The 115343-nt window shown below is 69.4% G+C and carries 95 protein-coding genes and 1 riboswitch (2 of these 96 running past the window's edge); of the genes, 42 read left to right on the forward strand and 53 right to left on the reverse strand.

Annotation, left to right across the window (positions count from 1 at the left end; all coding sequences use genetic code 11):
• Together BWO91_RS12980 and BWO91_RS12985 are read left to right on the forward strand one after the other, a co-directional pair.
• A protein-coding gene (locus BWO91_RS12980; RefSeq protein WP_079002821.1) for a glycosyltransferase crosses the window boundary here: on the forward strand, positions 1 to 676 show its 3' portion. The gene continues 170 nt to the left of window position 1, outside the view; the window shows 676 of its 846 coding nt (coding positions 171–846); the start codon falls outside the window, past its left edge; the stop codon is at positions 674 to 676.
• A gap of 7 nt (positions 677 to 683) precedes the next feature.
• Positions 684 to 1964 carry a lipopolysaccharide biosynthesis protein gene (locus BWO91_RS12985; RefSeq protein ID WP_079002822.1) on the forward strand — a complete coding sequence of 427 codons (1281 nt, stop codon included), beginning with the start codon at positions 684 to 686 and terminating at the stop codon, positions 1962 to 1964.
• Here the strand turns inward: BWO91_RS12985 and BWO91_RS12990 are convergent.
• The gene (locus tag BWO91_RS12990) at positions 1961 to 2950 is read right to left on the reverse strand and encodes a glycosyltransferase family 2 protein (protein WP_079002823.1); all 990 of its coding nucleotides are present in this window, start codon (positions 2948 to 2950) and stop codon (positions 1961 to 1963) included. The two genes, BWO91_RS12985 and BWO91_RS12990, sit on opposite strands and share 4 nt — an antisense overlap.
• A gap of 72 nt (positions 2951 to 3022) precedes the next feature.
• Between BWO91_RS12990 and BWO91_RS12995 the strand changes: the two genes are divergently transcribed.
• Positions 3023 to 4117, forward strand: a complete 1095-nt coding sequence (locus tag BWO91_RS12995) for a glycosyltransferase family 4 protein (RefSeq protein WP_079002824.1) — start codon at positions 3023 to 3025, stop codon at positions 4115 to 4117.
• Positions 4118 to 4208: 91 nt separating this feature from the next.
• On the opposite strand, the gene BWO91_RS13000 is transcribed toward BWO91_RS12995, so the two are convergent.
• The 5 genes from BWO91_RS13000 to gmd all read right to left on the reverse strand — a co-directional run bounded on the left by BWO91_RS13000 (position 4209) and on the right by gmd (position 10832).
• Entirely contained in the window at positions 4209 to 6728 is a 2520-nt protein-coding gene (locus BWO91_RS13000) for a glycoside hydrolase family 65 protein (RefSeq protein WP_064295207.1), read from the reverse strand.
• A complete protein-coding gene (locus BWO91_RS13005) occupies positions 6725 to 7588 on the reverse strand; it encodes an HAD family hydrolase (RefSeq protein WP_240555493.1) in 864 nt (287 codons plus the stop codon). The genes BWO91_RS13000 and BWO91_RS13005 overlap by 4 nt, the downstream gene beginning before the upstream one ends.
• An 87-nt stretch (positions 7589 to 7675) precedes the next feature.
• Entirely contained in the window at positions 7676 to 8863 is a 1188-nt protein-coding gene (locus BWO91_RS13010) for a DegT/DnrJ/EryC1/StrS family aminotransferase (protein ID WP_079002825.1), read from the reverse strand.
• Positions 8860 to 9795: an NAD-dependent epimerase/dehydratase family protein gene (locus tag BWO91_RS13015; protein ID WP_079002826.1), complete on the reverse strand. Its 936-nt coding sequence runs from the start codon at positions 9793 to 9795 to the stop codon at positions 8860 to 8862. Before BWO91_RS13015 ends, BWO91_RS13010 begins: the two co-directional genes overlap by 4 nt.
• Before the next feature lie 5 nt (positions 9796 to 9800).
• A complete protein-coding gene (gmd, locus tag BWO91_RS13020; RefSeq protein WP_240555494.1) occupies positions 9801 to 10832 on the reverse strand; it encodes a GDP-mannose 4,6-dehydratase in 1032 nt (343 codons plus the stop codon).
• A 138-nt stretch (positions 10833 to 10970) separates the two neighbouring features.
• Here gmd and BWO91_RS13025 point away from each other — a divergent pair, with 138 nt between their 5' ends.
• The 4 genes from BWO91_RS13025 to BWO91_RS13040 all read left to right on the forward strand — a co-directional run bounded on the left by BWO91_RS13025 (position 10971) and on the right by BWO91_RS13040 (position 14206).
• Positions 10971 to 12083, forward strand: a complete 1113-nt coding sequence (locus BWO91_RS13025) for a glycosyltransferase family 4 protein (protein ID WP_167620477.1) — start codon at positions 10971 to 10973, stop codon at positions 12081 to 12083.
• A 65-nt stretch (positions 12084 to 12148) separates the two neighbouring features.
• On the forward strand, positions 12149 to 13036 hold the full coding sequence (locus tag BWO91_RS13030; RefSeq protein ID WP_079002829.1) for a glycosyltransferase family 2 protein: 888 nt from the start codon (positions 12149 to 12151) through the stop codon (positions 13034 to 13036).
• A gap of 49 nt (positions 13037 to 13085) precedes the next feature.
• On the forward strand, positions 13086 to 13823 hold the full coding sequence (locus tag BWO91_RS13035) for a glycosyltransferase family 2 protein (protein WP_079002830.1): 738 nt from the start codon (positions 13086 to 13088) through the stop codon (positions 13821 to 13823).
• Complete coding sequence (locus tag BWO91_RS13040) at positions 13820 to 14206, forward strand: DUF2304 domain-containing protein (protein ID WP_240555495.1); 387 nt, start codon at positions 13820 to 13822, stop codon at positions 14204 to 14206. Before BWO91_RS13035 ends, BWO91_RS13040 begins: the two co-directional genes overlap by 4 nt.
• Positions 14207 to 14216: 10 nt before the next feature.
• On the opposite strand, the gene BWO91_RS13045 is transcribed toward BWO91_RS13040, so the two are convergent.
• From BWO91_RS13045 to BWO91_RS13055, 3 genes are read right to left on the reverse strand one after another with little or no spacing between them, the layout of a single operon-like run.
• Positions 14217 to 15506 (reverse strand): hypothetical protein, encoded by a 1290-nt coding sequence (locus BWO91_RS13045; RefSeq protein ID WP_079002831.1) that lies wholly within the window; start codon positions 15504 to 15506, stop codon positions 14217 to 14219.
• A 4-nt stretch (positions 15507 to 15510) separates the two neighbouring features.
• Positions 15511 to 16596, reverse strand: a complete 1086-nt coding sequence (locus BWO91_RS13050; protein WP_079002832.1) for an NAD-dependent epimerase/dehydratase family protein — start codon at positions 16594 to 16596, stop codon at positions 15511 to 15513.
• The gene (locus BWO91_RS13055; RefSeq protein ID WP_167620478.1) at positions 16593 to 17849 is read right to left on the reverse strand and encodes an acyltransferase family protein; all 1257 of its coding nucleotides are present in this window, start codon (positions 17847 to 17849) and stop codon (positions 16593 to 16595) included. Before BWO91_RS13055 ends, BWO91_RS13050 begins: the two co-directional genes overlap by 4 nt.
• A 142-nt stretch (positions 17850 to 17991) precedes the next feature.
• Here BWO91_RS13055 and BWO91_RS13060 point away from each other — a divergent pair, with 142 nt between their 5' ends.
• Positions 17992 to 19629: a DUF2142 domain-containing protein gene (locus BWO91_RS13060; RefSeq protein WP_079002833.1), complete on the forward strand. Its 1638-nt coding sequence runs from the start codon at positions 17992 to 17994 to the stop codon at positions 19627 to 19629.
• A gap of 22 nt (positions 19630 to 19651) precedes the next feature.
• Here the strand turns inward: BWO91_RS13060 and BWO91_RS13065 are convergent, their stop codons facing one another.
• The 8 genes from BWO91_RS13065 to BWO91_RS13100 all read right to left on the reverse strand — a co-directional run bounded on the left by BWO91_RS13065 (position 19652) and on the right by BWO91_RS13100 (position 28900).
• Entirely contained in the window at positions 19652 to 21007 is a 1356-nt protein-coding gene (locus tag BWO91_RS13065; protein ID WP_079002834.1) for a hypothetical protein, read from the reverse strand.
• Positions 21008 to 21140: 133 nt separating this feature from the next.
• Positions 21141 to 23333, reverse strand: a complete 2193-nt coding sequence (locus BWO91_RS13070) for a hypothetical protein (RefSeq protein WP_153303459.1) — start codon at positions 23331 to 23333, stop codon at positions 21141 to 21143.
• Positions 23330 to 23632, reverse strand: coding sequence for a hypothetical protein (locus BWO91_RS13075; protein WP_079002836.1), 303 nt, complete (start codon positions 23630 to 23632; stop codon positions 23330 to 23332). The genes BWO91_RS13070 and BWO91_RS13075 overlap by 4 nt, the downstream gene beginning before the upstream one ends.
• Before the next feature lie 260 nt (positions 23633 to 23892).
• Positions 23893 to 24828, reverse strand: coding sequence for an NAD-dependent epimerase/dehydratase family protein (locus BWO91_RS13080; RefSeq protein WP_079002837.1), 936 nt, complete (start codon positions 24826 to 24828; stop codon positions 23893 to 23895).
• Positions 24821 to 26056, reverse strand: coding sequence for a glycosyl transferase (locus BWO91_RS13085; protein WP_079002838.1), 1236 nt, complete (start codon positions 26054 to 26056; stop codon positions 24821 to 24823). The genes BWO91_RS13080 and BWO91_RS13085 overlap by 8 nt, the downstream gene beginning before the upstream one ends.
• A gap of 16 nt (positions 26057 to 26072) precedes the next feature.
• Positions 26073 to 27608: a glycosyltransferase family 2 protein gene (locus BWO91_RS13090; protein ID WP_079002839.1), complete on the reverse strand. Its 1536-nt coding sequence runs from the start codon at positions 27606 to 27608 to the stop codon at positions 26073 to 26075.
• A gap of 4 nt (positions 27609 to 27612) precedes the next feature.
• Positions 27613 to 27873, reverse strand: coding sequence for a hypothetical protein (locus BWO91_RS13095; protein ID WP_153303460.1), 261 nt, complete (start codon positions 27871 to 27873; stop codon positions 27613 to 27615).
• An 82-nt stretch (positions 27874 to 27955) separates the two neighbouring features.
• A complete protein-coding gene (locus tag BWO91_RS13100; RefSeq protein WP_079002841.1) occupies positions 27956 to 28900 on the reverse strand; it encodes a class I SAM-dependent methyltransferase in 945 nt (314 codons plus the stop codon).
• A 194-nt stretch (positions 28901 to 29094) separates the two neighbouring features.
• Between BWO91_RS13100 and BWO91_RS13105 the strand changes: the two genes are divergently transcribed.
• Positions 29095 to 29934, forward strand: a complete 840-nt coding sequence (locus tag BWO91_RS13105; protein ID WP_079002842.1) for an ABC transporter permease — start codon at positions 29095 to 29097, stop codon at positions 29932 to 29934.
• Positions 29931 to 30671: an ABC transporter ATP-binding protein gene (locus BWO91_RS13110; protein WP_079002843.1), complete on the forward strand. Its 741-nt coding sequence runs from the start codon at positions 29931 to 29933 to the stop codon at positions 30669 to 30671. The genes BWO91_RS13105 and BWO91_RS13110 overlap by 4 nt, the downstream gene beginning before the upstream one ends.
• Before the next feature lie 30 nt (positions 30672 to 30701).
• Here the strand turns inward: BWO91_RS13110 and BWO91_RS13115 are convergent, their stop codons facing one another.
• Positions 30702 to 33596, reverse strand: a complete 2895-nt coding sequence (locus tag BWO91_RS13115; RefSeq protein ID WP_079002844.1) for a hypothetical protein — start codon at positions 33594 to 33596, stop codon at positions 30702 to 30704.
• A 142-nt stretch (positions 33597 to 33738) separates the two neighbouring features.
• Between BWO91_RS13115 and BWO91_RS13120 the strand changes: the two genes are divergently transcribed.
• Positions 33739 to 34680: a glycosyltransferase family 2 protein gene (locus BWO91_RS13120; protein WP_079002845.1), complete on the forward strand. Its 942-nt coding sequence runs from the start codon at positions 33739 to 33741 to the stop codon at positions 34678 to 34680.
• Positions 34670 to 35605: a lysylphosphatidylglycerol synthase domain-containing protein gene (locus tag BWO91_RS13125; RefSeq protein ID WP_079002846.1), complete on the forward strand. Its 936-nt coding sequence runs from the start codon at positions 34670 to 34672 to the stop codon at positions 35603 to 35605. The genes BWO91_RS13120 and BWO91_RS13125 overlap by 11 nt, the downstream gene beginning before the upstream one ends.
• Here BWO91_RS13125 and BWO91_RS13130 read toward each other — a convergent pair.
• Together BWO91_RS13130 and rfbA are read right to left on the reverse strand one after the other, a co-directional pair.
• On the reverse strand, positions 35537 to 36655 hold the full coding sequence (locus tag BWO91_RS13130) for a glycosyltransferase (RefSeq protein WP_153303461.1): 1119 nt from the start codon (positions 36653 to 36655) through the stop codon (positions 35537 to 35539). The genes BWO91_RS13125 and BWO91_RS13130 overlap by 69 nt on opposite strands.
• Before the next feature lie 7 nt (positions 36656 to 36662).
• Positions 36663 to 37529: a glucose-1-phosphate thymidylyltransferase RfbA gene (rfbA, locus tag BWO91_RS13135; protein ID WP_079002848.1), complete on the reverse strand. Its 867-nt coding sequence runs from the start codon at positions 37527 to 37529 to the stop codon at positions 36663 to 36665.
• A 163-nt stretch (positions 37530 to 37692) separates the two neighbouring features.
• Between rfbA and BWO91_RS19690 the strand changes: the two genes are divergently transcribed.
• Positions 37693 to 38070: a hypothetical protein gene (locus BWO91_RS19690; protein WP_153303462.1), complete on the forward strand. Its 378-nt coding sequence runs from the start codon at positions 37693 to 37695 to the stop codon at positions 38068 to 38070.
• Entirely contained in the window at positions 38067 to 39611 is a 1545-nt protein-coding gene (locus BWO91_RS13140; RefSeq protein ID WP_167620479.1) for a glycosyltransferase, read from the forward strand. Before BWO91_RS19690 ends, BWO91_RS13140 begins: the two co-directional genes overlap by 4 nt.
• A gap of 31 nt (positions 39612 to 39642) precedes the next feature.
• Here BWO91_RS13140 and BWO91_RS13145 read toward each other — a convergent pair whose 3' ends face one another.
• Positions 39643 to 40245: a dTDP-4-dehydrorhamnose 3,5-epimerase family protein gene (locus BWO91_RS13145; protein WP_079002850.1), complete on the reverse strand. Its 603-nt coding sequence runs from the start codon at positions 40243 to 40245 to the stop codon at positions 39643 to 39645.
• A gap of 100 nt (positions 40246 to 40345) precedes the next feature.
• Between BWO91_RS13145 and BWO91_RS13150 the strand changes: the two genes are divergently transcribed.
• The 4 genes from BWO91_RS13150 (at position 40346) to BWO91_RS13165 (ending at position 43838) form a co-directional block, all read left to right on the forward strand.
• Complete coding sequence (locus BWO91_RS13150) at positions 40346 to 40939, forward strand: GtrA family protein (RefSeq protein ID WP_079002851.1); 594 nt, start codon at positions 40346 to 40348, stop codon at positions 40937 to 40939.
• Entirely contained in the window at positions 40936 to 41787 is an 852-nt protein-coding gene (gene rfbD / locus BWO91_RS13155) for a dTDP-4-dehydrorhamnose reductase (RefSeq protein WP_153303463.1), read from the forward strand. The genes BWO91_RS13150 and rfbD overlap by 4 nt, the downstream gene beginning before the upstream one ends.
• Positions 41784 to 42920: a glycosyltransferase family 4 protein gene (locus BWO91_RS13160; protein ID WP_079002852.1), complete on the forward strand. Its 1137-nt coding sequence runs from the start codon at positions 41784 to 41786 to the stop codon at positions 42918 to 42920. Before rfbD ends, BWO91_RS13160 begins: the two co-directional genes overlap by 4 nt.
• A 99-nt stretch (positions 42921 to 43019) precedes the next feature.
• Complete coding sequence (locus tag BWO91_RS13165; RefSeq protein WP_079002853.1) at positions 43020 to 43838, forward strand: class I SAM-dependent methyltransferase; 819 nt, start codon at positions 43020 to 43022, stop codon at positions 43836 to 43838.
• Between the two features lie 90 nt (positions 43839 to 43928).
• Here the strand turns inward: BWO91_RS13165 and BWO91_RS13170 are convergent, their stop codons facing one another.
• Positions 43929 to 45302 carry an LCP family protein gene (locus BWO91_RS13170; RefSeq protein ID WP_240555496.1) on the reverse strand — a complete coding sequence of 458 codons (1374 nt, stop codon included), beginning with the start codon at positions 45300 to 45302 and terminating at the stop codon, positions 43929 to 43931.
• Positions 45299 to 45820 carry a 5-(carboxyamino)imidazole ribonucleotide mutase gene (gene purE, locus BWO91_RS13175; protein WP_079003980.1) on the reverse strand — a complete coding sequence of 174 codons (522 nt, stop codon included), beginning with the start codon at positions 45818 to 45820 and terminating at the stop codon, positions 45299 to 45301. The genes BWO91_RS13170 and purE overlap by 4 nt, the downstream gene beginning before the upstream one ends.
• A gap of 146 nt (positions 45821 to 45966) precedes the next feature.
• Between purE and BWO91_RS13180 the strand changes: the two genes are divergently transcribed.
• Both BWO91_RS13180 and BWO91_RS13185 read left to right on the forward strand, forming a co-directional pair.
• A complete protein-coding gene (locus BWO91_RS13180; RefSeq protein WP_079002854.1) occupies positions 45967 to 47070 on the forward strand; it encodes a VIT1/CCC1 transporter family protein in 1104 nt (367 codons plus the stop codon).
• A gap of 131 nt (positions 47071 to 47201) precedes the next feature.
• Positions 47202 to 49295 carry an acyltransferase family protein gene (locus BWO91_RS13185; RefSeq protein ID WP_167620480.1) on the forward strand — a complete coding sequence of 698 codons (2094 nt, stop codon included), beginning with the start codon at positions 47202 to 47204 and terminating at the stop codon, positions 49293 to 49295.
• 213 nt (positions 49296 to 49508) lie between these two features.
• Here BWO91_RS13185 and BWO91_RS13190 read toward each other — a convergent pair whose 3' ends face one another.
• The 5 genes from BWO91_RS13190 to mvk are packed head-to-tail and all read right to left on the reverse strand — an operon-like array spanning position 49509 to position 55033.
• On the reverse strand, positions 49509 to 50702 hold the full coding sequence (locus BWO91_RS13190) for a hydroxymethylglutaryl-CoA synthase (protein WP_079002856.1): 1194 nt from the start codon (positions 50700 to 50702) through the stop codon (positions 49509 to 49511).
• Positions 50703 to 50761: 59 nt separating this feature from the next.
• Entirely contained in the window at positions 50762 to 51829 is a 1068-nt protein-coding gene (locus BWO91_RS13195; RefSeq protein WP_079002857.1) for a hydroxymethylglutaryl-CoA reductase, read from the reverse strand.
• Positions 51826 to 53043: a phosphomevalonate kinase gene (locus BWO91_RS13200; RefSeq protein WP_079002858.1), complete on the reverse strand. Its 1218-nt coding sequence runs from the start codon at positions 53041 to 53043 to the stop codon at positions 51826 to 51828. Before BWO91_RS13200 ends, BWO91_RS13195 begins: the two co-directional genes overlap by 4 nt.
• Complete coding sequence (gene mvaD / locus BWO91_RS13205; RefSeq protein ID WP_240555497.1) at positions 53040 to 54098, reverse strand: diphosphomevalonate decarboxylase; 1059 nt, start codon at positions 54096 to 54098, stop codon at positions 53040 to 53042. The genes BWO91_RS13200 and mvaD overlap by 4 nt, the downstream gene beginning before the upstream one ends.
• Positions 54095 to 55033, reverse strand: a complete 939-nt coding sequence (mvk, locus tag BWO91_RS13210; protein ID WP_167620481.1) for a mevalonate kinase — start codon at positions 55031 to 55033, stop codon at positions 54095 to 54097. Before mvk ends, mvaD begins: the two co-directional genes overlap by 4 nt.
• 389 nt (positions 55034 to 55422) lie before the next feature.
• On the opposite strand from mvk, the gene BWO91_RS13215 reads away from it, so the two are divergent.
• Positions 55423 to 61005 carry a glutamate synthase-related protein gene (locus tag BWO91_RS13215; protein ID WP_240555498.1) on the forward strand — a complete coding sequence of 1861 codons (5583 nt, stop codon included), beginning with the start codon at positions 55423 to 55425 and terminating at the stop codon, positions 61003 to 61005.
• A gap of 23 nt (positions 61006 to 61028) precedes the next feature.
• On the forward strand, positions 61029 to 62861 hold the full coding sequence (locus tag BWO91_RS13220) for a sulfite reductase subunit alpha (protein WP_079003982.1): 1833 nt from the start codon (positions 61029 to 61031) through the stop codon (positions 62859 to 62861).
• 137 nt (positions 62862 to 62998) lie between these two features.
• Here BWO91_RS13220 and BWO91_RS13225 read toward each other — a convergent pair whose 3' ends face one another.
• Together BWO91_RS13225 and BWO91_RS13230 are read right to left on the reverse strand one after the other, a co-directional pair.
• On the reverse strand, positions 62999 to 64144 hold the full coding sequence (locus tag BWO91_RS13225; RefSeq protein WP_064295173.1) for a 5-(carboxyamino)imidazole ribonucleotide synthase: 1146 nt from the start codon (positions 64142 to 64144) through the stop codon (positions 62999 to 63001).
• Positions 64145 to 64273: 129 nt separating this feature from the next.
• Complete coding sequence (locus BWO91_RS13230) at positions 64274 to 64831, reverse strand: PH domain-containing protein (protein WP_240555499.1); 558 nt, start codon at positions 64829 to 64831, stop codon at positions 64274 to 64276.
• Positions 64832 to 64932: 101 nt separating this feature from the next.
• Here BWO91_RS13230 and BWO91_RS13235 point away from each other — a divergent pair, with 101 nt between their 5' ends.
• Entirely contained in the window at positions 64933 to 65745 is an 813-nt protein-coding gene (locus BWO91_RS13235) for an EI24 domain-containing protein (RefSeq protein WP_079002863.1), read from the forward strand.
• Here BWO91_RS13235 and BWO91_RS13240 read toward each other — a convergent pair.
• Complete coding sequence (locus BWO91_RS13240) at positions 65729 to 66520, reverse strand: biotin--[acetyl-CoA-carboxylase] ligase (protein WP_079002864.1); 792 nt, start codon at positions 66518 to 66520, stop codon at positions 65729 to 65731. The genes BWO91_RS13235 and BWO91_RS13240 overlap by 17 nt on opposite strands.
• Before the next feature lie 139 nt (positions 66521 to 66659).
• On the opposite strand from BWO91_RS13240, the gene BWO91_RS13245 reads away from it, so the two are divergent.
• The 3 genes from BWO91_RS13245 (at position 66660) to BWO91_RS13255 (ending at position 70308) form a co-directional block, all read left to right on the forward strand.
• On the forward strand, positions 66660 to 68261 hold the full coding sequence (locus BWO91_RS13245; RefSeq protein ID WP_071262519.1) for an acyl-CoA carboxylase subunit beta: 1602 nt from the start codon (positions 66660 to 66662) through the stop codon (positions 68259 to 68261).
• Complete coding sequence (locus tag BWO91_RS13250; protein ID WP_205847525.1) at positions 68258 to 68509, forward strand: acyl-CoA carboxylase subunit epsilon; 252 nt, start codon at positions 68258 to 68260, stop codon at positions 68507 to 68509. The genes BWO91_RS13245 and BWO91_RS13250 overlap by 4 nt, the downstream gene beginning before the upstream one ends.
• 527 nt (positions 68510 to 69036) lie before the next feature.
• On the forward strand, positions 69037 to 70308 hold the full coding sequence (locus BWO91_RS13255) for an HNH endonuclease signature motif containing protein (protein WP_079002865.1): 1272 nt from the start codon (positions 69037 to 69039) through the stop codon (positions 70306 to 70308).
• A gap of 118 nt (positions 70309 to 70426) precedes the next feature.
• Here the strand turns inward: BWO91_RS13255 and BWO91_RS13260 are convergent, their stop codons facing one another.
• From BWO91_RS13260 to BWO91_RS13275, 4 genes are all read right to left on the reverse strand, one after another.
• Positions 70427 to 71488, reverse strand: coding sequence for a hypothetical protein (locus BWO91_RS13260; RefSeq protein WP_079003983.1), 1062 nt, complete (start codon positions 71486 to 71488; stop codon positions 70427 to 70429).
• Entirely contained in the window at positions 71485 to 72657 is a 1173-nt protein-coding gene (locus BWO91_RS13265; RefSeq protein ID WP_079002866.1) for a sensor histidine kinase, read from the reverse strand. Before BWO91_RS13265 ends, BWO91_RS13260 begins: the two co-directional genes overlap by 4 nt.
• A 67-nt stretch (positions 72658 to 72724) precedes the next feature.
• A complete protein-coding gene (locus BWO91_RS13270; RefSeq protein WP_064294846.1) occupies positions 72725 to 73381 on the reverse strand; it encodes a response regulator transcription factor in 657 nt (218 codons plus the stop codon).
• A 77-nt stretch (positions 73382 to 73458) separates the two neighbouring features.
• The gene (locus tag BWO91_RS13275) at positions 73459 to 74763 is read right to left on the reverse strand and encodes a class I SAM-dependent RNA methyltransferase (protein WP_079002867.1); all 1305 of its coding nucleotides are present in this window, start codon (positions 74761 to 74763) and stop codon (positions 73459 to 73461) included.
• A 62-nt stretch (positions 74764 to 74825) separates the two neighbouring features.
• Here BWO91_RS13275 and BWO91_RS13280 point away from each other — a divergent pair, with 62 nt between their 5' ends.
• From BWO91_RS13280 to BWO91_RS13290, 3 genes are all read left to right on the forward strand, one after another.
• Positions 74826 to 75476: a Maf family protein gene (locus BWO91_RS13280; RefSeq protein WP_079002868.1), complete on the forward strand. Its 651-nt coding sequence runs from the start codon at positions 74826 to 74828 to the stop codon at positions 75474 to 75476.
• A 96-nt stretch (positions 75477 to 75572) separates the two neighbouring features.
• Entirely contained in the window at positions 75573 to 77336 is a 1764-nt protein-coding gene (locus BWO91_RS13285; RefSeq protein WP_079002869.1) for a biotin carboxylase N-terminal domain-containing protein, read from the forward strand.
• Positions 77337 to 77390: 54 nt separating this feature from the next.
• A complete protein-coding gene (locus BWO91_RS13290; RefSeq protein ID WP_079002870.1) occupies positions 77391 to 79028 on the forward strand; it encodes a helix-turn-helix transcriptional regulator in 1638 nt (545 codons plus the stop codon).
• Positions 79029 to 79066: 38 nt separating this feature from the next.
• Here the strand turns inward: BWO91_RS13290 and BWO91_RS13295 are convergent, their stop codons facing one another.
• The gene (locus BWO91_RS13295; protein WP_079002871.1) at positions 79067 to 80503 is read right to left on the reverse strand and encodes an NAD(P)H-quinone dehydrogenase; all 1437 of its coding nucleotides are present in this window, start codon (positions 80501 to 80503) and stop codon (positions 79067 to 79069) included.
• 128 nt (positions 80504 to 80631) lie between these two features.
• Here BWO91_RS13295 and BWO91_RS13300 point away from each other — a divergent pair, with 128 nt between their 5' ends.
• Positions 80632 to 81465, forward strand: coding sequence for a purine-nucleoside phosphorylase (locus tag BWO91_RS13300; protein WP_079002872.1), 834 nt, complete (start codon positions 80632 to 80634; stop codon positions 81463 to 81465).
• Entirely contained in the window at positions 81462 to 83165 is a 1704-nt protein-coding gene (locus BWO91_RS13305; RefSeq protein ID WP_079002873.1) for a phospho-sugar mutase, read from the forward strand. Before BWO91_RS13300 ends, BWO91_RS13305 begins: the two co-directional genes overlap by 4 nt.
• Positions 83166 to 83223: 58 nt before the next feature.
• Here BWO91_RS13305 and BWO91_RS13310 read toward each other — a convergent pair whose 3' ends face one another.
• From BWO91_RS13310 to BWO91_RS13355, 10 genes are all read right to left on the reverse strand, one after another.
• Complete coding sequence (locus BWO91_RS13310) at positions 83224 to 83496, reverse strand: PTS sugar transporter subunit IIB (RefSeq protein ID WP_064294838.1); 273 nt, start codon at positions 83494 to 83496, stop codon at positions 83224 to 83226.
• Complete coding sequence (locus BWO91_RS13315) at positions 83493 to 83960, reverse strand: PTS sugar transporter subunit IIA (protein WP_064294837.1); 468 nt, start codon at positions 83958 to 83960, stop codon at positions 83493 to 83495. The genes BWO91_RS13310 and BWO91_RS13315 overlap by 4 nt, the downstream gene beginning before the upstream one ends.
• Positions 83961 to 84080: 120 nt before the next feature.
• A complete protein-coding gene (locus BWO91_RS13320) occupies positions 84081 to 85238 on the reverse strand; it encodes an adenosine deaminase (protein WP_079002874.1) in 1158 nt (385 codons plus the stop codon).
• Positions 85239 to 85300: 62 nt separating this feature from the next.
• Positions 85301 to 86593: a thymidine phosphorylase gene (locus BWO91_RS13325; RefSeq protein ID WP_079002875.1), complete on the reverse strand. Its 1293-nt coding sequence runs from the start codon at positions 86591 to 86593 to the stop codon at positions 85301 to 85303.
• Complete coding sequence (locus BWO91_RS13330) at positions 86590 to 87009, reverse strand: cytidine deaminase (RefSeq protein ID WP_276207372.1); 420 nt, start codon at positions 87007 to 87009, stop codon at positions 86590 to 86592. Before BWO91_RS13330 ends, BWO91_RS13325 begins: the two co-directional genes overlap by 4 nt.
• Before the next feature lie 2 nt (positions 87010 to 87011).
• A complete protein-coding gene (locus tag BWO91_RS13335) occupies positions 87012 to 88313 on the reverse strand; it encodes an ABC transporter permease (protein ID WP_064294833.1) in 1302 nt (433 codons plus the stop codon).
• Positions 88310 to 89596, reverse strand: a complete 1287-nt coding sequence (locus BWO91_RS13340; RefSeq protein ID WP_079002876.1) for an ABC transporter permease — start codon at positions 89594 to 89596, stop codon at positions 88310 to 88312. The genes BWO91_RS13335 and BWO91_RS13340 overlap by 4 nt, the downstream gene beginning before the upstream one ends.
• The gene (locus tag BWO91_RS13345) at positions 89593 to 91107 is read right to left on the reverse strand and encodes an ABC transporter ATP-binding protein (RefSeq protein ID WP_064294832.1); all 1515 of its coding nucleotides are present in this window, start codon (positions 91105 to 91107) and stop codon (positions 89593 to 89595) included. The genes BWO91_RS13340 and BWO91_RS13345 overlap by 4 nt, the downstream gene beginning before the upstream one ends.
• A 140-nt stretch (positions 91108 to 91247) precedes the next feature.
• Positions 91248 to 92354, reverse strand: coding sequence for a BMP family lipoprotein (locus BWO91_RS13350; RefSeq protein WP_064294831.1), 1107 nt, complete (start codon positions 92352 to 92354; stop codon positions 91248 to 91250).
• Between the two features lie 296 nt (positions 92355 to 92650).
• Complete coding sequence (locus tag BWO91_RS13355; protein ID WP_079002877.1) at positions 92651 to 94357, reverse strand: ABC-F family ATP-binding cassette domain-containing protein; 1707 nt, start codon at positions 94355 to 94357, stop codon at positions 92651 to 92653.
• A gap of 263 nt (positions 94358 to 94620) precedes the next feature.
• On the opposite strand from BWO91_RS13355, the gene BWO91_RS13360 reads away from it, so the two are divergent.
• Positions 94621 to 95625, forward strand: coding sequence for a hypothetical protein (locus tag BWO91_RS13360; protein WP_079002878.1), 1005 nt, complete (start codon positions 94621 to 94623; stop codon positions 95623 to 95625).
• Positions 95626 to 95665: 40 nt separating this feature from the next.
• On the opposite strand, the gene BWO91_RS13365 is transcribed toward BWO91_RS13360, so the two are convergent.
• Together BWO91_RS13365 and BWO91_RS13370 are read right to left on the reverse strand one after the other, a co-directional pair.
• Positions 95666 to 96154 (reverse strand): hypothetical protein, encoded by a 489-nt coding sequence (locus BWO91_RS13365; RefSeq protein ID WP_079002879.1) that lies wholly within the window; start codon positions 96152 to 96154, stop codon positions 95666 to 95668.
• Between the two features lie 13 nt (positions 96155 to 96167).
• Positions 96168 to 97283 carry a mannose-1-phosphate guanylyltransferase gene (locus BWO91_RS13370; RefSeq protein ID WP_064294827.1) on the reverse strand — a complete coding sequence of 372 codons (1116 nt, stop codon included), beginning with the start codon at positions 97281 to 97283 and terminating at the stop codon, positions 96168 to 96170.
• A 107-nt stretch (positions 97284 to 97390) separates the two neighbouring features.
• Between BWO91_RS13370 and corA the strand changes: the two genes are divergently transcribed.
• The 5 genes from corA to BWO91_RS13395 all read left to right on the forward strand — a co-directional run bounded on the left by corA (position 97391) and on the right by BWO91_RS13395 (position 102183).
• Entirely contained in the window at positions 97391 to 98515 is a 1125-nt protein-coding gene (corA, locus tag BWO91_RS13375; RefSeq protein ID WP_071262530.1) for a magnesium/cobalt transporter CorA, read from the forward strand.
• 194 nt (positions 98516 to 98709) lie between these two features.
• Complete coding sequence (gene sdhC, locus BWO91_RS13380) at positions 98710 to 99138, forward strand: succinate dehydrogenase, cytochrome b556 subunit (RefSeq protein ID WP_255376691.1); 429 nt, start codon at positions 98710 to 98712, stop codon at positions 99136 to 99138.
• Positions 99138 to 99584: a succinate dehydrogenase hydrophobic membrane anchor subunit gene (locus BWO91_RS13385; RefSeq protein ID WP_064294824.1), complete on the forward strand. Its 447-nt coding sequence runs from the start codon at positions 99138 to 99140 to the stop codon at positions 99582 to 99584. Before sdhC ends, BWO91_RS13385 begins: the two co-directional genes overlap by 1 nt.
• Before the next feature lie 26 nt (positions 99585 to 99610).
• Positions 99611 to 101413, forward strand: coding sequence for a succinate dehydrogenase flavoprotein subunit (sdhA, locus tag BWO91_RS13390; protein ID WP_079002880.1), 1803 nt, complete (start codon positions 99611 to 99613; stop codon positions 101411 to 101413).
• Positions 101414 to 101415: 2 nt separating this feature from the next.
• Complete coding sequence (locus BWO91_RS13395; protein ID WP_064294822.1) at positions 101416 to 102183, forward strand: succinate dehydrogenase iron-sulfur subunit; 768 nt, start codon at positions 101416 to 101418, stop codon at positions 102181 to 102183.
• A gap of 84 nt (positions 102184 to 102267) precedes the next feature.
• Here BWO91_RS13395 and ptsP read toward each other — a convergent pair whose 3' ends face one another.
• Complete coding sequence (gene ptsP / locus BWO91_RS13400; protein WP_079002881.1) at positions 102268 to 103926, reverse strand: phosphoenolpyruvate--protein phosphotransferase; 1659 nt, start codon at positions 103924 to 103926, stop codon at positions 102268 to 102270.
• A gap of 57 nt (positions 103927 to 103983) precedes the next feature.
• Between ptsP and BWO91_RS13405 the strand changes: the two genes are divergently transcribed.
• From BWO91_RS13405 to trpS, 3 genes are all read left to right on the forward strand, one after another.
• Positions 103984 to 105291 (forward strand): YihY/virulence factor BrkB family protein, encoded by a 1308-nt coding sequence (locus tag BWO91_RS13405; RefSeq protein ID WP_079002882.1) that lies wholly within the window; start codon positions 103984 to 103986, stop codon positions 105289 to 105291.
• A gap of 9 nt (positions 105292 to 105300) precedes the next feature.
• Positions 105301 to 106146, forward strand: a complete 846-nt coding sequence (locus BWO91_RS13410; RefSeq protein WP_064294819.1) for an exodeoxyribonuclease III — start codon at positions 105301 to 105303, stop codon at positions 106144 to 106146.
• A gap of 69 nt (positions 106147 to 106215) precedes the next feature.
• Entirely contained in the window at positions 106216 to 107220 is a 1005-nt protein-coding gene (gene trpS / locus BWO91_RS13415) for a tryptophan--tRNA ligase (RefSeq protein ID WP_079002883.1), read from the forward strand.
• A gap of 59 nt (positions 107221 to 107279) precedes the next feature.
• On the opposite strand, the gene BWO91_RS13420 is transcribed toward trpS, so the two are convergent.
• From BWO91_RS13420 to BWO91_RS13435, 4 genes are all read right to left on the reverse strand, one after another.
• A complete protein-coding gene (locus BWO91_RS13420) occupies positions 107280 to 108179 on the reverse strand; it encodes a hypothetical protein (RefSeq protein WP_079002884.1) in 900 nt (299 codons plus the stop codon).
• Between the two features lie 450 nt (positions 108180 to 108629).
• The gene (glpK, locus tag BWO91_RS13425; RefSeq protein WP_064294818.1) at positions 108630 to 110144 is read right to left on the reverse strand and encodes a glycerol kinase GlpK; all 1515 of its coding nucleotides are present in this window, start codon (positions 110142 to 110144) and stop codon (positions 108630 to 108632) included.
• Between the two features lie 101 nt (positions 110145 to 110245).
• The gene (locus tag BWO91_RS13430) at positions 110246 to 110998 is read right to left on the reverse strand and encodes an MIP/aquaporin family protein (protein ID WP_079002885.1); all 753 of its coding nucleotides are present in this window, start codon (positions 110996 to 110998) and stop codon (positions 110246 to 110248) included.
• A gap of 147 nt (positions 110999 to 111145) precedes the next feature.
• The gene (locus BWO91_RS13435; protein ID WP_079002886.1) at positions 111146 to 112882 is read right to left on the reverse strand and encodes a glycerol-3-phosphate dehydrogenase/oxidase; all 1737 of its coding nucleotides are present in this window, start codon (positions 112880 to 112882) and stop codon (positions 111146 to 111148) included.
• Between the two features lie 134 nt (positions 112883 to 113016).
• On the opposite strand from BWO91_RS13435, the gene BWO91_RS13440 reads away from it, so the two are divergent.
• Both BWO91_RS13440 and ribD read left to right on the forward strand, forming a co-directional pair.
• Positions 113017 to 114003: a sugar-binding transcriptional regulator gene (locus BWO91_RS13440; protein WP_064294816.1), complete on the forward strand. Its 987-nt coding sequence runs from the start codon at positions 113017 to 113019 to the stop codon at positions 114001 to 114003.
• A gap of 90 nt (positions 114004 to 114093) precedes the next feature.
• Positions 114094 to 114255: riboswitch (FMN riboswitch) on the forward strand.
• An 80-nt stretch (positions 114256 to 114335) separates the two neighbouring features.
• Positions 114336 to 115343: the 5' portion of a bifunctional diaminohydroxyphosphoribosylaminopyrimidine deaminase/5-amino-6-(5-phosphoribosylamino)uracil reductase RibD gene (ribD, locus tag BWO91_RS13445; RefSeq protein WP_240555500.1), read on the forward strand. The gene runs 69 nt beyond the window's last position; 1008 of the gene's 1077 nt are visible here — the first part of the coding sequence; it begins with the start codon at positions 114336 to 114338; the stop codon falls past the right edge of the window.

Consider the following 115343-nt stretch of genomic DNA (forward strand, 5'->3'; position numbering starts at 1 on the left):
TGTGCGTCTCATCGACGCCTCCGCGCGGACCGGCATCAACCACGCTCGAAACCGAGGGGTCGAAGCAGGACGGGGTGACCGGATCCTGCTGTGCGACGCCGACGACATCGTCCACGAGGGCTGGCTGGCAGCACACCATGCCGCGTTCGAAGCCGGCGCCGAGTGCGTCGGTGGCGGGCTGGATCGCACCCTGCCAGACGGCACCGTCATCATGCGGCAGCGAGAGCTCCTGTTCGTCGGCTGGGATCTCGCGAGCCCGTTCGGTGCGAACTGCGGGTTCACGAGGGAGGTGTACGAACGTATCGGCGGGTTCGACGAGACGTTCCGCGACGGCGGTGACGACACGGACTTCTTCTGGCGAGCCGCGCTCACCGGAGCCACGACGGTACTCGTGCCCGACGCTGTCGTGACGTACGCACTCCGCGCCGATCTCCGACAGGTGATACGGCAGCACATCAACTACGGCCGCGGGGTCACCCATCTGTATGTCCGGCACCGCTCGTCGGGGATGCCGCGATCATCGCCGGTCCGTGCGGTCCTCTCGGTCACGGCGTGCCTGTTGATCATCGTCACGAGCGGTCACCGGTCGCTCCGCAGACGGTTCGCCGTCGAACGGTTGGCTGGCAGGATCGGACGCCTCCGGGAGAGCGTGCGCCGAGGCACGTGCTATCTGTGAACGGCCGATGATCCATCTCGCCTGGGCGATCCTCGAGCGGATCCTGCCCCGGGTGGCGTCGGCGCTCATCATGCTCGTCCTCGCGGCCCGGCTCACGCCGTCCCTCGTCGGCATGTACGCGTGGATGGTCCTCGCCCTCACGCTCGTCCAGACCGTCGGCGACACGGCCGCCCGGCAGACCACCGTCGTCCACGGAGACACCGAGGCCGGGGAACGGTTCGTCCGCCGGTTCCGGGTCTTGTCCGCGCTGATCGGAGGCGCCGCGCTCGCCGTGACCGTCGGAGCCCTGGTCCTGACGCATCATGCGGAGGACCGATGGCAGGCGATCGCCCTCGCGCCGTTCGTCCTCGTCCCGGCGGCTTCGGCCGGGGGAATCGACGCCCTGGTCCGGCTGCAGCGAGCCGGGAGATGGAAGGAGATCGCATCGCATCAGGCATGGTCGTCGACGGGCTCCCTGCTCTGCAGCGTGCCGACCCTCCTGGCGACGGGATCGCTCCTCGCCAGCGCCCTGCAGGCGATGCTCGCGGAGGCGGGGTTCGCCCTGCTCAACCGGCGACGCGCAGCGCGACTCCCCCGCGCGTCCGCCGCCGACGCGCATTCCCGCGAACCGACCGTGAACGTCCTGGGCGACTACCTCCACACGGCACTGTTCTCGCTGCTCGGCTGGGGACAGGGACAGACCGACCGCCTCTCGATCGGGGCTCTCGCCGGCGGGGCACGTCTGGGCCAGTACGCGTTCGCCATGTCGCTGTCGCGGAGCATCGGCGACGCGGCGGCGCTGGCTGCGATCAACGTCCTCCGGCCGGTCCTCGCCGAAGCGGCACGTGACGGCCGAGGGTCCGAGATCGTCGCGCTCACGGAGGCTTCGCTTCGACGATCCCTGGTCCTGGCGGTCGTGGCCGCCATGGCGACGAGCATCGGGGCTGAGCTGGTCCTGGGCCCCTTCCTCGCAGACGACTGGGACCCCGCCCTGGCACTCGTCCCAGTCCTCACGCTGTCGGTCGCCCCCTCGGTCGTCGCCTGGTCGGTCACGGCAGTCCTCCAGGCCGAGAGCCGGATGCGCTGGGCGAGTCCGATCAAGGCGGTCGGTGTGCTGCTGTCCCTCCCGGTCGGCGTCGTCGCCCTCCACGACCTGCAGCTCGCAGCCTGGCTCGTGAACGCCCGGGAACTCGTCGTGATGGCACTGCTCCTCCTCGCCGCGCGTCATCGGGCGCCGTGGCGGGGCGGCCTCCTCGCGCTCGGCGTGGTCGTGGCCGGCGCGGCCGTATCGCAGGTGACCCGAGGCTAGGCCGGCTGCAGCAGATCCCGCACGATGTCGAGAGCCCCCTGGCTCGCATACCGCTGGTACTCGCCGCGTCGGGCACGGAGCAGGACGGGGATGATCCGCCGCCACCGGGCCGGAGGGAGATCGGCCCGGAACCGCTCGAAGGCCGCTTTGGCGACGACGGCCGAAGGATCGGCGAGCGGCGCGTGGGCACGAGGCTCATCGAGCCACGACGCGAGCCCTGCGACGCGGTCGGCGATGTCCCGATTGCGCTGACGCCCCGGCTGCATCAGCCTCGAGATCTTGTACGCCAGCGTCGGCTCGACGATCCCGATCTGGTTCGCGCCGTGCTGCCGGTAGTCGACGAGCGGTTCGTCCAACAGCTCGATGGGTCCGCGCGATGCGGCGACGATCGCCAACCACTCGTCGTGGACCCATGGAGCCGGGAACGGCACGGCCGCGTCGAAGACCTCTCGTCGGAGCATCGCGGTCGCACCGGTGACCAGATTGCGCCGCAACAGCACGCCGAACGCGTCACCAGCCCGGATCCCGTCGCGTTCGTGCGGGCCGATCGACAGCGACGCGAAGAGCGTGGTGCCGAGGGACGCCCCATCGGCTCCGACGAGACGGGCGTCGGAGCACACCATCTGGAGCTCCGGACGCGCGTCGAAGGCGGCCAGGGCACGCTCGAGACGGTCGGGCCGCCACACGTCGTCCTGATCGGATAGGACGACCAGGTCCCCGTCGGTGGCACGGATCGCGCTCTCGAAGTTGCGTGTCACACCGAGCGCGGTCGGATTCCGCAGGAAGCGCACCGGGACCGACGACGCCCCGGCGAAGCGCTCGACGATGGCCGACGTCCCGTCGGTGGACCCGTCGTCGCTGATCACGATCTCGCCGGGCAGTACGGTCTGCCGGTCGATGCTCGCCAGCTGCTCGGCGAGGAACGCCTCACCGTTGTAGGTGCAGAGGGCGACGGAGACGCGTGCGTCGACTGGTGCTGCTGGCATTGACCGCTCCTCACCGCTCGCCGGACCGCCCACCAGCCTATCCCCACCGTCCCGCTGGTATCCTCGGGCCTTATGCCCCGCGTAGCCGTCGACCTCCTCTCCTACACCGGGACGAAGGGCGGCATGGAGACCTACGCCCGCGAGCTCTATCGGGAGATCGGCCGGCAGGGCAGCGAGTTCGAGTTCGTGGGGCTCGCCAGCCGAGAGGGCTACCGGCTCGACCGCTCCTGGTTCCCCGGCGAGATGGTGGACACGGGGATCAGCGGCGAGAACCGGTTCAGCTGGGCCTACGGCGAGCTGTTCCAGGTGGCCCGCCAGGCGAAGCGACACGGAGCGGACCTCATCCACTCCCCCGCCACGCTCGGGCCGGCGCGCTCGTCGATGCCGTCGGTCGTCACCATGCACGACATGCTGTACTGGAGCAATCCGGAGCTCATGACGACGCCGCTGTACACCGCTCCCGTGAAGCTCATGGAGCGCCTCACCTCCAGGAACGCCACCAGGGTCCTCACCATCAGCGAGGTCTCACGCGCCGAGATCGAGAAGTACCTGCACGTCCCGCGGGCCAGGATCGACCTCGTGCCCCTGGCCGGCACCATGCCGACGATCGACGGCGACCGCGAACCGGATCAGGAGCGCCCGTTCGTGCTCGCGACCGGGAACCGCCGCCCGCACAAGAACTGGGCGAGCCTCATCCGCGCCCTGCCGTTGCTGGCCGAGCACGAACGCCCGCGGCTCGTGATCACCGGCAGCCACGGAGAGGATCCCCTGCAGGCGGTCGTCGAGGAGACCGGCATGCAGGACTGGGTCGAACTCAAAGGTTGGCTCACGAGCGAGGAACTGGGTGAGCTCTACCGACGAGCGACCATCATGGCGATGCCCTCGTTCGTCGACGGTTTCAGCCTCCCGGCACTCGAATCCATGATGGTCGGCCTCCCCGTCATGATGAGCGACATCCCCGTCTACCACGAGGTGTGCGGCGACGCGGCCCTGTACCTGGACCCCACGTCACTCGACAGCATCGCGGCGGTCATGCGCACCGCCGTGACCCGGCCCGATGAGATGCGACGACTGGCCACGGCCGGTCTCGAACAGGCGGAGCGGTTCTCCTGGGAGCGCACGGCGACCCAGACGCTCGAGACCTTCCGACGGGCCCTGACGGTCTAGCGTCGAGCCGTCTCCCGGGGCCGGGAGCCGACCGTGGTCCATTGACCCACTCGACGGTCGGTCGAGCGGGTCAATGGACGACGGGAGTCGCCTACTCCGACTGCGGCTGGATGACCGGGATCGACTCGGTGTCGGCCGGGCCGAGGGCGATCGTCGGCATCGACACCGTGATAAGCGAGCCGTCGGCACGGCGGCTGCCCTCGATGTCGCTCGCGCTCGGCTCGCCGACGAGGTGCGGACCCTGGTTGTCGAGCGGAACGGTGACCGTCGTCCCGGCCTCGACGAGCACGTTGCCCCCGCCGACGACGAACGAGGCGGAATCGCCCTCCTCGACGGTGAACCGCATCTCGGTGCGCCGGACGGAGATACGCACCCGCGTGCCCTTGACCGTGAGTCGGAAGGTGATGCCCTGCCAGTCGACCGGCAGGCGCGGCGAGAAGGAGATCACGCCGCCGTGGTCGCGCATGCCCGCGAAGCCGAGCACGAGGGCGCTCCACACGCCGCCGGTGGAGGCGACGTGCACACCGTCCGGGGTGTTGCGGTGCAGGTTCGCGAGGTCGACGAACAGCGCCGACCAGAAGTACTTGAGCGCGAGCCGCTGGTACCCGACCTCGGCGGCGATGATCGACTGCACGACCGCCGACAGGGTCGAGTCGCCAGTCGTCAGCGGGTCGTAGTAGTCGAAGTCGGCGAGCTTCTCCTCGTCGGTGAAGTGGTCGCCCTGGAGGAGCAGCGCCAGCACGACGTCCGCCTGCTTGAGCACCTGGAACCGGTAGATGACGAGCGGGTGGAAGTGCAGGAGCAGCGGGAGGTGCTCAGGAGGGGTGTGATCGAGGTCCCACAGCTCCTTCTCGAGGAACTGGGCGTCCTGCGGGTGGATGCCGAGCCGCTTGTCGAAGGGGATGTGCATGTGCTCGGCGGCGCGCTGCCACTCGCGGACCTCGGCGTCGTCGAGCGACAGCCGCGTGACCAACCGCTCGAAGGAGGCCGGGTCGTCCTCGCGGAGGCGCTCCACGGCCTCGACGGCCGACAGCAGGTTCGCCCGTGCCATGACGTTCGTGTAGAGGTTGTCGTTCACGACGGTCGTGTACTCGTCGGGTCCCGTGACCCCGTAGATGTGGAACGAGTCCTTGCCGTTCGCGCGCCAGAAGCCCAGGTCGGCCCACATGCGCGCCGTCTCGACGAAGATGTCGACGGCTCCGCGGGCGAGGAAGTCCTCGTCCCCCGTCGCCGCGACGTACTGCCGCAGCGCGTAGGAGATGTCGGCGTCGATGTGGTACTGCGCCGTGCCGGCCGCGTAGTACGCCGACGACTCGAGCCCGTTGATCGTGCGCCACGGGAACAGGGCACCGTGCTGGTTGAGCTCGGTCGCGCGGGAGCGGGCGGCGTCGAGCATGTTCTGGCGGAACCGGAGGGCGTTCCGTGCGACGAGCGGCGCCGTGTAACTGAGGAACGGGAGGACGTAGACCTCGGTGTCCCAGAAGTAGTGGCCACCGTACCCGGACCCGGACACACCCTTCGCCGCGACACCGCCGCCGTCCGTGCGTGCGGACGCCTGCGCCAGCTGGAAGAGGTTCCAGCGCGTCGCCTGCTGGATGGCCGGCTGTCCGTGGACCTCGACGTCGGAGCGCGCCCAGAAGTCCTCCAGCCACAGCTCCTGGTTGCGGATCGCGGATTCGATGCCGTTCTCGGCGGAACGGTCGAGCGTGCGGGCGCAGCGGTCGGCGAGTTCCTTCGGCGGGACGGCGTTCGAGGTGTGGTAGCTGATGATCTTGGTGAGCTTCGTGGGCACGCCCGCGCGACCGCGGATCGTGTACACGTGCTTCGCGAGGTCGGACTCGATGTGCGTCGAGACCTCGTACTCGTTCTCGGTCTCGATCGTGTGATCGGCGCCGGCGACGATCGTCATGCCGGAGTTCGTCGTCTGGTACCCGAGCATCGCTCGTGGACCGTCGATGAGCTTGTAGCGAGGCTGCAGCACCCGCTCGGTGAGGGACTCCGCCTTGCGCGGGTCGCCCATCCCCGGCTCGGGTGCGTTCGTCAGGTAGTCGTCCTGACGGTCCTGGCGGTTGATGATCTGACTGGAGAGCACGAGCGACGCATCCGCGTCGAGCAACGTGACCTCGTAGTCGAGGACCGCGAGGTGGCGGTCGGTGAAGGACACCATGCGACGGGAACGGATGTGGACCCGCTTCCCGGAGGGCGTCCGCCATTCGAGTTCGCGGCTGAGGACACCGGTCTTGAAGTCGAGCCGACGCTCGAAGCTCAGCAGGTCGGCGTCGTTGAGGATCAGCGGCTCGTCGTCGACGTAGAGGCGGACGACCTTCGTGTCGGGCGCGTTGACGATCGTCTGACCGACGCGGGCGAAGCCGAACGCCTCCTCGGCGTGACGGATCGGCCAGGTCTCGTGGAACCCGTTGATGAACGTCCCGTGGACGTGGCCGTCGCGGCCCTCCTCGACGTTGCCGCGGAAACCGAGGTAGCCGTTGCCGAGCGCGAACAGGGTCTCGGTCGTTCCCTCGTCGTCCGCGTCGACGTGTGTCTCGACGAGCGCCCAGTCGTCGAGTGGGAACCGGTGACGGTCGAGCGGGTCGCTGGTGATGTGGTTCATGCCTGGTCCTCGGAGGAGTCGTGGGGTGCCGTGGGGGTCTGTGGGTCGGCCGGCGCGTCCGGCCCGGCTGTTCGCGAGGCCGACCGCAGTGGGTCGACGAGGTCGGCGAGGTCATCGACCACGATGTCCGCGCCGGCATCGATGAGCGCCTGGTGTCCGATACCGCGGTCGACGCCGAGCACGAGACCGAAGTCGCCGCGGCGGCCGGCCTCGACCCCGGAATGCGCGTCCTCGACGACGACGCACTCCGACGGAGCGTAGCCGAGCAGACGACCGGCCTCGACGTAGGTGTCCGGCGCGGGCTTGCCGGCGATCCCCTCGCGCGCCGCGACGACGCCGTCCATCACGACGGGGAACCGCTCACGGAGCCCTGCCGCTCGGAGGACGACCTCGGCGTTCTTGGAACTCGACACCACGGCGACCTGGAGACCCTCCTGCTCGACCGCGTCGAGGAACGACAGGGAGCCGGGATAGGCCGCGATGCCGTCCTCCTCGAGCACCGCGGTGAAAACCGAGTTCTTCCGGTTGCCGAGGCCGCACACGGTCTCGAGCTCGGGGGCGTCGGTCGGTGAACCCTCGGGGAGCGTGATACCGCGCGACGCGAGCATCGCCCGGACCCCGTCGTACCGCGGTTTGCCGTCGATGTACCGGAAGTAGTCGGTGTCGGTGTACGGCTTGGTGATCCCGCGGGCGACGAGCTCGTCCGTGAAGAGCTTCGCCCACGCGTGCATGTGGATCTCGGCGGTCGGGGTGATGACGCCGTCGAGGTCGAACAGCACCGCCTTGCATCCGAGGAGGCGCGAGGCCGCCTCGGGGGGGCTCAGGACGTCGTTCGATGGCGCGTTGATCGGCTGGTTCACGGTGCACGGTCCTCGTCGGTCGGGGGAAGAGGTGGACAGTGGGACGGAAGCTGCTGCGGACCGGTGGGGCGACCGCGCAGACCCAGCCTAGGAGAGTTTGGCCACCACGTCGTACACGCGGTCGATCCCGGCGTGGACCGGGAAGTGGTGGTTGCCCACGAAGAGCCCGTCCTCGTGGATCTTGTCGGCGGCGGGGAGCTCGGCCGGGACCCTCGCGTCGAGGTACTTCATGACCGGGTTCTTCGTGAAGTTGCCGGCGACGATGGGCCGTGACTCGATCCCCTCGGCCGCGAACGCCCGCACGACCTCCTTGCGGCGACCGGCGAGCGCGCCCTCGAGCACGAGCGAGAATCCGAACCAGCTGCTCTCGCCCTGCTCGCGCTGGATGCGCACGGAGTCGAGGTCGGCGAAGCGTTCCGTCCAGTACACGGCGTTCTCCCGACGACCGGCGATGAGCTGTGGGACCTTCTGGATCTGCTCGATGCCGATCGCGCCGGACATCTCGAGCGGACGGACGTTGTAGCCGGGCAGGACGAAGCGGAAGAGGTCGTCCCACTCGTCGCCCGACTTGTCGTGCACGGCGTTCTGCTCGGGGAGTCCACGCGTCCAGCCGTGGGCTCGCAGCGAGATGAGCATCTGCGCCGTGGCCTCGTCGTCCGTCAGGATCATCCCACCCTCCATCGTCGAGATGTGGTGGGAGAAGAAGGCGCTGAACGTGCCCATCGCGCCGACCGTGCCGGCGAACCGGCCGTCGTCCTTCGCGCCGAGGGACTCGCAGTTGTCCTCCAACAGGAGGAGGCCGTGACGTTCGGCGAGCGCCGTGAGCGCCGCGAAGTCGTTCGGGTTCCCGAGGAGGTTGACGGCGAAGATCGCCTTGGTGCGCGGGGTGATCGCCGCCTCGGCGAGCGCCAGGTCCAGGTTGAGGGTGTCGACGTCGATGTCGACGAAGCTCGGGATGAGGCCGTACTGCTGGAGCGGATAGTAGGTGGTTGCCCAGGACACGGCGGGCACCAGCACCTCGTCGCCCGCCTGCAGGTCGACCCGGTCGTCGAGCACGGCAGCGGCGATCGCGAGGAGGTTCGCGCTCGACCCGGAGTTGACCATGACGCCGAACCCGGCGCCGAACGCACTGGCGAAATCGCGCTCGAACTGCGCCACGAGCGGACCCATGGTGAAGCGGCCGCTGTCGACGACGCGCTGGATGGCGGCGTATTCCGCGGCATCCCAGGAGGAGGTCGCGAGGGGGAAACCGGAGTCGAAGATGTCGTCGGTCATGGTGTCTGTGGCTCCTGAGCTGCGAGGTAGGCGTGGTAGCTCGCGGCGACGCCGGTCGCGAGCGGGGTGGTGGGGTTCCAGCCGAGCGCGCGGGCGGCGGCTGAGTCGAGCAGGCGCTGGTGGACACCGGAAGGCTTGGTGGCGTCGTATCGGAAGCGACCGGTGAAGCCGACGGCGCGACCGGCTGCCTCGTAGTACTCGGTGATGCTGTGGTCGACACCCGGCCCGAGGTTGAGCGTGACGGGCCACGCGTCGAGTGCGCCGAGCTGCGTGACGAGCCAGGCCGCGAGGTCGGGCGTGTAGGTGAACTCGCGTCGGGCGGTGCCGTCGCCCCAGACCTCGACCTCGTCGGAGCCGCTCGTCACGGCGGCGTGCACCTTGCCGAGGGCGGCCGCGACCAGATGCGCCTGGCCGTGGGTGTAGTCGTCGCCCGGGCCGTAGAGGTTCGACGGCACGGCCGCGCGGTAGGCGAACCCGTACTGCCGGCTCGCGTACTCGCAAAGCTTCGTCCCGGCGATCTTCGCGAGTGCGTAGCCCTCGTTCGCGCCCTCCAGCGTGCCGCTGAGGAGCGCGGCCTCACCGATCGGCTGCGGGAGTCCCTCGGGGTAGATCGCCGCGCTCGAGACATAGAGCAGCTCGGGGACACCGGCGTCGATCGCGCCTCGGATGACCGAGGTGTCGATCAGGAGGTTGTCGAGCAGGAAGTCGGTGGGACGCTGGAGCTTCGCCTGGATGCCGGCGACCTTGGCCGCCGTGTGCACGATCGCGTCCGGCGCCGTCCGGCCGATGAGGCCTGCGACGGCGGCTCGATCGGTGAGGTCGGCGTCCGCACGCGTCGCCACGATCAGCTCGTCGGCGGCGCGGAGCGTGGGCCAGACCTCGGCGATGCTCGAACCGAGCATGCCGGCACCACCGGTGAGGAGGACGCGCACCGCGCCTAGACCTCGGCGGTGTCGATGTAGGGCGTGCCCGACGCCTCGAGCTCGGCGACGTCCGAGTCGACCATGATCTGGGCGAGCCGGGGCGGGAGCACCTTGGGCGACCAGCCGAGGACCGACTCGGCCTTCGCGTAGTCGCCGATCAGCGCGTCGACCTCGGTGGGACGGAGGTAGCGCTCATCGAACTTGACGTACTGCTCCCAGTCGAGGTCGAGCCGTTCGAAGGAGAACTGGAGGAAGTCCTTGACGGTGTACGCGGTGTTGGTGGCGAGCACGAAGTCGGTCGGCTCGTCGGCCTGCAGCATCCGCCACATGCCCTCGACGTAGTCGGGCGCGTAGCCCCAGTCACGGACGGCGTCGAGGTTGCCCATGTAGAGGAAGTCCTGCTGGCCGGCGGCGATGCGCGCGGCGGCTCGGGTGATCTTGCGGGTCACGAAGGTGCCACCGCGACGCGGCGACTCGTGGTTGAACAGGATGCCGTTGACCGCGAACATCCCGTAGGCCTCGCGGTAGTTGCGGGTGATCCAGTAGGAGTACACCTTCGCGACGCCGTAGGGCGAGCGCGGGTAGAACGGGGTCTCCTCGTTCTGCGGCGGCGGTGTCGCACCGAACATCTCGGAGCTGGACGCCTGGTAGAAGCGGCAGTGGAGACCGATCTGGCGGATGGCCTCGAGGAGTCGGACCGTCCCGATGCCGGTCGTGTCGCCCGTGTACTCCGGCTCGTCGAAGCTGACCCGCACGTGCGACTGCGCGGCGAGGTTGTAGACCTCGTCGGGCTGGATCTCCGCGAGCAGCGTCGCCAGGCGCGAGCCGTCGGCCAGGTCGGCGAAGTGCAACTGGAGCCTGGGCGAACCGTCGTGGGTCGCCTCGGGGTCGTAGATGTGGTCGATCCGCCCGGTGTTGAAGGTCGACGCGCGGCGGATGAAGCCGTGCACCTCGTAGCCCTTCGCGAGGAGGAGCTCGGCGAGGTAGCTGCCGTCCTGACCGGTGATACCGGTGATGACGGCCTTCTTGATGGGGGTCTGGGTCACGGGGTGCTGCTCCGTCATGGGGTCCGCTCCGGATCGCTTCGCGCTGATCCTCGGTGAATGGTTCGTTCCTCTGCTGAGGCACATCGACCCGGCCGAGCTTACCGGAGTGGCCCTCGGCCCCCGCTATGCTCAGACCTCATGCCGCTGCTTGCCGTCGATCTCCTGTCGTTCACCGGGACGAAGGGCGGCATGGAGACCTACACCCGCGAGCTCTATCGTGCGATCGGTCCGCAGGCGGCGGAGTTCGACCTCGTCGGCCTGGCCAGCACGGAAGCGGTGCAGGGTGATCTCTCCTGGTTCCCGGGCGAGATCGTGTCCACCGGGATCAGTGGTGAGAACCGCTTCGTCTGGGCTGCCGGCGAACTCTGGCGGATCGCCGCGATCGCGAAGCGGAACCGTGCCGACATCATCCACGCACCCGCGACGCTCGGACCGGCTCGCACCACGCTCCCACTCGTGGTCACCATGCACGATCTGCTGTACTGGAGCCACCCGGAGCTCATGTCGACACCGTTCTACACGGCACCGGTGAAGTGGATGGAGCGTCAGGTCGCTCGGGCGGCCTCCCGCATCATCACGATCAGCGAGGTCTCCAAAGCGGAGATCGTCAAGTACCTCGGGACGTCGCCCGAGGCGGTCGACGTCATCCCCCTGGCCGCGTCAGCTCCGTGGACGGCCATCCGGGAGCCGGATCGCGACGACCCCTTCATCCTCGCCACGGGCAACCGCCGCCCGCACAAGAACTACGACGGCCTCATCCGAGCGCTCGCCCTCGTCGAGGAACGCGTCCGCCCCCGACTCGTCGTGACCGGGAGCCACGGGCTCGACGATCCGCTGCGCGCCGTCGTGGCCGAACTCGGTCTGGAACGGTTCGTGGAGCTGCGGTCCTGGTTGTCCCCGGAGGAGCTGGGTGAGCTCTACCGCACGACGACCGCCCTGGCCGTGCCCTCATTCGCCGAAGGCTTCAGCCTGCCGCCACTCGAGGCCATGCTCAGCGGCGTTCCGGTGCTCGTGAGCGACATCGACGTCCATCGGGAGGTCTGCGGTGATGCGGCGTTGTTCGTCGATCCCCACGACCTCGCCTCGATCGCGGCCGGTCTCCGCACCCTGGCGACCGACACCGCCGAGGTGACGCGCCTCACCGAGCGCGGGCGGGCGAGAGCCGCCACCTTCAGCTGGGCCTCGACGGCCGAGCGGACGCTCGACGCGTTCCGTGGCGCACTCGACCCGACGGCGTCGCGACCGCGCTGAACCGCGATCGGGCCCTCGCGGCCCGGCGATCTCGGCAGCCGGTCGAAGCTTGCTAGCGTAGCCGGGTGACGCTCGACATCATGATGCCCTTCTACGGCCGCTTCGACCACTTCCAGGCGGCGGTGGAGAGTGTGCTCGCACAGTCCGACCCCGATTGGACGCTGACGATCGTCGACGACGTCTACCCGGATCTCGCTCCCGGTGAGTGGGCCGTCGCCCTCGGCGACCCACGCATCACCTACCTCCGGAACGAGGTGAACCTGCGCCCGTCGAAGAACTACCGCAAGTGCGTCTCCCTCATGACCGGTGAGTTCTCCGTCATCATGGGTTGCGACGACGTGATGCTGCCGAACTACGTCCGTCGCGTGCGCGAGCTCATCGCCGACCACCCCGACGCCTCGATCATCCAGCCCGGCGTGTCCGTCATCGACGAGCACGGCACGCCGTCCAGTCCGCTCGCCGATCGGATCAAGGCGAAGTACCGGTTCTCCGGGACAGGGGCTCGCGAATACCGGGGTGAGCAGCTCGCCACGAGCCTGCTCCGCGGCAACTGGACCTACTTCCCGTCGCTCGTCTGGCGGGTCGAGGCGCTCCGCAAGCACCAGTTCCGGCTCGACCTCGACGTCGTGCAGGACCTCGCGATGCTCCTCGAGATCACGAAAGACGGTGGAAGCCTCGTCCTCGACGACGAGATCTGCTTCGCCTACCGCAGGCACTCCCAGAGCGTGTCCGCGGTCACCGGGCCGGACGGATCGAAGTTCCGGCAGGAGCGGACGCTGTTCGCCGAGGCGCGACGTGATCTCACGGCGATGGGGTGGAACCGCGCGGCACGAGCCGCCGCGAACCATTGGACCTCGCGTGCCAACGCGCTCAGCGAGCTGCCTGCAGCATTGCGGTCCCGCAACGCCGCAGGGCGTCGTGCCCTGCTCGAGCACGTGTTCGCCAGGGTCTGACCACCCCGCCTCCCAAGCGCTCCGCCCTCCGATTGCTAGGATTCCGCACATGACGACCTCCCTCGCCGGCACCCTCATCGTCATGCCAGCACTCAACGAAGAAGCATCCGTGGCTGCGGTCGTCCGCGAGGTCCACGAGAAGCTGCCCGGTGTGGCGGTGCTCGTCGTCAACGACGGCTCGACCGATGCGACCACCACCGAGGCGCGTGCAGCCGGAGCGATCGTCGCCGAGCTGCCGTTCAACCTCGGGGTCGGCGGCGCGATGCGTGCAGGATTCAAGTACGCGCTCGCCCACGGCTACCGCAACGTCGTGCAGGTCGATTCGGACGGCCAGCACGACCCCGCCGGTGTCATCCGGCTCGTCGAAGAGCTGCAGTCCGCCGACCTCGTACTCGGCGCACGCTTCGCGGGCGAGGGCGATTACGAGGTCCGAGGTCCCCGGAGGTGGGCGATGGTCGTGCTGTCCGGCGTCCTGAGCGGCGTCGCGAGGACGAAGCTCACCGACACGACCAGCGGATTCCGTGCCACGGGTCCTCGCGCGGTGCGCCTCTTCGCCGAGCACTACCCGGCCGAGTACCTCGGTGACACCATCGAATCGCTCGTCATCGCCGCGCGCGCCGGCTGCGTCATCCGTCAGGTGCCTGTTGCGATGCGTCCACGCGCCGGCGGTACTCCTTCGCACAATCCGTTCAAGGCTGCCCGCTACCTCGCCCGGGCCGGCCTCGCGCTCGTCTTCGCGCTGATCCGACCACCCGTCGCGCTCCACGAAGGGGTGGTGACGGCGTGATCCCCATCGGCACCTACATCCTCGGCATCGTCGCGGCCCTGTTCACACTCGGCCTCGTCGTCGAGATGCTCCGCCGGCGCCAGCTCCGCGAGCGCCACGCGATCTGGTGGCTGATCGCCGGCCTGCTGGCACTCGTCATCGGCGTCTTCCCGCAGGTCCTCGTCTGGGCCGCCGGGGTGATCGGCGTCGAGATCCCGACGAACCTGGTGTTCTTCGTCAGCATCCTCATCCTCTTCCTCGTGAGCATCCAGCACAGCTCGGAACTCACGACACTCGAGAACCGCAGTCGCACCCTCGCCGAAGAGGTCGCGCTGCAGGACCTCCGCATCCGCACACTGGAGCAGCGGCTGGCCGACACACGTCGAGGCGACCGCTCCTCCTGAGGCCGACGGCTCAGGCCGTCGGCGGCACCGGCGGGGCGTCCGCTCCGGCGACATCCGCTCTCGGCTGACGGAACAGCGCTGCGCTCTGCAGCAGCAGCCCCGCGATCGGGCCGACGGTCAACGCCAGGATCGTCCGCTCATGCAGGCCGAGGGGAAGGAGCAGCATCGCAACCGTCACGACGGCGGCGAGGATCCAGCCGCCCGCGAACGCTCCGTGCTGCGCGCGGGACAGGGTGGCGGCACCGGTCACGCAGAGCACTCCGACGAGGCCGGCGGTCGCGACGAGCAGGCCGATCGTGCCGCCCGCGAGGACGTCGGAACGTCCGAAGAGGACCGAGAGCGCCCAGGGGCCGAGCCACCAGGCGAGGAGCGCGAGGAGTCCTGCACCGACGAGGACCAGCGCGGAGAGTCTGGCGGCCCAGCCGAGGACCGCGTCGGCATGGGATCGGAACACCACCACGAGATAGCTCTGCAGCGCCAGGACGACGATGACGATCGGTGCGCGGGTGAGGGTGATCGCGTACGTCAGCGAGCCGAACGCGTCCGGCGACACGGTGTCGCCCGTGGCCTGGATCATCAGCGGAAGGCCACTGACCATGACGCCGGTCGCCGCGGCCGCGACGACGGTCCGCAGCACGTTCCAGCTGAGTTCCCGCGGACCGACGTCGACGGCGAACCGTCCGACGACCCCGCTGCGGATGAACAGCCAGAGGACGACCGGAGTGACGGCGAACGGCACGGCGACGCCCCAGGCGAGGACGGCGGTGTCGGTGGTGACCAGGAGCAGGCCGCCGACGAGGGCGAACCGGAGGACACCGTCGATGACGGTCATCGCCGCCGCTGCGGCCCAGAACGACAACCCGTACAGCACGCCCGAGACGGCAGCCACCACCAGGTAGGCGGAGACGCCGAGGATGAGCGGTGGCACGAGCGCCCAACCCTCGTCCGGGAACACCGCGCCGACCCAGATCCAGGCCGAACCGGCGAGGACCGCCGCCACCCCGACCACCGCCACGAGGGTGAAGTTCCGCACCACCGGGGCGCGTCGGGCCTCGCCGGGCGCCGCCCCGGATCGTTCGACGGGGTGCGTCGCGCGGGCGATCTCCTGCTGTGCACCCGACAACGCGCTGACGAGCAGGTAGAGCGCCGACCAGAAGACCGCGAACGAGGCGTAGGCGGCTGTCCCGAGCGCCACCCCGGTGACGATCTGGAGCAGGTACCCCGCTCCCCCGCCGATGGCGGTGGCCAGCAGGATCAGGACGGCGCCGTTGGGCCCACGACGCACGACCTCGGGAGGCACGTCGCTATTCCTGGACGTCGGCACCACGCTGGGCGGCGATCCACTCCTGCAGTGCGGCGACGCCTCGGGTGACGTCCCAGGCGGGGGCCCAGTCGAGACCGGCGAGCGAGTCCTCGATGCTGCACTCGGCGTGCCGGACGTCGCCGTCGCGGTACATGCCGTTGACCACCGGCGCCGGAGCGTCGTGGTATGCGGCGATCGCCTGGGCGAGTTCGAGGATGGTGGTGCCGACACCGGACCCGATGTCGAATCGTGACACGTCCGCCGAGGGCCCGGCCGTGATCACGGCTCGGAAGGACTCGGCGATGTCGTCGATGTACACGAAGTCACGGACGATCCGACCGTCTTCGTAGACCTGGATGGTGCCGCCGTCCATGGCGAGCTGGGAGAACAGGGACACGATGCCCGTGTAGGAGTTGATGAGCGACTGGCCAGGACCGTACACGTTCTGCAGTCGTAGGATCGTCAGCTTCGCGTCGTGGGCGGCCGACCAGGCGGACAGGATGTGCTCCTGCGCAAGCTTGGTCGCTCCGTAGACGCTCGTGGGTGCCGGCATCGTCACGGCGGCTCGGCTCGGCAACGGCTTCGCCGCCGGGAAGTCCCAATCGCCCCGCTCGAACTGGGCGTGCGAACGCTGTCCCGGCTCGAAGACGGTGCCGTCCTCCCGCTGCCACTGGCCCTCGCCGTAGACGGCGCGACTCGACGAGAGGACGAAGTGCGCGGGCACCTGACCGGCACGCCCCAGGGCGTCCAGCATCTCCGTCGTGCCGACCACGTTCGCCTCGGCGTGACTCGTGGCGGCATGGAGGGACTGCGCGGTCCCCGTCTCAGCGGCCAGGTGCACGATGACGTCGGGCCGGACATCGGCGAGGAGCGCGTCCCACGCCGCGGCGTCGGTGACGTCGCCGACGACGAGTTCAGCCGCCTCGTGGAGGTCTGCCGGGCGCTCCGCGCTCGGGTGCACCTGCGGGTGCAGCTTGTCGATGACGACCCAGCGCTCCGCGGTCGCAGCCAGCTTGTGCGAGAGGGCGCAACCGATGAAGCCGGCGCCTCCCGTCACGAGTACGGTCCCGAGGGTTGATGCAGTCACGAAGCGGTGTCCTTAGCTGTAGGCGAGTCGACATTCGATGGTACTGGACGGCCGGACGAGGGCCCGACGGCGTCTGATCCCCGTCGTGGTGCGAGCCAATCGAGCCCGCGTCCCGGTCCCCGGTCCTTCAGCCCCATGGCCCGCTTCTCGATCCCGTGCCAACTCAGCCATGCGCATGCCGCGGTGACGAGGATCGTCAAGCCGACCCAGGGCCAATACCCCAGGAGGTGCCAGCCGAGGAAGGCGGTGAACTGCTGGACGAGGAAGCCGTACACGTACATCCCGTAGGAGTAGTCGTTCTTGGCACCGATCCACCGGATGCGCTTCGGAAGACGCGCGGCGAGCCACAGGACGAAGTAGGCGAACGCGGGATAGCCGAGCTGCACCCACCCGCCCACCAGCAGCGTGACGACGACGACGAGCCCGGCGCCGACACCGAGCAGGTCGTTGAGTGGCACCTTTCGCGAGTACACCGCCAGCGATGCGCCGATGAGGAAGACGAGCGTCAGCTTGATCTTGTTGGGGTCGGCCAGCGTCGGGGCGACCATCCCGACCACCTGCGGCGCCACGCTGAACACGATCGACAGAATCCAGAACACACCGGCCAGTGCCGGCACGACCCACTTCGCGTGTCGGAGGACCCCGAGCACGAGGAAGGCTGCGACCAGCAGATAGCACCCCCACTCGAGTGCGAGCGTCCACAGCGATCCGTTGAAGACGCTGTATCCGACGGTCTCGCCGTACGGGGTGGTCGTGGCGAAGATGTCGTAGACACCCCATTGGCGGATCGTCAGGTCGGCGTTCTGGAAGACGTACATGATCGGACCTGAACCGAGGTACTCGCGCAGGCCATGACCCGACATCCGCCAGGCGATCGGGCCGACGACGAACGCACCGACGCAGAGGACCGCCCAGAACGCCGGCAAGATCCGGAGGGCGCGCCGCCACAGGAACTGCAGGATGTCCGATGAGGCGCCGCTCTTCGCGATGAGGTACCCGCTGATGGCGAAGAAGCCGACGACGGCGAATCCGCCGATCGTCTCCTGCCCCCGGGTCCACCCCTTCGACGGGTCCTCACCCCAGCCACCGGTCGGGAAGGCGTGCGAGAAGATGACCGCGGACGCGAGGACGAGCCGGAGGACGCCGAGCGCGTTGCGATGACCGGCGAGCCCGTCGCTCAGGGAGGTTCGTGACCCGGGACGCCGAGGAGGGCGGACCGGCTGATCGAACGGTACGTTCGTCGTCGACGTCATGCGGTCCGATCGGTTCTGCGGAAGGGTGGCCCCAGAATACCCCGCGACGGTCGGCCCAACCGGACTTCCACGCCCGCGCCAGTAGACTGACCGGCGAACGAACGGCGGCGACGCCCAGGATTCCGATTGGACCATTTCGCGCATGGCAGTTCTCGCTCCCACAGTCCTCCCGACGCGATGGGAACGACGGAGGTGGCTGACGTTCCTCGTGTCCTTCGTAGCCCTGCTGCTCCCGATGTCGCTCTGGGCGCTCGCCTCCCCCATCGGTTCCGTCCCGGACGAACCCTCGCACGCCATCCGGGCCGCCGCGGTGGCCCGAGGAGAGATCACCGCCGTCCCGTGGCCGAAGAATCCGACGCTCGCCGAGGCGACGGTGCCGGAGAACATCGCCAACGCCCACGACCTGTTGTGCTTCGCATTCGATGCGGAGGTGACGGCGGACTGTCAGACACCGCTCCGCAACACCGACGAGACGCTCGTCCAGACCGGCTCGTCAGCCGGACTCAACAGTCCCGCGTTCTACGCGCTCGTGGGCTGGCCGTCCCTGTACCTCGACGGGGACGCGGCGTTCTACGGCATGCGGCTGATGAGCGCGCTGTTCTGCGCGGCCGCGCTCGCCGTCATGTTCATGCAGCTGACCCTGCTCCCGCGGTTCCGGTGGGCGATCGTCGCTGCGGTGGTCGGCATCACGCCCATGGTCCTGTATCTGGCGGGCTCCATCAATCCGAACGGTCTCGAGGTGGCATCGGCGGGGGCGCTCTTCGCCACCCTGCTCACGACCTTCAGGAGTTCGCTCCGAGGGAGGCGCCTGGTGGAGCAGGCCGGACTCGCCATGGTCGCCGCGTCCGCGCTCGTCACCACCAGGAGCATCTCGCTCCTCTGGCTGCTGGTGATCGCCGTCGTGGCCATGCTCCTGGGGCGGCGGGAGCAGATCCTGCGCGTCCTCCGCTCCCCGACCGCTTGGGCACTCATCGCCGGCATCGGCGTGGTCAGCGCCCTGACGGCCCTGTGGTACCTCAATCCCCCGGATCTCGGAGCGCCGACGCCGGTGAGCGCGGTGAGTCCGATCAGCCTCCTGTTCGTCTTCTTCTTCACCGAACTGCAGACGTTCGACTTCATGTTCGGCATGATCGGGTTCTTCGGCTGGGTCGACACGAGTTCGCCGTCGTTGACGCTCGCAGCGTGGACGACCGGCATCGTCCTGATCCTCGCGGTCGCCTTCCTCTGGGGGAAGCGCAGCACGAAGTGGGCGCTGTGGGTGTTCCTCGTGGTGACCGTCCTCATCCCCGGGTTCACCCAGTTGGGTGTCTATGCGCAGTACGGCTACATCTGGCAGGGCCGGTACACGCTGGCGATGCTGCTCTGCCTCCTCATCGTGGCCGGAGTCGCTCTGGACGATGCCGGCCTCGGTGCCGACGGTCGGGTCAGACACTTCGTCACGGGTGGCTACGCGTTCCTGTTCATCGGCCATCTGCTGGCCTTCGTGATGGTCCTCCGGCGCTACATCGTCGGTGCCAACGGCAGCCTCTCCGAGATGTTCTTCAACGACGGCTGGGAGCCGCCCTTCGGCTGGAAGTCGCTCGCGCTCATCTACGCGATCGGTTCGGTCCTCACCGTCGTCCTGCTGCGGCGGTTGTTCCTCCGCTCCGAGGGGGCGGACATCACTCGCGACGACGTCCTGATCACTCCGGCCGAGCGGCAGGAGACGGCTGAGATCGAGCGACTCGACCACGCCGACCGACAGCATGCCACCTCCTCACCCGTCGGCCGGCGCCGCTGACCTCACGGATCAGCTGGCCCCCTCACTGCGGGATCGTCAGCACCGAGCAGTAACAGATCATGGCGACGATCGCGCCCGGTACCCGGAGCGCTCGCCGCTCGGCGAACAACAGTCCGGCGCAGGCGAGCGCGATGGGGAGGAGCGACAGGCCGTACCTGGGCACCAGCGCGATGTACTGTCCCGTGAGGATCGCGGAGACCACCGCCAGCACGGGCGCCGAGACCGTTGCGACGAGCAGCGTCGACACGGCGAGGTTGCTCTCCCTCGTGAATCCGCTCGACGATCCCCACAGTCCGATGACACCGCCTGCCACCAGAAGGGTCAGCACCCCCACCGGGATGATCGCCCCTCCGCCGGTCGACGCCGGGTCGAGCGCGCCCTCGGCGAGGTCCGGCAGGAATCGGAAGAGCTCCTGGGCGAGCGCGGCCGGCGTGAAGCTCGCCGACGCCACGAGTGCGCCGGCGTCTCCGACGGCGATCGACGACCGCACGACCATCCAGAGTGCCTGTGCGATGACAGCTGCGAGGACTCCGCCGACGGTGATCAGGACCAGACGATCCGTCAGGACCGCCCTGACCGCTCGTGTCCGGTGCCGTACGGCACTGAACCGTTGCAGCAGGAAGAACACCGCGACGGCCGCGAACGGGAGGAGGAGCTGGAGCTTCAACACCGCCGCCACGACGGCGGCGGCGGCGAGCCACCAAACGGCTCGTCGGTGCTGATCGGTCCGGAGGGCGAGCAGCAGGGCGACCGCACCGGCTGCCATCGCCGGCGCATCCGTGCTGATGAAGGTGTTCGACCAGAAGGCGGCTGAGGAGCCGACCATCATCAGTGACAGCGACGCACTGAGCATGATCGGGATGCGGAGACGCCGCAACGCGAAGAACAGCGCCACGGCGGCGAGGGCCAACCAGAACATCCCGGTGAGTCGGGCGGCGCTGACGAAATCGACACCTGCGAACAGGAAGGGCTGGGCGAGCACCCTCGTCACCGCGAAGTAGGCCGGTGTGTAGATGTCGGCACTCGTGGTGCCGCGGTTCGGGAAGCTGTTCGGGTCGGCGATGGCCTCGGGCGTACAGTGCGACTCCGGCCACCCGCCGACGTTGCGGACGTTGTGGCACGCCAGGTACTCCCGCGCGAACTCGCCGACGCCCTCGCCCGTTCTGACGACACCCTGTGACGACACCTTGGCCACGTAGTCGATGTACATGTACTCGTCGATCGGCGAGACGAACTGGTGTTTCGGCACGTGCACACCGACCAGCACCACGCTCGCGATCACCAGCAGCAGCGCAGCGACACGCTCCCAGAATCGTCCATCGCGCCGACGCAGCATCCCCACGACGCCGCCCTGCGCCCCACCCGTGTCTGCACGCATGGTCGACCTCCCCCCTTCGGAGTGCCCGGTGTTGGTTCGTGACGCTGGTCCGGGCGGGCGATCTCGGTGCGTCAGCAGCAGAACGGCCTCGCCACCGCGATCACGTCACGGCGGCGAGGCCGCATGCTCGCTCTCAGTAGGATACGGTCTTGCACCCCAGTGAGGTGTTCGCTCCGACGTTCGACCACGCCGTGCCGATGGCTATCGCACAGACCTGGTAGGTGCCCTTCTGGTCGAGCGTGATCTGCTCGGCGAAGCCGTGGTTGGACCCGGCCCAGGGGTACGCTCTGGCGACGTCGTTCCTCGTCTCGTCGGCGACGAAGGGGTACCCCTTGACCGTGGCGTCGGGCCTCGTCACGTAGAAGTGCACCTGGATCGGCGATGAGGCGAGGTCCCGGTCGACCGCCCAACCCGACACGGACAGCGTGGCCTTCCCGTCGGCCGTCGGGGTGACGGACGCCGAATCGAACGCCCCGGTCGGAGCAGTGGTCCCGAAGGTGACCTTCTGGCAGGGGAACGGCGTGTTCAGTCCGACGCTCAGGGACGAGACGGCGATCCCGTAGACGCACACCGTGTAGGTGCCCTTCACCGTCACCGGGAACGACTCGCGGAACCCGTGTGCGCCGGAGATCCCGAACGCCCGGTTCACGTCGTCACGAGCCTTGTCGGCCTTCCGGGAATAGCCCGTGGTCACGCCGTTCGGATCCGTGATGTAGACGTGCGCACCGATCGACGACGCGGGCGCGCCGGCGTCATAGGTCCAGCCGCTGACCGAGATGGCCGGGGCCGTGGGCGTCTGGTCGGCCACGATCGCGTCGACCTGACCGTTCGGGAACGCCTTGACGTAGTTCACCGACTGGCACTCGAGCAGGCGGTTCGCTCCGATGTTCTTCCAGTACGTCGGGATGGCGTAGGAACACACCTGGTAGATTCCGGGGGTCGTGACCGGAATCGACAGCTCGAAGCCATGAGCCGAGCCGGCTCCGGGGAAGGTCGCACCGATGTCCGGTCGGGCTTTGTCGGCGACGAGCGACGTCCCCACCACCTTGCCGCCGGGCTGCGTCACGTACACGTGGACCTGGGAGGAGACCGCCGAGGCGTCGGGGTCGAGCGCCCAGCCGCGCACCTTCATGGCGGTGGAACTGCCTGATCCGGTCGTGACGAACTCGTCGACCTTGCCCAGCGGTTCGTTCTGCGGCACGACGAGCGTCTGACACTGCAGGAGACGGTTGTTCCCGGACAGTCCGATCCCGTAGACGCAGGCTTGGTACGTCCCGCCACGGGTGACCTCGAGATTGGCCGAGTACCCGTGTGCGTTGCCGGCACCCGGGTAGGCACCGCCGACGTCCGGCCGTGACTGGTTCGCGGTGAGGGGGGTCCCCTTGACGCTGCCGTCCGGTGAAGTGAGGTACACGTGGGCTTCGATCGCGCTCGACGAGCGGTTCATGTCGAGCGTCCACCCGCGGACCGTCAGGGTCGCGGTCTTCGCGCCGACCGAAGCGGTGAACTGGTCCAGCGACCCGATCGGGTTCGGCACGTCGGTCGGCGATCCGAACCAGTCCGAGTACATGCGCCAGAAGTTCCGGTTCCCATAGGCTCCACAGGCGTCACCCGTCCCGTACAGGTTCGCGAGCGCCGAGGCGTTGGGCTGGTAGGGCGTGTAGTTGTAGAGTCCCGCGGTCGCCGCGTTCTGGATGTAGACCTGGCTGCTCCCGCACGCGGCGTTGGGGCTGAACCGCACCGTGTTCACGCGTCCTGGGACGTGGTTCCATCGGGTCGGGTTCGCCTGGTAGTTCTTGAACTGGAGCGCGGCTGCGTACACCTGGTTGAAGAAGCCGTAGTAGGTCGAATCGCAATCGGCGGTGTCGGGGCAGCCGTATCCGGTCGCACTCCGGTACTGCCGGGCGCTCGGCCAGTCGTCCGTGATGATCCCCTGCTCCTTCTCGAGCAGGACGATCATCGCCTTCTGGCTGAATCCGCACGCCTGGCCGACCTTGGCGATGATCTGCGCTGCGGACTCGTTCGCCGCGCCGGCGTAGGCCGCGCACCTGCCGCTGACGGCGGCTCGGGTCGGGGTCGCCTGGCGGTAGTCCTTGAGGCAGGTGTAGCCCGAGCGGCAGCTCGGCACCGCGCTGTTCAAGAAGGACTGCACCTCGCCGGCCGACATCGCCGCCCCGTCGTAGAAGAGACCGTCGGAGATGATGTATCCGGGATTGAAGTTCCGGCCGTCGGCGGCGTTCGCCGGTTCAGCCGTGGGGATGACGGTGAACAGCCCCGCGAGCAACGCGAGGACCGCGATCATGGCGGCTGGGAATCGTCGTCTCATGGGATCTCCAAGGGGGAGCTGGCGGAGACGAGCTCCGAGAATGTGGGTGAGGAATAGCTGACCGTGGCGTCCCACGTTCCGGAGGTGAACTGGCCGATCGGCACCTGGACCGTGCCACAGCTGGTGGTGGCGCGGTCGGCGAGGCCGTCGGACGTCGTGGTGACCACTGCGTCACCCGCGGTGAAGGTGAAGGTGCAGACACCGTCGTTCTCGATGACGCCCGCGATGTAGGCGGATGCGGACACCGCTGCGCCGTCAGCGTCGACGGAGGCGAAGACGAGCACGGCTTCGGGCGGCACCGGGCTCGGGTCCTCACCCTTCGCGGTGGACTCGTTCCCGGGAGCGAGGGTGGAGGTCGTGGGAGACGGCGATTCCTGAGCGGGGCCGGTGCAACCGACCAGGACGGAGCCCGCGATCAGGACTATCCCGACATATTGCCAGGTCGGCCTCGTACGGTCTCTCATCGACCTGTGTCCTCTCAACGGGTGGTTGTACCCCGAATCAGGGTAGCGGGCCGCGGGACCACTCTCGGACAATCGTTACCAGATCGGCGCGTCCCTCACCGCTCCGAGTCGCGCTCATGGAGGATTCCGTTCCACGTCGCGCGCACTCCGTCGTCGAGCGATTCGAACGTCGGACGCCCGAACTCCGTCGTGTAGCGGCCGATGTCGAGGACGACGCGGTCGACGAAGGTCACGGGCACCGGGCGCACGAGTTCGTCGAAGTCCACCCCGGTCACGCGGCGCAGCGACGCCAACACCTCGCTGACCGAGAGCCCTCGGCCACTGCCGAGGTTGTAGACGTCATGCCGGTGCGGTCGGTCGACCATCCTGGTGATCATGCGGACGACATCGTTCACATAGATGTAGTCGCGCACCATCGACCCGTCGCCGAATCGCACGATCGGTTCCCCGCCGGCGATCTGTCGGAGGGCGATCGGGATGAGGCCCTGCTTCTTGTTGTGATGCTGCCTGGTGCCATACGGGTTGGAGATGCGCAGCGCCGTCGAACGGAGCCCACGGACCGCCTGGAAGTACCGCAGGTAGTTCTCGATGGTCAGTTTGCCGATGGCGTACGGCGACACCGGGAGCGTCGGGTCGGTCTCGACGTACTCCGCCCGGTCCTGTGCCCCGTAGATCGCGCCTCCCGTGGAGGCGAAGTAGAAGTGCCCGACCCCGGCCGCAGCGCAGCTCTCCAGCATCTCGACGGTCTGGGCCACGTTCGTGCGGATGTCCAGCGTCGGGTCGTTCTGTGCCGTCGCGGGCGTCGTCGTCGAGAGGAAGTGGAACACCAGGTCCATGCCGTCGACAGCGGCATCGAGGTCGGCCCGGCTCAGGAACTCACCGCGGACGACCTCGACACCCTCGGTGTCGAAACTGGGCTCACGCGAGCTGAACCGGTCGAACGCCCGGACCCGGTGCCCGTCGGCTCGCAGCGCGTCCACCAGGTGGGAACCGATGAAGCCGTTCGCCCCGATGACGAGTGCGTCAGCCACGCATCGCCCGCTCGAACGCCTCGACGAACTGCCGTCCACTGTCGTCCCAACTCGTGTGCTCCAACGAGTCCGCCATCGCGATCGACCGCTCGACCGCGTCCTCGCGCGACACCACCTCGACGAGGCGCTTCGCGATCGCGCCCGGTGCGGGCTGCACGTACTCGATGTACGGGTTGTCCGAGACGAGACGGTTGTTGGGAGCGTCGTTCACCACCGGAGCGACGCCGCTCGCGATGAGTTCGAGCGGGAGGAGTGACATGTTCGACAGCGAGAGGACGAGCCCGGCGGCGCAACGGTTGTAGATCGGGTTCAGCTCCGAGATGGACAGACCGGAGAGGTTCTTGTATTCGAACGGGATGTCCCAGTCCGAGACGTCCCACCCGGCCATGTTGATCGTGTAGTCCGGTCGCTGTCGCGCGAACTCACCGAGCGCGATGACCCCCAGTTCGAACGCGCGTCGCGGCGTGACGGGCCGGGCGTAGAAGAAGATCTCCTTCCGCGGGCGCCGGTTCGTCAGACTGTAGTGGGTGCGGTCCACCGAGAAGTCGAAATGATCGGTGGGCATGCCGTATTCGTCGTGCAGCTTCTTCGAGAGCCAGCCACCGGCGGTGATGCCGTGGAACCCGAAGTGGTAGGTGTTCTCGGCGAGGATGGCTTCCGAACCGGAGGGGTAGAACGCGGGCTCGAAGTCCTGGACGAAGTAGAAACGGCGCGCTCGGGAACGATCCCGGAACACCGGGTACGCGGTCTCCCAACCCGTAGCGAAGATCGCGTCGACGTCGTCGGAGACCCCGCGTTCGTCCAGGTTGTGCACCCGGGCCTGTACGTTGGGGTACGCCGGCGACTCCCGGAGCAGCTGCTTGAGATCGGACTCCTTCACGATCACGCCGAGGCTGTTGTAGATGTACACACTGCAGGTGTGTCCCGCGCGCTCGGCATAGTCGATGAAGCGGAAGAGGTTCTGGTGACCGCCGCTCGTCGCGCTCGGCGGAGACATCACCCAGGCGATGTGGGACTTGCGATCCGTGACGACGATCGGCTCCGCGAGCTGCGGCCCGGGCTCCGTCCAGTCGACCGCGAGCGCGTCCTCGAGCTTGACGGGAAGGATGAGCTTCTTCCCGGCGAACCTCGACTTGATGTTCAGCTCGACACGCTTCCAGAAGAAGCGGGGGCCCTCGTGCTTGAGGACCGACAGAGCGTTCCTGAAGGTGGTGATGACAGATCTCATATCGGCGGACCGACCTCTATTCCGGGAATGGCCAGTATTGCGGCTGGTGGAGTCGGTGGCGCCAACGCCGGCCGAGGGTCTCGAGCTCGTACGCACGGACGCGCGCGTCACGGGTCTTCGACTCGAAGTGGTAGAGCTCGGCGCGCGGTGTCCAGTAGGCCTGGTAGCCGAGTTCCGCCACCTTCAGGCAGAAGTCGACGTCGTTGAACGCACCGGGCAACAGCGTTGTCATGCCCCCGACCTCGAGGTACACCGAACGGGGGAACAACGAGCAGGCGGCCGTGACGCCCCCCACCTCACGCTCCACCTGGAACGCGTGCTGCGACCCGGCGGCACCACGAGGGACCTGTAGGCCGATGTGGGTCGGGCTCCCCATCCAGTAGTGATGGCCCCCGTGCTGGATCGTGTCGTCCTCGTAGTACAGCATGCAGCCCGCCATCCCCGCACCGGGGAGCTGTGCGAGACGCAGCAGCGATTCGATCCAGTCGGGCGTGATGACCTCGACGTCGTCGTTCAACATGAGCACGTACTCGCCGACCGCGCTCAGCACGCCACGATTCGCCTTCGCCGCGAAGTTGAACGGCAGGTCGAAGTCGACGATGACGAGGCGTTCGCCGAGCAGTCTCGTGGCCTCGTCGATGACGGCGGGCTCAGGGTCGGTGTCGACGACCAGGACGACCTCGAAGTTCTGGTAGGTCGTGTGCTCGACGAGCCCGCGCAGGGCGTGCAGGAGGTAGCTGTGCGGTTCGCCTCCGGGTCGGAGCGGATCGCTGAGTCGCGCCTGCGTGGGGATGACGATGGACACGAGGGGCGCGCCGTGGAGGGGCCGCACGGTCGTGTGCACGCCGTCGGCGGCCACCGCCTCCACCGTTCCGCCGCCGGTCGCCGCGAGGTGGCGCTCGAGGACCGTCCGGACCTGCTCGAGCTGCGTCTCGGCGAAAGCCCCGATCGCGCGGGTCGACGGTGCGTGGAAGAGGACGCGCGGGATGTGCAGCGTGACGGCACCCGCCTGCACGCACCGCAGCGCGAGGTCGTACAGTTCGACGCCGTCCACGTCGTGGGAGAGACCACCGATCTCCGCGATCGTGTCCCGGCGGAACAGCAGGAGGTCGCCGTAGTAGAACTGGCAGCGCAGCCGCTCCGGCGCGGGGCCCTGCTTCGAGACCACCTCGATGCCGCCGTCCGGCCGCACGGCGGACTCGTCGGTGTAGACGACAGCGGCGTCGGGTGCGAGCGCGAGCCAGTCGACGAGGGTCGGGACCGCCAGGTCCACGGGGACACCGACGTCGGGCAGCACGCAGACGTACCGGCCGCTCGCTGCGGCGACGCCGTGCTCGATCAGCCGACTGGCGGGCGCACTCGTCTGCGCTTCCGCGCGCACGATCGCCGGGTGGGCCGCCACCGGGTCGATCGGAGCGACGACCACGAGCTCCCAGTCACGCTGCGTCGTCAACGACGAGAGCAGCTCCTGGACACGGGCGCCGTCGGGGCGGAGGGCGAGGAACGAGACGAGCGGCGAACCGGTTGCCCCTGGTGCGGATGGATTCGTCATCGGGTCAGGCGCGTCCGCGCTTCAGGACACGGAGCGGCGCGAGGACCGCGCGCCCGGCCTTCCAGGTGCGGGTCGAGTGGACCGCCGCCAGCTGTTGCCGAAGACCCTGCATCTCGCGCTCGAGGACGTCGAAGTCGTCCTTCGTCGGCGAGAAGTAGATCGATGCGCGTGCGAGCTCGGCCTCGAGCCCGATCACCCGGTCGACGAGTGCGAGCACTCGCTCCTCATTGGCCAGTTCGGCCGCCGTCGGACGTTTGGTCGTCATGGTCATTCCCTCGTTCGATTCCGGCGGGCGGATTAACCCGACGAGTCTAACATCGGCCCGGTTCCGGACCGCTGGTGGCGGATCAGCGACGTCGGGCCCGGTCGACCAGACGACGGAGCGGCGCCGTGGCCCGCCACACGGTGCTGCCGGTCACCTCGTCGAAACGGTTGCGCGACCGTTGCAGCTCGATCTCGAGCTGCCTCGCATGGAGGCCCACCGCACCGAGCTCCTCCTGCTGGCGCTCGACGGTCGCGAGCGCATCGATTCGCTCCTGCTCCTGGCCGGCTCTCGATGCGACGACCGCGCCGAGGCGGGCGTAATCGGCCCGCACCTTGCCTCCCGCCGCGCGTCCGGCCGCGAAGAAGTCGACGAGCGGCTGCGGGAGCTCGCCGATCCCCAGCACCCCGAGGCCGTGCCCGTGCTCGAACTGGAAGGTGGAGTCCGGGTATCGCTCGCAGAGCTCGGCCCAGAGCCGGTGGACGCCGAACCCTCGCTCGAACTCGTAGGTGTCGTGGAACACGACGACCGCCGTGGGAGCGAGCTTCGGCAGGTACGTCTCGAAGTCCTCGACCGCATCCTCGTAGCGGTGTCTGCCGTCGATGTGGAGCAGTTCGATCGATCCGTCCTCGAACCGGTCCACCGCGTCGCTGAAGTAGGCACGGATGAGCTGCGAGAAACCGGCGTAGGAGGCCTCGTTGATCTCGCTGACGGACCGGTACACGTCGTCCCCGTAGAAGCCCGCGTGCTCGTCACCCTCCCAACTGTCGATCGCCGCGCAGCTCGTCTCGAGGCCGAGCCGCTGGACGGCCTCGCAGACGGCGAAGTAGGAGAACCCGTTGTGCGACCCGAGTTCGACGAAGCTGGACGGCCGGAGGGCGTCGACGAGCCAGAAGGCGAACGGCGCGTGTTCGTGCCAGGCCGACGGGACGACGTGTGTCGGCGACCAGTACGACGCCTTGCCCAACCAGGGGACGGGGGTCTCGGCCGTGATCTCGCCGAGTCCGAGCACCGAAGCACCTCTCACCATCGAACCGCTCCTCTCGTCGACCAGGTATCGGCGAAAGCCGAACGACTCCTCGCCGCATCCGCGATCAACCCTAGGCCACCGCGTCGACCGGACGACGAGCCGCCCGGGACGCGCGGGTCCCGGGTCTCACAGGATCGCTACGGTATATTGTCCGGGTTGCGCACCCGTGTCACACGAACCTAAATCGAGGCTCCATGCAGTATCTCAGGGATCTGGCATCCGCCAGGGAACTCCTGGCGAATCTCACTCTCCGAGACATCCGTGGCCAGTACAAGCGGACCATCCTCGGTCGCCTGTGGTCGCTCGTGAGCCCGCTGTCGTCGATGCTCGTGTACTCGTTCGTCTTCTACTTCCTGCTCCGAGCCGAGCCGGCACCGGGCGACCCGAGTGGTCTCCACATCTTCGCCGTCTGGCTCCTGTGCGGTCTCCTCCCCTGGTCGTTCTTCTCCGGCGCGCTGTCCGCCAGCATGAACTCCATCGTCGGTGGCGCGAGCCTCATCACGAAGGTGTACTTCCCCCGGGTGGTCCTCCCCATCTCCTCGGTACTGACCATGGGGTACAACTGGCTGTTCGAGATGGGCGTCCTCGTGATCGTGCTGTGCGCGGTCGGCGGGTGGGGCGTCATCGTGTGGCTGCCGCTGGTCGCCGTGTTCATGGTCGTCCTCGCCGCCTTCGCGACCGGCGTCGGCCTGATCCTCGCGATCGCGAACGTCTACTTCCGCGACACCCAGCACCTCGTCTCGATCCTGCTGCAGATCTGGATGTACCTCACCCCGATCATCTATCCGCCGTCGCTCGTGCAGGTCCAGTCCGACCGGATCGGGGGGCTCTTCGGCACGAACGTGACGGTGATGAACATCTACGAGTCCAACCCGATGTTCCACTTCGTCTCGGTCTTCCGGAACCTCATGTACGACCAGCGGTGGCCCGACCCCGCGGACGTCCTCGCCTGCATCGCATGGGCGCTCGTCGCACTCGTCGGCGGCTTCCTCATGTTCACCCGTAAAGAGAAAAGACTGGCCGAGATCCTATGACCGAAACCGCCGTCCACGTCGACTCCGTCAGCAAGAAGTTCCGCCTCTACCACGAGCGCAACCAGAGCTTGAAGTCCGCCATCATGCGCCGCAAGATCTCGGTGCACGAGGACTTCTGGGCGCTGCGCGACATCACCTTCGACGTCCCCGTCGGCTCGACCTTCGGACTGATCGGCAGCAACGGATCCGGGAAGTCGACCCTGCTGAAGTGCCTCGCGAAGATCCTCTACCCGGAACACGGGAGCATCAGCGCGAACGGCAAGGTCGCTGCGCTCCTCGAGGTCGGCTCCGGGTTCCACCCCGAGCTGTCCGGCCGAGAGAACGTCTTCCTGAACGGATCGATCCTCGGGATGAGCCGCAAGGAGATCCAGCGGAAGTTCGACGACATCGTCTCCTTCTCGGGCGTCGAGCAGTTCATCGACCAGCCGGTGAAGAACTACTCCTCGGGCATGTACGTGCGTCTCGGATTCTCCGTCGCGATCAACGTCGACCCGGACATCCTGGTGGTCGACGAGGTCCTCGCGGTCGGTGATGCGGAGTTCCAGCAGAAGTGTTTCCAGAAGTTCGAGGACTTCAAGGCTGCCGGGAAGACCGTGATCCTCGTCAGCCACTCCATGGGGACGGTCAAGCAGATGTGCGACCACGCCGCCTGGATCAACAAGGGCAACCTGGAGCAGGTCGGCCCGGCCGATCCGGTGATCGCCGCCTATGAGGCGACCTACCCCCACCAGAGCTGAGTACGGCCGGCCGGAGCCGGGAAGGCCACATCACCCGCCGGTCACGTCCCGAGGCCCCCGGCCAGCGATCCCCGTGCGTCGGACCAGTCGCATCACCTGGGTGCCCGCGACGATCAGCGCAGCGAGCACGCCACCGACGACACTCGCGGTCAGGCCCTCGTCCAACCCGGGCGTGCGGTAGGAGAGTTCGATCCGGTGCTCGCCGGGCCCCACGCTGACCGCGGCTCCCGCCTGCTCCGCGTCGACGAGCCGACCGTCCACCCCGTCGACGGTGACCGACCAGCCGGGGCGGCGGAGCGAGTCGGCGAACACGACCCATCCTGCTCCGTCGGCGGAGACGTCCACCACGGTCCGGTTCAGGTCCCATCCTTGATCGAGGACCCGGATTTCGGCGGTCGACGCGGGAGACCCGGAGCCGTCCGTCGCGACCATGGGGGTGTCGACCACCGTGAGGTCCTCGGAATCCTCGAGGAGCACGGTCGTCGGCGGCAACAGCGGATCATCCATGAGGCTCACCCGGCGCGAGGGGTCGCGTTCGACCAAGCCCGCGGACGCCCATCGGACCCGGTCGAGCGCGGTCGCCCGCTCGACGACGGTCGCGTCTCCCGTGTGCGCGACGGTCAGACCGTCATCCATCGGGCGGTTCAGCGAGACTGCCGCGGCAGCCGAATCCGTCGCATCGGCGGCGATACGGCCTCGACCGTGGTCGACGGAGATCTCCGCTCGCCACGATGCGTCCGCGGCGATCTCGCGCCCGTCGATCGCGACGCTCCGCTGCCCCTCGATGGAGCGATACCACGTCGAGGTCGATGCCAGGACGCGATCGGTCACCGGATCGACGAGCGAGACCTTCAGGGTGCTCCCTTCGTCGCTGTCGGCCAAACCGTCGGGCACGGCGAACGACAGACTCCGCACCGGGCCGGTGCGGACGGTCGAGACCGCGGTCTCCCCGCCGCCGACCGCCACCGTCTCCTCGGACGCCGGTGTCTCCTCGTACCGGCCCGGGACCGGGAGGTTCGGCTCCATCACGAAGTACTTCACCGCGAGCCGATCCAGGATCGGGGAGTCGGTCGAGGAGACCAGCCCCGGGTAGGTCAGCGTCGAGTAGGTCGCCGACGCGAGTGACTCCCGGTCCAAACGGAGGAGGAGGGACTTCCACTCGACCGTCTGGAAGGTGTGTCCGCCGAGCGAGCGGACCCGGTACATCGAGTTCGTGCCCGTGAGCATGGCGTGGTCGACCGCGGCGTAGCGGGACTCACCGAGGTGCCCCTGCAGGAACGTGGTGGTCGGCGTCTCCGGGTAGACACTCGCTGCATCCGACTTCGGCCACCAGGTGTCGGCCACGACGACCGCCGGCGCGGTCACGAGCAACGGCACGAAACAGAGCGCGATGATCCGGATCGTCGCCCGCCGGGTGACGAGGGTCACGATGACGAGGATCGCGGCGGCGGCGAGGAGCACGACTGTGGCGAGCACCTGGGTCTCGAGGAGGGCGGCGAACCGCTCCGGTGCGGAGATGACGGCGCGCTGCAGCGCGAGAGCGAGGAGCACCGCGGCGGCGAGTCCCGAGCAGAGCGTCAGCAGGCCCCACAGCCACCGGCCGAGCGGGCGTCGTGGCGTCGCCGACACCGCCACCGGCTCTGGCCCGGCACGGTCGAGGAGTCGCGCGAACCCGACCGCTGCGAGGATGGCGATGAAGAACCCGAGCATGACCCGAAGGCGTCCGATCCGGTTGCTGTCGAAGATCGGGAGTTGCTGCGCGGCCCCGAGGACCGGACCGCCGAGGTACACCAGCACGGCGGACACGATCAGTCCGACCGCCAGGAACACGCTCATGTCCCCACGGCCACGCCGCCAGGGGCGCACGAGGACGGCCAGGAGGGCGAGGACCACCGCCACCGCTCCGACGTAGGACAGCCGCTCGACGGGCGAACTGCTCCCCCAGGTGTCACCGGTGCTCACCTCGCCGACGAGTCCCGGGACGAAGGCCGACAGGAGGTCGGCGACGCTCAGGTGGTTCTCCGGACCCTGCCGGCGACCGCTGAAGTCGAGGACGGCGACGGCGTTCAGCGCGAACGGCAGTAGCGTCCAGGCCGACAACAGGAATCCGAGTACGACACCGAGCGCACTGACGAGGCTTGCGAGGACCACCTTCCAGAAGCGACGATGGACGATGATCGCACGCACGAGGACGTACGCGGCTCCGGCGTACAGGGCGTACCCGACGATGGCCGGGAACCCCCCGAGCAGCATGCTCGCGAGCACCAGCCCGAGCGGCACGGCGTCGAGCAGTCGTCTGCGGACGGCCGCCCGGTCCAGTGCCCAGAACAGGAGCGGGATGAACGCCGCGACCCTGGTCTGCGGCCAGTTCGTCCACGAGATCATGAACCCGGAGGAGAGGAAGATCACGCTGGCGATCGGCCACGCCGGGTGAGGCACGCCGAGCCGTCGCAAAAGGAGTGCGCAGCCGAGCGTCACGACGATCATCTCGACGAGCTTGGTGAACCCTGGGGCGACGGCGACCGGGAGGAACCACCAGCCGAAGGAGATCGGCGAGTAGAGCCCGGAGTTCGGGAGCCCTCCCAGCTCGGAGCCGCCGGCCTGGTAGGGAAGCCATTCGGCGAAGACCCCGTGCCGGGCGGCCTCGACGATCGTCCACATCTGTGGGACGCCGGAGTCGATCGTGTCGCCGATCATGGCGTTGGTGCCGACCTCCGAGGAGCCGCCGGCCGACGCCCACGGCGCGAATCGGAACAGGATGTCGGTGCCCATGAAGGTACCGATCCCGATGATCGGGAGCCCGATCGACAGCACGACGAAGACGATGAGGGACGCCCAGGCGACGACGGCCAGGACACGCCGAGCCACGACCGGGACCGCTGAACGCCGGTGTGCGTGCGGGGCCGTGTCCGGTTGAGCAGTCATGGATGTCCTGGGTTTCGCATCTCGGGTGCACCGGTGCCGACCGATCGCACCCTCGATTATGCCTGCTCGGTCCTTCGGAACGAACTCGGCGGAGACGATCGGGGATAATGGACAGCTGCGAGACGGCCAGCGAGAGGACGACGTGCGACTGTTCATCCAGATCCCCTGCTTGAACGAGGAGGCGACACTACCAGCGGTCCTCGAATCCATCCCGAGTTCCATCCCCGGGGTCGACGAGATCGAGATCCTGGTGATCGACGACGGCTCGACCGACCGCACGATCGAGGTCGCTCAAGCACACGGGGTCACCCATTTCGTCCGGCACGCGACCAACATGGGACTCGCCCGTTCGTTCCGGGACGGCGTGGACTACGCGCTGCTCCACGGCGCCGACATCGTCGTCAACACCGACGGCGACAACCAGTACCCGCAGGACCGGATCGGCGACCTCGTCCAGCCGATCCTGGCAGGGCAGGCCGAGATCGTCGTCGCCGACCGTCAGACGGCGCTGATCGAGCATTTCTCGCCATTCAAGAAGGCCATGCAGCGGTTCGGGAGCTTCGTCGTCAACAAGGCGGCGAAGACCACCCTTCCGGATGCCGCGAGCGGATTCCGCGCGTACTCGAAGTACTCGCTCATCCGGTTGAACGTGGTGACGAAGTTCAGCTACTGCATGGAGACGATCATCCAGGCGGGCAACAAGCGGCTGGCGATCACGAGCATCCCCGTCCGGACCAACCCCAAGACTCGTGAATCACGGCTGTTCTCGTCCATCGGCGAGCACATGTACCAGTCAGGCGTCGCCATCGTGCGCGCCTACCTCATGTACCGGCCGTACGTCGTCTTCGCCGGTCTCGGTGTCCTCCTCCTGCTCGCGGGTCTCACCCCGTTCGCGCGATACCTGGTTCTGATGCTCGTCGACGATCAGGGCAACCATCTCCAGAGCCTCCTGGTGGGTGCGACCCTCCTGATGGGGTCGCTGCTCTCCTTCGCCATCGGCGTCGTCGCCGACCTGACGCGGATCAACCGGACGCTGAACGAGGAGATGCTCGACTACCTGAAACTGCAACGGTATGGCGACTGATCCGCTCGGCGCCGGTCGGCGTGCGTGGGCCTCGTTCACGGGTTCGGCGTTCGTCGGCTGGGTGAAGGCCCATCGGCGCGGCATCGGCGTGGCGGTGCTCATCGCATTCGCCGTCTTCCTGATCGTCTACGTCTGGCTCAACCCGGATGTGCTCGCGGACGCGCTCTCGATCGGGTGGGGCAACCTCGCGGTGCTGTTCGGCCTGTACGTCGTGGTGCTCCTGACACACTTCCTGATCCTCATCACCACCGTGCGACTGTGCGGGAAGCGCATCGCCGTCGGTCCGGGGGCGAGCCTGACGGTCTATTCGACGGTCGCGAACTTCTTCGGCCCGTTGCAGACCGGGCCAGGCGTCCGCGCCGTGTATCTGAAGACCACGGTCGGTGTGCGCCTCCGCGACTACACGTCCGCGACGTTGTTCTACCTGTTCGTGTTCGGCGCCGTGAACGCCTCCCTGCTGTTCCTGACGACCTTCCCGTGGCTCTCGGCACTCGGGATCGCGATCGGTGCGGCCATCGTCGTCCTGGCGACCTGGAAGCTCGGTCTCGCCGACCAGGCCGGCACGGTCGCCGCGATCGCCGGGATCACGGTCGTGCAGGCCCTCGTCATGAGTGTGATCTACTTCGTCGAGGTGAACGCCGTCGCCGGCCCTTACGACTTCATGCACTCCCTCGTCTACGCGGCGAGCGCGAACCTGTCCCTGTTCGTCTCGCTGACGCCGGGAGCGATCGGCATCCGAGAGGGGTTCCTGTACTTCGCCCAGCACCTCCACGGCATCCCATCGGACACGATCGTCGCGGCCGGGATCGCCGACCGGGCGATCTACGCCGTGTTCCTGGGGGTGCTGTTCCTCATCTCAGGGGCACTCCACCTGCGGTCCGCCGTCCAGCAGCAGACCACGGACCGCCTCGGCGACGCGGGCTGAGGACCAGAGGCGTTCGTACAGCAGCCTGCCCCGGCTCCCGATCCGATCGAGCTCGTCGGGGTGGTCCGCCGCCCAGACGATCGTCTCGGCGAGGGCCGCTGGGTCGCGCTGCGATACGACGAGCGCGTCGACCCGATCCGTGAAGACGCCGGTCTCCTCGTTCTCGCCGACCACCGCGGGTCGAGCACTCGAGAGGTACTGCATGGTCTTGCCGGTCACGACGAACCGGGACTGCACGGTCCCGCCGAACGGGCCACCGAGGAGCAGGTCGACCTGACCGAAGAGCTCCGGTAGCGCCGCGTAGTCGACCCAGTCACGGTGGTCCGCGGCGGATCCCTGCGCTCGGGCCTCGGCGATGAGGTGAGCGGTCTGCTCCCCACCGCCCACGAACAGGAACCGGATCCGCTCGTCTGTCCGCAGCAGCGCCGCCGAGGCGACCACCGTCTCCAAGCCATGCAGCGGCAACATCGATCCGTAGTAGAGGACGGTGAAGGGGTCCGAGACCGAGCGAGCCGATCCTGGGTGCTCCGGTCGCGGCAGGAACGTCGCCTCATCGCTCCCGACCGGCACGACGCTGAACCGTTCAACGTCGAGCCCCATGCGGTCCGCCGAGTATCGCGCGTGCGACGCCGTGTCGCTGAGCACCCCGGCACACCGACGCATCATCACACGATAGACACCGCGGAGCGCGCGTGCGCGGAGTGACCGCTCCGGGAACTTGTGGTGCTCGTCGACGAACCACTCCACCGGATTGATGAACTCGTCGTAGTAGACCGGTCTGCGCCCGGCGAGCAGGAGCACGATCGGGAGGATCTCGTACCCTCGGAACGTCACCAGGTACGCGTCCGGCCGACCGGCCAGGCTGAGTCGGACGAGCTGCCGAGCGACGTCGAGGTAGCGCAGCACCCCGCGGTGGGTGTTCTTGACGACGATCGTCTCCCCGACGACTCCGGAGTCGGCCACCCCCTGACGCAGCGTGATCGCCCGGATGTAATCGGGATGCCGGTAGCAGGTGACGACGGCGAGCCTCGCCACGGGCTGGCGGCTCACCGCCCGGTCACGCCTGCGCGAGGAGCGTCTGCAGGTACCGGCCGTAGCCGCTCTTCACCAGGGGCGCGGCGAGGGCGGCGAGCCGCTCGTCGTCGATCCACCCGGCACGCCACGCGATCTCCTCGATGCAGCCGACCTTGAAGCCCTGGCGGTCCTCGATGACGCGCACGTACTCGGACGCCTGCATCATCGACTCGAAGGTGCCGGTGTCGAGCCAGGCGGTGCCGCGGTCGAGCACCTGGACCTGGAGGTCACCCTGCTCCAGGTAGCGCTCGTTGACCGTGGAGATCTCGAGCTCGCCGCGCGCGGAGGGCTCGATCGTCTTCGCGATCTCGACGATCGAGTTGTCGTAGAAGTACAGACCGGGCACGGCGTAGTTGCTCTTCGGCTGCGCGGGCTTCTCCTCGATGGAGAGGGCCTTGAAGTCGTCGTCGAACTCCACGACGCCGTAGGCCTTCGGGTCTGCAACCTGGTAGGCGAAGATCAGCGCGCCGTCGATGTCGTTGTGACTGCGGAGGGCCGAACCGAGGCCGGTGCCGTGGAAGATGTTGTCGCCGAGGACGAGGGCGACGCTCTCGTCGCCGATGAACTCCTCACCGATGATGAACGCCTGCGCCAGACCGTCGGGCGAGGGCTGCACGGCGTACTCGAGCCGGATGCCGAGATCGTCACCGTTGCCGAGGAGGGCTCGGAACTGCTCGTTGTACTCGGGCGTGGTGATGATGAGGATCTCCTTGATCCCCGCCATCATGAGCGTCGACAGGGGGTAGTAGATCATCGGCTTGTCGTAGATCGGCATGAGCTGCTTCGAGATGCCCTTGGTGATCGGCCAGAGCCGCGTGCCGGATCCACCGGCGAGAATGATGCCGCGCATCGGTCACTTTCCTCTGATGTCGTCGCCGAAACGGTGTCGGCTGGTCGGACGGCGCTGCGCTGTCCAGCTCGCTGGGTGCCGTCTGTTCCTGAATGATCGCCGACGGACCGGTCGTATCGGTCCGATAGCCTGTCAACCGTAGCAAAGACAAAAGGAGAACACCGTGAGCGACAGCGCTTCGGCACCAGTGGCCGAGACGAACGACGTGCGTGGACTGCGCGCCGAGATCCTGAGATTGCGCGATGCGCTCGCCGGGGCGACCGCTGAGGCGGAACACGCTCAGCAACGACTGGCGGCCTCCAAGCTCGACCTGGACGGACTGCCACTCGCGCAGGAGAACCTCCGGCTCCGGGACGAGCTCGCGCAGGCGAGGGTCGGTCAGCACTACTTCGAATCGCTCTACCTCCGCATCTCGGCTGAGCGTGAACGCGACCACGAGCGACTCGTGGGCGAGTTCACCGGGTCACGGACGTGGCGCATCGGCGCAGCAGTGATGAGCCCGCTCAGCGTCGTGAAGCGTCTCCGCGGAGGCCGCTCGTGACCGCAGGCCCGACGGCATCCGAGGCTGGACCGCAGTTCTCCATCGTCGTTCCCCTGTACAACACGACACCGTTCCTCCTGCAGGAGATGGTCGCCTCCGTGCAGCTGCAGACCTACACCGACTGGGAACTGGTGCTGGTCGACGACGCGTCACCCGACCCGCGGACGCTCGAGACGGCTCGCGCGTGTTCCGCCTCCGACGACCGGATCGTCCTCGTCGAACTCCCGGACAACCGGAACATCTCCGAGGCGTCGAACGCCGGCATCGATGCGAGCCGAGGCGTGTTCGTCGCGCTCCTGGATCACGACGACACCCTCGACCCGCGCGCGCTCGATCTGGTGAACCGGGCGATCCAGCAGGGCGTCGACGTCGACTACGTCTACACCGACCAGGACGTGATGACCGACAAGGGCCATTACCGCATCCCGTTCGCGAAGCCGGAATGGTCTCCCGAGCGTCTGCTCGGTCAGATGTTCACGTCGCACCTGTCCGTGTTCCGCACCTCCCTCCTCCGCGAGGTCGGTCCCTTCAACACGGATTACAACGGCTCCCAGGACCACGACCTCGTGCTGCGGTTCACCGAGCGGGCTCGGGGTATCGTCCATGTCCCCGAGGTGCTCTACCACTGGCGTGCCGTTCCCGGCTCCACGGCGCTGAACGGTTCTGAGAAGAGCTACGCCTGGGACGCCGGCCTCGCGGCTGTGACCGCCGCCGTCGAACGTCGCGGCATCGAGGCCGACGTCGCCTTCGGCCCCAATTTCGGAACGTACGCCGTGCGGCACCGACTCCGCCCTGACCGGACGATCTCGATCCTGGTCGCCGCCGACGCGCAGCGTCCGCGCCTCGACGAGCTCCTCGCCGAGCTCGACGCCTCGGATGCGGCCGGACAGGTCGTCGAGGTCATCGTCGCCCTGCCGGAAGGCCGGACGCCCCCCGAGGTCGCCCGTCCTCCAGGACGCTTCCCGGTCTCGTTCGTCCGCACGACCGCGTCGGAGCGGACCCGGCTGTTGCACGAGGCGTCCGTCGAAGCGCGTGGTGACCTGCTCGTCCTGTTGAGCGAATCCCTGTCGCAGCTCGGGCCCGACACCGTCTCGCGACTCGCCGGTGCCCTCGGCGAGCCCGACGTCGCCTTCGTCGGGGGACGCATCGTGTTCGCCGACGGCACGGTGAAGCACGCCGGCTATCGCAAGTCGCAGACCCATCTGCGCGATGCCTTCCGCGGCTGGCCCGCCGGAACGGACAGCACCTACGGCGCGCTCACGGTGAACCGCGAGGTCAGCGCGATCTCAGCGGAGTTCGCGGTGATCGAGCGGACCGTCTTCGAATCCGTCGGCGGGTTCAACGCCGAGCTCGACGAGTACTGCGCCGAACTCGACCTGGCCGCCAAGGTGTGGGCTCAGGGCAGCAGGGTCCTCACCCTCTGCGAACCGGTCGTCACGTCGCTCGACCACTCGATCGCCGCAGACGAACTGCCGAAGCGTCAGCGGAAGGTGATCTCACGCAGGTGGGGTTGGAAGGGCGTCGACCGCTTCACGCCGTGAGGCCTGCAGGCAGGCCTCACGGCGCGGGGCGTCAGCCCCGGAGCGTCTGGTAGAAGGCGCGGGCGTCGTCCCAGGTCGGCAGGAGGCCGGCGGCGGCCGCCTCGTCGAGGCCGGGGGCCTCGGTGTCCTTCGGTGAGAGCAGCGGGGTGCCTGCCTCCGGAGGAATGACGAGACCGACCCGCTCGTCGAGCGGGTTGATGCCGTGCTCACGGTCGGGACGGTAGACGTCGGTCACGAGGTAGCTGACGGTGGCGTCGTCGGTGAGCGCCACGAAGCAGTGACCGAGGCCCTCGGAGATGAAGATGGCCTTGCGGTCGGTGTCGTCGAGCAGCACCGAGTCCCACTGGCCGAAGGTCGGTGAGCCCACGCGGATGTCGATGACGTAGTCGAGGACGGCGCCGCGCGTGGCCGTGACGTACTTCGCCTGGCCGATCGGAATGTCCGCGAAGTGGATGCCGCGCACCGAGCCACGCTTCGACACCGAGGTGTTCGACTGAGCGAGCTTGATGGACCGGCCGGAGGCCTCTTCGAGCTTGTCGAAGCGGTACCACTCGAGGAAGACACCTCGGTCGTCGCCGAACTGCTTCGGCGTGATCTCATAGCTGTCGGGGACGTTCAGTTCGCGGATCTGCACCCGGGGAGTCTACCAAGACGATGCCCTGCGGAGGGATGCCGTGGTCCGGTTGCCGGTCGCCTCAGGCATAATCGAGTGTCCGCGCACAGAACGGCCCGCCATGATCCCCCTGCTCCGCCGCCTCTGGGACGGCGTCGCCGCGTACGCGGTGAAGTTCGGCGTCGTCGGACTCATCGGCTTCGGCCTCGACGTCCTCGTGTTCAACCTGCTGCGGGTCGGCGTCTTCGGGCATGACCACCTCGCCCAGTCTCCCATCGGCGCCAAGGTCATCAGCGTCTCGGTCGCGATCGTCTTCAATTGGATCGGCAACCGGTACTGGACCTTCCGCGAGCACCGCCGGAAGAACTTCATCCTGGAGCTCGGCGAATACGTGATCGTCTCCCTGGGCGGGATGGCCATCGCGGTCGGGTGCCTCTCCATGAGCCACTACGTGCTCGGCTTCACCTCGCTGCTCGCCGACAACATCGCGTCGAACGTCATCGGACTGGGCCTCGGAACCCTCTTCCGCTTCTTCCTCTACCGGTTCTGGGTGTACGGGCACCACCGGGCGGACGGCCTGGCCAACCTCGCCCGTGTGGAGGAGGCCCAGCGGACCCTGTTCGAGGAGCCGCCGGCCGACGCCGCCCGGTCAGCGACCTCCCCGACCGAGCCGGGTACGATGAACGGGCCACTCCCGAGAGGACCCCTATCTTGACGTACCTGATCACCGGCGCTTCCGGCATGCTCGGCCACGACCTGCAGGAGGCCCTGACGGGTCGCGAGGTCACCTCCCTCGGTCGCGCCGAGCTGGACGTGACCGACCTCGAGGCCGTCCGCGCCGCTGTCGCGGGTCACACCGCCGTCATCAACGCCGCCGCCTATACGAAGGTCGACGACGCCGAATCGCATGAGGCCGACGCAGCCGCCGTGAACGCTGTCGGCGCCCGCAACCTCGCGGTCGCCGCCCGGGAGGCCGGCGCGAAGCTCGTCCAAGTGTCCACCGACTACGTCTTCGACGGCTCCGCCACCTCGCCGTACCAGGAGGACCACCCGCTGGCCCCGATCAGCGCCTACGGCCGGACGAAAGCCGACGGGGAACGAGCCGTCCTCGCCGAGCACCCGAACGGCGGCTACATCGTCCGGACGGCCTGGCTGTACGGCAAGAACGGACCGAACTTCGCCGCGACCATGGCGAAGCTGGCTGCGAACGGCGTCGACCCGGCCGTCGTCACCGATCAGCTGGGGCAGCCCACATGGACCGCCGACCTCGCTGCGCAGATCGTCGCGCTGCTCGACGCCGACGCACCCGCCGGTATCTACCACGGCACCAACGCCGGGCAGGCCTCCTGGTACGAGTTCGCCCAGGCGGTCTTCACGGCGGTCGGCGCGGATCCGGCACGGGTCTCCCCCACCGACAGCTCGGCCTTCGTCCGCCCCGCCCCGCGCCCCGCCTACTCGGTGCTCGGTCACGACGCCTGGTCCACCGCCGGTCTCGCCCCGATGCGTGACTGGCGGGAGGCCTTCGAGGCAGCGACGCAGCACGGCGTCGTCACGGCGCCGTGACCACCCTGCGCGTCGTCGTCGACCAGATCGTCGCGCCGGTCGCCGGTGGCGTCGGTCGATACTCCGAGGAACTCACCCGGGAACTCATCGCGAGCGCCCCGGCGGGATGCGACGTCGAGGGCATCGTCTCGGCGGTGCCGAAGGAGAAGATCGACCTCCTGGAGTCCAAGCTCCCCGGACTGGCGGCGCTGCATCGCACCACGCTGCCGCGTCGCGAGCTCAGTGCCGCCTGGCAGCTCGGCATCGTCGCACCCGGGACGGCGAACGGCATGGTGCACGCCCCGGGGCTCCTCGCCCCACTCAACCGCCACGATCGCATCAACGACGGCAACCAGATCGTCGTCACCATCCACGACACGCTCGCCTGGTCGCACCCCTCGTCACTGACGCCGATGTCGGTGGCCTGGCAGAAGGCGATGGTCAAGCGGGCGCGGAAGCACGCGGACGCCATCGTCGTCCCGACGCATGCGGTCGCCGACGAACTGCGCGACATCGTCGATCTCGGCGATCGTGTCCGGGTCATCGGCGGCGCGGCCGCGACGACACTCACCATCCCCACCGACGCAGACGGGCGCGCACGGACGCTCGACCTCCCGTCCGAATACCTCGTGTCGGTCGGTTCGCTCGACCCCCGCCGCGGGATCACGGAGCTCATCACCGGCCTCGGCCGCCCCGGCGCCCCCGACCTCCCGCTGCTCATCGTCGGCACCGACAGCTGGGGCGACGTCACCCTCGCCCAGGTGGCCGATGAAGCCGGCCTGCCGGAGGGGCGGGTGCGTGCACTCGGATTCCTCGACGACGCCGACCTCGCCGTCGTCCTCGACCGCGCGACCGCCTTCGTCTACCCGAGTCTCGCCGAAGGGTTCGGGCTCCCGCTCGTCGAGGCGTTCCGCTTCGGCACGCCCGTCATCCACTCCGACGTGCCGGCGCTCGTCGAGGTCGGCGGTGGAGCCGGCGTCGTGGTCGAGTCCGGAGCCAAGGGGTACGCCGATCGTCTCATCGCCACCATCAACGACGTCATCGGCGACAGCGAACGCCTCTCCCGCCTGCGCATCCTCGGCATGGACCGCGAGCAGGCCTTCAGCTGGCGCGATTCCGCAGAACGCGTCTGGCAGCTGCACGCGGAGATCTGAGCCGGCCGGAATGCTGACGATCGGCGTCGATCCACACCGCTGAACCCGCCCGTTCGTAACGTGGGCGGACGAGCGATCCGACACTCGTAGGGTTGATTGGTGACCTCATCGACCGCTCGCGAGCGCTACACGCTCGGCCACCACCCCAGTGTCCTGCGCACCCATTCCTGGCGCACCGCCGAGAACTCCGCAGCGCACCTGCTCCCCCATCTGCACGCAGGCCTCCAGGTCCTGGACCTCGGCAGCGGGCCGGGCACGATCACGCTCGACCTCGCCCGCCTCGTGGCGCCCGGCAGCGTCATCGGCGTCGACGCCTCGGACGAGGTCACGGCCGACGCCCGAGCCCGCGCGGCCGCCGCCGGCATCGGCAACGTGAGCTTCACCGTCGGTGACGCCTACGCACTCGACCTCGCCGACGACAGCGTCGACGTCGCGCACGTCCACCAGCTCCTCCAGCATGTGGCCGACCCGGTCGCCGTGATCCGCGAACTGCGGCGGGTGGTCCGACCGGGCGGCGTCATCGCCCTGCGCGAGATCGTCTACGGCGGAGCGGTCTGGTACCCGCTGTCCCCCGGACTCAGCCGCTGGATGGAGGTCTACCAGGAGCTCGCCAGGGCGAACGGCGGTGAACCGGATGCCGGGAGCAGGCTCAAGTCCTGGGCGATGGAAGCCGGGCTCGCGGACATCCGGAGCAGCGCGAGTGTCTGGTCGTTCGAGACTCCGGAGGACAGGGAGTGGTGGGGAGGCGCGTGGTCCGAGCGGGCGCGAACCTCCAGTTTCGCCACCCAGGCGCTCGAGACCGGGATCGCGGACGACGCCGACCTCGCGCTGATCTCGACAGCGTGGCGGGACTGGGTCGACGCGGACAACGGATGGTTCGCCGTCCCGCACGGTGAGATCATCGCGACCGTGCGCTGAGCCCTTCGACAGGCTCAGGGACCGATAAAGCGGCGCAGGGACCGCCCTTCAACAGGCTCAGGGACCGGGAAGCCGCCTCAGGGACCGGGCTCAGCCGGCGTCGGGCTCCGGGCTCGGCGACGGCGGGAACAGCTGATCCTGCACCATCTGGTGGATGAGCGAGTAGTCGGGCTCTTCCGGATCGATCGTCGGCGGGACGAACTGCAGGGAGTTGATCGGCAGCTCGCGCGTCTTGAGCGCGAGGTTCACGAAGTAGCCGAGCATGCCCTGCGGCACATCGGTCTTGACGACGTCGCCGCCCGCGGCTGCCACGTCCTGGAAGCGCGCCAGGACGTTCGCCGGGTTGAACTGTTTGAGCATCGCCGTCTGCAGGATGTGCTGGCGCTCCATGCGGTCGTAGTCGCTCGTCGAGTGCCGCGACCTGGCGTACATGAGCGCCGTCCAGCCGTCCATGTGCTGCTGACCGGGCTCGATCCACGCCGTGACGTTCTCGAGGTCGGCGTCGCCGTCCATCGGGAGCCGCTCCTTGACGTCGATGTCGACTCCACCGAGCGTGTCGATCAGCGTTGCGAAGCCGTACATGTCGATGAGGACGTACCACTGGATGTGCAGCCCGGTGATGCCCTCTGCGGCCTGCTTCATCGCCTCGATGCCGGGCTCACTCGCCTCGGACGTCGCCTTGGGGAACAGTTCGGGGTTCTTCAGCTCGATCTCGGTGTAGATCGAGTTGAGCTGACAGACGTCGACATCGCAGGAGTCGTCGTAGCCGTCCGGGTACAGGGACGCCATCTCGCTGCCCGCGGGGAACGGGACGTCGACGAGGTCGCGCGGCATGGACATCGTCGTCGCCTGCCCGGTCTCGGCGTTGATGCTGACGACCGACATGCTGTCCGGCCGCATGCCGTCGCGGTCGGGGCCGGCGTCGCCACCGAGCAGCAGGATGTTGTAGTAGCCGTCGACCGGCGGCTCCGAGGGACCCGTGTTGCCGAAGATGGAGGAGATCGAGCCGCGCGTGGCACCGGCGACGACCGCTCCGTACCCGGCGCCACCGGCGACCAGGACCATGGCGAGGGTCGTGAACAGTGCGACGCCGAGCCTGGCGTTCGGTGAGGCCTTCACGAGGCGGACGAGCCGCAGGGTGTCGAGCGTCAGCACGACCCATAGGATCGCGTAGGCGACGAGGAGGACCTGGGCGACGGTCAGCGCGATCGGGTTCGTCGCGAGGGTGAAGAGCACCTCGCGGGCGAGGAACATCGTGGCGATGCCGACGACGACGAGCAGCCACAGGAAGAGGGTGAACCCGAGGCCGAACCGGCCGAGCTTCCGGTTCCCGGCGAGCACCTGTGCGGAGCCGGGGATCAGGAGGTTGAGGACGACGAGCCACCAGGCACGCTTCGTCATCACCTCGCGTGAACGGGTGTCGGGATACCGCATCGGCTTCGCGGCGGTGGCTGCACTCGTCATAGCTGCGCTTTGAGGTTCCGGTTCTTCTCCTCGACCGAGTCGGCGAGGGCTTCGGCGTAGGCGACGAGCGCCTGGTGCAGGGCGTCGTCGGCCGTGGCGAGGATCTTGACGGCGATCAGTGCGGCGTTCTTCGCGCCGCCGATGGACACGGTCGCGACCGGCACCCCCGCGGGCATCTGCACGATCGACAGGAGCGAGTCGAGACCGTCGAGGCGGGAGAGCGGCACCGGGACGCCGACGACCGGCAGGGTCGTCACGGAGGCGAGCATCCCAGGAAGGTGCGCCGCGCCGCCGGCTCCGGCGATGACGACCTTCACGCCACGGCCATGGGCGGCCTTGCCGTAGGCGATCATCTTCTCGGGCGTGCGGTGGGCCGACAGCACCTCGACCTCGAACGGCACGCCGAATTCGCGGAGCACCTGCGCCGCATCGCTCATGACGTTCCAGTCGGAGTCCGAGCCCATCACGACGCCGACGAGCGGCGGGGCGTCAAGGGACGGGGCGGAGTTCTCGGGCATGAGCACCATCGTAGATCGCGGCGGCTGAAGATCAGCTCATGACGCACCGCAGGTGGCGGACAAGCGCTCGCCGAGGCGGCCCCGGTCCGGGGACGCCTCCGGACCGCGCAGCGCCCCGATCGACCGGTGTCTGGGAGAATCGGCGGATGAGCACGTCGACCGCGGACGGATCCGCAGCACGCCATGAGCCACCGAGCCAGCGCGAGCTGCGGCGGTGGCGCGGGTACCTCGCCGACGAACGCGCCGAGGCCGCCGTCTACCGGGATCTCGCTGGCCGGCGGAGCGGAGAGGAGCGCGACATCCTGCTCGCGCTCGCCGAGGCCGAGAAACGCCACGAGTCGCACTGGATCGCCCTGCTCGGCGACGACGCCGGCAAGCCACAACGCGGTGACCTGCGGACCCGACTGCTGGGCTGGCTCGCGAGGCGGTTCGGATCCGTCTTCGTCCTGGCGCTCGTCCAGCGAGCGGAGTCGCGCTCGCCCTATGCGACCGAACGGGCGGCCACCGAGCGGATGGCCGCCGACGAGCAGATCCACGAGGAGGTCGTCCGGGGCCTGGCCGCCCGTGGACGCAACCGCCTGTCCGGAACCTTCCGGGCGGCCGTGTTCGGAGCGAACGACGGACTCGTCTCGAACCTCGCTCTCGTCATCGGCATGAGCGCCACCGGGGTCGGCAACGGCGTCGTCCTCGCCGCCGGGCTCGCGGGCCTCCTGGCGGGCGCGCTGTCGATGGGTGCCGGTGAGTACGTCTCGGTCCGGTCGCAGCGCGAGCTGCTCGAGGCGTCCAGCCCCAACCCGGCGGCCGACGACGCCCTCCCCCACCTCGACGTCGACGCGAACGAACTCGCGCTCGTCTACCGGGCCCGTGGCATGGAGGTCGGCGAGGCCGAGGCACACGCCGCGGACGTCCTGGCCCGCGTCGGTGCAGGGACCTACGAGCGCGAGGCCCGTGCGGCGATGGAGCACGAGGCCATCGGGACCGGGCTCGGAGCCGCGCTCTCGAGCTTCTGCTTCTTCGCATCGGGCGCCGTCATCCCGGTCCTGCCCTACCTGTTCGGGCTGCAGGGTGTCGCCGCACTGCTCGTCGCCGCACTCCTGGTCGGGGTGGCCCTGCTCGGAACCGGCGCCGTCGTCGGGCTCCTCTCCGGCGGTCCACCGCTCCGCCGGGCACTGCGACAACTCGCGATCGGATACGGGGCGGCCGCGGCGACCTACGTGCTCGGCCTGCTCTTCGGCGCGAACGTCGGCTGACCCGATCGTCGGCCGTCCGCCGTCGACACCCGAAGCCGAAGCGAACCGGTCATCTGCCGTCCACGAGTGCGTCACCGGCGTTCCCTACGCTGAGCCCGCCGTCCGTCGACCCGGACGGCGGAGGAGACCGCGTGAGGCAGGTGCAGGAGCGGACCGGCGCGTCTCCCCTCCTCGGAGCGGTTCCGCGCACACAACCCGACATCCAGCTGCTCCGCGCGATCGCCGTCCTGTCCGTCGTGGTCTTTCACCTGTCGTCGAGCCTCCTGCCCGGTGGGTACGTCGGCGTCGACGTGTTCTTCGTCGTCAGCGGCTATCTGATCACGAGCCACCTCGCACGCCAGGCCACCGAGACGGGCCGCATCGACCTCCCGGCGTTCTGGGCCCGCCGCATCCGGCGACTCCTGCCGGCCGCCCTGCTCGTGCTCGCCGTGACCGCCGTCCTCATCTGGCGGCTGGCTCCGCCGAGCGCCTGGACGCAGTTCTTCACCGAGACCGTGGCGAGCGCGACCTCCTGGGAGAACTGGTTCCTGGCCGGGAGCTCGGTGGACTATCTCGCACAGGGCAGCGCCGCGTCACCGGTCCAGCACTTCTGGTCGCTCTCCGTCGAAGAACAGTTCTACCTCGGCTGGCCGCTCGTCGTCGTGCTGTGCGTGTGGCTCGCCAGGCGTCGACCGTCGGACCTCCGCCGCACCCTCGGTGTGGCGCTCGGGATCATCGGTGCCGCCTCACTCCTGTGCTCGATCCTGTACACGGCGGCGGATCCGGCGCCGGCGTACTTCGCCACACCGACACGTGCCTGGGAATTCGCGGCCGGAGGGCTGCTCGCGCTCCTCGGGCCGGTCGTGGTCGTGCACCGCACCCGGTGGCGGACGGCCTCCGGCGTCCTCGGCGTCGTCCTCCTGGCGGTCGCCCTGGTCGCCTTCACCGAGCGGACGGCGTTCCCCGGGATCGCCGCCGCCCTCCCGGTGCTCGGGACGCTCCTCGTGATCGTCGGTGGATCGTCGACCCACCGGTGGTCCGTGACGACCATTGCGCGCACACGTGCGTCGCTCCTGCTCGGCGATCTCTCCTATTCGCTGTACCTGTGGCACTGGCCGCTCATCGTGGTCGCGCCGTGGGTGCTCGGCGTGCCCGTCGCGCTCGGCGATCCGCTCGGGTGGGCGGTCGCTACGGCACTCCTGGTCATCGCCGTGGTCTTCTCCGCGCTGACGAAACGGTTCGTCGAGGACCCTGTCCGACGAACCCCCGTCCTCGCGCACGCCCGCTCCGCACGAACCGTCCTGCTGGCGGGCGTGGCGACCGCACTCGTGCTCTGCATCCCGACGGCGGGGTTGCTGACCGTCGCCGCCGAGGAACGCACCCTCGCGAGCACCGTGGACACCTACGTCACGGATGGTGAGCCGTGTTTCGGTGCCGATGCGGCCGTGTCGGACTGCACCAATCCGGCGTTGGCGGATGAACTCCTGCCGCCGCTGTCGGTGCGGACCGAGGACACGGGCGACACCTTCCGGTGTTCCGCAGCCGCCGACGCGCCGGACTTCCCCGGCTGCACCTTCGGTTCGGATCGCCCGGACGCCACGCGGGTCGCGCTCACCGGGAACTCGCACGCCACGATGCTCATCCCAGGCCTTGTCGACCAGCTCGAGGCACGCAACTGGCGGCTTGACGTGTACGTCGGCAAGGGCTGCGAGTGGCGGGCACCGGGACCCGACGACTCGGCGGCCTGCGACGCCCGGCGGACGCTCATGCAGGAGGCGTTCACGGGTGGGCGGCCGTACGACATCATCCTGGTGACCTCCAAGAGTCCGGACGAGACCTCGGTGGCCGAACAGGCAGCGATCCGAGGCGCGACGCTCGCCGCGTGGGGACCGGTGCTCGAGCAGGGGACGTCGATCGTGGTGCTGCGGGACAATCCCCGCGTGCCGACCGAAGCCGCGGCCTGCGTCGACCGCGCGAGCGCCGCCGAGCTCATCGCGGGGGCGTGCGCCTTCCCCGTGGCCGAGGCGTACCCGACGTTCGACCTGAACACCGCTACGGCGGCGATGACCGACGGCGCCGTGCCGGTCGTGGATCTCGGCGAGCTGTACTGCGCCGCCGGGACCTGCCCGCTCGCCGTCGGGAACGTGCTCGTCTATCGCGATCTGCACCACATCACGGCCACCTGGTCGCGGACCCTGGGCCCGTTCCTCGTCGACCGCATCCGAGCCGCCACCGCCCGGGGGTGACCAGTCCGCGATCGGGTGGAGTGCCGGCGCGGTCCGCTGACGCGAGCGTGTCGAACCCGGCGTCGGCGCGGTGCGCTGAGGCGAGCGCGGGGGAACCGGCACGACCGCGGGGCACACGCGTGAGCGCGCCCCTCTCGAGACCCGCGCTCACGTCCCCGACCCGCGGTGACGTCAGCGCACCGCGCTGGCGACCACCCAAGACAGCCGGAGCGGTCAGGCGGAGGTGGGCTCGTACTGCCGGCGGTCGCCGACGACGCCCGCGAAACGGAACGGCGCACCCGTCTCGCGCGGACGGTCGGAGTCGTGGACGTCGGCCGACGCCGCGTCCTCGAGGAGCTGCAGGTAGCGGGCGTCGTCGACGACCGTCCGCGCATCGAGCTGCGCACGGTTCAGGTCGCTCCGCAGAGCCGAGCGGTAGCCCGGACGCACGATGCCGCTGAAACACTCCGCGACCGCACCCGATCCGTAGCTGAGGAACGCGATGCGCCGACCGGTGAGGTCGTCGTCACCGTCGAGCAGCGCGAGCAGCGCGAGGTACACGGAGGCCGTGTAGCTGTTCCCGATCCGGCGGTTGTACCCGGTCGTCGGCTCGATCTGTGCGTCCAACTCCTCCTGGGTGCGCCCTGCGCCGAGCGACTTGGCCAGGTGCCGGTGCGCCTTGATCGCCATCTTCGTGAACGGCTGGTGGTAGCAGAAGTGGTCGACCTCGGAGAAGTCCGCTCCGCCGCGTGACCGGTAGTCCGCCCAGGCCCCCTCGATGGCGTCCTGGTAGGCGGAGATGGACAGCTTGCCGTCGACGATCGCCGTCGCGCTGTGGTTCGGGCGCCAGAAGTCCATGACGTCCTGCGTGTAGACGCCGGTCGCGGTCTCGAGCTCGAGGATGGCCGGATCGGCGGCAACGAGCATGGCGACGGCCCCGGCACCCTGCGTCGGCTCGGCGTTGGAATGCAGTTCGTACCGCGCGACGTCGCTCGCGATGACGAGCACGGTCTCCTCGGGGTTCCGTGCCACGAGTGCAGCCGCGAACTGCAGCGCCGCGGTGGCCGAGTAGCAGGCCTGCTTGAGCTCGACCACGCGGACCGCCTGCGGCAGGCCGAGCAGCCGGTGCACATAGACGCCCGCTGACTTCGACTGGTCGATCCCGGACTCGGTGGCGAACAGGACGGTCCGGAGCCGGTCGCTGCCGTGCCGTTCGATGATCGGCGCTGCGGCTGCGGCGGCCATCGTCACGATGTCCTCGTCGGCGGCCGGGACGCTCATCTCGCTCTGGCCGAGACCGACGTAGTACTTGGCGGGCTCGACGCCGAAGCGCCCCGCGAGCTCGGCGAGGTCGATGCGGTTCGCACCGGTCGCGAAGGCGATGTCGTCGATGCCGACGGCGGGGCTGGTGGTCTGGTTGGTGTTCACGTGCGGAGTGCTCCGTTCGAGCGTCGACGATGCACCGGTCCCCCGGTGCGGTGGGAGGGTCAGGCGGGCGCGCCGGCCGCGGTCTGCGCGCTACGTTCGAGCTTCAGGTGGGCGGCCATGAGCTCACCGGGGTTGGTCTGCGCGGCGAGGAGTGACAGTTCGCCGCACCAGACGGCGGCAGCACACAGGACGGCGAGTCGCCGGGCGTTGGCGCCGGGTTCACGGTCCTCTCGGCACCCGAGGCGGGTGAGGTTCTCCTCGACGAAGCCGAGCCCCTTGCCGTTGCCGACCGTGCCGACGATGAGGTTCGGCAGGGTGCAGGAGAAGTAGAGGTCGCCGTCGTGGACCTCGGCGTGCGTGACGCCCTGCGAGCCCTCGACGATGTTCGCGGCGTCCTGGCCGGTCGCCAGGTAGAACGCGAGCAACATGTTGGCGTAGTGGGCGTTCGCGCTCCGCAGGCCACCGGCGAGGATCGTCCCGACGAGGTTCTTGCGCACGTTCAGCTGCACGATCTGCTCGGGCGTCGTGTGCAGGAACCGCTCGACGATCGCCCGCGGGATCGTCATCTCGGTGACGACGTTCTTGCCACGACCCAGGATGCCGTTGACCGCGGTCGCCTTCTTGTCGGAGCAGAAGTTGCCGGAGATCGAGCCGTACCGGAGCATCGGCCAACGCTCCATGATGTACGGCATGAGACGGTCCGCCGCGAGCGTGACCATGTTGTGCCCGGACGCGTCACCCGTGCGGAACTCGAGGCGCAGGAAGAGCAGGTTGCCGGCGATCTGCGAGTTGATCTCGATGAGTTCTGCGAAGTGGCTCGACTGGGCGACGACGGCCTGCAGCTCGGGGAGGCTGCGCTCGATCTCGCGGAGCGCCTGCAGGGCGTCGCCGGCGGAGTCGACCTCGAACAGCACGGAGCGGCTCATCCGCTCGTCGACGAGCGTCGCGCGGATGCCGCCGGGGACCATGGAGGAGATGCGGGCGCCCCGACGGACCGACGGCCAGAGCGGGCTCTCGTAGGTGGCGAGCGGGACCTCCTGCTCGCCCTCCATGACGTTGCCGCTCAGGTGGAGCGGACCGATCCACTTGAGTGGGACCGGTGCGACGCCGTCGGGTTCGTTGCTCATGCGTGGTGTTCCGTTCCGCCCCGGAGGACGTCGTGCTGCTCGGCGAAGGCACGAGCGTAGGTGGATCTGATGGATTCGACCGCGTCGTCGTCGGTACGGCTGATCTCCGACGGCCCCCACGGGCTGTGGGCGGCGTCGATGAGTCCGGTCGGCGGGTGCACCGTGAGCGGGAGCCGCTCGATGCCGTGCGCCGACCAGTCGTCTTCGAGGGCGGCGGTGGAGACGGACTGGCCGATGAACGCGATCCCGCAGTCGCCACCACCGGCACCGGACGACTTGGCCGCCCCGCCGAGACGCTCGGCGGCGTCGCAGAGCTGAGCAAGCGCGGCGGTCTCGATGTCGACGCCGGCGTCGCGTCCGAGACCGGCGAGCGTCGCGCGCGCGGAGCGGACGGCACCGAGCACGAGGGCCGGGTCCTCGTCGTTCAAGCCGATCGTGAGGGCGTCGACGGCGGCGCGACTGGCCCCGAGGAACGAGGTGTAGTGGGCGGTCTCCGCCCATTTGCGGGACTGCAGTTCGTCGACGAGACGCGTGGTCGAGGCGGGCTCGCCGGTCCAGCCGACGAGGAGCCGGAGCGAGGTCGGCGGTGACAGTCGCTCGAGTCCCAGCTCGGCCCAGGGGTCGCGGAGGGCGGCGAGCACCCCTTCTCGGTGGCGCACCTCGCGCAGCCGAGCCCGATCGGGTGAGGTGTAGCGGAGCCAGCCGCCGAACATGCTCGCCGCGAGGTCGCCACCGGAGGCTGCCGGCGCGACGTCGATGGTGGCGAGGATCGCGAGCTTGAGCATCTGCGTCCGGGTGAGGTCGAGCTGGTAGAACTCGTCGAGGGCGCGGATGGTGGCGGTCGTCACGGCGGCACTCGAGCCGAGGCCGAACTTCCTGCCGCTCGCGTCGTCGAGCTCGCTGGTGATGGACAGCGCGGAGAACCGCTGCGCCACGCCGAGCTCGGCGACGAGGGTCTCCATCGTGCTCACGGCGGAGAGGACGTGGTCGAGCGGGCGTTCCTCGTGCTCGACGACGACCCCGTTGCGGTTGCGACGCCAGATGATGGGCGCTCGGCCGTACTGGTCGGAGAAGATGCGGCCCTCGTGCTCGCTCGCTTCGAGTCGGACGGTGACGCACCGGTCGACCGCGACGAGGATGGAGGGGTGCCCTGGTTCGACGACGGCGTACTCGCCGGCCACGAAGAGCTTGCCGGGCGCCTTGATCTCGATCATCGCGCTCCTTCCGTTGTCTGCTCGCCCGCCGATCCGCCGGGCTCCGAGGTGATGAGCCTCGCGCCCCGTCCGGCTCTGGCGGGGATGACGCCGATGTCGGGCTGCGCCTCGAGGATCCGAGTCGCGAGCTCGTCGACCGCGTCGGCTCGACACAGGATCTTCACGTTCGGGCCGGCGTCCATCGTCGCATAGCATTCGAGGCCGTCGCCTCTGAGGTTTGCGACGAGATCGAGCAGTTCCACGCTCGCCGGTCCCCAGTACCTGACCGGCGGCTCGGCGCCGAGCATCGTGGCGTGCATCCGCATCGCGTTCCGCTCGGCGATCGTGCCCACCGCGGTGAAGTCGGCGCGGGCGATCGCGGCGAGCATCTCCTCGAGTTCGACGGGGGTGCGTTCGACCCAGGCGGGGTAGTACGGGGAGGTGTCGACCGTGCGCCGCATGCCGTCGCGACTGGAGACCGACTTGGCCCGGGCGTCGAGGACGGTGAGGACCATGCCGAGCTCGAGTCCGCGCGCGGGCACCGCCTCGGCGAAGGAGCTCTCGTCGTCGTGCCCGGCGTGCCAGACGGCGATCCCGTCGAAGATCGAGCGGGAGGCCGATCCCGAGCCACGGCGCGCCAGCCGGGAGAGGGCACGGCGATCGAGGTCGAGTCCGAACGCGGTCGATGCGGCGAGCGCCAGTGCAGCGAAGCCGGAGGCCGAGGAGGCGAGGCCGGCGCCCGTGGGGATCTCGTTGTGGGAGTCGACGGTGACGCGCTCGTCTCGGTCGGCGAGCGCGCGCACGAGGTCGATGAAGCGTGTGACGCGGGAGCGGGCGGTGCCCTCGAGGGCTCGTCCGCCGAGGAGCACGACGTCGTCGGGTGCGTCCGTCAGTCGCACCGTCGTCGTCGTGGGCGCTGCGTCGAGGGTCAGTGAGAGGCTTCCGGTCCACGGGAGGATGAGCGCCTCGTCCCGCTTGCCCCAGTACTTGACGAGGGCGATGTTGGGGTTGGCCAGCGCGGTCGCGGCGCCGTCGGCCGACGCGGTCTCGGCGTGCTGCTGTGGGGTCGGGGTCACGCGTAGTCCTCCGCGTCGATCGTCCAGGTGCCGAGTGCTCCGGCCTCGAGGAGGGCTTGCGAGATGCGTCGGGCTGACGCGGGGTCCGCGGCGAGGGTGATGATGCATCCGCCCTGCCCGCCGCCCGTGAGCTTCGCGCCGAGGGCGCCGTTCGCCGTGGCGACCTCGATGAGCGCGGTGATGGCGGGGTGGCCGGCACCGAGTTCGTCGAGGACGACCTGCGCCGTGTTCATGCGGGTCCCGAGGTCGTCGCGGCGGTCCGCGGCGAGGTCGGCGACGCCCGCCACGGTCCCGCGTTCGAGCTCGGCCAGCAGCGCCCGGCCACGCTCGGGGTGCAGCTCGACGAAGGCTCTGACGTCGGCGACCGCCTTCCGGGTCGACCCGCGCGCACCGGTGTCGGCCACGACGAAGCTGCCGCCGAAGCGGATCGGCGGATGGTCGACCCGGCCGGCGGTGAAGAGGATGGGTGTCGAGGCGCTCGTGGCCCGGGCGTCGAGACCGCTGGGCGTCCCGTGGGCGACGCGTTCGCCGCGCTGCACGAGCTCGAACCGGTCGGCGTCGTCGAGCGCCACGCCGTGCAGGTCGGCGACGGCGTCCACGATCGCGTTGGCCGCTGCGGCGCTCGAACCGAGGCCCCGTCCGATCGGCAGCGTCCCGCGGACGACGACCTCGACGCCGGCCGGGGCCGCACCGACGTGCGCGAGGGTCTCGAGGACGGTGGTCCCGAGCGGATCGGAGGCGTCGAGCGGGCCGAGCGAGATCTCGGTGTCGAGGACCGAGGCCCCGTCGATGCGCCGGGCGGTCGCCTCGACCCGGAGCGACGGGATGGGCAGGGCGACGGCTGGAGAACCGTAGACGACGGCGTGCTCGCCCAGCAGGATCGCTTTGGCGTGCGCGAAGCCGCGACCGGTCGCAGCCGTGTGCTCTGTCGTCATCTCACCATTCTGGTCCGAAAAACATGCAGCTGGCTGCACATCGGTCGTCCGGTCGCGATCCGATCCACCACGGGCCGGCTCGTGAGCCGCCCCGCAGCGCATCCGGGCGCTGCGCGATGGGCCGTCGACGGGAGCCGCCGGAGCGCTCACGGCGTGTCCCATACGTACCGGAAACACCCAGCCTACGCCGATCGGCCGGGTTCGGCTCGTTACGGTTGAGTGGGCGGGACGGCCCGGTTAGGATCGGAACACCTCCATTCATGCAGACGACGGCCGCCGCACCCAGCGCCCGCGTCGACACGGACCCAGCCTCCAGCGACGTAGATCCGGTCCCGTCATCTCACCGTCTCCGGGCCGTCCAGCGCCCGCATTCCGAGGGGTACCCCGTCGTGATCTCGTCTTCCGTTCCACCGCGCCCGCGCACCGCAGCACCATCGCCCCTGCCCGACCTCGTCGATCGCCAGACCGACAAGAGCGACTGCGGCGTCGGCTTCATCACCCGTAAGGACGGCGTGCAGAGCCACGACGTCATCGCCCTCGGCGACACCGCCCTGTGCGCCATCCCCCACCGCGGCGGCATGTCCTCCGAGGGTGTCGGCGACGGAGCGGGCGTGCAGATCGACCTCTCGGTCGACTTCTTCAGCTCCCTCGTCGGCAAACCACTCGTCGCCGGGCGGTTCGGCGTCGCGAACGTCTTCCTCCCGGTCGACCACGGTCGGATCGGCGACGCCGAGGCGCTCATCGAACGCTCGCTCGTCGAGGCCGGCTTCACCGTGCTGCTCGCCCGTGCCGTGCCGACGGTCGACGCCGTCCTGCGCCCGAAGGCCGTGCAGTACCAGCTGCCGATCCGGCAGTGGATCTTCGAGCCGTCGGACGACGCCTCCACGGAGGACCTCGACCGGCGCGCGCACGCGGCCCTGCTCGCGATCGAGGCCACCGCCTACACGGACCTCACCCTCGACGGCCTGTACCCGCTGTCGCTCAGCACGCGCACCCAGGTCCTGAAGGGACGCCTCAACTCCGGCGAGGTCATCCCCTACTTCGCCGACCTGGCCGACCCCCTGCACCGGGTGCGGACCCTCGCCTTCCACACCAGGTTCTCGACGAACACCGCTCCCCACCCGTCGATGGCGCAGCCCTTCCGCCTCATGGCGCACAACGGCGAGCTCAACACCGACCGCAAGAACCGTCTGTCCGAGACGGCGCTGGCGGCATCGCGGGGCCGGAAGATCATCCGGGCCAGGGGCCAGTCGGACAGCTCGCGCCTCGACCAGACGCTGCACAGCCGCGTCGTCGAGGACGGCCTCGAACTGCTCGAGGCGGTCGTATCGGTCATGCCCCCGGCCTGGGAGAACGATCGCACGCTGAGCCGCGAGGTTCGGGCGATGCTCGAGTACTTCTCGCTCGTCGAGGAGAAGAACGACGGCCCGGCCGCCCTCATCTTCAACGACGGCACGACCGTGGGCGCCCGGCTCGACCGCCTCGGCCTGCGCCCGCTGCGCAGCGTCGAGACGGCGGACTACCTCTGCGTCACCTCCGAGGCGGGGCAGCTGCCGTTCCCGGACGACGAGGTGGTCCACCGCGGTCGCATCGAGGCCGGCGGCATGCTCGCCTACGACCACCGCACGGGCACGCGTCTCCGAACGGGCGAGGCGCTCGAGCTCCTCGCGGCACGCAAGGACTACCCGGCGATGCTCGCCGCATCGGCCACCGACCTCGACGCGCTCGAGGACCGGGGCGTCCCGGTGTCGGCACCGACGGCCTCGGCGGACGACGCGTTCGCCTACCGCGGTGGGCTGAGCCAGGTGCAGCGCTATGTCGCCTACTCCCTCAACCAGGAGAGCTTCCGGTTCATGACGGACCCGATGCTCGCCTCGGGCAAGGAGCGGATCTCGGCGATGGGCTACGGCAACGCCATCAACGCCCTGTCCGACCAGGAGGGCGGCCTGGCGAAGTACTTCTCCCAGCGCTTCGCCCAGGTGACCAACCCGCCGCTCGACAGCATCCGTGAGGCTGACGGCATGACCCTGCGGGTCGCGCTCGGTCCGAAGCCCGGTAGCGGCACGGTCGGCACGAAGCAGCTCGTCCTCCGATCCCCCATCGTCAGCGAGGACGAACTGCGGCGCCTCAGCGCTCAACACGAGTCGCCGGTCGCGTGGTTCGACATCCTCTACCGGCCCGAGGTGGACGCGCAGGCGAACGCCGACGCGCTCGAGGCCGCCGTCGAGCGCGTGGCCGCGGAGGTCGCCGGGTTCGCCGCAGAGAACGGCGGTATCGCGATCCTCAGCGACCGCGGCGTCCACGCGGAGGGTGCCGCCCTGCCGCTCATCCTCGTCGTGGCGGCCGTCAACCAGCGACTCATCGACGACGGCCTCCGGCTCCGCGTGTCGCTCGTGGTCGACAGCGGCCAGCTGCCGTCCTCGCACCACGTCGCCTCCGCCCTCGGCTTCGGTGCGTCGGCGGTGCACCCGCTCGCGGTCCGCCTCCGCGCCGAGCAGCAGCACCCCGACGAGGTGGAAGCCGCGTTCCGACGGTTCGCGTACGCCGCCGAGAAGTCGCTCCTGAAGACCATGGGTCGGGTCGGCCTGTGCACCGTCGAGAGCTACATCGGCGGCGAGTTCTTCGAGCCGAACTACCTCGACACGAGCGACCCCGTGCTCGCGCGCGCCTTCCCGCACCTCCGCGCCCCCGTCGGCGGCGTCGGGTTCGCCGGGATCGCCCGGACGGCGAGCGCCTGGCACCAGCGCGCCCTGACGACGTCGAGCGACGCGGACGTCCCGCTCCTCGGCCTGTTCAAGGAACGCGCCGAGGGCGCCGGCCACTCCTACGGGACGACCGCGGTCCGCGGCTTCGTCGACCTCACCGAGGAGCCCGTGCAGCTGCCGCGAGCGGGCACGACCGCCGTCGACCGCGACGGCGGCACGCTCGGCGACGACCCGCTGCGCCTCCACACCATCGGGAACCTCGAGGACGCGTTCGGGATCGACGACGACGCCTACCAGCACACCTCCTTCGACGCCCTCGACGACGACGAGATCGACGCCTTCACCATCACGCCCGGCTACCGCTCCTTCGTCCAGTCGATGACCACCGAGCGGCGCCGTCGCCCGGCCGCCCTCCGCGACGTGCTCGTGCTGCCCGAGGACATCACCCGGCTGACCACCCCGGAGGAGTTCGCGCGCGAGCTCGATCGGCTCGGCCCCGTCGGCAACTCCTCGATCGTCGTCCGCGGCCTGCGCGCGACGCGGACCGAGCATGGTCGGCACCGGCTGCAGCTCACGGGACCGCTCGCGGGCGACCTCACCCGGGTCTCGGCGCTCGGCGAGTACTACGTCCACCGCTTCGGCGGCGAGGTGACGGGGCACTGGATCTCCGGTGGCGACCTCATCGTCGAGGCGACGGGGTCCGCCGACGACTACTTCTCGATGCTCGTCGAGGGTGCCGAGAGCATCTCGACCGACCTCGTCCAGCCGGCGAGCGAGATCACCCGATCCCTCGCGTCCGGGGCGATGAGCCACGGCGCGCTCGTGGCGACCGCGCACGAGGCGGTGGCCCACGGCACCAACATGGTCGGCGGGATGTCGAACAGCGGCGAGGGCGGCGAACACCTGTCCCGCTACGGGACGATCCGCGGCTCACGCATCAAGCAGTTCGCCTCCGGGCGCTTCGGCGTCTGGGCCGGCTACCTCGCCGACCCGATGCTGCAGGAACTCGAGATCAAGATCGGCCAGGGCGCCAAGCCCGGCGAGGGCGGTCAGCTCCCGGCTCCCAAGGTGACGGTGGACATCGCCGCCGCCCGGGGTGGCACGCCCGGCATCGAGCTCGTCTCGCCGCCGCCGCATCACGACACCTACTCGATCGAGGACCTCGCGCAGCTCATCCACGACTGCAAGGCGGCACGGGTCCGCGTCGTCGTCAAGCTCGTCTCCTCCGAGGGCATCGGCACGATCGCCGTCGGCGTCGCCAAGGCCGGTGCCGACGTCATCAATGTGGCCGGCAACACCGGTGGGACCGGCGCAGCCGCCGTGACGAGCCTCAAGTACGCCGGACGCAGCGCCGAGATCGGCATCGCCGAGGTCCACCAGGCCCTCAGCGCGAACGGTCTGCGGTCGAAGGTCACCCTGCGCTGCTCCGGCGCGCACCAGACCGGTCGCGACGTCGTCATCTCCGCCCTGCTCGGCGGCGACAGCTTCGAGTTCGGGACCACCGCGCTCATGATGCTCAAGTGCGTCATGGCGAAGAACTGCAACGTGAAGTGCCCGGCCGGTCTCACGACCAACCCGGAGACCTTCGACGGCGACCCACGCGCGCTCGCGCAGTACCTCCTGAACATCGCGCACGACGTCCGCGAGCGGCTCGCCATCCTCGGCCTCCGCTCGCTCCGCGAAGCCCGCGGTCGCACCGACCTCCTCCACCTCGTCGACCACCCGGCCGCCGTCGCGGACCTCGACCTGCGGGCCATGCTCGCGGTCGTCCCCGAGGTCGTCGTCACCGACCCCGTCTACCTGGAGAAGGACTTCACGCTCGACGACGCCCTCATCGAGCGGGTACGGGCAGGACTCTTCGACGACGGCCGGACGACGCTCGACCTCGGAGCCGAGGACGCCGACGGCGGGATCCGCCTCGGCAACCGCTGGCGTTCCGTGGGCGGGCAGCTCGCGATCGACCTCGAGCGCATCCTCAACCACGAGCTCGACGACGCCCAGGCGGTGGCGATCCCGTCCGTCGTCACCGACGACCGCGGCCACCGTTCGCTCGCCGCCGACACCGTGACCATCCGCACCGAGCACTCCGCGGGGCAGTCGTACGCGGCGTTCTGCGTCGACGGCCTGCACTGGCGGCACACCGGCACCTGCAACGACGGCGTCGGGAAGAGCGCCTCCGGTGGCACCATCGCGATCCTCTCCCCCGGCGGCGGCAGCTCGGAGGACGGCGGCAACGTCCTCATCGGCAACTTCGCGCTCTTCGGGGCGACCGGCGGACGCACCTTCGTCCAGGGCGAGGCCGGCGACCGCTTCGCCGTCCGCAACTCGGGCGCCACCGCGGTCGTCGAGGGCGTCGGCGATTACGCCTGCGAGTACATGACCAACGGCGCCGTGCTGAACCTCGGCGGCTTCGGTATCGGCTTCGGCAACGGGATGAGCGGTGGCTTCGTCTACCAGTACGACCCGCGGGGCGAACTGCCGAGCAAGGTCAGTGCGGACTCGCTCCTCCTCGGATCGATCACCGAGGGCGAGCAGGCCGCGTTCCACGAGGCCGCCGTACTCCTGCTGCTGGAGTGGCACGTCGAGGCGACCGGCTCGCCGCTCGCCTCCCGGTTGCTCGCCGAGTGGGACACGGCGAGGCACCAGTTCGTGTTCGGCATGCCCCGCGCGCTGCTCCTCTACCAGGACAGCGACGCGATCCTCGCGGCCAAGAGCCGGAAGGAACTCCTCGACGAGCTCGGCGCGGCCCTCGCGGCACAGCAGCTCCGCACCTTCAAGCTCGACTACCGCGACCGCCGGCCGGTCCGCGGCGGTCGTGCCCCCGGACTCGGCGAACCGGCGGCGGACCCGCAGGACGTCTACGCACTCCTCACGAGCTACACGGTGCTGAAGCTCGCCCAGGAGGTCGCGCTGTCCCGCACACCCGGCGTCGACGACCCGTCGCACCCGCTCGTGCAGGCGAGCGTGCGCACGCTCATCCTCACCGAGGACTTCTTCGTCATGCAGCGGGTGCAGCGGGCGGCTCGAGAGCTGCTCGAACGGTACGACGACGGGGCGCTCGCCGCCATGATCGCGGCGAAGCGACTCCACGACTACACGGAGGCCCTGCGGCTGCGGAACGTGCGGTCGATCGACCACCCGGGCACCACGGGGTGGATCATGCACCAGCACGCCAAGAACCGTGCCCGATCCGCAGCGACCGGTGGCGCCGAAGCACTCCTTGCATCGGCCGCTCTGGCCGAACTGACGCTGGCGGGTGGCCGATGAACGCGCCCGGCCCGGAGGAGATCATGACCGAGACACGGACACCGACGGCGATCGGATCGAGCCCGGTGCTCTTCGAGGCGCTCGCCGCGCTCGGCAGCAGCGCCGACGACCCGTTCATCCCGGCGGACGCACCGTTCAGCCCCGAGCAGCGTGTCTGGCTCGCCGGTTTCCTGGCCGGTGTCCGCTCCAGCGCGATCGACGCCACCGACGCAGGTGGCCGCACGCCGCAGCTCGCCCTGCACGTGCTCGTCGGGACGCAGACGGGCACCGCGGAGGCCATCGCGGAGGATCTCGGCCGAGCCGCCTCCGGCTACGGCGTGGCGGTGACGACGATCGGGCTCGACGACGTCGAGGTCGACCGGCTCCCGACGATGGGACACGTCGTCGTCATCACCTCCACGTACGGCGAAGGTGAGATGCCCGACAACGCCGAACTGTTCTGGGAGACGCTTCAGGCGAGCACCGCACCACGCCTCGACGGCCTGAAGTTCTCCGTGCTCGCGCTCGGCGACTCCGGATACGACGGGTTCTGCCAGGCGGGCAAGCTCATCGACACGCGCTTGGAGCAGCTCGGCGCGGAACGCATCCTCGCCCGCGTGGACTGCGACGTCGACTACGAGGAGCCCGCCGCGGCGTGGACCACGCAGGCGCTGTCGCTGTTCGGCGCCCTCGCCCCGACGGACGCCGATGCGGCACCCGCTCCCGCGCCGGCGGCCAAACCGGCGAAGAAGCCCGGCCGCACGCGTTCACCGTGGACCCGCAAGACGCCGTACGGCGCGACCCTCGCCGTCAACCGCGTCCTGTCCGGGCCCGCCTCGTCGAAGGAGATCCGGCACTACGAGTTCGACCTTGGCGACAGCGGCATCGAATACGCGGCCGGCGACGCCCTCGGCGTCATGCCGAGCAACGACCCGGCGCTCGTCGACGCCATCATCGCCGAACTGGACGCGACCGCGGACGAGTCGGTCGACGGCTCGACCCTGGCGGACCGGCTCACCAACGGGTTCGAGATCCGCACCCCGTCGAAGGACCTCGTGGCCGAGCTCGCCGACCGCGCGCCGGGCTCGGAGCTGGCGGGGATCCTCGCGCTCGCCCAGGCGGAGACGCTCGACTCCTGGTTGCGCGACCGCGACATCCTCGACCTCCTGCGCTCCACCGCGGTCCGGTTCGACGCCGCCTCGCTCCTCGACGTGCTGCGTCCGCTCCAGCACCGCGCGTACTCGATCTCGTCCAGTCCGCTGGCGGCCGACGGGCGCGTGCACCTCACCGTCGCGAGCGTCCGGTACGCGGTCGGCGACCGTCTGCACGGCGGCGTCGCGTCGACGCATCTCGCCGACCGGGTCGCGGAGGGTGCCACCAGCGGGATCTTCGTCTCCGCGAACGCTGGCTTCCGGGTGCCCTCGGACGACGATGCACCGCTCATCATGGTCGGCCCGGGAACCGGGATCGCGCCGTTCCGCTCGTTCCTCCAGGAGCGCCGCGAGCGCGGGGCGACGGGTCGGAACTGGCTGTTCTTCGGCGACCAGCACCGAGCGCACGACTTCATCTACGAGGACGAACTCGGCGAGCTGCTCACCGGAGGGGTGTTGGACCGTCTGGACCTCGCGTTCTCCCGCGACCAGCGCGAGAAGGTGTACGTCCAGACCCGGATGCGCGAGAACGGCAAGGAGCTCTACGCCTGGCTCGAGGAGGGCGGCCACTTCGCCGTCTGCGGTGACGCCTCACGGATGGCGAAGGACGTCGACCAGGCGCTGCACGAGCTCATCGCCGAACACGGCGGACGTTCGACGGAGGCCGCGGCCGAGTACGTGCACACGCTGAAACGCGAGAAGCGCTACATCCGCGACGTGTACTGAGGCGCTCCGGGGTCGAGGGCGAGGCCCTTCGACAGGCTCAGGGACCGGTCATCGGTCCCTGAGCCCAGCCCTCGGTCCCGGAGCACCACATCCAGTCCCTGAGGCCCTCACCCGGCCCTGAGCTTGTCGAAGGGCGGTCAGGCGTTCTCGGCTCCGAGCAATGCCGCGGCGGCCCGTGCCTCGTACACGACGTCGTCGAGATCGTCGCCCGCGACGTTGACGTGGCCGACCTTGCGCCCGGGGCGGGGGTCCTTGCCATAGTTGTGCACCTTCGCCAGCGGGTGCGCACCGAGGACCTGCGGGTAACGGTCGTCGAGCGTCCCTTCCGCGGGCCCGCCGAGGACGTTCACCATGACGGTCCAATCGCGGTGGCAGCCCGTCCAGCCGAGGGGCAGGTCGAGGACGGCGCGCAGGTGCTGCTCGAACTGGCTCGTGACGCTACCGTCCTGCGTCCAGTGCCCGCTGTTGTGCGGACGCATGGCGAGTTCGTTGATGAGCAGGCGGTCGTCGTCGGTCTCGAAGAGTTCGACGGCCAGGACGCCCGTCACCCCGAGCGCGGTCGCGACGGTCACGGCGATCTCCTCCGCGGTGTCGGCGAGCCGACCGGCCGAGCCGGGCGCCGGAGCGATGACCTCGCTGCACACCCCACCGAGTTGGACGGTCTCGACGACGCGCCACGGCACCACCTCGCCGGACGGGCGCCGGGCGACGAGCTGGGCGAGCTCGCGCCGGAACGACACCAGCTCCTCGACGAGCAGTGCTCCGCCGTTGGCGTCCTCGGAGAGCGCTGTGAACCAGTCGTCGACCTCGTTCGGTCCGTGGACGACGCGGACGCCCTTGCCGTCGTAGCCACCACGTGGCGTCTTCACGACGCCCTTCCCGCCGTGCTCGGCGAGGAAGGCGGCGAGCTCCTCCTGATCGTGCACGCGCGCCCAGTCGGGCACCGGCAGTCCGAGCTCCGTGAGGCGTTCGCGCATGAGCAGCTTGTCCTGGGCGACGGCGAGCGCGTCCGGTCCCGGGTGTACCTGCACACCGGCATCGACGAGCGCCCGCAGGACGTGCTGTGGCACGTGCTCGTGGTCGAAGGTGATGACGTCGACCGTCTCGGCGAAGGCGAGCACCGTGTCGGCGTCGCGGTAGTCGCCCACCTCGACGGTGGCGAGCCGGGCGGACATACCCTCCTGCTCGGCGAGCACCCGGATGTCGAGTCCGAGGTTCACGGCCGCGGGCACCATCATCCTGGCCAGCTGACCACCGCCGATCACTCCGACGCGAATGCTCATGGGTTCACTCCAGCTCTCCGGCGACCGGCCGGCGGGTCTCGTTTCGGCAGGCGGGACGGGCGGATCCGGAGGCGGATCGGCGGGTGCCCCGACTCGAACATCGTACCGGCCGGGCGCGCCCCGCACCGGTCAGCGTCGGACCGGTGGCTGCTGCATCGGAGGCGGTGCTGCCGGGTACGGCGCGGCGATGCTCTGGTTCTCCGCGACGAGCTCGTGCAGGGCGTTCTGCACGAGGACAGCACCGGGGACGTCCCGCAGGACGACGGGCACCTCGCCACCGCTCGTCACCCGGACGTTGCCGCTCCCGAAGGCGCTCTGCACCCAGCTCTTGTGCACCGTGATGCCGTAGCCGCGGGCGTGGTAGAGCTCCTGGCGCGTCCGCACGAAGAACCCGCGACGGACGATCAGCCGCCGGGTCGTGATCACGTAGCGGACCGACAGCCAGGCGATGAACGGCAGGACGCAGGCGACCAGCACGATCACCCCGCCGCCGACGAGGACGGCCCAGTTCTGCCACTCGAGGTCGAACGAGCCGAAGAAGTACGCACCGGCGCCGCTCACCGCGATGAGCAGGAGGGCGGGGAGCAGGAGCCGCCGGGCATGCGGACGCAGGCGTGCGACCACACGTTCGGTCGCCGCCGCGGGAGGAGCCGGCCTGCCCGGCCCCGTCATACCGGGATCAGCCATACTCCCATTCTTAGCAGTCGCGGCAACCCGCCGCCTGCTCCCACCCCGCCCGTCGGCGATCCCGAGCATGCGTGCATCGGCCGCCCGGCTAGCATGAAGGCGTGAAACCGGCCGACAGCACCGCACCGACGGCGCAGCACCCCGGCGTCGTCGGGTCGTTCCTCGAGGGGATCGGCATCCTCTTCGGCGGGTTCCGCCTCTGGGGTACCTCGCCGAAGCGCATGCTGCTCGGCATGGTCCCCGCCGCGATCGTGGGCGTCGTGTTCATCGCGCTGCTCGTCCTCCTCGGCGTCAACGCCGCCACGATCGTCGACTGGGCGACACCGTTCGCCGACACCTGGGACGAGCCGTACCGCTCGTCCATCCGGGTGGCCGCAGCGGTGGCATTGGTGGCCGTCGCCGTCGTGGTGATGCTGTACGCCTACGCCGCAGCGACGCTCCTCGTCGGCGACCCCTTCTACGAGCGGATCTGGGCCGACGTCGAACGCACCCTCGGCGACGCTCCTCCGGAGTCGGGTGAGTCCGCCTGGCGCGGACTCCTCACCGGTGTCACCCGGGCACTCGGCCTGCTCATGCTCACCATCCCGACGGCGGCCGTCCTCTTCCTCCTCGGCTTCGTCCCGGTGATCGGCCAGACGGTGGTCCCGGTGCTCGGGCTCGCCGTGAGCGGTTGGTTCCTCGCCCTCGAGCTGACGGGCTACGCGTTCGACGCGAGGGGATTGTCGTTGCGCGACCGCCGCCGGACCCTCGCGAGGAGACGCGCCCGCACCCTGGGCTTCGGGATGACGGTCGCGGTCCTCTTCCTCGTGCCGGTCCTGTCCGTGCTGGTCATGCCGGCAGCCGTCTCCGGCGCGACGGTACTCGCACGCCGGTCCCTCACCGAACAGGCGGGAACGCTCAGCGCACGTGCGTGACGTCGCCGGCCGCCACCGCGACCGGCGCACCACCGTCGGTCGGTCGGACGACGAGCCGCCCGTCGGCGTCGATCCGCTCGGCCGTCCCGGTCAGGACGTCGCCGCCGGGGAGTTCCACCCGCACCGAGCTGTCCAACGTCACGCATCGCTCGGTGACCGCAGCTCGGAGCCCGCTGGCCTCGGCGTCACCGGACGCCGCCAGGTAGGCGTCGTACAGTGTGCCGCACGCGCGCAGGTAGCCAACGAGGACGGTGTCCGGGTCAGGATCGACGAGACCGGCGAGCGCGAGCGAGGTGGACCGGTCGGTCGGCAGTTCCTCGGCACGCTGACGGAGGTTGACACCGGTCCCGAGGATCACCGCGTCCCCACTCGGCAGCAGCTCGGCGAGGATGCCGGACACCTTCCGACCGCCGATGAGCACGTCGTTCGGCCACTTCACGTCGGCGGGCACCCCGAGCTCCCGGAGCGACTCCGCGAGCGCCGCACCCGCGAGGAGCGGGAGCCAGCCGTAGGCCTGCAGCGGGAGCGGATCACCCGACGGAGTGACCGGCCGGAGCAGGACCGAGACGGCGAGTGACGTGCCGGGTGGCACTGTCCACACGCGACCGAGGCGGCCTCGTCCCCCGCGCTGATCGTCGGTGACGACGACCGCGCGGTCCGGCCACGCGTCGCCGCCGTCCTCGCGCACGCGTCGGGCGAGTTCGTCGTTGGTGGAGCCGGCGTGGGCGAGGATCTCGAGGCGTGGGACGAGGGCGGCGGTGAGGGGCAGATCCATGGCACAACCCTACTGAGGCCGGTCGTCGGTGCCCGCGTCACCCACCGGCATGCTTGGACGATGCCGACAACGGATCAGCGCGCCGCTTGTACCCGATCGTCAACGGGTCGGCCGGGGGACCACCGGGTAAGGTGAAAGCGTGACCGACGAAACCACCTCCGGCCCTGACCTGTACACGACGGCCGGGAAGCTCGCCGACCTCAAGAACCGCTATCACGAGGCCGTGACGGCGAGCGGCGAAGCCGCCATCGAGAAGCAGCACAAGAAGGGCAAGCTCACCGCACGGGAGCGCATCGAGCAGCTGCTCGATCACGGCAGCTTCGTCGAACTCGACGAGTTCGTGCGCCACCGCACGACCGCCTTCGGCATGGACCGCTCACGACCGTACGGCGATGCCGTCGTCACCGGAACCGGCACCATCCACGGCCGCCAGGTCGCCGTGTACTCGCAGGACTTCACCATCTTCGGCGGTTCGCTCGGTGAGGTCGCCGGCGACAAGATCATCAAGATCATGGACCTCGCGTTGAAGACGGGCGTCCCGATCATCGGCATGCTCGACTCCGGCGGGGCGCGCATCCAGGAGGGTGTGGTCGCGCTGGGCAAGTACGGCGAGATCTTCCGACGCAACACCCAGGCCTCCGGGGTCATCCCGCAGATCTCCATCATCATGGGTCCGGCGGCCGGCGGCGCCGTCTACTCCCCCGCACTCACCGATTTCGTCATCATGGTCGACAAGACCAGCCAGATGTTCGTCACGGGCCCCGACGTCATCAAGACCGTCACGGGCGAGGACGTCGGCATGGAGGAGCTCGGCGGCGGGTACACGCACAACACCCGCTCGGGCGTCGCCCACTACCTCGCGAGCGACGAACCGGACGCGCTCGACTACGCCCGGACCCTCGTCGGCTTCCTGCCCGACAACAACCTGTCCGAGGCCACGGTCTTCGACGTCGAGGTGGAGCTGGAGACGACGGACGAGGACCGCCGACTCAACACCCTCATCCCCGACTCGCCGAACCAGCCCTACGACGTGAAGACCGTCATCGAGCACGTCGTCGACGACGCGGACTTCCTCGAGGTCCAGCCGCTCTTCGCGCCGAACATCGTCATCGGTTTCGCGCGCGTCGAGGGACGGTCGGTCGGTGTCATCGCGAACCAGCCCTCCCAGATGGCCGGGACGCTCAACATCGAAGCGGGCGAGAAGGCGAGTCGGTTCGTCCGGTTCTGCGACGCGTTCAGCATCCCGATCCTCACCCTGGTCGACGTCCCCGGCTACCTGCCCGGCACCGACCAGGAGTGGACCGGCGTCATCCGCCGCGGCGCGAAGCTCCTCTACGCCTACGCCGAGGCCACGGTGCCCCTGGTGACCGTCATCCTGCGCAAGGCCTACGGCGGCGCCTACATCGTCATGGGCTCGAAGCAGCTCGGAGCCGACATCAACCTCGCCTGGCCCACGGCCGAGATCGCGGTCATGGGCGGCCAGGGCGCCGTCAACATCCTGTACCGCGGCGAGATCAAGCGGGCCGAGGAGGCCGGCGAGGACGTCGCCGCCGTGCGCACGCGCCTCGCGAACGAGTACACCTACAACGTCGCGAGCCCGTTCCTCGCCGCTGAACGCGGCGAGCTTGACGGTGTCATCGAGCCGGCGGCCACGCGGGTCTCGGTCATCAAGGCGCTCCGCGCACTCCGGACGAAGCGTGCGAGCCTGCCCGCCAAGAAGCACGGGAACATCCCGCTGTGAGCACCGGCACCGAGCCGAGCACGACCGAGGCGTCGTCGATCGATCTGCGGATCGTGCGCGGTGCGCCCACAGACGAGGAACTGGCTGCGCTGACCGCGGTGCTGAGCGTCGCGATCGCCGAACAGGCGCTGCGCGACGCCGACACCGCCCCGGCGCCCCGTGTCCCGTCGACGTGGGAGCGGACGAGGCGGAACCTCCGTACGGGGATCACCGCGGGCCCCGGACACTGGCGCGCGTTCACGGGCTGAGCCGCCTGGGCGGACGACCCGCCGGTTGCCCCTCGTGGCGCGCGGTGCTGTCCCCCGTTCGTGTCCTCCATAGTGCCGACTGTCGGGGGTACCCCTGATGGGGGATGATCATTCTCGACAGTTGAGTCTCATCGAGACCACTTCACCAGCTCCTGCTCCATCTAGGGTAAGCGGGCAGGAGTTCGGGGGCGGGTCAGAGCGGTATTCGGGTTACCGCTCTGACCCACGAACGTCACGGAGGGCCAGCATCGGGTGCTGGCCCTCCTTTCGTTCGTTCAGGACCAGGCACGTCGACAGACTCAATGACCGGGCGAGGTGCGCTCAGATGTATCCCCGTCCGTGCGCTCGCCGAGGGGCACAGAGAGAACCCCCGCTCTGCTGACCTCTCCCGCCCCCTGCGCGACTTCCCCGGGTCCCTGAGCACCCCTGTCCCGGTCCCTGAGCTTGTCGAAGGGCACACGAGGAGACTTCCACATCCGAGACGACTCAGCATCTGGAATGTCAGTGGTCCATGGTGAACTTGTCCCATGACCGAGACCACCACTTCCGCAGTTCGAGCTGGCGACGACTTCGCCGCGCAGCTCGCGGAGTTCTCGGACCGCTACGCGGAGATCCAGCGTCGGCGTGCTGCTCTGGACGCCGAGGAGGCCCGGCTCCTGGCCCGTTCCGCCGCTTACGCGGACGCTTTCGCCGACGCCATGGTTCCGGCGATCTTCCCGCCGGCGGAACGGCAGGCCCTCTCCCGTCGGTCGACGTGTGCGGCCCTCGCCATGGCGACGCGGACGCCGGAGCGGACGGTCCAGCGCGCGACGAACGACGCGGAACGGCTCGTGAACGAAGCACCCGCGGTACTTGAATCCCTTGAAACCGGCCGCATCTCGGCCCGGCACGCGCAGACGATCATCGACCAACTCAGTGACGTGCCGGCAGCAGGGCGGGCGGTGTTCCTCGCTGCGGTCCTGACGATCGCGGAGGAGTCCACCAACGCGAACCTCCGGAGGCGCGCCCGCGTCCTGCGCGAGCGCCTCCATCCGGAATCGATCACCGCCCGAGCGGTCCGCTCTGAGGCCGACCGCCGGGTGGAATTCGAGCCCGCCGCCGACGGCATGGCGTGGGTGCATCTCTTCACGACGGCGCCGATCGCGCAGGGCATCGCCGAGCGGGTCGAAGCGGCCGCCGCCGAATCGCGCGATGCCGGTGACACCCGCACCTGCGGACAACTGCAGGCCGACGCGCTCGCGGCCCTCGCCCTCACCGGTGTGACACCCGACGACGTCAGGTCCAGCGCGGTCCTCCCGCACCCGATCGAGGTGCAGGAGCACATCAAGCCGACCGTGCAGATCACCGTCCCGGCGCTCACGATGGCCGGCGTCTCAGAGGCCCCGGCCACGCTGGACGGCTACGGCCCCATCGACCGTGAGACCGCCGCCCGCATCGCGGTGAACGCACCGAGCTTCACCCGGATCCTGGTCCAGCCGGAAACGGGAGCCGTGCTGTCCGTCGGGCGGAACCAGTACCGGGTCCCGGCTGACCTGCAACGCGCGGTGCGCCTGCGAGACGGCACTTGTCGCGCACCGGGCTGTGGCAGGCGCGCCAGAGCGTGTGACCTCGATCATTCGGTCGCGTGGGAAGACGGCGGGACGACAGACATCGGGAACCTCGCCTGCCTGTGTCGACATCACCACCGAATGAAACACCTTCCCGGGTGGAATCTCGACCATGGGCCCGGCGGGGTGCTCGAGTGGACGACACCCGACGGCAGACACCACCGGACCGAACCCGATCCCGCGCCGTTCTGACCCCGCCGACGAAGGGGTTCCTCGTGGGCACTTCGACAAGCTCAGTGACCGGAAGAAGTCCACCCGGAACACCTCGGTCGCTGAGCCCGTGGACGGGTACTGCCCTCGTCGGAGCGGTTCAGTCCTCGTCGGACACGCCGACCGCGCCCACGTCGGCACGGGAGCCGTCGCGCGGGATCTCGAGCCAGACGTCGAGTTCCTCGTCGTCGTCGTCCGGACCCGCAGCCACGCCCGGTTCCCGGTGCACCGCACGCAGGCCGACCACGGTCACCGCGACGCGCTCGTCGTCCGGAACGCTCCGCACGATGAGGCGCGTCGCGTGCGAGGCGGCGAGCGCTTCGGCGATCTGCTCGTGGATCGCGTCGAGGACGCCGGCGTCCAGCTCCTCGAGGCCACCTTCGTCCAGCATGTTCACGATCGCGCCGCGCCGCCGGGCCGCGAGCACCTCGGACCGGACCGGGTCGCTCAGGAGGTGGCGGCCACGGATCTCGTCGCGGAGACTGGCCTCGAGCGTCCGGCACTCCGTGCGATCGGCCACCGACAGCCTGCCGCCGTTGGCGATGATCGTACGGAGCATCGGGGTCGCCAGTCGGCCCGTCTGGCTGAGGCGTCGTCTCCGCTCGTGCACGTGCGCGTACTGCGCAGCCTGCCAGTCCGAGGTCGCATGCTCCGCCTGCGTCAGCCGCTCGGCGTCATGCTGCGCCCCGGCGATCGATCGGGTGAGCACACTCGCGAGGACGACCCAGATGAGGCTGCCCGTGACACCCATCCCGAGCGCCAGTCCCGGACCCGCCCAGAGGAGCGACTGGACCGTGAGGAAGACGATCCCGATGTAGGCGACCGCCTCCCGCTGCCGGACCACGGTGATCGTCATCAGTGTCCCGATCGACGCGACGTGCCAGGTGGCGTACCCGTTGTTCCGCGTGGGGTCGAGCTGGCTGGTCACGAGCAACGGGACGACGATCGCGGTCGCGAGGTTGATGCTCGCGAGCCACGACGGCATGCGCGTCGTGCCCATCGGCCAGAGACTCAGGACGCTCGCGACGGCGTAGACGAGCATCGCGATGAGGACCGGGACGACGTCGCGGGGTGTCTCGAGCGTCAGCGCCGCGCGGAGCAGGTGGTACGCCGAGAACAGGGCGGCGAGGATGACGAGGGCGTACCGCGGTGCCGGGGTCACGAGTCGTGCTCCGGTGACCACTCGATGCGGATCACGGCACCCTCACCCGGACGGGAGATCACCGTCGAGCGACCGCCGACCGCGGCGACCCGCTCGACGATCGAGACCTTCAGCCCGAGCCGCTCCTCGGCGACCTGCTCGGGGCAGAACCCGACGCCGTCGTCGCCGACGATGACGCAGACGCCGCCGGAGACCGTGCCCTCGATGGACAGGCTCCGCGCCACTCCCGAACCCGCGTGCTCGACGCTGTTGACCATCGCCTGCACCGTCGCCCAGTAGACCGCGTTCGCGACCGTGACGGGCAGGACCCGGCCGGACGCCCCCTCGACCGTGACGGAGAACGGTTCACCGAGCATCGACGCGGCCGCACGCAGCCGTTCGATGAGTTCGGCGAGACCGGTGACCTCGTCCTCGTTCGTCATCGGCGCTCCGACACCCTCGAGCTGTTCGATCGCGACCCGCGCCATCATGACGGCGAGCGCCTCCGACTTCGGGGTCAGCGCCCGATCCGCGGCGAGCAGGGAGGCGAGGACGCTGTCGTGGACGATCGAATCGACCTCGACGCGCTCCACCTCCGTGGCGTGCTGCTTGACGGCCGCGTCGTAGGTGGCGAGGGCGGCCGCCCTTGCGATGTCGACCCGACCGGCCAGCACACGGAACAGCCCGACGAGGACGACGATGAGCCCTCCGATGATCGTCGCGTACGAAGCGTCGAGCGCACCGATCTCGAAGGACGCCGGCGCGAAGTCGGCGTCGATGACGCGGTTGACGCCGTACATGACCGAGGTCACGACGAGGTACACGATGGCCCCCCGCAACTGCAGCGGGATGCAGGCGAACGCGACGGCGATCGTGCAGAGGTACCAGATCCAGGGTTCCTGGTTGATGTCCGCCGACGCCTGCGCGTTCACCGCCGGCCAGATGAGGAGGGCCACGAAGAACACGGCAGCGAAGACGCCGGAGGCGATGCGGTGGTGCCACAGGAAGAGGCAGCAGATGATGGCGCCGAACATCGTCCCGAAGACGAGCGAGACGTAGACGACGCCGAACCAGCCGGTGATCTGGACGCCCTGTCCGAGCGTGGTGAATGCGGTCTGCAGTCCGAAGACGAGTCCGATGATCGCGACCGATCGTCCGAGGAGGCGTTCGAAGTTCGCGGTGTTCAGCATCCGGCGCTGAACCTGGACATCTCTCGTGGTCGCGGGGATCGCGGGATGCCTGGTCGGTGCCCGGAAGCTAGGAGACATCCGTCCCGCCTTGATCGAGGCCGGGGAGGATCCCGTCCTCGACCGCTCGGCGGAGCAGGTCGACCTTCGTCGGTGCCGGACGCCCCACCTCGACGTACTTCACCCGGATGCGGTCGATGTGCTCTCGGGCCGTGGAGTAGGCGATGCCGAGCTGCATGGCGACGGTCTTCAGCGGCAGGCCGGACGCGTAGAGGTGCAGAACGTCGCGCTCGCGACGACCAAGCTGCGCTCGCGCGAAATCGCTGTCGGCGTCGATCGCACTCGCCCACTCGATGTTGTTCAGGGCCTCGCCACGGGCCACCGTGCCGATGGCGGCGATGACCGTGTCCGTCGGCGACGACTTGGGGATGACCCCGGACGCTCCGGCGGCAAGCGCCTCGCGCACCAGAGCGACACGATCGGCGATCGAGTGGATGAGGACGTGTGCCCCCACAGCCTGCACCGCGTGGATGTTCGAGGTCGGCGTGCTGCCGTCGGAGAGCGAGAGGTCGAGCACGACCACGTCGGGCACCACACCGTTCAACGCGGCGATGCACTCGACGGCGGTCGGGGCACTCGCCACGACCTGATACCCGGCGTGCGCACACACCGCTTCGATCCCGAGCCGCACGGACTCGTGATCATCAATGATTGCGACGGTCACCACGGCACCATCGTAGCGAGTGACGGACCCGCCGGGCGCGACGGCCGGATCGCGAGTCGCCTCCGTCGGCTCGGGCCCGCTCAAGCCGTCCGTGAGAAGCCCGCGACGGCCTCGAGGTGGTGCGTGTTGGGGAAGAGGTCGTAGGCCGCGAGATGGTCGAGCTCGTAGCCCTGCTCCGCCAGGAGGGCGACGTCGCGGGACAGCGCGATGGGGTCGCAGGCGACGTAGACGATCGACGCGGGCCGCAGCTCGCCGAGCATGGCGACGATCTCCGCGCCCGCGCCCGAGCGGGGCGGGTCGAGCACGACGGTCGCGGTGGCGTACCGGGACCGCTCGATCCGACTGCCCGTCGCGATCTCCGACCGCAGGAAGGCGTCGACCTTCGCGGTGACGGCCTGTGCGCCCACCCACTCGGACAGGTTCTCGCCCGCGTACTCGGTGGCCCGTTCGTCACTCTCCACGGTCGTGATGCGGGTGGTCGCGCCGAAGCGGTCCCCCACGCCCGCGGCCAGGAGGCCGACGCCGCCGTAGAGGTCGAGGTTCGCGGCGCGCGGGTCGAAGCTCGCGTCGTCGATGGCCGCGGACACGGCCTGCTGGAGGGTCGTCGCAGCCTGACGGTGGACCTGCCAGAACCCGTTCGCGTCGACGATGAACTCGCGCTCGCCGACGAGCTCACGGATCGGGTCTGCCGCCGGTCGGGCCGGCTTCGGTCCCCTGCGTCGACCGCGCCCACCACCGCGTCGGCGGTCGCCGCCTCCGACCTCGTCCGTACGAGTCAGGACGCGGACCGCCCCGGTCGAGGAGGCGACGATGTCGATGGACGTGGTGCCGTCCGGCAACTCCTCGAGCTTGGCCGCTCCAGCGACCGCTTCGATCGCGAGCGGCAGGTCGTCGACGGGGACGACGTGGTGGGACCGCGAGGCATAGGGACCGATGTTGCCGTGCTGGTCGACGTGCAGGGAGACCCGCGTCCGCCACCGGGTGCCGTCGGGCGTCTCGCCGTCGACCGCGGCGACCGTGAACTCGGGAGCGACTCCGGCGAACCGCTCGAGCCCCTCAGCGAGGACCTGGTGCTTCAACGCACGCTGGTGGGCGAGCTCGATGTGTCCGAACTCCGCTCCTCCCGCCCGCTCGCTCGGCTCGCGGTCAACGGAGGCCTCGGTCCAGACGTGCGGACGGCGGTGCTCGGACGGCGTGAGGACCTCCAGGGTCTCAGCCCGCCAGAAGCGCTTCTCGTTCTCGTCGACGATGCGTGCCCGCACGCGCTCGCCGGGGAGCGTGTCGGGGACGAAGACCACCCGGCCCTCGTGCCGGGCGACGAAGACACCCCCGTGGGCTACGTTGGTGATGTCCAGTTCCACGGTGCGTGCAGTCGTCGTGCTCATGCGTCGAGCATGTCACACGGGCGGCTGCGGGGAGTCCACCGTCCACTGCAGAAGGAACCGTCATGCGCCTCACGCTCGCCTCCACGTCACCGGCCAGACTCGCCCTGCTGCGGTCGAGTGGCATCGAGCCGATCGTCGTCCCGTCGTCGGTCGACGAGGAACAGGCCGTCGACGATGCGACCCGCGCCGCGGGTGCCCCCCTCGCCCCGGACGAGGTCGTGGCCCTCCTCGCCCGCGCGAAGGCGGAGGCCGCTCTGGCCGTCGTGCGCGAACGTGGCGACGCGGCCGACCTCATCCTCGGCGGCGACTCGGTGTTCGTCCTCGACGGCGTCGTCCACGGCAAGCCCCACACCCCCGAGCGCGCCCGCGAACGCTGGCACGCCCAGCGCGGCCGGACGGGGACCCTGTACTCCGGTCACTGGCTCATCGACTGCACCGGTGCCTCGCCGGTCGGGATCGGTGCGGTCGCGAGCGCCGAGGTGTCCTTCGCCGACGACCTCGACGACGCCGAGATCGACGCCTACATCGCATCGGGCGAGCCCCTGGCGGTGGCGGGGGCGTTCACGATCGACAGTCTGGGTGCCGCCTTCATCACCCGCATCGAGGGCGATCCGTCGACCGTCGTCGGCCTCTCACTCCCGACCCTGCGGCGTCTCGTCCGCACGCTGGGACACGACTGGCACGAGCTCCGCAACCGGCGCGGCGCCCTCTGACACCTCAGCCCTTGTAGAGGCGACACGTCGTTCCTGCGGCTTTTTTGTGCGTGTGAGCCAAAGGCTCACCCGGGCCTCCCGGTAGGCTCGTGGACTGTGCCACGTATAACCAAGGTCCTCATCGCCAACCGTGGCGAGATCGCCGTCCGCGTCATCCGAGCCGCGAAGGACAGCGGGATCGCCTCCGTCGCCGTCTACGCCGACCAGGATCGCGACGCCATGCACGCCCGTCTCGCTGACGAGGCCTACGCCCTCGACGGGACGACGAGCGCGGAGACGTACCTCGTCATCGACAAGCTCCTGTCCATCGCCCGACGGTCCGGCGCCGACGCCGTCCACCCGGGCTACGGCTTCCTCGCCGAGAACGCGGACTTCGCACGTGCCGTCATGGCCGCAGGGCTGATCTGGATCGGTCCGTCGCCCGAGGCCATCGAACGGCTCGGCGACAAGGTCTCCGCCCGCCACGTGGCCGAGAGGGTGGGCGCTCCGCTCGCCCCCGGCACGCTCAACCCCGTATCGGGTGCCGAGGAGGTGCTCGACTTCGTCGACGTCCACGGCCTGCCCGTCGCCATCAAGGCGGCGTTCGGCGGCGGCGGTCGCGGCCTGAAGGTCGCCCGTGAGCGCGAGGAGGTCGCCGAGCTCTTCGAGTCGGCCACCCGCGAGGCCATCGCAGCGTTCGGCCGGGGCGAGTGCTTCGTCGAGAAGTACCTCGACCAGCCACGCCATGTCGAGACGCAGTGCCTCGCCGATGCGCACGGCAACGTGGTCGTCGTCTCCACCCGAGACTGCTCGCTGCAGCGTCGCCACCAGAAACTCGTCGAAGAGGCACCGGCACCCTTCCTCTCGGACGAACAGGTGGCGGAGCTCTACCGCGCGTCGAAGGCGATCCTCAAGGAGGTCGGCTACCTCGGTGCCGGCACCTGCGAGTTCCTCATCGGCAAGGACGGCACCGTCTCCTTCCTCGAGGTCAACACCCGCCTGCAGGTCGAGCACCCGGTCTCCGAGGAGGTCACCGGCATCGACCTCGTCCGTGAGCAGTTCCGTCTCGCCGAGGGCGGCGTCCTCGACTACGACGACCCGCAGCCGAGCGGCCACTCCTTCGAGTTCCGCATCAACGGCGAGGACCCGGGACGCGGCTTCCTCCCGCAGCCGGGCCCGATCCACGTGTTCAAGACCTTCGGCGGCCCCGGTGTCCGGCTCGACTCCGGTGTCACGGCCGGCGACACGATCTCAGGCGCGTTCGACTCGCTCCTCGGCAAGATCATCGTCACGGGACGTACCCGCGAAGAGGCGCTCGAACGGAGCCGTCGCGCACTCGACGAGTTCGAGGTAGCAGGCCTCCCCACCGTCATCCCCTTCCACCGCAAGATCGTCCGCGACCCCGCGTTCACCGCGGAGGACGGCACCTTCGGCGTCTACACCCGATGGATCGAGACGGAGTTCGTCAACGACATCGAGGCTTGGGACGGATCCATCGATGCGCAGCAGGCACCCGCTGCCCGCTCGACGGTGGTCGTCGAGGTCGGCGGCAAGCGTCTCGAGGTCAGCCTTCCGGGCGGACAGCTGGGACTGAACGTCGGTGCGCCGGTCGCCGCTCCCGCTCCGCACCGCCGCGGTGGTGGTGCAGCGGTGGTCTCGGGTGCGACGGGTGACTCCGTCTCGGCGCCCATGCAGGCGACCATCGTGAAGCTCGCGGTCGCCGAGGGCGATGTCGTCGTGAAGGGCGACCTCGTCGTCGTCCTCGAGGCGATGAAGATGGAACAGCCCATCACAGCGCACAAGGACGGCACGGTCGGCGCGATCGACGCGACGGTCGGTGCCACGGTCTCCTCGGGTCACCAGCTCCTCACCATCAGCTGACCCGGACGGCGCCTTCGGGCGTCGTATCGGACCCGGCGACGATACGCTGAGCAGGTGTCAGCAGCCGACCTCCTCGAAGATGCGTTGGATCGTGTGGCGGACTTCGACGCCGCCGGTGCGATCGCACTGCTCGAGGCGGAGCCCGGCGCTGCGTCCGATCCCCGCGTCCTCGCCCTCCTGTCCTACGCCCGGTTCACCACCGCCGACTTCGCGGGTTGTCGCCAAGACGCGGTGGACGCGCTCGCCGCCTCGACGGACTCCGACCGGACGACCCGCCTGCTCGTGCTCGGGGCCGCCGGGCTGGCCCTCGGGTCGGACCGCTCGTCCGGCTCGGAGCTGGAGGGGTGCTTCGCGGAGGCGGACGCCCTCGTCGACGACGGCGGGGACCTCGAACCGACCCTGGCCTGGCTCGTCGGGTACCTGCTCGTCGAGGGTGCCGTCGTCAACGTCCTGATCCACGCCGCCCGGCGCTTCGCCGACGCGTTCGCCGACGACATCGCCGCCACCCCGGGGCGCTTGTACCGGACACTCGTCGACGGGGTCCTCGCCCGCCTCCTGCTCAACGAGGGACGCGTCGCCGAGGCCGAGGCCGCCGCGCTCGCGATGTTCGAGCGGGCCGGGAGCGGACCGACCGCGCTGTACGCGGAGGCCGTGCAGTGCCTCGTCGCCGGGAACCGTGCCGAGCAGGGGGCGACCAGGACGCTCGCCCGCCGCGTCCGTCAGACCATCCCCGAGCCCACGGGCGCCTTCCAGACGACGTGCTACCTCCTCGTCGGCTACGGTCTCGCAGCACTCGCGGACGACCACGGCGCCGCGGCCCTCGCCCGCAGCGCTTCGGGGAACGACTTCAGCGGCCTGTCCGTCCAGGACCGGGCCCTCGCGATCGAACTGCTGGTCTCGAGCGCGTTCCTCGACCGCGACATCGTCGAATCGGAACGCCTCATCGGCTTCATCGCCGCCGACGTCGACCGCAGGGTCCCCGGGCCGGCCATCCTCCGGATGCAGTGCAAGCTCGAACTCCTCCGTGGGCGCCCCGCCGAGGCGCTGGCGCTCGCGCGCACGGCGACCACCCGCGCGTTGGCCGACGGCCGCATGCTGGAAGCCGGGATCGGCGAGATCCTCGCGACGCGCGCCCTGATCGCCATGTCCGACCGGACGCAGGCCGTCCGCGAGTTGGCCGCGCTCGCCGAGCAGGCGGTCCGCGGCGGACACACCGCCGCGACCCGCTCCGCCGCCCGGGAGCTGAAGGCGATCGGTCGACGTCTCGCGCCGGTCGCGGGATCCGGTTGGGACGGACTGTCGCCGCGCGAACGCGAGGTCGCCCTGCTCTCCGCGGAGGGCAACTCGACGGCGGAGATCGCGTCCGTCCTCCAGCTCTCCTCGCGCACGGTCGACGCGCACGTCACCCGGGTGCTCGCCGCGTTCGGGATCGTGTCCCGCCGCCAGCTCCCCTCACGGCTCCCGGCCACACTGCCGTTGACCGCCGTCCCCGTCCCGACCGCACCGCTCACGCCCCGACAGCGGGACCTCACCGAGCTCGTCGCGGACGGCCTGTCCAACGACGAGATCGCGACAGCCCTCGGCATCTCCCGCAAGACCGTCGAGAAGCATCTCAGCGCCGTCTTCCACGCCTGGGGCGTGCGCTCGCGGGTCGCCGTCGCGCGCATCGTGCTCGCGAACCGCGATCGGTGACGTCCAGCTCCTCGGCGACGGTTCGACGAGGACGACGTCTATTCGACGATGTGCATGGCGCGCGCCGCGTCGGTGATCGACCCGGTGAGTGACGGGTAGACCGTGAAGGCACGCGCGACCTGGTCGACGTTCAGCCGCTGCTCGACCGCGAGGGCGAGCGGGAAGATGAGCTCGCTGGCCTTCGGGGCGACGATGACCCCGCCGATGACCGTCCCGCTGCCGGTCCGCGCGAACAGCTTGACGAAGCCGTCCTTGATGCCCATCATCTTCGCGCGCGGGTTCTGGGCGAGCGGCAGCTTGTAGATCTCACCCTGGGCGATGCCGTCCTCGATCTGCTTCTGGGTCCAGCCCACGGTCGCGATCTCGGGCTGCGTGAAGATGTTCGCGGCGACGTTGCGGATCTCGGTCGGGTTCACCGCGTCGCCCATCGCGTGCAGCATCGAGGTGCGACCCTGCATCGACGCGACGGACGCGAGCGGCAGGAAGGTCGTGCAGTCACCGGCTGCGTAGATGTTGGGGACGCTCGTGCGCGCCACCCGGTTGACGCGGATGTGTCCGGAATCGGTCAGCTGCACGCCGGCCTCCTCGAGACCGATCCCGGCGGTGTTGGGCACCGAACCGACCGCCATGAGACAGTGCGACCCCTCGACCGTGCGGCCGTCGGAGAGCGTGGCGACGACGCCGGTCTCGGTCCGGGTGACGGAGTCGGCCCGCGACTTCGACAGGACCGTCATGCCGTTGCGCTTGAAGACGTTCTCGATGACCGCCGCCGCATCGGCGTCCTCACCGGGCAGCACCTGGTCGCGGCTCGAGATGAGCGTGACCTTGGAGCCGAGCGCCGTGTAGGCGGAGGCGAACTCGGCGCCGGTGACGCCCGAGCCGACGACGATGAGGTGCTCGGGGACGGAGGTGAGGTTGTAGAGCTGCGTCCAGGTGAGGATGCGCTCGCCGTCCGGCAGGGCGGAGGGCAACTGGCGCGGGCTCGCGCCGACGGAGACGACGACGGTGTCGGCCTCGATGCGGTCGAAGTCGGTGCCGGCGGACAGATCGGTCGAGACGATGACCTCGTTCGGTCCGTCGAGCCGCCCCTGACCGTTGACGATGCGGACACCGGCACGGATGAGACTCGCCCGCATGTCCTCGGACTGCTGGCGGGCCAGTCCGAGCAGTCGCTTGTTGACGGCGGCGAGGTTCACCGCGACCTCGGGACGGCTGGGCTTGCCGGTGGTCTCCGAGCGGACGAAGAACTGCACACCGAGGTCGGCGGCCTCGCCGATGGCCCCGACCGCGTCGGCCGTGGCGATGAGGCTCTTGGACGGGACGACGTCGGTGATGACGGCCGCTCCGCCGACGCCCGAACGCTCCACGAGCGTGACGTCGGCCCCGAGCTGCGCCCCGGCGAGGGCAGCCTCGTACCCGCCGGGTCCGCCTCCGATGATCGCCACTCGCTGCTTGCGTTCGAACTCGTAGGCCATGCCTCCATTCTCGCGCGCCACCAGGGGCGGGACCAAACCCGTTCGGGCCTGCAGCGGCCGGGATCGTGCGCGGATGAGCGGGGTCGCCACGGTTGGGCGGCGGCCCCGCCCCTGTCTAGAGTGAGAGGATGTCCGAAACCTCTGCGAACCCACTCGATCTGTCCGATGTCGATCCCTTCGAGATCGCCCGCGAAGCCGCCGGCCAGATCGCCGAGAAGACCGGCGTCGAACACCACGACATCGCGCTCACCCTCGGCAGCGGCTGGGGCAAGGCGGCCGATCTGATCGGCGAGACGACGGCGACGATCCCGGCATCGGAGATCGTCGGCTTCTCGAAGCCGGCGCTCGAGGGCCACGTGGGCACCCTGCGCTCGATCCTGCTCCCGAGCGGCAAGCGTGCGCTCGTCATCGGCGCCCGGACGCACTACTACGAGAACCACGGTGTCCGCCGCGTCGTGCACAGCGTCCGGACGGCTGCGGCTGCCGGTGCCCGCATCATGGTGCTGACGAACGGCGCCGGCGGCATCAAGGACCACTGGACGCCGGGGACGCCCGTGCTGATCAGCGACCACATCAACCTCACCGCCGACTCGCCGCTCGAAGGTGCGACCTTCATCGACCTCACCGACCTCTACGCCAAGCGGCTGCGGGACATCGCGCACAGCGTCGCTCCGGAGCTCGACGAAGGCGTCTACACGCAGTTCCGCGGTCCGCACTACGAGACCCCGGCCGAGGTCCAGATGGCGAAGGCGATCGGTGGTCACATCGTCGGCATGTCGACCGCGCTCGAGGCGATCGCCGCACGTCAGGCCGGCATGGAGGTCCTCGGGATGTCGCTCATCACGAACCTCGCCGCCGGCATCCAGCAGACACCGCTCAGCCATGCCGAGGTCATCGAGGCCGGCCAGGCGGCCGAGCCGGTGATCAGCAAGCTCCTCGCGCAGATCGTCGCGGCCCTGTGAGCGAGGCGACGAGCCTGCTCGCGACCGCCGAGGCCTGGCTCGCCCAGGATCCCGACGACGAGACCCGGGCCGAACTGGCAGGCCTCGTCGAACGCGCGCGCGTGTCCGACGACGTGGCCGTCGCAGAACTGCACGACCGCTTCGACACCCGTCTGCAGTTCGGCACGGCCGGGCTCCGCGGACGCATCGAGGCCGGTTCCAACCGGATGAACCGGGTCCTCGTGTCGCAGGCCGCGGCCGGACTCGCCGCCTACCTGCTCGAGCAGGCACCGGAAGGCGTGACGCCGAGCGTCGTCATCGGCTACGACGGCCGGAAGAACTCCGCCGTGTTCGCCGGCGACACCGCCGAGCTGATGGCCGGTGCCGGCGTCCGCGCCATCCTGCTGCCACGGCTCCTGCCGACGCCCGTCCTCGCGTTCGCCGTGCGGTTCTTCGACGCCTCGGCCGGCGTCATGGTGACCGCGAGTCACAATCCGCCCGCCGACAACGGCTACAAGGTGTACCTGGGCGGCGAGCACCACGGGTCCCAGATCGTCTCCCCCGCCGACGCGGCCATCGCCGCCCACATCGGGCGCATCGCCGAGACGGCGCTCGTCCAGGACCTCCCGCGCAGCGACGGGTTCGAGATCGCGGGCGAGGACGTCGTCGACGCCTATGTCGCCGAGACCGCAGCCGTCGCTCCCGCCCCGGCGGGCGGCCAGCTGCGCGTCGTCTACACGGCCATGCACGGCGTGGGTTGGGAGACGACCCGACGCGTCCTCGAGACCGCCGGGTATCCGGCACCGGAACTCGTCGCCGAGCAGATCGATCCCGATCCCACCTTCCGGACCGTCAGCTTCCCGAACCCGGAGGAGCCGGGCGCACTCGACCTGTCCTTCGCGACGGCGCGAGCAGTCGGCGCCGACCTCATCATCGCCAACGACCCCGACGCCGACCGCCTGGCGATCGCGATCCCCGACGACGCGGCACCATCGGGGTTCCGTCGACTCACCGGCAACGAGGTCGGTCTCCTCCTCGGCTGGCGGGCCGCCCAGGCCGCCAGTGCCGCACTCGACGGCGATGCGGCTCCCGAGGGCACGCTCGCGTGCTCGATCGTCTCCTCCCCCGCCCTGCGCCTCGTCGCCGAGGCGCACGGCCTCGAGTTCCGCGAGACGCTCACCGGGTTCAAGTGGATCTCCCGGACGCCGGGCATGCTCTTCGGCTTCGAGGAGGCCCTCGGTTACCTGGTGAACCCCGGGACCGTGCGCGACAAGGACGGCATCTCGGCGGCCATCGCGTTCCTCGGTCTCGCGACGGCGTCGGCGCAGGCGGGCGAGAGCGTCGCGGGGCTCCTCGACCGGTTCGCGGACACCTTCGGTTCCTTCGGCAGCGACCAGATCTCCATCCGCTACACCGAACTCAGCCGCATCGGCGAGGTCATGGCCGGGCTGCGGGCGCTCCCGCCGACGGAGCTCGCGGGAGCTCGGGTGACCCGGATCGACGACCTCGCCGACGGGTTCGAGGCGCTCCCGCCGAGCGACGTCCTGCGCGTCTGGCTCGACGACGGCACCAGGGTCATGATCCGGCCGAGCGGCACGGAGCCGAAGCTCAAGGTGTACGTCGACGTCCAGTCCGCCGACGGCGACGCCGCCGAGCGGGCGGCCACGGTCACCGCGCGGCTCGCCGCTCTGCGGACGGACCTGACGGCGCTCGTCTCCTAGCCCCTCGACGGGCTCGGCGCCCGGTGGTGTGCGGCCCGGAGACCGGGGCGCACACCACTCAGCCGATGGCGCGTTCGAGCTTCTCGGTGAGTTCGGCGAGGTCGAAGTAGTTGTCGATGACGACGATGTCGGCGAAGGTCTTGCCGATGCGCTCGACGAGCTCCGGCGAGGTCAGGATCACCTGGGCGTCGGCCGCGGTGGTGCCGAGGCTCTCGATGTCGCCGGCGACGACGTCGGCCTCGAGGTCGAGGCGTTCGAGCGCGCGTTCGGCGTTGAGCTTGAGGATGGCCGAGGAGCCGACTCCCGAACCGCAGACGGCGACGATCTTCATGCCTGGCCTCCGCCGGACAGCGGCGACGCACCGAACACGGCTCGCACCTCGTCGAGCGTCGTGGCCGCAGCGAGCCGCGGGATGGCGGTCTCGTCGTTGAAGACGTTGGCGATCTCCGCCACCCAGCCCACGTGTGACTCAGCGGTGGTGACCGCGAGGCCGAGGACCACCGAGACGGGGTCGTTGTGGGGGTGGCCGAACCGGACCGGAGCAGCGAGGGTCGCGACGACGAGGGCGTCCTCGTGGACGTCGGCGCCCGGTCGGGCGTGCGCGAGCGCCAGGCCCGGCGCGATCACGACGTACGCGCCGAACTCCTCGACGACGTCGATCATCCGTTGCGTGTACGCGACGTCGGTCGCGCGGGTGTCGGACAGCAGCGCTCCGGCTACGCGGATCGCCTCGCGCCAGTCGTCGGCATCGACGTGGAGCGCGACGCTGGCTTCGGACAGTTCTGGGAGTGGCATCGCTTCAATCAGAGGATCGGTCGACCCGAGTGGATCGGAACCATCGTAACGCTCCGAGGCTGGAAGCCTGCCGCGCAGGTGCCGCCCAGGCGGTCGCCGGAACAGCACCTGCCGGCATCGTCAGTCCTCGTCGTCGTCGAGGAACTCGTCGAACGCCTCGCTGATGCGGTCCGCCAGAGCCTCACGGATCTCCAGCGGCTGGAACGTCGCGGCGGCGGCGTTCAGCTGGAAGGTCTCCAGGTCGGTGAGGTCGTAGTCGAACGCCTCGGAGAGGAGCGCGAGCTCCTTCGTCAGGCTCGTGTCGCTCATCGTGCGGTTGTCGACGTTCACCGTGACGGCGAAGTCGAGCTGGTAGAGGAGGTCGAACGGGTGGTCCTCGAGCTCCTCGCCCCAGGCCGCGATGGCTCCGGTCTGCAGGTTCGACTGCGGGCTGAGCTCCAACGGGATCTTGCGGTCGCGGACCCACTCCGCGACGGGACCGAGCGTGGCGTAGAGGGACTCGGCGTCGTCGCGCTCGATGAAGATGTCCTCCGCGATGCGGACACCGTGGCCGAGTCGCAGCGCACGGCCGTCGAGCATGGCGCTCCGGATCGACTCGATGCCGTCGGCCTCCCCCGCGTGGACGGTGACCGGGAACAGCTCGGCCGCGAGGTAGTCGAACGCCAGCCGGTGCTTGCTGGCGGGGAAGCCCGCCTCAGCGCCGGCGATGTCGAACCCGACCACGCCGCGCTCGCGATGGCGCACGGCGAGCTCAGCGATCTCGAGCGCGCGGTCGGCATGCCGCATGGCCGTGACGAGCTGGCCGATCTGGATGTCGGAGCCGGAGTGGGCCGCGTCCTTGATGCCGAGCTCGATGCCCTCCTGAACGGCCTCGACGACCGCGTCGAGGCTGAGACCCCGGGTGAGGTGCTGTTCGGGAGCCCAGCGCACCTCACCGTAGATGACGCCGTCCGCAGCGAGGTCCTGGACGAACTCGCGCGCGATGCGGACGAGCCCCTCCTCGGTCTGCATGACCGCGGTGCTGAGGTCGAAGGTCTTCAGGTACTCGACGAGCGAGCCGGCGTTGCACTGCGTGTAGAACCAGTCGGCCAGGCCGTCGGGGTCCGACACGGGGACGTCGACACCGTTCGCTTCGCCCAGCTCGATGATCGTGGCGGGCCGCACACCGCCGTCGAGGTGGTCGTGGAGCGAGATCTTCGGGAGCGCGCGGAGGTCGACGCCGGAGAGGGGGGATTCGTCTGCAGAGGTCACGGGGTTCACTGTACCGCTCACGCGCATCCTGCGACATGGCTCAGTCCGTCGCCTCGAGGACCGGGCGACGGACTGAGCGTCTGCGGCCGTCAGGCCTCGATGCGGGCCCGGACGATGGGGCCGCGCGGCGGTGCGGTGTCCTCGATCGTGTAGGCACCCTCGAGAGCCTCGAGCGCCCGCGGGAAGCGGGCGGCGTCGTCGGCGCTCAGCGTGAAGAGCGGCTGTCCGGCCCGGACCTCGTCACCCGGCTTCGCGTGCAGGTCGATGCCCGCCGCGTGGATGACCGGGTCCTGCTGCCTGGCCCGACCGGCACCGAGGCGCCAGGCCGCGATGCCGAACGGCAGTGCCTCCTGCGTCGCCAGCACGCCGTCGCGCGATGCCGTGACGACGTGCGTCTCCTTGGCGACCGGCAGCGGTGCGTCCGGGTCGCCGTCCTGTGCGCGGATCATGCGCTTCCAGACGTCCATGGCCCGACCGTCCGCGAGGGCGCCCTCGACGTCCGCGTCCGGCTGCCCGGCGAGGGTCAGCATCTCCCGCGCGAGGGCGAGGGTCAACTCGACGACGTCCGCCGGACCACCGCCCGCCAGGACTTCGACGGACTCGCGGACCTCGTTCGCGTTGCCGATCGCGAGGCCGAGCGGGACGTTCATGTCCGTCAACAGCGCGGTCGTCGCCACACCGGCGTCCGTCCCGAGCGCGACCATCGTGCGCGCCAGTTCCTCGGCGCGCTCGTAGTCCTGCATGAAGGCGCCGGAGCCGAACTTGACGTCGAGGACGAGCGCCCCGGTGCCTTCGGCGATCTTCTTCGACATGATGCTCGACGCGATGAGCGGGATCGCCTCGACCGTGCCCGTCGTGTCGCGCAGGGCGTACAGGCGCTTGTCCGCCGGGGCGAGACCGGAACCGGCGGCGCAGATGACCGCGCCGACGTCCGCCAGCTGCGCCATCATCTCGTCGTTCGTCAGCGCCGCGCGCCATCCCGGGATGCTCTCGAGCTTGTCGAGCGTCCCACCCGTGTGCCCGAGCCCGCGGCCCGACAGCTGCGGCACCGCGACGCCGAACACGGCGACGAGCGGGGCGAGCGGCAGGGTGATCTTGTCGCCCACGCCGCCGGTCGAGTGCTTGTCCGAGGTCGGCTTGTCGAGCGACGCGAAGCTCATCCGCTCACCGCTCGCGATCATCGCCATCGTGAGGTCGCGGATCTCGCGCCGCTCCATGCCGTTCAGCAGGATCGCCATCGCCAGCGCCGACATCTGCTCGTCGGCGACGTAGCCCCGGGTGAAGGCGTCGATCAGCCAGTCGATCTGCGGCGTCGACAGCTCACCGCGATCGCGCTTCGTGCGGATGAGGTCGACGACGTCGAATGCTTCTACGGAACTCATGCGTGGTACTCCTCGAGTTGACGCGGTCCGAAAGCGTCCGGCAGGACCTCGTCGATGGTGCGGATGCCGGAGACGGTGTCGAGCAGCATGCCCGCCGTCGAGTGTTCGTACAGCAGCTGTCGGCAACGGCCGCACGGCATGAGGCGTTCGCCCTTGCCGTCGACGCAGGCGAACGCCACGAGGCGTCCTCCGCCCGACATGTGGAGCGCGGAGACGAGCGCGCACTCGGCGCACAGCGTCAGGCCGTAGCTGGCGTTCTCGACGTTGCAGCCGGAGATGATCCGGCCGTCGTCCACGAGGGCAGCCGCGCCGACCGGGAAACGGCTGTAGGGCACGTAGGCGTGACCCATCGCCTCCCGGGCCGCGGTGTGCAGCGCCTCCCAGTCGACGGGTGGCGTGATCGTCGTGTCGCTCACGGTCAGCCCTTCACGTAGGGCTTGCCGGCGGCCGCCGGTCCGCGGGAGATGCCGACGAGTCCGGCGACCGCGAAGATCGTCACGACGTACGGCAGCATGAGCATGAACGCGCTCGGCACCGGGGAGCCGATGGCGCTCAGCGCGAACTGGAGGTTCTGCGTGAAGCCGAACAGCAGCGCGGCGAGGGTCGCCTTGAGCGGGTCCCAACGTCCGAAGATGACCGCCGCGAGTGCGATGTAGCCGGCACCCGCCGTCATCTCCTTGTTGAACGCACCGACCGAGCCCAGGGTGAAGTAGGCCCCACCGAGGCCGACGATCGCGCCCGCGAGCGCGACGTTCCAGAAGCGCGTCCGGTTCACGTTGATGCCCACGGTGTCGGCCGCCTGCGGGTGCTCACCCACGGCGCGGAGGCGGAGGCCCCAGCGCGTGTAGAACAGGCAGAAGAACACCACGGCCACGGCGATGTACATCAGGTAGATGATGATCGTCTGGCGGAACAGCACGGGTCCGATGAGCGGGATCTCGCTGAGGATCGGGATGTTGATCCGGGGGAACTTCGGCGGGCTGTTGAAGAGCGCCTCGTTCTTCGTGAGCACCTGCGAGTACAGGAAGCTCGTCAAGCCGACGACGAGGACGTTGAGCACGACACCGACGATGACCTGGTCGACGAGGTACTTGATCGAGAACGCCGCGAGCAGGAAGCTCACGAGCGTCCCGGCGATCATCGCCGCGACGAGCCCGAGGAAGGCGTTCCCCGTCACCGAGGCGACGAAGGCGGACGAGAACGCGCCGGCGAGCAGCTGTCCCTCGATCGCGATGTTCACGACGCCGACCCGCTCGGAGATGACGCCGCCGAGCGCGCCGAAGATGAGCGGGACGCTCAGCGCGACCGTGCCGAGCAGGAGCCCGGTGATCGGGATCGCCTTGCCCGCGGCGGCCCACGACAGGAACCCGACCATGAACAGCACCCCGAACACGGTGATGAGCCAGAGCGGGATCTTCTTGCCCGTGGTGACGAGGTACGCGCTCAGCGCCGCGATGGCGGCCAGGAGGATCGTGACGACGATGCCGGTGACCGTGGACGGGAGCACGACCGTCGGCAGTTGGATGACGTCGCCGTCACTGGAGAGCCGGAACGTGCTGTTGCCGTCGCGGTGCCAGATGACGAACAACAGGAACGCGATGACGGTGAAGATCCCGAACGCGATCGGAGCCTTCCAGCTGCGGACGACGACCGTCTCGAGGACGATCGGGGCGTCGGGAGCCGGCTGCGGCGTCTGCTTGTCGAGCGTGAATCCACTCATGCGGACACCTCCTTCTTGGCGGAGCGACGCGTTCGGCGCGTCGAACCGTCGGGCTTCGGCAGGAAGAAGATCGCCCGCACGAGCGGCGGAGCCGCGATGAACAGCACGATGAGCGCCTGGAGGACGAGCACGATGTCGATCGGCACGTTCACACCCTGGGTGGCCTGCATGGAGTACCCGCCGGCCTTGAGTGCACCGAACAGGATGCCGGCGATGAGGATGCCGCCCGGCCGGCTGCGTCCGAGCAGCGCGACGGTGATGGCGTCGAAGCCGATGCCGGCGTCGATGCCGTTGTCGAACCCGGAGGTCACCGTTCCGAGCACCTGCGAGACGCCGGCGAGACCGATCAGTCCGCCGGAGAGCAGCATGGCGTACACGTAGGTGTTCTTCACGTCGATACCCGCGACGCGCGCGGCGTTCGGGTTCTCACCGACCGCTCGGAAGCGGAACCCGATCGACGACCGGCTGAACAACCACCACACGAACACGACCGCGAGGATCGCGATGAGGAAGCCGGCGTGCAGGTTGTAGCGGTCACCGAGGAGCTTCGGCAGCACCGCGTTCGGTGCCATCGCAGCGCTCTTCGGCACGTTCGAGCCGGGAGCCTGCAACAGCCCCTGCGTGGAGAGCATGAAGGTGATGAGGTAGAACGCGACGTAGTTGAGCATGATCGTGATGATCACCTCGTGCGCACCGGTGCGGGCCTTCAGGACACCGACGATGCCGCCCCAGAACGCGCCACCGATGATGCCGGCGGCGATCGCGACGAGCAGGTGCACCACGGGCGGGAGGTCGAGCGTGAAGCCGACCCATCCGGCGCAGGCGGCGGCGATGAGCATCTGACCACGCCCACCGATGTTGAACATGCCGACCCGGAACGCCAGGCCGACACCGAGTCCGGCGAGGATCAGCGGGGTCGCGAAGGTCAGCGTCTCCGTCAGCGGGCGGATGCCGTTCAGGAAGTCCGGGCGCTTGAAGTTGTAGATCGACCCCTGGAAGAGCGCGCCGTACGCACCGGTCGCCGACTGCCAGACCGCCGCGATGGTGTCACCCGGGCGCGCGAAGAAGTACCCGGCGGCGGTGTGGACCTTCGGATCGGTCAGCGCGATGAGGATCGCACCGACGACCATCGCCAGGACGACGGCGAGGATCGAGATGACGATGCTCGAGTTGAGGATCTCGGCGAGCACCTTGTTCGAGCGCGGCTGGGTCGTGTCGGGCTTCGCCTCACCCGGTGCCACCGGCTGGACCGTTCCGGGCGGGGTGTGGGACGTCTCGCTCATGCTGCTGCTCCTGCCGGGAGTTCGCCGGCCATCATGAGGCCGAGGACCTCTCTGGGGGTCGATGCCGGGACGATCCCGACGATGCCGCCGCGGTACATGACGGCGATGCGGTCGGCGAGCGCGACGACCTCGTCGAGCTCGGTCGACACGACGATGACGGGGATGCCCGCGTCGCGCGTGGCGACGATGCGCTTGTGCACGAACTCGATCGAGCCGACGTCGATGCCGCGGGTCGGCTGTGCGGCGACGAACAGCCGCAGCTCACGGCTGAGCTCACGGGCGAGGACGACCTTCTGCTGGTTGCCACCGGACAGGGAGCCCGCCGGCGATTCGATGCCCTGCGACCGGACGTCGAACTCCTGCGACTTCTCGCGGGCGAACTCGTCGCGGAACCCGCGCTGGACGTTGCCGCCCTTCACGAAGGGCGCACCGGTCGATCGGTCCAGCATGAGGTTCTCGGCGATGGTGAACTGTTTGACGAGCCCGTCCTCGGACCGGTCCTCGGGCACGAACCCGACGCCGGCGTCGAGCACCTTCCGTGGGGTGGACCCGACGAGTTCGACGCCGTCGAGCTTGATGCTGCCCTTGGTGTGCGGCTGCAGCCCGAGAATCGCCTCGGTGAGCTCGGTCTGCCCGTTGCCCTGCACACCGGCGATGGCGAGCACCTCGCCCTCGCGCACCTCGAAGCTGACGCCGTTGACGACGAGCTGGCCGAGGTGGTCGACGACGGACAGGTCCTGCACGGTGAAGGTGGTGTCGCCGAGGTTCGGCGCCTCCTTGTGGACCGTGAGTTCGACGGGACGCCCGACCATGAGGGACGCCAGCTCGGCGTTCGTCGCGGTGGGCGAGGCCTCGCCGACGACCTTGCCGAGGCGGATGACGGTGATGCGGTCGGCGACTTCGCGGACCTCGCGCAGCTTGTGGGTGATGAAGACGATGGACGTCCCCTCCTCCTTGAGCTGCTTCATGATCGCCATGAGCTCGTCCGTCTCCTGCGGCGTGAGTACGGCGGTGGGCTCGTCGAAGACGAGGACGTTGGCGTTGCGGGACAGCGCCTTGACGATCTCGACGCGCTGCTGCACCCCGACCGGGAGGTCGCCGACGATGGCGTCCGGATCGAGGCTGAAGCCGAACCGCTCGGAGATGTCGATGACGAGCTTGCGGGCCGCGGCGACGTCGAGGCGGCCACCGCCCTTGGTCTGCTCGTGGCCGAGCATGACGTTCTCGGCGACGGTGAAGACGGGGATGAGCATGAAGTGCTGGTGCACCATGCCGATGCCTGCGCCCATGGCGTCGCCAGGGCCCTGGAAGTGCTGGACGACGTCGTCCAGGAGGATCTCGCCCTCGTCGGCCTGATACAGGCCGTACAGGACGTTCATGAGGGTGGACTTGCCGGCACCGTTCTCGCCGAGGAGACAGTGGATCTCCCCCGGTTCGACGGTGAGGTCGATGTGGTCGTTGGCGGTGAGTGCGCCGAACCGTTTGGTGATGCCGCGGAGCTCGAGCTTCATGGGTCCCAATCTAGTCACGTGTCGGATGTCGGCACAGGCGGTCGGGATCGCCGTCCGACCGTGCCGCGGACAAAGCGGGGGGAGGTCGCGGATCGCGACCTCCCCCCGGAGTCCCGGGCGATGGCCCGGGTGAAGAGGGACTACTTGACGGGCGAGGAGACCGAGGTCGCCTTGATGGAACCGTCGATGATCCCCTGCTTGATCGTGTCGAGTTCGTCGGCCAGGGTCGGCGAGACCTTGGACTCGAAGTCGTGGAACGGCGCGATGCCGACGCCCTCGTTCTCGAGGGTGCCGATGTACGCGGCGGCGTCGAACTTGCCGCCACCCGCCTCGGTCACGACGTCGCCGACGCCGGCCTTCATGTCCTTCAGGACGGAGGTGAGGAAGAGGTTGCCGGTGTCCGCGTTCGTGACGAACAGGTCGGCGTCGACACCGACCATCGCGATGTCCTTGCCGGTCTCCTGGATCTCGGCGATCGCGCTCAGGAAGATCGGGCCACCGACGGGCATGAGCACATCGGCGTTCTGGTCGATGAGCGTGCGGGCGAGCTGCTTCGCGGTGTCGTTGGCCTCGAAGCCACCGGTGAACGAACCGGTCTGAGCGGCGACGTCCCAACCGACGACCTGGACGCTCTTGCCCTTCTGCTCGTTGTAGTACGCGACGCCCTCGGCGAAGCCGTCCATGAAGATCTGGACGGACGGGAAGGGCTGGCCGCCGAAGGTGCCGACGACGCCGGTCTTCGAGTAGTCGGCCGCTGCGTAGCCGGCGAGGAAGGCGGCCTGGACGGTGTCGAACAGGATCGGCTTGATGTTCGGGGCGTCGACCTTGCCGTCGAAGTCGTTGTCGGCGGCGTCGTCGATGATCGCGTAGTCGATGTCGGGGTTCGCGAGTGCGGCCGTGACGGTGTCGGCGGAGAGGGCGAAGCCGACGCTGACGATGAGCGAGCAGCCCTGGTCGGCCAGGCTCTGCAGGTTCGGCTTGTAGTCGTCGGCCTTGTCGGACTGGACGGTGATGGGCTCGACGCCGAGCTCCTTCGCCGCCTCGGTCAGACCCTCGTAGCCGAGCTGGTTGAACGACTTGTCGGTGAAGCCACCGGCGTCGGAGACCATGCACGGGAGGAAGTCGGATGCGGCACCGGTCGAGTCGCCGTCGCCGGTGCTGGGAGCCGATGCGCAGCCGGCGAGCAGTGCCATGAGACCGACGCCGGCGATTGCGCCCGCAGCGGCCTTCCGAGTTGAGATTGCCAAGGTAGCCTCCAAGATGCAGCCCCGCGGGTCACGGGGCGTATGGGGTTACGTTACCCAATGCGACGACTGCCGGACGGACGATCCCGGCTTCGCGACCGAAGCGTTACAGAACGGTGGCACCGGCGTCATCCGCCGGAAACACGGCGATGCGCAGACGCGCATCACCGGACCGCGCTCCTGCGCAGGTGAGCGCGGAGCGACCCCGTCGACGGGCGCCTTGCGCTCCGGGTAGCTGCGGTTCCGACCTGGGCACCGAGCGCGGCTCGGTGCCCAGGCAGGACCGACCGGGATCCCGGTCAGCGGCGGTCCAGCATCAGGGTGTCGCCGGTCCAGCGCCGACGGAGCCACCGGTCGTGGCTCGCGATGACGACCGCACCCGGGTAATCGCCCAGCGCGTCCTCGAGCTCCGTCGCGAGCGCGAGCGACAGGTGGTTCGTCGGCTCGTCCAGGAGGAACAGATGCGGAGGCCTCGCGATGATGAGCGCCAAGGCCATACGGCGCTGCTGCCCGACGGAGAGCCGACCGATCGGACGGTCGAGATCGCGAAGCGCCAGGAGCCCGAGCCCTGCGAGCGGGGTGCGCGCTGCACGCGCCTCGCCGAGCGTCCGGTCGTAGACCTCCCGAGGTGATCGATCCGCATCCGGGAACGCGACGTCCTGCTCGAGGAGCCCCACCCGGAGCCCCTTCCGCCGGAGGAGGGTCCCCGTATCGAGACGCAGCGAACCGGCGAGCACCGACAGGAGCGTCGACTTCCCCGAACCGTTCGCCCCGGTGACCAGCACGCGCGACCGGGGCGCCAGCTGCAGGCGTTCGAGGTGCAGCCGGCCGTCGACGCGGGCGTCGGCGAGGTCGAGCAGCTGCTCCCCCTCGACGAGGACCGTCGAGCCGCTCGGGATCCCTGCGAACGAGAGTCGGCGAGGCGGGCGCCGCACCTGCTCGCGCTCGAGGACCTCGAGTCGGAGCTGCGCGTTCCGCACCCGCCGACTGATCTGCTGCTCGACGCGGTCGCCTCGCATGCCGAACGCCATCCGGTTGTTGTCGCGGATGCCCCGATCGTGGTTGATCCGCGGGGCCACGTCGTGCACCGCGGACGCGAGCCGTCGCAGCTCGGCCTGCTCCTCCTCGTAACGCGTCGACCACCGGTCGAGTTCTGCGGCCTTCCAGCCGAGGTACTCACTGAACGGCCCGCCGAACTCCACGACGGGTGATGCCTCGCCGACGGGGACCGGGCGGGACGGATCGATGTCGACGAGCCCCGTCGCCACCTCGTCGAGGAAGGCGCGGTCGTGGCTCGCGAAGAGCACCGGGCCCGGCCACTCCGACAGGTGGCCGCGGAGGAAGGCGACCGCCTCGTCGTCCAGATGGTTGGTCGGCTCGTCGAGCAGCAGTGCGGTCGGTCTGGCGACGAGGAGCGCGGCGAGGGCGAAGCGGGATCGCTGTCCCCCGCTCACCTCACCCAGTCGTCGCGACCGTTCGATCCCGGTGATACCGAGGCCGTCGACGACCGCGTCCAACCGGGCGTCCGCCGTCCAGACGTCCGCGCGTTCCGCCGCATCGAGCGCGGCGGCGTACCGCTGCTCGGCGGAACCGTCACCGGCGGTACCCCGCTCACCGAGTGACGCCGCAGACGTCTCGAGCTCCCGCTCGACGGCGCGGACCTCGCCGAGCGCCTGCTCCAGCAGCTCGCCGACCGTCGTGTCCTCCGGGAGTTCGAGTTCCTGCATGAGGATGCCGGTGCGCACCGGGCGGACGGCCTCGCCGTCGTCCGGCTCGTCGATCCCGGCGAGGATGCGCAGCAGCGTGGACTTCCCCGCGCCGTTCTCGCCGATCAGGCCGAGACGGTCCCCGGCCGACACGACGAGGTCGACGTCGCGCAACACGACGCGGTCGCCGTAGGAGCGGGTGACGCCGTCGGCGCGGAGCTGCTGGATGTCGATGGATCGCCCGAACCTCGAAGCGGTGCGGCGGTGGACTGGTGTTGCGTGGGTCACGGGTGCTCGCATGGAGGCCCCTTTCGAGATGGGGCACGCCGCGTACGGTCGTCGTCCGACACGTCAGGAGTGAGCGCTGGGCTCGAACTCCTGGGCGGACCTGGAAGCGTCTGGCGTACCTCGATGGATTCCCGCCGGGCACATCACGTTCGTGATGGTCTGCCGCAGGCGCGGGACGTCGATTCGCTCAGTTCTTCACAGTGCCTTCAGGCTATCCGTCGGTTGTCGGCCGCCGCAAGCCCTGCACGTCACCGGTCCCGATTAGGCTGGTCGTCATGCGTGCTCCGTCGGTCCCCTCGCCCGCGCGGCGTCGCCGTGGGCATCGATCGGCCGCGGCCTCGCTGCTCGCCGCGCTCGGTATCGGTGCGCTCGTCGCACTCGGCGCACTGCCGACCACGCCGGCGACCGCGGCGAGCTCGCAGTTGAGCCCGACGCAGACGACGCCGACGCCCACTCCGAGTCCCTCGCCGACCACGCCCTCGACGGCGACCCCGAAACCGACGAAGCCGGCGAAGCCGGCTCCCAGCAAGCCCGCCCAGCCGACACCGCCCACGGTCCGCGGTACGGACTTCGACCCGGGCGAGATCATCAGCGACGCGAACTTCTACGACGCGAACGCCATGAGCGAGGCTGACGTCCAGGCGTTCTTCGCCTCCCAGCCCTGTACCCCGAAGGACGGCGTGCCGTGCCTGGCGGACTTCCGTGCCAGCACCGAGTCCGTCCCGGCGGCCGAGCCCGGACACTGCGAGGCCTACCGCGGCGCCGTGAACGAGTCGGCGGCGAGGATCGTCGCGAAGGTCGCCCACGCGTGTGGGATCAACCCCAAGGTGCTGCTCGTCCTCATGCAGAAGGAGCAGTCGCTCATCACCGGGCCGAGCGAATACGGCTACGCGCGCGCCATGGGCTGGGGCTGTCCCGACACCGGCCCGAACTTCAGCGCGAGCTGCGACGCGGACTACTTCGGGTTCCAGAACCAGGTCTACCGTTCCGCATGGCAGTTCCGGCAGTACACGCTGTACCCGCTCAACGTGCCGGGTGAGTCCTACCAGCGGGCGTATCACCTGGGATCGGTCTACATCCAGTACAGCCCCGACGCGGCCTGCGGCGGCACTCAGGTCGACATCCGCAACCAGGCGACGGCCAACCTCTACCTCTACACGCCGTACCAACCGAACCCCGCAGCCCTCGCGAACGTCTCGGGCACGGGCGACGCCTGCAGCGCCTACGGCAACCGCAACTTCTGGCGGCTCTACACGGAGTGGTTCGGCCCCGCGGTCTGATCGCTCCGTCGGTCCGCCCGTTCTCGGGCGAACGGACGGGTCACTCGCCGATGAGGAGTGAGACGCGGTCGTCGAGGTAGGCGTCGAGCGGAGTGAGCCCGAGGTCGTGCCCGGCCCAGCGGAGCATGACCGCGTCGTCGACGAGGCGCAACGGACCCGAACCCTCCCGGAGTGACGCCTCGTCCAGCGCGAGCTCGACGACCTCGAAGTTGACGACGTCGCCTTCGGCGAACGGGCCGCGGTGCGCCGCCTGCTGCGCGATCCGACGGTGCTCGACCTCAGAGGAGCGGTGGTTGAACCACTTCGGCTCCACCGCCCGCGTGGACTCGGCCGCGGTGAAGAGGCGACCGTCGGCCGAGAGCAGGACGACCCCGAGGCGCCACGCCCGGCCGATCGGCCGCAGCGCGGGTGCCCGCTTCACGAGCGGGAGTCCGCGGGGTGTGTAGACCTCCGCCAGAGCCTCGTCACGGACACCTGCGGCCTGGAGACGCGCGCCCGCCTGCAGGAGCAGCTCGCGCAGCGCGGTCACCGACGGTCGCCGATCAGAGGACGTCGTCGCGACCGGACAGCTTGAGGGCGTCGACGACGCTCTTCACCCGCTGCGCGTTGGCACTCGTGGTGACGAGCAGCGCGTCCGGGGTGTCGACGACGACGATGTCCTGCACGCCGATGAGGCTGATGACCCGACCGGTCTGGCTGACGACGATGCCGCTGGAAGCGTCCGAGAGCACGCGCGCGTTCTCGCCGAGGATGGCGAGGTCGGACTTGCGCCCACCGGAGTTGAGCTTGGCGAGCGAGGCGAAGTCCCCCACGTCGTCCCAGTCGAAGTGCGCCGGCACGACGGCCATGCGACCGGCGGCCGCGGCGGGCTCCGCCACGGAGTAGTCGATCGCGATCTTCTCGAGCGCCGGCCAGACGCGGTCGACGACCGGCCCGCGGGCCGCCGCGTCGTCCCAGACCTCGGCGAGTTCGAGGAGGCCGGCAAGGAGTTCGGGCTTCTGTCGGCCGATCTCCTCGAGCAGGACATCGGCCCGCGAGATGAACATCCCGGCGTTCCAGAGGTGCTCGCCGCTCGAGACGTACCGCTTGGCCGTGGCGAGGTCGGGCTTCTCGACGAAGGAGTCGACCAGCATGACCCCTTCGGCTCCGCGGATGCCGAGGTCGCGGGCGCTCTTGATGTAGCCGAACCCGATGGCGGGCTCCGTGGGCTGGATGCCGATCGTGACGATGTAGCGCTCCTCGGCGGCCGTGACGGCCTGGGCGACCGCGGCGCGGAACAGCCGGTCGCCGCGGATCACGTGGTCGGCGGCGAACGAGCCGACGATGACGTCGGGTTCGCGGCGGACGAGGATCGCGGCGGCGAGCCCGATCGCGGCGGTCGAGTCGCGCGGCTCGCTCTCGAGGACCACGTTGGCGTCGGCGAGGTCGGGCAGCTGCTGTTCGACGGCCGCTCGGTGCGCACGCCCGGTGACGACCATGATGCGCTGGTCACCGGCGATCGGCGCGAGGCGGTCCCAGGTCGCGCGCAACAGCGTGCTGCCGGAGCCGGTGAGGTCGTGCAGGAACTTGGGTGCGTCGGCTCGCGAGAGCGGCCAGAGACGACTGCCGATGCCGCCGGCCGGGATCACTGCGTAGAAGCGTTCGAGGGGCGTGGTCATCCCCCGAGCGTACCGCCAGGCTCCACCCTGAGGACGACGGCACGGAAGCGTCATCTGACGGGTTTACGATGAGCGCCAGATCGAGCATGAGAAAGAACGGTACGAGCATGGCTGGACGCAACGTCCTCGGGATCCCGATCCCGTCCTTCGGCAGCAAGCAGGCTCCCCCGGTCCCCGTCGGTCCGCCGGACGCAGCGGACCTCGACGGCCGCAACAGCATCGTCAACGCCTGCATCTACCGCCACGGATCCCGCAGCTCGACGCTCACCTCGCTCGAGGACACCTTCCGCGCACTCCATGAGACCCCGGACGGCGTCGCGTGGATCGGGCTCTACCGGCCCGACGCGGGCGAGCTCGGCGTCCTGGCGGCGGAGTTCGGTCTCCACCCGCTCGCCGTCGAGGACGCCATCACCGCGCACCAGCGGCCGAAGATCGAGCGGTACGACGACGTCCTGTTCGTCGTCCTCAGGGCCGCCAACTACGTCGACGAGACCGAGACCGTCGAGTTCGGCGAACTGCACGTCTTCGTCGGCCCGAACTTCGTCATCACGCTGCGGCACGCCGAGTCCCCCGACCTCTCGCACGTGCGGGCGCGGATGGAGCAGGAGCACGAACTCCTCGCCTACGGTCCGCAGGCCATCCTGTACGCCATCATCGACGCCGTCGTCGACGGCTACGGCCCGGTGGTCGCCGGGCTCTCGAACGACATCGACGAGATCGAAGAGCAGGTCTTCGTCGGCGAGTCCCAGGTCTCCCGCCGGATCTACCAGCTCTCCCGCGAGGTCATCGCCTTCGAGCGGGCGACGCACCCGCTCAGCGATGTGATGCTGTCGCTCGAACAGGGCAGCGCGAAGTACGGCGTCGCCGACGAACTGCAACGCGGCCTCCGCGACGTCGCCGACCACCTCACGAGCGTCAACCAGCGGATCGACGCCTACCGGGAGCTGTTGCGCGACATCCTGACCGTGAACAGCACCCTCGTCGGTCAACGCCAGAACGAGGAGATGGCGAAGATGACCGAGGCGAGCCTCAAGCAGGGCGACGAAGTGAAGAAGATCTCCTCCTGGGCCGCCATCCTGTTCGGCCCGAGTCTCATCGCGGGGATCTACGGCATGAACTTCACCCACATGCCGGAGTTGTCATGGTGGTTCGGCTACCCGATGGCGCTCGCGCTCATGGCCACCACGAGCGTCATCCTCTACAAGGTGTTCAAACGTCGGAACTGGTTGTGAACACCCGGTGTCACCCGGTCGTCGCGCAGATGTCCGGCCTCTCTCGACGTCGAGACAGTTAGGCCAGCCTTAGCGGCGGGACGGCGCATCCCCCGCCTACACTTGGTCCAGCGCGCCGATTCGACGCACGGCAGGCAACAACCCCCGCACGGCAGAACGATCTGCCGCAGATAGCGACTATCAGGGAGGACCTCGTGACCGCGAGTCTCACGCGAACGTCACCGTTGGAATCCACGACATCCAAACGCCCGGCCGGCACCCTGTACCGGGGCCGTGAGGGCATGTGGTCGTGGGTGCTCCACCGGATCACCGGCGTCGCCATCTTCTTCTTCCTCCTCGTGCACGTCCTCGACACCGCGCTGGTGCGGGTCTCCCCCGAGGCGTACAACGCGGTCATCGGCACGTACAAGAACCCCATCATGGGGCTCGGTGAGGTCGCACTCGTCGCCGCCATCGCCTACCACGCGTACAACGGCATCCGCATCATCCTCATCGACTTCTGGTCGAAGGGCACCAAGTACCAGCGGCCCATGTTCTGGATCGTCATCGGTCTCTGGGTCGTGACGATGCTGGGCTTCACGCCGCGCCACCTGATCAACGTGTTCAGCGAGATGGGCCACTGATGACGACGATCGCCGCTCCCCGCACCCCCGCTCGTCCCGCGCGCCGCAAGGGCGTCAACTGGGAGAAGTGGGGCTGGATCTACATGCGCGTCTCCGGCGTGATCCTGCTGGTCCTCATCTTCGGCCACCTGTTCGTCAACCTCATGGTGGGTGACGGCATCAAGGCCATCGACTTCGCCTTCGTCGGCGGCAAGCTCTCGAACCCCTTCTGGCAGTGGTGGGACGTCGCCATGTTGTGGCTCGCGCTGATCCACGGCGGCAACGGCATGCGCACCATCGTCAACGACTACGCCACGGGTCGCACGATCCGCGGCGTCCTCAAGGTCGCGATCCTCGCCGCCGTCACCATCCTCATCATCCTCGGGACCCTGGTCGTCTTCACCTTCGACCCGTGCCCCGCCGGCGCACCTGCAGACCTGCTCGCGTCGTTCTGCCCCGCCAACTGAGCAACCGAGACCGAGCAACGGAAACCGTGACTACAGAAACCACCGAGTCCACCGTCATCGACGGCATCCACTACCACCAGTTCGACATCGTGATCGTCGGTGCCGGCGGTGCCGGCATGCGCGCCGCGATCGAGGCCGGCCCCGGAGCGAAGACGGCCGTCATCTCCAAGCTCTACCCGACGCGGTCCCACACGGGAGCGGCGCAGGGCGGTATGGCCGCTGCGCTCGCGAACGTCGAGGAGGACAGCTGGGAGTGGCACACCTTCGACACCATCAAGGGCGGCGACTACCTCGTCGACCAAGATGCTGCGGAGATCCTCGCGAAGGAGGCCATCGACGCGGTCATCGACCTCGAGAACATGGGTCTGCCGTTCAACCGCACCCCCGAGGGCAAGATCGACCAGCGTCGCTTCGGCGGCCACACCCGCGACCACGGCAAGGCTCCGGTCCGCCGCGCCTGCTACGCGGCAGACCGCACCGGCCACATGATCCTGCAGACGCTGTTCCAGAACTGCGTCCGCCTCGGCATCAACTTCTTCAACGAGTACTACGCACTCGACCTGATCATGACGAACGTCGACGGCGTCGACAAGCCGTCCGGTGTGGTCGCGTACGAGCTCTCCACCGGCGAGATCCACGTCTTCCAGGCGAAGGCGGTCATCTTCGCCACCGGTGGCTTCGGCAAGATCTACAAGACGACCTCGAACGCCCACACCCTCACGGGCGACGGCGTCGGGATCATCTGGCGCAAGGGTCTCCCGCTCGAGGACATGGAGTTCTTCCAGTTCCACCCCACCGGCCTCGCCGGTCTCGGCATCCTCCTCACCGAGGGAGCCCGAGGCGAGGGTGCGATCCTCCGGAACGCGAGCGGTGAACGCTTCATGGAGCGGTACGCGCCGACCATCAAGGACCTCGCCCCGCGAGACATCGTCGCGCGCTGCATGGTCCAGGAGGTCGCGGAAGGCCGCGGTGCCGGACCGAACAAGGACTACGTCTACCTCGACTGCACCCACCTCGGTGCCGAGGTCCTCGAGACCAAGCTGCCCGACATCACCGAGTTCGCGCGCACCTACCTCGGCGTCGACCCGGTGACGGAGCCCGTCCCGGTCATGCCGACGGCGCACTACGCCATGGGCGGCATCCCGACGAACGTCAAGGCCGAGGTCCTGAGCGACAACAACACCGTCGTCCCCGGCCTGTACGCGGCCGGCGAGTGCGCGTGCGTGTCCGTCCACGGCTCGAACCGACTCGGCACGAACTCCCTCCTCGACATCAACGTGTTCGGCAAGCGCGCCGGCAACAACGCCGTCGAGTACGTCCAGAGCGTCGACTTCACGCCCCTGCCCGAGAACCCCGCCGGTTTCGTCTCCGGCCTCATCGAGCAGATGCGGAACTCCAACGGCACCGAGCGGATCTCCACGATCCGCAAGGAACTCCAGGAGGAGATGGACCGCAACGCCCAGGTGTTCCGGACGGACGAGTCCCTCGCCGGAGTCACCGCCACCATCCACAACCTGCGCGAGCGGTACCAGAACATCGCCGTCCAGGACAAGGGCAAGCGTTTCAACACCGACCTCCTCGAGGCGATCGAGCTGGGCTTCCTGCTCGACCTCGCCGAGGTCGTCGTCTACTCCGCTCGCAACCGTCAGGAGAGCCGCGGCGGTCACATGCGCGACGACTACCCGAAGCGCGACGACGAGAACTACATGAAGCACACGATGGCGTACCTGTCCGGCGACCCGCACTCGTCCGACGCGGCCGACCACATCCGGCTCGACTGGAAGCCCGTGGTCATCACGCGGTACCAGCCGATGGAGAGGAAGTACTAGCGATGAGCACTGCAACGCTCGAGAACCCGCCGGCCGCGGCACCGGAGGAGATCCAGTCCTTCACGGTCACCCTGATCATCCGTCGGTTCGACCCGGACGTGGACGCCGAGCCGCGCTGGGAGGACTTCGACGTCGAGATGTTCCCGACGGACCGCATCCTGGACGCGCTCCACAAGATCAAGTGGGAACAGGACGGGACCCTCACCTTCCGTCGCTCCTGCGCACACGGCATCTGCGGCTCCGACGCCATGCGGATCAACGGCCGGAACCGCCTCGCCTGCAAGACGCTGATCAAGGACCTCGACATCTCGAAGCCGATCTACGTCGAGGCGATCAAGGGTCTGCCGCTCGAGAAGGACCTCGTCGTCGACATGGACCCCTTCTTCGCGTCGTTCCGCGAGGTGCAGCCGTTCCTCATGCCCGGCAAGCCCGCGGAGAAGAACAAGGAGCGCGTGCAGTCGGTCGCCGAGCGTGCCCGCTTCGACGACACCACGAAGTGCATCCTGTGCGCCGCGTGCACCTCGTCGTGCCCCGTCTTCTGGACCGACGGCCAGTACTTCGGCCCGGCGGCGATCGTGAACGCGCACCGCTTCATCTTCGACTCCCGCGACGACGCCTCGCAGGTCCGCCTGGACATCCTCAACGACCAGGAGGGCGTGTGGCGCTGCCGCACCACCTTCAACTGCACCGAGGCGTGCCCCCGCGGCATCCAGGTCACGCAGGCGATCGCCGAGGTCAAGCAGGCCATGATCTCCGGCAAGGTCTCCTAGCCCACACCCGGTTCATCCGTCCGGCCCAGCGCACCGCGCTGGGCCGGACGTGTTCGTGCGGGAGGATCCGTGCATCGAGCGACGTCAGGCCAGCGCGGCAGCTCTCGCTTCAGCAGGCGACGCGGCGCTCAGGGCGTCCATCGCCATGGCGCGAGCTGCCTCGAGCGTGTAGCGGCGCAGCTCGCTCCGGACGTCGCCGAGCGCGGCCGGGGTGACCGAGAGACTCGTCGCCCCGAGGCCGACGAGCACGACCGCGAGGGCCGGATCCGCTGCCGCCTCCCCACAGACGCCGATCGAGCGCCCTGAGGCGAGACCGGCGTCACCGACGAGCTTGACGAGCCGCAGCACGGCCGGGTGCCACGGATCCTGGTACGAGCCGAGGGGCCCGAGGAGACGGTCCGCCGCGAGCGTGTACTGCGTCAGGTCGTTGGTCCCGATGCTCACGAAGTCCGCGACCCCGAGGATCTGCGCGGCGAGCAGCGCACTCGACGGCACCTCGATCATCGCCCCGACCGTGCGCAGCCCGAGCCGCTTGGCGAGCGTCACGAACGCCGCGGCTTCGGGAAGGTCGGCGATCATCGGGGCCATCACCCAGAGGTCCGCCTCGTGGGCGTCCTGTGCGAGCGCGAGCGCCGTGAGCTGGTCTCGGAGCACCTCGTCATGAGCGCGGAGCGCCCGGATGCCCCGCACCCCGAGCGCCGGATTGGGCTCGGCGTCGTCCGGTCGGAGGAAGGCGAGCGGCTTGTCGGCTCCGGCGTCGAACACCCGGACGACGACGCGCTTCCCCGGGAACGCCGCGAGCAACTCGCCGTAGCGGTCAGCCTGTTCGGCGACGCCAGGCGCCTCCGCGCGATCGAGGAAGAGGAGCTCGGTGCGGAACAGCCCGACCCCTTCGGCGCCGAGGGCCAGGGCACCGGGCGCGCCGGCGACGGACCCGAGGTTCGCGAGCAGGGGCACCGGGGTGCCGTCGGCGAGTTCGCCCGGCGAGCGCGGTGAGACCCGCACGCGCTCGGCCGCGGTGGACCGGGCCGACCGCACCTCGCGCTTCGTCGGCGACCCCGTGACGACCCCGGCTCCGGCGTCGACGAGGACGATCTCACCGTCCTCGAACTGCTCGGCTCCGGCGACGCCCACGACGGCGATGAGCGACTGCTCGCGCGCGAGGATGGCCGTGTGCGAGGTCGCCGAGCCGCCACTCGTCACGAGGGCCAGCACCCGATCGAGATCGAGGAGTGCGGCGTCCGCCGGAGCGAGGTCCGCGGCGACGAGGACGAACGGCTCCTCCGACTCGGGCGGACCGGGGACAGGCCGACCGAGCAACCGTGCGATGACCCGTTGCGAGACGTCACCGACGTCGGTCGCGCGCGCCGCCATCGGCTCCCCCAGGTTGAAGAGGACCTGCTGGACCGTCGCCAGGGCCTCGAACACGGCGCGCTCCGCGGAACGCCCCGCTGCGATGCGCGTCGCGACGTCCTCTGCCAGTGCCGGGTCGTCGGCCATGACCGCCTGCGCTTCGAGCACGTCCTGCGCATGTCCGCCGGCTCGTCGAGCCCGCTCCTCCAGGTCGACCCGCGTCGCGCTGAGCGCCGCGACGGCCCTGGCCTGTTCGAGCGTGACGTCCCCGCCGAACGGGTCGGCACTCGGTTCGGGCAACGGCTCCGGCATGCGGAGCACGGGACCGGCCACGACGCCGCGTCCGACGCCGGTGCCGGTGAACGTGCGTTGCCCCTCCGCCTCGCGCATGGTTCGACCCTAGTGCACCGCCTCTCCCCCGGTCCGGCCCGCTTGTAGGCTGGTCCGGTGACCAATCCGCGTGCGCCGAGGAAGGACTCCGCCGACGCGCCGGACGTCAGCACCACCCCCAGGGTGCGGCTCCAGCAGACGCCACCTCCGCTGGTGTTCCAATGGATCCAGAACAGCGAGAACCCGTTCATCCGACGACTCGCGCCCCGCGCGGCGAGAGCGGAGCGCGCCACGACGTGGGTCATGCGGTTGAAGCCCTATCGCGTCATCCATCGGTATCTCGCCATGGACGGCAACCTCCTGGCCGCCGGGATCAGCTTCCAGGCCGTCTTCGCCGTGTTCGCAGCGGTCTACGTCGGATTCGCCATCACCGGCATCTGGCTCGGTAGCAACGCCGAGGTCTTCCAAGCACTGGTGGAGATCATCAACCGCGCCGTCCCCGGCCTCATCGGCACCGACGGCGAAGGCATCATCGCCGAGGAGCAGCTGTCGAGCGCCTCCCTCCTCGGGTGGACCGGGGTCATCGCCGCCGTCGGACTCATCTGGACGGCGATCGGATGGTTGTACTACACCCGGCAGGCGGTCCGGTCGATCTTCGCGCTCCCGAAGGTCGCCGCGAGCTTCTTCCTGCTGAAGGTCGTCGACCTCGTGCTCGCGCTCGCCTTCGGCGTCCTCCTCCTCGTCTCCGCGACGCTGTCGGTCGCCAGCACCCAGGCGCTCAGCTGGCTGCTGTCGCTCGTCGGACTGGAGGGCACGTTCTGGGTGACCGTCGGCAGCCGGGTCGTCGGACTGGTCGTCGCGGTCGTCGTGAACCTCGTCACCCTCGGCGCCATGTACCGCGTGCTCAGCCGGATCCGGATCCCGTGGCGCAACCTCTTCGGCGGCGCGCTCCTCGGCAGTCTGGTGCTCTCGCTCCTGAGCGTCGCGAGCAGTGCGGTGATCGCCGGGGCCTCCCGGAACCCGTTGCTCGCGACCTTCGCGGTGTTCATCGGCCTCATGCTGTGGTTCAACCTCGTGAGCCGCGTCATCCTCGCCTCCGCCGCGTGGATTGCCGTGGGTCTCGACGACCAGGGCATCAGTGTGCACACGACGACACCGGAGGAGCAGGCGGCCGAAGAGCTGGCGGCCAGGAGACTGATCGCCGAGGCGGAACTGCGGGAGGCTCGCGAATCCCTCCGGCGCGCCAAGGGCCCGGCGGTCTGGTTCGCCCGCCGACGCGTGCGGCACGCCGAGGAGGCCTCGGCCGAGCTCATCCGACAGCACGGCGAAGACCCCGAGTCGCCCGTGGCGGACGCGTCGGACACGCCCCATCGCCGACGCCCGGGCGGACGCCGGGGCCAGGGCGTTGTCGGCCCCCGCGACTAAGCTGGAGGCATGTCTGCACCCCTCCGCATCGCCAGTGTCAACGTCAACGGAGTCCGCGCGGCCTTCCGCAAAGGGATGGGCGACTGGCTCGAAGACCGCGGGGTCGACATCCTCGCCCTGCAGGAGGTCCGCGCCGCGACGAGCGACCTCGAGACGCTGTTCGGACCAGAGTGGAACATCCTGCACGATGCCGCGACCGCCAAGGGGCGCGCAGGCGTCGCGATCGTCAGCCGTCGCTCGGCGGGCATCCACCGCGTCGCCCTCGGAGCCGACGACTTCGACAGCGCGGGTCGTTGGATCGAGGCCGACTTCGACATCGACGGCACCCTCGTCACGGTCGTGAGCACCTACGTGCACTCCGGCGAGGTCGACACCCCCAAGCAGGTCGAGAAGTTCCGCTTCCTCGAGGCGATGCTCGAGCGGCTGCCCGCACTGCGCGAGCACAACCCGCTGTCCCTCGTCGTCGGCGACCTCAACGTGGGCCACACCGAGCTCGACATCAAGAACTGGAAGGGCAACGTCAAGCGTGCCGGCTTCCTGCCCGCCGAGCGGTCCTACTTCGACCGCTACCTCGGCCCGGCGGGCGAGCCGGTGACGGGCGTCGACGGCGTGACCGGCACCGGCCTCGGCTGGGTCGACATCGGGCGTCAGTCCGCCGGCCAGGTCCCTGGTCCCTACACCTGGTGGTCCCAGCGCGGCCAGGCCTTCGACACCGACACCGGCTGGCGCATCGACTATCAGCTCGCCACTCCCGAGCTCGCGGCCCTCGCCTCCGGGTACACCATCGACCGCGCTGCGGCATACGACCAGCGATGGTCCGATCACGCCCCCGTCGTCGTCGACTACGCCGTCTGACCACCGGCACCACACCACCAGACCACCCGTGCCCCGGCTCCGGCCGCTCATCCCTCTGCGAGAACCCACATGACCAAGCCACGCCTGTACTCCGGCATGCAGCCCTCCGCCGACTCGCTCCACCTCGGCAACTACATCGGCGCCCTCCTGCAGTGGAAGCAGATGCAGCAGGAGCACGACGCCTTCTTCAGCATCGTCGACCTGCACGCGATCACGGTGCCGCAGGACCCCGCCGAGCTCCGGGAGAAGACCCGTCGCACGGCCGCCCAGTACATCGCCGCAGGCATCGACCCCTCGGCCTCGACCCTGTACGTCCAGTCGCACGTCCCGGCGCACGCACAGCTCGCCTGGGTGCTGAACACGATCACCGGCATGGGTGAGGCCGCGCGCATGACGCAGTTCAAGGACAAGTCGGCCAAGCACGGACGCGACGCCTCGTCGGTCGGACTCTTCGCCTACCCGATCCTCATGGCGGCCGACATCCTGCTCTACCAGACCGACATCGTGCCGGTCGGCGACGACCAGCGGCAGCACATCGAGCTCACGCGCGACCTCGCCGAGCGGTTCAACGCCCGCTTCGGCGACACCTTCGTCGTCCCGAAGGCGCAGATCCAGAAGGACTCCGCACGCATCTACGACCTCCAGAACCCGACGTCGAAGATGTCGAAGTCCGCCGAGACCCCGGCAGGCATCATCTGGTTGCTCGACGAGCCGAAGGTCACGCAGAAGAAGATCATGCGTGCCGTCACCGACAACGACGGCGTCATCGCCTTCGACGCGCAGGAGAAGCCCGGCGTCTCGAACCTGCTGAGCATCTACTCCGCGATCACCGGCTCCCCCATCGAGGCGGTCGTCGGCGAGTTCGAGGGTCGTGGCTACGGCGACCTCAAGAAGGGTCTCGCCGAGGTCGTCGTCGGCGAACTCGAGCCGGTCCGTGCGCGCGCGCTCGAGCTCCTCGACGACCCCGCCGAGCTCGACCGCCTGCTCGCGGTCAACGCCGCGCGCGCGACCGAGGTCGCCGAGCAGACCCTCGCCGAGGTCTACGACCGCGTCGGACTCCTCCGCCCAGCCTGATCCCGCCGTCCGTTCGCAACTCCTGCTCGTCGCTGTCCGCAAGCCCGCGCCCGCCGCATTCAGCGCGCAGCCCGCGAAGTGCCCGCGCGGTGGGCAGGAGTTGTGCGCACCTCCCCGATCAGACCGGTGATGGCCGCCGCAACGAGGCCGGGCTCGTACACCACATGCTGGTAGAGCGGTCGCAACGTCGTCAGCCCGCGCGAGGCGGCTCTGAGGTCACGGGTGCGGTCTGAGACGGCGTGCGACCACCCCTCATGATGGGCTCGACTGTCGACCTCGATCAACAACGACTCAGCCACCAGGAGATCACCGCGTCCACCCTCCGCCAGGCGGGGCTGCACCTCGTACGACAGACCGAGGCTGCGGACGATCAAGCGCAGGAGTGTCTCCGGACCTGACTCGGCGCGTCCATCGATCAACGCCATGAGCGCACGAAAGCGTCCGGGCACCAGGGCGAAGACTCGACGGAGGTCAGGTTCATCGACCAACCCGAGATGGACCGCGCTGTCGAGCGTCGCAAGTGCCATACGCGGCGCCTGGCACCGGATGGACTGGGCCAGTGCGTCGATGATCGACACGTCGCAGTCGAACGTGCCGCACGGCTGGTCAAGCGGTCTCCAGTGGAGGCTGAACTCCCGTCGATCGCTGGTAGCCAGCCGTCGGTCCTCCGCCCGCGGTCCGCGAAGTCGTGAGGCGCTGCGGTCCACATGCACATGGACCCGGGTGGCGTCGAACACGAACACACCACGGGCGGCCAGGGTGGACAGGCACGCTCGCCTCCCCCCGATGCGGACTGCGGCACGGATGTCATCGTGCACTCCGGGGAGCGCGTATCGATCGCGCCGCACGCGAACGATCGTTCCGTCGCGCACCGCCTGGGTGATCGCACGCGGTCGCATCCCTTCCTCGAGAAGCGTCGAGCGGGCGAAGATCGTGTGACCAGAAGATGCGCTGTCCATCCATCGATGGTTGGGGCACCGGTCGAGCGGGCGGTCACAAGCGATGGCTTCACCGTCGGTCGAGGACTGCCGGAACCCTGTGGAGGAGGGTCACGGCCGGGGCTTCACCGTCGCGCATGGTTCACAACTCCTGCTGGCCACTGGCCAACGCTCAGGATCGGCCACGGAGAGGCACCGCAGCAGCGACGAGCAGGAGTTGTGCGCAGATGGGACCCCCATCTCGACGAGATGGGGGTCGGAGCGAGTCTTGCGGGAGCAGTTCGTCTGCGCAGAACTCCTGCGCCTGACAGGACCGGTCGGCGCGGGCAGGCGGAATGGCGCGGTTGTTCCCGTGCCGGTCCTCAAGCTGCAGGAGTTCTGCGCAGATTCACCCTTCAGGAGCCGAGCGAGGACGGACGACAGAACGGCCCGCCCTCCGCGAGGAGGACGGGCCGTTCCGGTCGGTCGGGACTACTGCACGTCGTCGTCGACCCAGTCGAAGGTCTTCGTGACGGCCTTCTTCCAGTTGCGGTAGAGGCGGTCGCGCTCTGCGGAGTCCATGTTGGGCTCCCAGCGCTTGTCCTCCTGCCAGTTCTTCGCGAGGTCGTCGAGGTCGGACCAGAAGCCGACGGCGAGACCGGCCGCGTAGGCCGCGCCGAGCGCCGTGGTCTCCGCGACGACCGGTCGGATGACCGGGACACCGAGGATGTCGGCCTGGAACTGCATGAGCGTGTCGTTGGCGGTCATGCCGCCGTCGACCTTGAGCTCCGTCAGCGGGACACCGGAGTCGGCGTTGACGGCGTCGATGACCTCGGCCGTCTGGAACGCGGTCGACTCGAGGGCGGCCCGGGCGATGTGGCCCTTGTTGACGTACCGGGTGAGCCCGACGAGCGCACCGCGGGCGTCCGGACGCCAGTACGGCGCGAACAGCCCGGAGAACGCCGGCACGAAGTACGCGCCACCGTTGTCCTCGACGGTCTTGGCGAGCGCCTCGACCTCGGGAGCGGAGGAGAACATGCCGAGGTTGTCGCGCAGCCACTGGACGAGCGAACCGGTCACGGCGATCGAACCCTCGAGCGCGTAGTGCGGCTTCGCGTCACCGAGCTTGTAGCCGAGCGTCGTCAGCAGACCGTTCTCGGAGTGGACGATCTCCTCACCGGTGTTGAAGATGATGAAGTTACCGGTGCCGTAGGTGTTCTTGGCCTCGCCCTGCTGGAACGCGGCCTGACCGAAGGTCGCCGCCTGCTGGTCGCCGAGGATGCCGGCGATCGGCGTCTCGCGGAGGAGGCTGTCGTCGGACGCGTGGCCGTAGACCTCGGAGGAGCTCTTGATCTCCGGGAGCATCGACTTCGGGACACCGAACGCCTTGAGGATCTCGTCGTCCCACTGCAGGGTCTCGAGGTCCATGAAGAGCGTGCGCGAGGCGTTGGTGACGTCCGTGACGTGCACGCCGCCGTTGACACCACCGGTGAGGTTCCAGATGACCCAGCTGTCGGTCGTGCCGAACAGGAGGTCGCCCGCCTCGGCCTTCTCGCGAGCACCCTCGACGTTCTCGAGGATCCAGACGATCTTGGTGCCGGAGAAGTAGGTCGCCAGCGGCAGGCCGACGGTCTTCTTGAAGCGCTCGACGCCACCGTCCGCAGCGAGGCGGTTCACGATGTCCTGCGTGCGCGTGTCCTGCCAGACGATCGCGTTGTAGACGGGCTGACCGGTGGTCTTGTCCCAGACGACGGCGGTCTCGCGCTGGTTCGTGATGCCGATGGCCGCGATGGCGTGCCTGGTGATGTTGGCCTTGCTGAGCGCCTGGCCGATGACCTCGCGGGTGTTGTTCCAGATCTGGTTCGGGTTGTGCTCGACCCAGCCGGCCTTCGGGAAGATCTGCTCGTGCTCGAGCTGGCCCGTCGAGACGATCGATCCGCTCTTGTCGAAGACGATGGCCCGGGAACTCGTCGTCCCCTGGTCGATTGCGATGACGTAGTCCGCCATTGGATACTCCTTCGTTGCGTGCGTTGCGAGGTGAGGCACCGGAACCGGTGCCCCGGGGTGCCGCGGCGGTGATCGTGTCCGGTCACCGCCGCAGCGTCAGGTCAGACGGCCGGGAGCAGCACCATCGAGGCGAGGGCCGCGAGGACACCACCGAGCAGAGGACCGACGACCGGCACCCAGGCGTAGGACCAGTCGCTCTTGCCCTTGCCCTTGATGGGGAGGAGGGCGTGGGCGATGCGCGGACCGAGGTCACGTGCCGGGTTGATCGCGTAGCCGGTCGGGCCACCGAGGGAGGCTCCGATACCGACGACGAGCAGGGCGACGGGCAGGGCGCCCAGGGCTGCGAGTCCTCCGGGCACGCCCTCGATGACCACCGCGTCGGGGCCGGTCTTGCCGAAGGACATCACGACGAAGACGAGGACGAAGGTCGCGATGACCTCGGTGACGAGGTTCCAGCCGTAGCTGCGGATCTCCGGACCGGTCGAGAAGACACCGAGCTTCTTGCCCGGGTCCTCCTCCTGGTCGAAGTGCTGCTTGAAGGCGAAGTACGTCAGCACGGCACCGATGAAGGCACCGACCATCTGCGCCGCCCAGTAGACGAGCGCCGTACCGAAGTCGATCGACCCCGTGGTGAGGAAGCCGATCGTGACGGCGGGGTTCAGGTGTCCGCCGGAGGCGTAGGACACCGTGACGCCGGCGAAGACCGCGAGGCCCCAACCGAAGTTGATGAGCAGCCAGCCGCCACCGAGGCCCTTGGATTTCGTGAGGATCGCCGTGGCGACCACACCGGTACCGAGCAGGACGAGCATCGCCGTCCCCACGGTCTCGGAGAGGAAGATGGTTCCGAGGTTCATGTCTTCATTGACCTTTCATAGGTGTGGCCGTGTGGGGGCCGACGCCGAGGCGCGAGCCCCCGCTGGGCGAGGTTGCACTGACCAGTTGCTTGTAAGGTAGCCAGCTCCTGTTGCACAGGACAAGGGCCTTGCCTGCACATTCGTGCATTATGAGAACGCCGGGGCCTCCTTGGCGGCGTCCACCCGGAGGTCGACCTGGTGGGCGTCGCGCAGGCGGTCGAGCGCTGCGGAGATCTGCGCGGTCCGTTCGGCGTCGTCCCACCCGAGGACACCGCCGACGACGCGGGCGATCTCGTCGACGAGGCCGGCGGTCAGCGATCCGGTGAACGCGAGGCTCGTGCGGCGGTGCAGCACGTCGGAGAGGTGCACGACCTGCTCCTGCTCGACGAGGTACTCCAGCTCCTGCACGCTGTAGTCGGCAGCGCCCTGCAAGCGGTCATCGCCGTGCTCGGACAGGTGCTCGAGGAGTGCGGCGGCCTTCGTGCCGTACCGGCCCAGCAGCTGCTCGGCGCGCTTGGCGCCGGTGCCGTCCTCGTGCGCGGCGACCCAGGTGCGCGTCGCGGCGTCGGTGCGCGGGAAGCCTGCGCCGCCACCGATCGCGAGTCCGAGGGTCTCCACGGGGCGCGGGGCTCCGATGGTGTTGAGCACGTCCGTGCTGAGGTGCTCGGCGAGGGCCCGGAAGGTGGTCCACTTGCCACCGACGAGGCTGAACACGGTGGTGGACGGACGTGCAGCGGCGGCCCGGCGCTCGATCCGGTAGTCGCGCGACACGAAGCCGGGGGCCTCGTCGTCGTGCTTCGGCAGCGGGCGGATGCCGGAGAACCGGTAGACGATCTGCTCACGCGAGGTCGCGATGGTCGGGAAGACGTGCTTCACGAGGTCGAAGAAGTAGTCGACCTCCTCCTCGGTGCAGACGCTCGGGGTGCTCGGGTCGGCGTCGATGTCGGTCGTGCCGACCATGACCTTGCCCTTGAGCGGGTAGATGAGGACGATGCGGCCGTCCTCGTGCTCGAAGAAGATCTCGCGTCCCTTGGTGGCCGCGTAGAGCTCCGGGTTGTCGAGGACGATGTGCGAGCCCTTCGTGCCGCCCATGTAGGTCGTCGGCTCGCCGAGGCCGGCGTTCGTGAGGTCGGTCCAGGGGCCGGAGGTGTTGACCACGACGTCGCTGGTCACGGTGAAGGTCTGGCCGGTGGCCGTGTCGCGGAGCTCGACGCCGTCGGCACCCATGCCGACCGCCTCGACGTAGTTGACGGCGCGGGCGTGCGGGCCAGCGGCGAGGCCGTCCATGAGGACGTCGAGCGCGAGGCGCTCCGGGTCGTGCATGGAGGCGTCGTAGTAGGTCGCCGTGTACTTGAGGCCCGGGTTCATCTTCGGCAGGTCGGCGAGGGACTTCTTGCGGCCGTGGAAGCGGTGACGCGGCACGCTGCCACCGTCACGGGAGAAGGAGTCGTACGCGGTGAGGCCGACCTTGATGAGCAGCGCGCCACGCTCCTGCGGCTTGCCCTGCTTGTGGGTGAGGAAGCGCAGCGGTGCGGAGAGGATGCCGGAGAAGGTCGAGAAGATCGGGACCGTGGTCTCGAGCGGCTTCACGTAGTGCGGGGCGATCTTGATGAGCCCGTTGCGCTCCTGCACCGACTCCTGGACGAGGCGGAACTCACCGTTCTCGAGGTACCGGATGCCGCCGTGGATCATGTGGCTCGACGCGGCGGAGGCGCCGGAGGCCCAGTCGTTGCGTTCCACGAGCGTGACGTCGACGCCCTGGAGCGCCAGGTCGCGGAAGGTCGCGATGCCGTTGATGCCGCCGCCGATGATGAGCACCGACGCCTGCGGGCGGTCGATGACGGACTGGACGGTGGAACGGGGAGCTGACGACTTGAGGGACATGAGATGCCTCGCTTCTTCGCGGTTGGAACGCGACGCTGCCGGGATTGCGCGCCGCTGAATGATGTGACTGAATACATCGTGACACCCGCTGCAACTCTGAACAGCCCTAGTGAACAAACGTGCAAGGAGACCCGATGTCGCTCGCAGACGCGCTCAGTCAGCCGGACCGGACGGCCGAGGCGCTCCGTGCCGCACAGCTGTATTACGTGCAGGACCTCACCATGGAGGCCATCGCCCAGGAGCTCCACACCTCCCGGTCGTCGGTGTCCCGCCTGCTCGGATATGCGCGGGAAAGCGGGCTCGTCGACATCCAGGTGCGCTCCCCGCACGACATGCCGTCGCGGCTCGAAGCGGAGTTCCGCGACCGGTTCGGCGTGACCGCCCACATCGTCCCGGTCCCCGACCACACGAGCGACATCGACCGCCTGGAGCGGGTCGCCCTCTCGGCTGCACGTTTTCTCGGCTCCGTGTTCGACTCGAACATGACGCTCGGCCTGGCCTGGGGCTCGACCGTGAGTGCGGTGGCGAGGCACCTCACCCCCAAGCGGACCCACAACTCGCAGATCGTCCAGCTGAACGGTGCGGCCAACACGCGCACCTCGGGCATCCTCTACGCGAGTGAGATCCTGCATCGGTACGCGGACGCCTACGGGGCCTACGCGCAGCAGTTCGCGGTTCCGGCCTTCTTCGACGACCCGTCGACCAAGCTCGCCCTGTGGCGGGAGCGCAGCATCCGACGCGTGCTCGAGATCCAACGGCGCATGGACGTCGCGCTGTTCGGTCTCGGTTCGCAGCTCTCGGGCGTACCCAGCCACGTGTACGTCGGCGGCTACCTCGACGACAGCGACTTCGAGGCGCTCGCGAGCGCCGGGGCGGTCGGGGACGTCGCGACCGTCTTCTTCCGCGCCGACGGTTCGTGGCGGGACATCCCCTTCAACAACCGCGCATCCGGACCCGACCTCGACGTGCTGCGCGGGGTCTCCCGTCGGATCTGCGTGGTCGCCGGTGCCGCCAAGGTGCCGCCGCTCCTCGGGGCGTTGGCGGGAGGGCTCATCTCCGACCTCGTGGTCGACGAGGGAACCGCCCGCGCGGCGATCGATCAGCATGACGCCCAGCGCTGACCCCGGCCGCTTCAGGCGCTGCAACCGGGCGTCATCCGAACCGGGAATAGGGCACCCACTCAGCCCGTTGACCTAGAATCGACAACACGTAACGTGCTCCGGGGTCGGTGAGAGTCCGAACCGGCGGTGATAGTCCGCGACCCGTGTCTCGCGCAAGCGAGGCCCGGTTGACCTGGTGGAACTCCAGGACCGACGGTTATGAACGCGTCTGCTCGCAGACGGCGTTCGAGTCCGGATGGAAGGAAGCACGGGCGTCGGCCGATGGTCGACGCCGGCGAGCACCTGCCCGCGACCCCGGAACTCGTGTCAGTACCGACCGAGATGACGGACAGATGAGCGCAGGAACCGAGGCACCGCAGGCGAGTGTCCGCGAGGAGCAGGCCATGCTGCGCGCGCTCGAACTCGCCGCCAACGGCCCCGCCCGCGGCGTCAACCCCCGCGTCGGCTGCGTCATCCTCGACGACGACGGCACCGTGCTCGCCGAGGGCTGGCACCGCGGAGCCGGCACCCCGCACGCGGAGGTCGACGCCCTGTCCCACCTCGCGCCCGGGGCGGCCCGTGGCGCGACCGCCGTCGTCACCCTGGAACCGTGCAACCACACGGGCCGGACCGGTCCGTGTGCCGTCGCCCTCCTCGAGGCCGGCGTCGAGCGCGTCGTGTTCGCCGTGGACGACCCCGGCCACCACTCCGGGGGTGGAGCGGAACGGCTCCGCGACGGCGGCGTGACCGTCATCGGCGGCGTGCTCGCCGGACCGGCGGAGGACCTCCTCGGTGACTGGCTCACCACCGCCCGCCTCGGGCGTCCGCTCGTCACCGTGAAGTGGGCCTCGAGTCTCGACGGGCGGATCGCCGCGAGCGACGGCACGAGCCGCTGGATCACCGGCGATGCCGCACGCGACGACGTCCACCGTCGGCGGGCCGCCCACGACGCGATCCTCGTCGGCACGGGGACGGTCCTCGCCGACGACCCGAGCCTCACCGCTCGCGACGACCGCGGCGACCTCCTGCCCGAGCAGCCCCTGCCCGTCGTCATGGGCGATCGCCCGATCCCCCGGGACGCCGCCGTCCACCGCCACCCCCGGCCGGTCGTCCTCCACCACGGGCATGATCCGGCCGCGCTGCTCGCCGAGCTCCGCGCCGCGGGCGTCCGGAGCGTGTTCATCGAGGGCGGCCCGACCATCGCCACGGCGTTCCTCCGCGCAGGACTCGCCGACACGGTCCTCACCTATCTCGCCCCCGTGCTCCTCGGCGGCCCTCGCCTCGCGATCGGCGACCTCGGTGTCGACACCATCGGCGAAGCGATCCGACTCACCACCGTCGGCGTCGAACCACTCGGCGAC

The organism is Plantibacter flavus (genome assembly GCF_002024505.1).
Classification (GTDB): domain Bacteria; phylum Actinomycetota; class Actinomycetes; order Actinomycetales; family Microbacteriaceae; genus Plantibacter; species Plantibacter flavus_A.

Coding starts and splice junctions, on each gene's coding strand:
- BWO91_RS12985 (WP_079002822.1), top strand. CDS start 684: ATGATCCATCTCGCCTGGGCGATCCTCGAGCGGATCCTGCCCCGGGTG.
- BWO91_RS12990 (WP_079002823.1), bottom strand. CDS start 2,950: ATGCCAGCAGCACCAGTCGACGCACGCGTCTCCGTCGCCCTCTGCACC.
- BWO91_RS12995 (WP_079002824.1), top strand. CDS start 3,023: ATGCCCCGCGTAGCCGTCGACCTCCTCTCCTACACCGGGACGAAGGGC.
- BWO91_RS13000 (WP_064295207.1), bottom strand. CDS start 6,728: ATGAACCACATCACCAGCGACCCGCTCGACCGTCACCGGTTCCCACTC.
- BWO91_RS13010 (WP_079002825.1), bottom strand. CDS start 8,863: ATGACCGACGACATCTTCGACTCCGGTTTCCCCCTCGCGACCTCCTCC.
- BWO91_RS13025 (WP_167620477.1), top strand. CDS start 10,971: ATGCCGCTGCTTGCCGTCGATCTCCTGTCGTTCACCGGGACGAAGGGC.
- BWO91_RS13035 (WP_079002830.1), top strand. CDS start 13,086: ATGACGACCTCCCTCGCCGGCACCCTCATCGTCATGCCAGCACTCAAC.
- BWO91_RS13055 (WP_167620478.1), bottom strand. CDS start 17,849: ATGACGTCGACGACGAACGTACCGTTCGATCAGCCGGTCCGCCCTCCT.
- BWO91_RS13060 (WP_079002833.1), top strand. CDS start 17,992: ATGGCAGTTCTCGCTCCCACAGTCCTCCCGACGCGATGGGAACGACGG.
- BWO91_RS13065 (WP_079002834.1), bottom strand. CDS start 21,007: ATGCGTGCAGACACGGGTGGGGCGCAGGGCGGCGTCGTGGGGATGCTG.
- BWO91_RS13070 (WP_153303459.1), bottom strand. CDS start 23,333: ATGAGACGACGATTCCCAGCCGCCATGATCGCGGTCCTCGCGTTGCTC.
- BWO91_RS13085 (WP_079002838.1), bottom strand. CDS start 26,056: ATGAGATCTGTCATCACCACCTTCAGGAACGCTCTGTCGGTCCTCAAG.
- BWO91_RS13090 (WP_079002839.1), bottom strand. CDS start 27,608: ATGACGAATCCATCCGCACCAGGGGCAACCGGTTCGCCGCTCGTCTCG.
- BWO91_RS13095 (WP_153303460.1), bottom strand. CDS start 27,873: ATGACGACCAAACGTCCGACGGCGGCCGAACTGGCCAATGAGGAGCGA.
- BWO91_RS13100 (WP_079002841.1), bottom strand. CDS start 28,900: ATGGTGAGAGGTGCTTCGGTGCTCGGACTCGGCGAGATCACGGCCGAG.
- BWO91_RS13105 (WP_079002842.1), top strand. CDS start 29,095: ATGCAGTATCTCAGGGATCTGGCATCCGCCAGGGAACTCCTGGCGAAT.
- BWO91_RS13110 (WP_079002843.1), top strand. CDS start 29,931: ATGACCGAAACCGCCGTCCACGTCGACTCCGTCAGCAAGAAGTTCCGC.
- BWO91_RS13115 (WP_079002844.1), bottom strand. CDS start 33,596: ATGACTGCTCAACCGGACACGGCCCCGCACGCACACCGGCGTTCAGCG.
- BWO91_RS13125 (WP_079002846.1), top strand. CDS start 34,670: ATGGCGACTGATCCGCTCGGCGCCGGTCGGCGTGCGTGGGCCTCGTTC.
- rfbA (WP_079002848.1), bottom strand. CDS start 37,529: ATGCGCGGCATCATTCTCGCCGGTGGATCCGGCACGCGGCTCTGGCCG.
- BWO91_RS13150 (WP_079002851.1), top strand. CDS start 40,346: ATGATCCCCCTGCTCCGCCGCCTCTGGGACGGCGTCGCCGCGTACGCG.
- BWO91_RS13170 (WP_240555496.1), bottom strand. CDS start 45,302: ATGACGAGTGCAGCCACCGCCGCGAAGCCGATGCGGTATCCCGACACC.
- purE (WP_079003980.1), bottom strand. CDS start 45,820: ATGCCCGAGAACTCCGCCCCGTCCCTTGACGCCCCGCCGCTCGTCGGC.
- BWO91_RS13180 (WP_079002854.1), top strand. CDS start 45,967: ATGAGCACGTCGACCGCGGACGGATCCGCAGCACGCCATGAGCCACCG.
- BWO91_RS13195 (WP_079002857.1), bottom strand. CDS start 51,829: ATGAGCAACGAACCCGACGGCGTCGCACCGGTCCCACTCAAGTGGATC.
- BWO91_RS13200 (WP_079002858.1), bottom strand. CDS start 53,043: ATGATCGAGATCAAGGCGCCCGGCAAGCTCTTCGTGGCCGGCGAGTAC.
- mvk (WP_167620481.1), bottom strand. CDS start 55,033: ATGACGACAGAGCACACGGCTGCGACCGGTCGCGGCTTCGCGCACGCC.
- BWO91_RS13220 (WP_079003982.1), top strand. CDS start 61,029: ATGACCGAGACACGGACACCGACGGCGATCGGATCGAGCCCGGTGCTC.
- BWO91_RS13225 (WP_064295173.1), bottom strand. CDS start 64,144: ATGAGCATTCGCGTCGGAGTGATCGGCGGTGGTCAGCTGGCCAGGATG.
- BWO91_RS13230 (WP_240555499.1), bottom strand. CDS start 64,831: ATGGCTGATCCCGGTATGACGGGGCCGGGCAGGCCGGCTCCTCCCGCG.
- BWO91_RS13240 (WP_079002864.1), bottom strand. CDS start 66,520: ATGGATCTGCCCCTCACCGCCGCCCTCGTCCCACGCCTCGAGATCCTC.
- BWO91_RS13255 (WP_079002865.1), top strand. CDS start 69,037: ATGACCGAGACCACCACTTCCGCAGTTCGAGCTGGCGACGACTTCGCC.
- BWO91_RS13265 (WP_079002866.1), bottom strand. CDS start 72,657: ATGCTGAACACCGCGAACTTCGAACGCCTCCTCGGACGATCGGTCGCG.
- BWO91_RS13275 (WP_079002867.1), bottom strand. CDS start 74,763: ATGAGCACGACGACTGCACGCACCGTGGAACTGGACATCACCAACGTA.
- BWO91_RS13280 (WP_079002868.1), top strand. CDS start 74,826: ATGCGCCTCACGCTCGCCTCCACGTCACCGGCCAGACTCGCCCTGCTG.
- BWO91_RS13295 (WP_079002871.1), bottom strand. CDS start 80,503: ATGGCCTACGAGTTCGAACGCAAGCAGCGAGTGGCGATCATCGGAGGC.
- BWO91_RS13300 (WP_079002872.1), top strand. CDS start 80,632: ATGTCCGAAACCTCTGCGAACCCACTCGATCTGTCCGATGTCGATCCC.
- BWO91_RS13310 (WP_064294838.1), bottom strand. CDS start 83,496: ATGAAGATCGTCGCCGTCTGCGGTTCGGGAGTCGGCTCCTCGGCCATC.
- BWO91_RS13315 (WP_064294837.1), bottom strand. CDS start 83,960: ATGCCACTCCCAGAACTGTCCGAAGCCAGCGTCGCGCTCCACGTCGAT.
- BWO91_RS13320 (WP_079002874.1), bottom strand. CDS start 85,238: ATGCGCGTGAGCGGTACAGTGAACCCCGTGACCTCTGCAGACGAATCC.
- BWO91_RS13325 (WP_079002875.1), bottom strand. CDS start 86,593: ATGAGTTCCGTAGAAGCATTCGACGTCGTCGACCTCATCCGCACGAAG.
- BWO91_RS13335 (WP_064294833.1), bottom strand. CDS start 88,313: ATGAGTGGATTCACGCTCGACAAGCAGACGCCGCAGCCGGCTCCCGAC.
- BWO91_RS13340 (WP_079002876.1), bottom strand. CDS start 89,596: ATGAGCGAGACGTCCCACACCCCGCCCGGAACGGTCCAGCCGGTGGCA.
- BWO91_RS13345 (WP_064294832.1), bottom strand. CDS start 91,107: ATGAAGCTCGAGCTCCGCGGCATCACCAAACGGTTCGGCGCACTCACC.
- BWO91_RS13355 (WP_079002877.1), bottom strand. CDS start 94,357: ATGCGAGCACCCGTGACCCACGCAACACCAGTCCACCGCCGCACCGCT.
- BWO91_RS13360 (WP_079002878.1), top strand. CDS start 94,621: ATGCGTGCTCCGTCGGTCCCCTCGCCCGCGCGGCGTCGCCGTGGGCAT.
- BWO91_RS13370 (WP_064294827.1), bottom strand. CDS start 97,283: ATGACCACGCCCCTCGAACGCTTCTACGCAGTGATCCCGGCCGGCGGC.
- corA (WP_071262530.1), top strand. CDS start 97,391: ATGGCTGGACGCAACGTCCTCGGGATCCCGATCCCGTCCTTCGGCAGC.
- BWO91_RS13385 (WP_064294824.1), top strand. CDS start 99,138: ATGACGACGATCGCCGCTCCCCGCACCCCCGCTCGTCCCGCGCGCCGC.
- BWO91_RS13395 (WP_064294822.1), top strand. CDS start 101,416: ATGAGCACTGCAACGCTCGAGAACCCGCCGGCCGCGGCACCGGAGGAG.
- ptsP (WP_079002881.1), bottom strand. CDS start 103,926: ATGCGCGAGGCGGAGGGGCAACGCACGTTCACCGGCACCGGCGTCGGA.
- BWO91_RS13410 (WP_064294819.1), top strand. CDS start 105,301: ATGTCTGCACCCCTCCGCATCGCCAGTGTCAACGTCAACGGAGTCCGC.
- trpS (WP_079002883.1), top strand. CDS start 106,216: ATGACCAAGCCACGCCTGTACTCCGGCATGCAGCCCTCCGCCGACTCG.
- BWO91_RS13420 (WP_079002884.1), bottom strand. CDS start 108,179: ATGGACAGCGCATCTTCTGGTCACACGATCTTCGCCCGCTCGACGCTT.
- glpK (WP_064294818.1), bottom strand. CDS start 110,144: ATGGCGGACTACGTCATCGCAATCGACCAGGGGACGACGAGTTCCCGG.
- BWO91_RS13430 (WP_079002885.1), bottom strand. CDS start 110,998: ATGAACCTCGGAACCATCTTCCTCTCCGAGACCGTGGGGACGGCGATG.
- BWO91_RS13435 (WP_079002886.1), bottom strand. CDS start 112,882: ATGTCCCTCAAGTCGTCAGCTCCCCGTTCCACCGTCCAGTCCGTCATC.
- BWO91_RS13440 (WP_064294816.1), top strand. CDS start 113,017: ATGTCGCTCGCAGACGCGCTCAGTCAGCCGGACCGGACGGCCGAGGCG.